The organism is Aquabacterium soli (assembly GCF_003933735.1).
Classification (GTDB): domain Bacteria; phylum Pseudomonadota; class Gammaproteobacteria; order Burkholderiales; family Burkholderiaceae_C; genus Aquabacterium; species Aquabacterium soli.
The window spans coordinates 1-111,069 of the sequence record NZ_RSED01000005.1; the positions used below are offsets into that span (position 1 = coordinate 1).

A 111,069-nucleotide genomic window follows, 5' to 3' on the forward strand; every position below is an offset into this window, starting at 1 on the left:
TGGCCAAGATCCTCGACTGATCTGTGACGTGTTCCTGCGACCAGCCCTGAGGGGCCGGTCGCGGGCTTGTTCTTTCTTGCTTAGGAGCCGTCATGGCCGCCAATCAAAAGATCCGCATCCGCCTGAAGGCGTTCGATTACAAGCTGATCGACCAGTCTTCGGCCGAGATCGTCGAAACCGCCAAGCGCACGGGCGCCATCGTCAAGGGCCCCGTGCCCCTGCCGACACGCCTGCAGCGTTTCGACATCCTGCGTTCGCCGCACGTCAACAAGACCTCGCGCGACCAGTTCGAAATCCGCACCCACCAGCGTCTGATGGACATCGTGGACCCGACCGACAAGACGGTCGACGCCCTGATGAAGCTCGACCTGCCGGCTGGCGTGGACGTCGAAATCAAGCTGCAGTGATGCAGGGCCGCCGCGCCAGGTGATTCAACCCGCCTGGTGTGACAAGCCAAAGAAAAAGGCCGCTGTGAAGCGGCCTTTTTTCATGCCCCGTGGCGCGGGGCTGATCTGGGCTCACAGCTCCGGACTCATCCAGACGTATTGCGTCATCAGGTGGCGCAGGCCTGCGTCACGGGTTTCGACGCGGATCTCCTTGCGCCACAGATAGCCGGACCCAGCCGGCAGCGAGAAGGTGCGGCTGAACGTGCCGTTGGCCCCCGAGGTCACGTTGCTCTCGGCGGACAGTTCGCCACCGCTGTAGCTGGCCGCCACATACACCCAGCCTTCGCCCAGCGGGTTCATGTTGCCGCCAGCGATCACCGGGTCGGTGAACGTGCCCGACGACAGGAAGGCCGCGAACGTGGCGGGCGAGGTGATGCTCGGGAAGGCCGTGGAGGCGCTCAGTTCCGTGTAGGTCAGCGGGCGTGCGGCCATGCTCATGCGGTAGACGCCGTTGTCGCCCTGCGACGTGATGACCTCGTCCTTGTTGTCGTACATGGTCAGCGTGTAGCTGGCGTTGTCCTTGATGGCGGCGATCTGCTCATCGCTCAGGTCGGCACTGGGGTATCCCTTGTCGTTGCAGGTGGTGGCCAGCCGGTACCAGGTGCCCGATTGCCCGGTCTCGACCATCTGCCATGGGCCGCCTTCGCTGGGCCGGTCGTAGCGGATGCCATGGTCCGGCAGACCCGGGCCCGTCACCACGATGTGCGCGATGTCGGTGCTGTTGGCGTCGTCCATGTCTTCGATCCAGAACTCGAGGCCCGAGCCGCGGCATTCCGAGGTGTACCCACCACTGCCGTAGTGCGACTTCACCGTGTGCACGTGGGCCGAGATGTCGAGCACGCGCTGGTTGCCGTGCAGCTTCCAGGTGCCGTCGATCTTCTTGAGCTTGAAGTGCTGCTCGCGGTCCAGCACGGCACCGCTGGCGCTCTTCACGAGGAAACTGATGTCGGCCACCGGGCTGGCGGTGTCGGTGTAGTCGATGTGGTTGATGCTGACGTCGGTGAGCTGGATGCCGATGTTGCTGCTGTCACCGGCCATCTCCGAGGCCATGGCGTCACGGTCCTGGTCCAGGTCCAGGAAGCCGCCGGTGAGGTGGCTCTTGACCGTGGCCACGGTGGGCAGCGAGGTGCTGAAGGCGGCGGTGAAGCTGGCCAGCGCGGCGCGGATCAGCGGGATGTCGTCGGCGGCGGTGCCCAGGTTGCTGGTGTCGCTCATGGTGATGGGTGAGGGCTCCTGCGCGGCCGGTGTGGCGATGTCGTCGGTGATGCTCTCTTGCGTGAGCACGTTGGTGAGCGTGGCGATGTTCGTGCTGGTGTCGTAGGAGACGCTGATGGCGTCCAGTGCCTTGTCCAGTGGGCTGCTCAGCGGGGTGAATTGCGCGCGCAGCAGGTCGGTGGCGGTGTCCACGCCCATGGCCTGCAGCACCGGCAGCAGTTTTTCCTTGAGTTTGGCGGCCTCGGTGTTCAGCTGCGACGCGCTCAGGTTGCCGAAGCTGCCGCTGTCGAAATAGTTGGTGGCGATCTGACCGGCGACGTTGGACAGGATCAGGTCGGTCAGCGGCGTGATGTTGATGTTGCCGTTGACGTCGGCAGACGTGGCCGCCGAGTGCACCACGTAGGTGGCGCCGCCCGCGGTGCCTGTGGCCCGCAGCAGGAAGGGGGCGGCCAGTCCGGTGGTGTCCACTGTATAGGCGCCGTTGGCGCCGATGCTGACGGTGCGGGAGGCGCCGTTGGCATCCTTGATGGTGACGCTGCCGACCAGGGGCAGGCCCGCAGCGGCCGTGCCGCTGATGGTGGCATTGGAGCCGGCGGGGCCACTGGGTTTGCCGCCGCCCCCGCCGCCGCAGGCAGCAAGCAGCACGGATACCGCCAGCGCGGTGCTCATCAATCGGATCTTCATGGGTTGGGCCTTCCTGATAAATAGACTGCGCATGACACCATGGGGCAGCGTGTGATGCCGCGAGACTTGACATCCGTTGCCGGGCCTGTTCGCCGTATCGGCCAAAAGGCCGAGGGTGGGGAGGGCGGCGGGTATGATCGTTTCACTGCGGATCATCAAGGGGCTGTCCATGAACGTCGCGGCTTGCTTGCTGGTGGAGGGCCACGCACTGCTGCGTGAGGGGCTGTCGCTGCTGATCAGCCAGGCATGGCCGCACGTGAAGATGCAGGGCGTGGGGTCCTTGTCACAGGCGCGTGAGGTGCTGTCCGGGCATCCCGGGTTCTCGCTGGTGCTGCTGAACCTTTCCTTGCCCGACAGCCGGGGCATCGACACACTCCGGCGCCTGCGGGGGCTGGCTCCGGCGGTGCCTGTGATCGTGATCTCGGCCGATGAGTGCGCCCGCACCGTCGTCGAGGCCGCCGAGGCTGGTGCTTGCGGCTACGTCCCCAGGGCCGCCGATTGGCGGGTGTTGAAGCCGATGCTGGCCGAGGTGCTGCAGGCCCCTGTGATGCCCATGCCCTCAGGCAGTGCCCGTGCTCGCGAGCCCCTGGGCCTCACTTCAAGGCAGATGGCCGTGCTGCGCCTGCTGGCCGAGGGCAAGTCCAACAAGGCCATCGGCCGTGAGCTCGACATGGCGCCATCGACGGTCAAGACGCACCTGGAGGGGATCTTTGCCCGTCTGGGTGTGAACACCCGCACGCAGGCGGTGGTCGAAGCGGCGCGGCTCGGGCTGGCGTTCGGCCCTCAATCCTTCTCACCGGCCTGATCCACCTGCATCATTTTTAAGCGCAGCGCTTGCGCCTGGCCTGCCGATCTGATAGGATCGCAGGCTTTCCCGTATTGGGTGGATAGTCTATGGCCGCTTGGCCAGGCTTTGCATTCGGTGCGAGAAGACCCAATCACCCCGGCCAATCGTTGTCGGGATTGTGTAAAAGGCCCCATAGGGGCTGGAGAAGAACCATGAGTCTTAGCAATCGTCTCGGATTGCTGGGCCGCAAGGTGGGCATGATGCGCATCTACACAGACGACGGCGATGCCGTGCCTGTGACAGTGCTCGACGTGTCCAACAACCGCGTGACCCAGGTCAAAACCGTTGAGACCGACGGCTACACCGCTGTTCAGCTGGTGTACGGTGCCCGCAAGGCATCCCGAGTGACCAAGCCCGAAGCTGGTCACCTGGCCAAGGCTGGCGTCGAAGCCGGCGAAGTCAGCAAGGAATTCCGCGTGACCCCCGAGGTCGCTGCCGAGTACAAGGCTGGAGCCACCATCGCTCCCGCAGCCCTGTTCCAGGCCGGCCAGAAGATCGACGTGCAAGGCACCTCGATCGGTAAGGGCTTCACCGGGACCATCAAGCGCCACAACTTCGGTTCGCAGCGCGCCTCCCACGGTAACTCGCGTTCGCACAACGTTCCTGGCTCCATCTCGATGGCGCAGGATCCTGGTCGCGTGTTCCCCGGCAAGAAGATGTCGGGCCACCGTGGCGACGAAACCGTGACCACGCAGAACCTGGACGTCGTGCGCGTTGACGAAGCCCGTCAACTGCTGCTCGTCCGCGGCGCCGTTCCCGGCTCCAAGGGTGGCTTCGTCACCGTGCGTCCGGCCGTCAAGGCCAAGATCAAGAAAGGAGCCCAGTGATGGCACAGCTTGAGCTCCTGAACGAACAAGGTCAGGTCGCTTCGAAGATCGAAGCCTCCGACGACGTGTTCGGTCGCGAATACAACGAAGCCCTGGTGCACCAGGTGGTCGTGGCCTACCAGGCCAACGCCCGCCAAGGCACCCGCGCCCAGAAGGACCGCGAAACCGTCAAGCACACCACGAAGAAGCCGTGGCGTCAAAAAGGCACGGGCCGCGCCCGCGCCGGTATGTCGTCCTCGCCGCTGTGGCGTGGGGGTGGTCGGATTTTCCCGAACAGCCCTGACGAAAACTTCACGCACAAGGTCAACAAGAAGCAGTACCGCGCTGGCGTCGCTGCGATCTTCTCGCAGCTCGCCCGCGAAGGCCGTCTGGCAGTGATCGATCCGATCGTGCTGGAAGCGCCCAAGACCAAGCTGCTGGCCGCCAAGCTGAAGGCCCTCCAGCTCGACCACGTGCTGGTGATCGCCGAAGAAATCGACGAGAACCTGTTCCTGGCCGCGCGCAACCTGCCCAATGTGCTGGTTGTCGAGCCCCGTTACGCCGATCCCCTGTCGCTGGTGCACTACAAGAAGGTGCTCGTGACCAAGGGTGCGATCGACAAGCTGCAGGAGTTGTTCGCATGAGCACCCTCAACAAATTCGATGAAGCCCGCCTGCTGAAGGTGCTGGTCGCTCCGATCATTTCGGAGAAGGCCACGGCCGCCGCTGAAGATCGCGGCCAAGTGCTGTTCAAGGTGCTGCGCGATGCCACCAAGCCCGAGATCAAGGCCGCTGTCGAGCTGCTGTTCAAGGTCGAAGTGAAGTCCGTGCAAGTCCTGAACCAGAAGGGCAAAGTCAAGCGCTTCGGTGGCCGCATCGGCCGTCGCGACCACGCCAAGAAGGCCTATGTGGCCCTCAAGGACGGTCAGGAGCTGAACTTCTCCGGGGAGGCCGCGTAATCATGGCTGTCGTCAAAGTCAAACCTACCTCGCCTGGCCGCCGTGGCGTGGTCAAGGTGGTGCACAAGCACCTGCACAAGGGCAAGCCCGAGGCTTCGCTGCTTGAGCCCCAGAAGCAAAATGCTGGCCGCAACAACAACGGTCACATCACGATTCGCCACAAGGGCGGTGGTCACAAGCACCACTACCGCGTGGTCGACTTCGTGCGCAACAAGGACGGCATTCCTGCCAAGGTCGAGCGCATCGAGTACGACCCCAACCGCACGGCTCACATCGCCCTGGTGTGCTATGCCGACGGTGAGCGTCGCTACATCATCGCCCCCCGTGGCCTGGAAGTGGGTTCCACCCTGCTGAGCGGCTCGGAAGCGCCGATCAAGGCTGGCAACACGCTGCCCATCCGCAACATCCCTGTGGGCTCGACGATCCACAACATCGAACTGCTGCCCGGCAAGGGTGGTCAGATCGCGCGTTCGGCCGGCACCTCTGCCGTGCTGATGGCCCGCGAAGGCACCTACGCCCAGGTTCGCCTGCGCTCCGGTGAAGTCCGCCGCGTCCACATCGAATGCCGCGCCACCCTCGGTGAAGTGAGCAACGAAGAGCATAGCCTGCGTCAGTACGGCAAGGCCGGCGCCATCCGCTGGAAGGGCATTCGCCCGACCGTCCGCGGCGTGGCCATGAACCCGGTGGATCACCCGCACGGTGGTGGCGAAGGCCGCACTGGCGAAGGTCAGGTCCCCGTGTCGCCTTGGAACACGATGACCAAGGGCTATCGCACCCGCAACAACAAGCGCACGCAGACCTTCATTGTGTCGCGTCGCAAAAAGTAAGAGGTAGGCTGCTATGGCTCGTTCTCTTAAAAAGGGTCCGTTCATTGACCACCACCTCTCGGCCAAGGTCGAGAAGGCAGTGGCCACGAAGGACAAAAAGCCAGTCAAGACCTGGTCGCGTCGTTCCACCATCCTGCCCGAGTTCATCGGCCTGACCATTGCCGTCCACAACGGCAAGCAGCACGTGCCCGTGTACGTGACGGACCAGATGGTTGGCCACAAGCTCGGCGAGTTCGCCCTGACCCGTGCATTCAAGGGTCACCCAGGCGACAAGAAAGCCAAGAAGTAAGGAGCAGCGACGATGGAAACCAAAGCAATCGTTCGCGGTGTTCGTCTGTCGGTCGACAAGGGTCGGCTGGTGGCGGACCTGATCCGTGGCAAGAAGGTCGACCAGGCCCTCAACATCCTGAACTTCACTCAGAAGAAGGCTGCCGGCATCATCAAGAAGGCCCTGGAGTCCGCGATCGCGAACGCCGAGCACAATGACGGCGCTGACATCGACGAACTGAAGGTCAAGACCATTTATGTGGAGCAAGGCACCACGTTGAAGCGTTTCACCGCCCGCGCAAAGGGCCGTGGCAACCGCATCAGCAAGCCGACCTGCCACATCTATGTGACCGTGGGCAACTAAGCAGAGGCTGACTATGGGACAAAAAATCCACCCAACCGGCTTCCGCTTGGCCGTCACCCGCAACTGGGCATCGCGTTGGTACGCCACCAACCGCAATTTCGCCTCGATGCTGGCTGAAGACCTGGAAGTCCGCGAATTCCTGAAGAAGAAGCTCAAGAACGCGGCCGTGTCGCGCATCTTGATCGAGCGCCCCGCCAAGAGCGCCCGCATCACCATTTTCTCGGCTCGTCCGGGCGTGGTGATCGGCAAGAAGGGCGAGGACATCGAGAACCTGAAGCTCGAACTGGCCAAGCGCCTGAACGTGCCGGTGTCGGTCAACATCGAAGAAGTGCGCAAGCCTGAAGTCGATGCCCAACTGATCGCCGACTCGATCACGCAGCAGCTGGAAAAGCGCATCATGTTCCGCCGCGCCATGAAGCGCGCGATGCAGAACGCGATGCGCCTGGGCGCCCAGGGCATCAAGATCATGTCCGGTGGCCGTCTGAACGGCATCGAAATCGCCCGTACCGAGTGGTACCGCGAAGGCCGCGTGCCCCTTCACACCCTGAAGGCCGACATCGACTATGGCTTCTCCGAAGCCAAGACGACCTACGGCATCATCGGCGTGAAGGTGTGGGTCTACCGTGGTGACCGCCTGGCCAATGGCGAGGCTCCGGTGCTCAAGGGTGATGACCGCGAAGACGACCGCCGCAACCGCCGCGGTCCCCGTGGTGACCGTCCGAACGACCGTCGTGGCCCCCCGCGTGGTGGTCCTGGCCGTGGCGCTCCCCGCGCTGACGGTGCACCCGCCGATGGCAGCGACAAGCCTGCCGCGGCAGCCGCCGATGCTGGCGCCGGTGCCAAGCGTGTCCGCAAGGCCGCGCCTGCCGCCGAGGCCAAAGGAGAATAAACATGTTGCAACCTAATCGTCGCAAGTTCCGCAAGGAGCACAAAGGCCGCAACACGGGTGTCGCCACCCGTGGCGCCGACGTGTCCTTCGGCGATTTCGGCCTGAAGGCCACCGAGCGTGGTCGCATCACGGCTCGCCAGATCGAAGCAGCCCGTCGTGCGATCTCCCGCCACGTCAAGCGTGGTGGTCGCATCTTCATCCGCATCTTCCCGGACAAGCCAATTTCGCAGAAGCCGGCTGAAGTGCGTATGGGTAACGGCAAGGGTAACGTCGAGTACTACGTGGCTGAAATCCAGCCCGGCAAGGTGCTCTACGAGATCCAGGGCGTGCCCGAAGAACTCGCTCGCGAAGCCTTCAAACTCGCCGCTGCCAAGCTCCCGCTGTCCACGACCTTCGTGGGCCGCGAGTTCGGCATCTAACTGACGCGCAAGGAGAAAGACATGGCGAAAGCCTCTGAACTGCGCGCCAAGGATGTGGCCGCATTGGAAACTGAAATCAAGGAACTGCTGAAGTCGCACTTCAACCTGCGCATGCAGCGTGCGACCCAGCAGCTCAACGACCACTCGGTGCTCAAGAAGACCCGTCGCGAGATCGCTCGTGCCCGGACGATCCTGACCGAGAAGAAGCAAGGAGCCGCCAAATGACGGAAGCTCAAACCGCGACCAAGGTCAAGGTTACCCGCACCCTCGTGGGCAAAGTGGTGTCCGACGCCCGCGCCAAGACCGTCACGGTCCAGGTCGAGCGCCGTTCCAAGCACGAGCTCTACGGCAAGATCGTTGCGCACTCGCGCAAGTACCACGCTCACGATGAGAACAATGAGTTCCACATCGGCGACGTGGTCGAGATCACGGAAAGCCGTCCGCTGTCCAAGACCAAGAACTGGGTCGTGACCCGTCTGGTCGAGAAGGCACAAACGGTCTGACCCAGGTCTGATCAAACGCACCGCAGGTCAATGGCTTTAGCGCCATGCCCCTGCAGGCCGAACCGGCTGTCAGTGATACTGGCAGCCGGTTTTTCTTTGTGCGCCTGCTTCTTGCATCGCTGTGGTCAGCAGACGCTTTTCAACGGAGTTTCAGATGATCAAGCAAGGCGACAAGCTGCCCGGCGGCACGTTGTTCGAGTATGTCGAGGTGGAAGGCAATGGCTGCAGCCTGGGCCCCAACGCCTTCGACATCGCGCAGGCCACGGCCGGCAAGACGGTGGCCATCTTCGGGCTGCCGGGTGCGTTCACGCCCACCTGCTCGGCGCGCCATGCGCCCGGCTACATCGACCAGGCGGCGGCCTTCAAGGCGGCTGGGGTCGACGAGATCTGGTGCGTGTCGGTGAACGATGCCTTCGTGATGGGCGCCTGGGCGCGTGAGCTCAAAGCCGATGGCCGGGTGCGCTTCATGGCCGATGGCAGTGCGGACTTCGCCAAGGCCACGGGTTTGACGCTGGACTTGAGCGCCAAGGGCCTGGGCCTGCGTTCGCTGCGCTATTCGATGCTGGTCAAGGACGGTGTGGTGACTGCGCTGAACCTGGAAGACGGTGGTGCGTTCAAGGTGAGCGATGCCGATACGCTGCTGGCGCAGGCCAAGGCGCAGCAGGGCGCTTGACGAGCGTTGCCGGCATGATCAGCGCATGGCGCAGAAAGGGGCCTCCGGGCCCCTTTTTCATGGGCACCGGGGCGGGGATGACGGGGGAGCGCCGTGGGGTCAGCGCACGCCGCCGGTGCGGTCCTGCACGTCGCAGAGCACGTCCCGGCGCAGGCCCAGCAGGAAGCCGGCTTCGGCCACCACGAACAGCGGCCCCATGGCCAGGCCGATCAGATCATCGACAAAAGCGGGCTTGCGGCCTTCCCAGGCATGGCCGATGAACTGGATCGCCCAGCCGACGGCGAAGAGGCCCAGGCCGCTGCCCAGCCACAGGGCGGTGCCTTGCTCGGCCAGCAGCCGGCCGGCGTGGTTCGAGGCGGCCAGCCACAGCGCCATCACCAGGCCGTAACGGAGATCCAGGCGCAGGTAGTAGAGGCCTGCCAGGAGCGCGACCAGCAGTGACGGGGTGAGCGCGAGCGGCCCCCAGGGGCCCAGCGGCAGCTGCCCCAGCACGGGGCGCGCCAGCAAGGTGCTCACCGAGAGCACGATCATGGGGATGCCGACGAAGTGGGTGAGGATGTTGCGGCGGTCGCGGTGGTAGCTGGCGTACTGGGCCAGTTGCTCGCTCAGGGTCTTCATGGCCGGCTCCTGCAGGGATGTCGTTGGCGGCTGGGGCGTCTGTGCTGCACTGTAGAGCAGACGGGCCCGGGGCTTTGTCGCGGAGGCGACGCTTGGGGGCTGAGTTGGGTCAAGCTGACGCGGGTCTGTCAGCGGCGCGGCGCGCAACGCAGGCGTGTCCGCCGAACCGCACGCACTTGGGGCATCAGCGCCTGTGAAAAGCTGGCACGGTTTGCGCTACAGCTTCTGTTGAAAACCTGACCATTTGGTCAAGTTCCTGCCAACAGGAGAGTCAGCGTGTCTGAGTGCCCCCTCCCTGACGTCCAGGCCGGCCGTCTGCCGCCTGCCGACTACACCGCCCGTTTCGGCGATGCCACCCCGCCGCTCACAGCCGCCCAGGCGGTGATCGAGGCCGAGCGATGTCTGTACTGCTATGACGCGCCCTGCCAGACGGCCTGCCCGACCGGCATCGACGTGCCCACCTTCATCCACCGCATCGCCGATGGCAACCTGCGCGGTGCGGCCAGGGCCATCCTGGAGGCCAACCCGCTGGGCGGCATGTGCGCCAGGGTGTGCCCCACGGAAGAGCTGTGCGAGCAGGTCTGCGTGCGCAACACCGAGCAGGGCAAGCCCATCGAGATCGGGCGATTGCAGCGCCATGCGGTCGAGGCCGCGATGGCCGAGGGCGTGGCGCCGCTGTTCACGCGGGCGGCCCCCACGGGCCGGCGCATCGCTGTGGTGGGCGCCGGGCCGGCAGGCCTGGCCTGCGCCCACACGCTGGCACGCCAGGGCCACGAGGTGGTGATCCTGGATGCGCACGAGAAGGCGGGCGGGCTCAATGAATACGGCCTGGCCTCGTACAAGACGGCGGGCGATTTCGCGCAGCGCGAGATCCGCTGGCTGCTGTCGATCGGCGGCATCACGGTGCAGCCGGGCTGGCGCTTGAGCAGCGCGGCGCAGCTGGAAGAACTGCGCGCGCAATACGACGCGGTGTTCCTGGGCCTGGGTCTGGGCGCGGTGAACCAGCTGGGTCTGCCTGATGAGTACGCGCTGAAGGGCGTGCGCAACGCGGTGGATTTCATTGCGGAACTGCGCCAGACGCCTGACCTGTCCACCTTGCCCATCGGCCGCCGCGTGGTGGTGATCGGTGGCGGCATGACGGCGGTGGACGCGGCCGTGCAGGCCAAGCTGCTGGGCGCGGAAGAAGTGACCATGGTCTACCGCCGCGGGCCCGAGGCCATGTCCGCCTCGCGTGACGAGCAGCAGTGGGCGCAGACCAACGGCGTGACCATCCGCCACTGGCTGGCGCCCGCTGCGCTGCAGTCGGTCGATGGCCACGTGAATGGCATCACGCTGTCGCACCAGCACCTGGTCGATGGCCGCGTGAAGCCCACGGGCGAGCAGGAGGTGCTGGCCGCCGACATGGTGCTCAAGGCCATCGGCCAGCGCTTCGAGGAATCGGCCTGGGCAGCGGATGCGGGCTTCGCGCTGCAGGATGGCCGCCTGGCCGTGAACGACATGGGGCAGACCTCGCTGCCCGGCGTATGGGCCGGTGGCGATTGCCGCGCCGGCGGACGCGACCTCACCGTCGAGGCGGTGGAGGACGGCAAGCAGGCCGCCAAGGCCATCCACTTCCAACTGAGCAAGCAGGCGGCGCTGGCCGCCCTGGCTTGAGCCGATCCACCAGGAGTCCCCACCATGGCTGATCTGAGCACCACCTTCGTCGGCATCAAGACGCCGAACCCCTTCTGGCTGGCCTCTGCGCCGCCCACCGACAAGGCCTACAACGTGGTCCGCGCTTTCGAGGCGGGCTGGGGCGGTGTCGTGTGGAAGACGCTGGGCGAAGACCCGGCCGTGGTCAACGTGAGCGGGCCGCGCTACACCACGCTGCTGTCGCACGACAGGCGGGTCATGGGCTTCAACAACATCGAGCTGATCACCGACCGGCCGCTCGACCTGAACCTGCGCGAGATCACGCAGGTCAAGCGTGACTGGCCTGACCGCGCGATGGTGGTCTCGCTGATGGTGCCCTGCAACGAGGCCTCGTGGAAACGCATCCTGCCGATGGTGGAGGACACCGGTGCCGATGGCATCGAGCTGAACTTCGGCTGCCCGCACGGCATGAGCGAGCGCGGCATGGGCGCTGCCGTGGGGCAGGTGCCCGAGTACATCCAGATGGTCACCGAATGGTGCAAGCACTACAGCCGCATGCCGGTGATCGTGAAGCTCACGCCCAACATCACCGACATCCGCCAGCCGGCGATGGCGGCGGTGCGCGGCGGGGCCGACGCGGTGTCGCTGATCAACACGATCAACTCGATCATGGGCGTCGATCCGTATTCGCTGACGATGGTGCCGAGCACCGGCGGCATGGGCTCGCACGGTGGCTACTGCGGCCCGGCCGTCAAGCCCATCGCGCTGAACATGGTGGCCGAGATCGCGCGCACGGCCGAGACGGCGGGCATCCCCATCTCGGGCATCGGCGGCGTGGGCACCTGGCGCGATGCACTGGATTTCATCGCCCTGGGTGCGGGCACCGTGCAGGTGTGCACGGCCGCGATGGTGCATGGCTTCAAGATCGTGCAGGACATGGCCGATGGCTTGGGCAACTACATGGACGAGATGGGCTTCACGTCGGTCGATCAGATCGTGGGCCGCGCCGTGCCCACGGTGACCGACTGGAAGTTCCTGAACCTCAACCACGTGTCCAAGGCCGTGATCGACCAGGACAAGTGCATCGAGTGCGGCCGCTGCCACGTGGTCTGCGAGGACACCTCGCACCAGGCCATCACCGCCAAGAAGGACGGCGTGCGCCACTTCGAGGTCAAGGAAGAAGAGTGCGTGGGCTGCAACCTGTGCGTGTCGGTGTGCCCGGTGGAAGGCGCGATCAACCTGCGCAGCCTGATGCCCGGTGAGCTGGACCTGCGCACCGGCGAGCCCGTGAAGGCCGAACCCCTGAACTGGACGGCCCACCCGAACAACCCGATGGCCGAGGTGAACCAGCGCGCCACGTCGGAGGCTGCGCCGGCCTGACCCCGTTGCGAACCGGCCCCACCCGGGGCGTGTCCACTTCTCCAGTCCCCACAGGAGACTCGCCATGAGCCCACTCCCCCCTGTCCTGATCCGTGGCGGCACCGTCGTCAATGCCGACCGCGAGCAGCGCGCCGATGTGCTGTGCGTCGATGGCGTGATTGCCGCCGTGGGCGAGGGCCTGCAAGCCCCGCCCGGCGCCACCGTGATCGACGCTGGCGGCCAGTACGTGATGCCCGGTGGCATCGACCCGCACACCCACATGCAGCTGCCTTTCATGGGCACGGTCACGCAGGACGACTTCTTCACCGGCACGGCCGCGGGCCTGGCCGGCGGCACCACCAGCATCATCGACTTCGTGATCCCCGATCCGAAGCAGCCGCTGATGGACGCCTACCGCACCTGGCGCGGCTGGGCCGAGAAGGCCGCGGCCGACTACAGCTTCCACGTGGCCATCACCTGGTGGAGCGACAGCGTGCACGCCGACATGGGCACGCTGGTGCAGGACGAAGGCGTGAACAGCTTCAAGCACTTCATGGCCTACAAGAACGCCATCATGGCCGACGACGAGACGCTGGTGAACAGCTTCAAGCGCTCACTCGAACTGGGCGCCATGCCCACGGTGCACGCCGAGAACGGCGAGCTGGTCTTCCTGCTGCAGCAGGAGATGAAGGCCAAGGGCATCCTCGGGCCCGAGGCGCACCCGCTGTCGCGCCCGCCTGCTGTGGAGGCCGAGGCTGCGCAGCGCGCCATTGCGATCGCCGATGTGCTCAATGTGCCGATCTACGTGGTGCACGTGTCCTGTGCCGAGGCGGCCGAAGCCATCGCCCGCGCCCGAGCACGCGGCCAGCGCGTGTACGGCGAGGTGCTGGCCGGCCACCTGGTGATCGACGACAGCGTCTACCGTGATCCGGATTTCGCGTTCGCCGCCGCGCACGTGATGAGCCCGCCCTTCCGCGCGCCTGAGCACCAGGCCGCCTTGTGGCGCGGCCTGCAGGCCGGCCACCTGCACACCACGGCCACCGACCACTGCACCTTCTGCGCCGCGCAGAAGGCGGCCGGCCAGCTGGATTTCAGCAAGATCCCCAATGGCTGCGGCGGCGTGGAAGAGCGCCTGAGCGTGGTCTGGGATGCGGGCGTGAACACCGGGCGGCTCACGCCCAGCGAGTTCGTGGCCATCACCTCCGCCAACACCGCCAAATTGTTCAACATCTATCCGCGCAAGGGCTGCGTGGCCTTGGGCGCCGATGCCGACCTGGTGGTGTGGGACCCGGCCGCGACCAAGACCTTGTCAGCCGCCACGCAGTTCTCGAAGAACGACTTCAACATCTTCGAAGGGCGCATGGTGACGGGCGTGGCATCGCACACGCTGAGCAATGGCCGGCTGGCCTATGTTCAGGGCGACCTGCGGGTGGCGCCAGGGCAGGGTCGCTACGTGAAGCGCCCGGCCTTCGGGCCGGTGTTCGATGCGCTGTCGCGCAAGGCGGCGCTGTCGGCGCCCAGTTCGGTGCACCGCGCGATGGCTGCTTGAGCCACTGAGTCACGAGGAGATCGACATGAGCACACTCGAAGTTCCCGTCATCAAGCCCGACGTGAGCGCCCTGCGCGTCAACGGTTCGCGCCTGTGGCAATCGCTGATGACCCTGGCCGAGATCGGCGCCACGCCCAAAGGCGGTGTGTGCCGGCTGGCCTTGACCGAGTTGGACCGGCAAGGCCGTGACCTGGTCGTGCAGTGGGCGCGCGAGGCCGGCATGTCCATCACCATCGACCAGATCGGCAACGTCTTCATGCGCCGCGCCGGTACCAACGACGCGCTGCCGCCCATCATGACCGGCAGCCACATCGACACCCAGCCCACCGGCGGCAAGTTCGACGGCAACTACGGCGTGCTGGCCGGCCTGGAGGTGGTGCGCACGCTCAACGAGCGCGGCATCCAGACCGAGGCGCCCATCGAGGTGGCCTTCTGGACCAATGAGGAAGGCTCGCGCTTCGTGCCCGTGATGATGGGCTCGGGCGTGTTCGCCAAGGCCTTCAGCCTGGAGACGGCCTATGCCGCGCAGGACGTCGATGGCAAGACGGTGAAGGACGAGCTCACCGCCATCGGCTACGTAGGCGAGCAGGTGCCCGGCGACCACCCCGTGGGCGCCTACTTCGAGGCCCACATCGAGCAGGGCCCCGTGCTGGAGGACCACGACATCACCATCGGCGTGGTCGAGGCTGTGCTGGGCATCCGCTGGTACGACTGCACCGTGACCGGCATGGAGGCGCACGCCGGCCCCACGCCCATGGGCCTGCGCCAGGACGCGCTGCAGGTGGCCACGAAGATCATGCAGGAGGTGGTGGCCGTGGCCATGCGCCACCAGCCGCACGGGCGCGGCACCGTGGGCATGGTGCAGGTGCACCCCAACAGCCGCAACGTGATCCCCGGACGCGTGAAGTTCTCGATGGACCTGCGCAATGTCAGCAACGAGTTGCTGGACCAGATGGACGCCGAGATCCGGGCCTATTGCGCGCAGGTGGCGGCGAAGACAGGCCTGAGCGTGGAGGTGCAGGAGGTGTCGCACTACCCTGCCGTGCCTTTCGAGGCCGGCTGCGTGGCGGCGGTGCGCCAGGCCACGCAGACCCTGGGTTACTCGAACATGCCCACGGTGTCTGGGGCGGGGCACGATGCCGTCTACGTGGCGCGCCTGGCACCGGCGGGCATGATTTTCGTGCCCTGCAAGGACGGCATCAGCCACAACGAGATCGAGGACGCGAAGGCCGAACACCTGGAAGCCGGGTGCAACGTGCTGTTGCACGCGATGCTGGCGCGTGCCGGAGCGGTCTGAGCAGCCCTGTTGCCTGCAGCCCTGAACGACAAAGGCACCTCGCGGTGCCTTGTCTGTCCATGAGCCGTCTGGATGTTCAGCGGCGGCGGAAATTGCCGCCACCGCTGGCCGGGGCGCCCGGGCCGGGGCCGCGCTGTGCCAGATGGCGGAAAGTGATGCGGCCCTTGGTCAGGTCGTAGGGCGAGAGTTCGAGCGACACGTTGTCGCCGGCCAGGATGCGGATGTGGTTCTTGCGCATCTTGCCCGAGGTGTAGGCGATCAGTTTGTGACCGTTGTCCAGCAGGACGATGTAGCGGGAATCCGGGAGGATTTCCTCGACGACGCCGGACATTTCGATCAGTTCTTCCTTGGCCATTCGGCTTCCTTGGAAACAGGTTGACAGTGCGGGCTGGGTGAGCGAAGCAGCCGCGTGCCCGCGTTGTATCCTAACACTTTGTCCTAAATGGCGTCAGCCCCTCTGCCAGGCGGGCCTCTTTTGAGGCACGTCAAGCAAGGGCTTGGTCTTTCGCGGGGCATCGCCTGGAAGTCGCTGGCTTGTCATAAAGTGGGTGCTGGCAGCCATTTCCGCATCCAGGCCACAAGCCGGGCATGCACTTGCCACCGGCCTGACCGGGTTGGTGGCGCGAACCATGTGAGGACACCATGGACGATCGCTTGCACGACACCGTTTTCGAGCGCACCGACGAGGGGCGCGTGGCCGTGCTGAAGCCCGACAGCGGCCTCAGCCGGCAGGAGCAGCGCTTGCTGCTGATGATGACGGGCTACACGCCGCTGGCCGATCTACTGGCCCTGCTGGACGAGGATGTGCCGCTGGAGGCGGCCACTGGTGCGGTGGACGAACTCCTGCAGCGGCAGCTCATCCGCCCGGTGGACGCCTTGCCGCATGGCGCACGCGTGAAGTGGTTTGGCCGCCCCGGTGCCGCCGCCAATCCGCCAACCTGAGAAGCCTCAGACCAGGAAGCGCATCACGGTCACGTAGTGGCTGGCGGTGCCGCCCAGCACGAACAGGTGCCACACGCCATGTGAATGGCGCCAGCGGCCGTCCATGGCGTAGAAGATCACGCCCACCGTGTAGAACAGGCCGCCCGCCAGCAGCCACATCAGGCCTTCGGCGGACAGGCTGTGCGCCAGCGGCACCACGGCCGTGATGCCCAGCCAGCCCATCAGCAGGTACAGGGGCACGGAGGGCACCTTCTCGCGCCCCAGCCAGAGCTCCTTGGCGATGCCTATCACTGCCAGGGCCCAGATGGCCGACAGCAGGGCCCAGCGCCACACGCCTTGCAGGCCGATCAGCGCGAACGGCGTGTAGGTGCCCGCGATCAAGAGGTAGATGGCGCAGTGGTCCATCTTGGCCCAGAACTGCTTGGCCGGCCCGCGCAGGCTGTGGTACAGGGTGGAGGCCGCGTACAGCAGCACCATCGTCAGCCCGAACACGCTCACGCCGAGGATCTTCCAGGTGTCGCCGGTAGGAATGGCCTGCGCCACCAGCGCGGCGGAGCCCGCCACCGCCAGCAGGGCGCCTGCCAGGTGCGTGAAGCTGTTGAAGCGTTCACCGGGGTACATGGAGTGTCCTTGCTGCGCGTGACCTGATGGACGCCCATCTTCCGTCGCGAGGGCATCCGCGTCCACCCCTCAAGGTGGGTAGGTGTGGCGTGGCGTCACCGGGACACGCCCACAGGGGCATCAGACCGGTTGGTAGAAGCCCAGATCCGCCTGCACACCCAGTTCGCGCGCGAAGGTGGCCGGATCGAAGCCGGTCTCCTCGAAGCGTTGGCGCATAAAGGCCAGGGCGGCCTCTGCCGCCGCGGCATCGCTCCACTCCACCAGCGCGACCACGTTGTGGTTGCTGGCGCCACCGGTCTGCGTGAGCAGCAGGGCGCGCAGGCAGCCATCGAGCGTGCGCAAGGTGCGCTGGGTGCGCTTCATGCGGTTCAGGAAGGGCCGCAGATTGTCGGCAGGCACGGTGAACCTGTCCACGCGCAGCACAGCGGGCTGGAACGGGGCATGGAGGGCATCGGCCAGGGGGGCGGTGGCCGCGAAGGGGTCTCGGGTCATGGCGCTTTCTCTCGGTTGCGGGTGCGGGGATGACAGATCCCGCACGCTGGCCGCGAGTGTGAAACCTCAAGTAAAGTTGAGGTCAAGTATTTTGTTGGATGACACATGACCCGCAAGGCCACCACGCTTGAAGACCTGGGCTTTCCAGCGCAGCTGCCTGTCGGCGAGGTGGCGCGCCGCAGCGGTGTGCCCGTGTCCACCCTGCACTTTTATGAATCGCGCGGGCTGATCCACAGCCACCGCACCAGCGGCAACCAGCGGCGTTACTCACGCGATGTGCTGCGCCGCGTGGCCTTCATCCGGGTGGCGCAGCGCGTGGGCATCTCGCTGGCCGACATCGAGGTGGTCCTGTCCACCCTGCCGGCCACGGCCGCGCCCACCCGGGCCGATTGGGAGCGCCTGTCCAGCACCTGGCGCGCCGAGCTGGACGAGCGCATGGCCCAGCTCAAGCGCCTGCGCGACACGCTGGACGACTGCATCGGCTGCGGTTGCCTGTCGATCGACCGGTGCCGGCTGCGCAACCCACTGGACCAGCTGGGCGACCAGGGGCCGGGACCCCACCGCCTGTGGGTGGGGCAGCCCCCCGACCATTGATTCATTAGAATCCGCCGGCTTTTCCGCCCTTGCTGTGCTGCTGCCCCATGAACATCGTCGTCAACGAAGAACTGAAAGCCTACATCGACCCGCTGACCCCGGAGGAGCACGACGCGCTGGAGCGCAGCATCCTGGCCGAAGGCTGCCGCGATGCGCTGGTGCTGTGGGGCGATGTGCTGGTGGACGGCCACAACCGCCACGGCATCTGCACCAAGCACGGCCTGCCGTTCCAGACGGTGCAGAACACGCGCTTCAAGTCGATGGACGACGTGCACCTGTGGATGATCGACCAGCACCTGGGCCGGCGCAGCGTGTCCGATTTCCAGCGGGGCGTGCTGGCGCTGCGCAAGAAGGAGATCCTGGCCGAGCGGCGCGCGCAGATCCTGGAAGGTCAGGCCGCGCCGCCCGTTGGAGCGGCTGATGCCGCCGTTGTGGGAGAAGCGCCCTGGGAAGCCTCTGCGCTGGCCTCTCCGGACAGCGCGGAGCCGGGCCGTGCACCCGCCACCGATGTGCCCCCCACCCCGCCGCTCAACAGCCGCGAGGCCATCGCCCGGGCCGCGCGCCTGAGCAGCAGCCAGGTGGTGATGATCGAGAAGATCCAGAAGCAGGCCGCGCCCGAGGTGGTGGCCGCGGTGCGCTCGGGCGCCATCTCCATCAACGCGGCGGCGGCGGTGGCCAGCCTGCCGGCCGAGGAGCAGGTGGCAGCGGCCGCGGCAGGCGCCGACGAGCTCAAGCAGGCGGCCAAGCGCGTGCGCGAGGCCAAGCGCAAGCCCAAGGACGAGGCCGATGCCCCAGTCTCTGAAGCGGAGACCGCCGCCCATGACGAGCTGGCCACCTTGCGCCTGCGGGTGGCCGATCTGAGCGCCGAGAACCAGGCCCTGCGTCAGCAGGTGGCCGACCTGCGGGCGCAGCTCGGCCAGGGCTGAGTGCCCACGGCATTGCCCTGCCGGAACCGAGGTTTCCGGGCCAGGGCGTGCGCGGGGCGGGTGGAGCGCGGCGCAGAATCGACCGTCACCACTTTGCGCCGCGTCATCAGATGAGCATCCTGCCTACCACCAAAGCCATCGTCACCGGGCACAGCCGTGGGCTGGGCGAAGCGGTCGCGGCCGATCTGCTGGGCAGAGGCATCGCGGTGCTGGGGCTGGCCCGTGCCGTGAATGACGGGCTGGCACAGCGCCATGCGGCCCTGTTGCAGCAGACCCCGCTGGACCTGTCGGACACTGCGCACCTGCAGGCCTGGTTGCAGACCGGCGCGCTGGCTCGCTTCGTCGAGGGGGCGCAACGTGTGCTGCTGGTCAACAACGCCGGGGTGGTGCAGCCCATGGGGGCGGTGGGCATCCTGGACGCAGCCCACCTGTCCCGCGCCGTGGCGCTGAACGTGACCGCGCCGCTGCTGCTGGCCAACGCCCTGGTGGCGGCCACACCGGATGGGGTGCAGCAGCACGTGCTGCATGTCTCCAGTGGGGCGGCACGCCATCCTTATGCGGGCTGGGGCGTGTACTGCAGCACCAAGGCGGCGCTGGACATGCATGCCCGCGCCAGCCAGCTCGACGAGGTGCCCGGCCTGCGCATCGCCAGTGTGGCGCCCGGCGTGATCGACACCGGGATGCAGGCGGACATCCGCGCGGCCAGCGACGACGATTTCCCGCTGCGCGAGCGCTTCGAGGCGATGAAGCGCGAGGGCCAGCTGGAATCGCCCGAGGCCGTGGCCCACAAGCTGATCGACTACCTGCTGTCTGCGGATTTCGGAGGAGAGGCTGTGGTGGATCTGCGGGCGCTGGTGCCTGCCTGACACCAGCGCCCTGAGCGCGCCATGCCGGCGTGCCAAGGCCTTGTCAGATGAACTCGGCCAGCGTGCCCGTCATGCGCTGGGTCTGCTGCTTGAGCGAAGCGGCGGCCGCGGCGGCTTCCTCCACCAGCGCGGCGTTCTGCTGCGTCATGCTGTCGAGCTGGCCGATGGCCACTTCGACATGGGCGATGCCCTGGGCCTGTTCCACGCTGGAGTGGCTGATGGTGTTGATCAGGCCGGACACGTCTCCCACCAAGGTGACCAGTTCGGCCAGGGCGCTGCCCGAGACCTTGATGCGCTCGGTGCCCACCTCGACCCGGGCCGATGATTCACCGATCAGCGACTTGATGTCCTTGGCGGCCGTGCCGGCGCGCTGCGCCAGCGTGCGCACTTCCGAGGCCACCACCGCGAAGCCGCGGCCCTGCTCACCCGCGCGGGCTGCTTCCACCGCGGCATTGAGCGCCAGGATGTTGGTCTGGAAGGCGATGCCGTCGATCACCGCGGTGATGTCGGCGATGCGCTTGCTGGAGGTACCCACCTCTTCCATCGCGGTGATGGCATCCTGCATCACGCTCTGGCTGCGCTGGGCCGTCTCAGCGGCCTGGCGCGACAGGGTGTCGGCCTGGCGGGAAGTCTGGGCGCTGCTTTGCACGCCTTGCGAGAGCTGCACCATGGAGGCGGAGATCTCTTCCAGGTTGCTGGCCTGCTGCTCGGTGCGTGCCGACAGGTCGGCGTTGCCCACGGAGATCTCGCCGGCCGCGCCATCGACCGCGCCGCTGGTGCTGCGCACGTCTTCGAAGGCACCGCGCAGCTTGCCCACGAACTGGTTGAACGATCGCGAGATGTGGGCCAGCTCGTCGCTGCCACGCACGGGCAACTCCACCCGCAGGTTGCTCTGGCCGCCGGCCAGGGCATCCATCGTGGTGGCCAGTTCGCGCACCGGTCGGGTCAGCGTGGTCACGACGGCCAGCAGGGCACCCACGGCCAGCAGGGCGCAGACCAGCGCGATGCCGGCCACCAGGGCCATCATGGCGCGGGCGGGCGCCTGGGCGGCGGCCTCGGTGTAGTGGATGCACAGGGCCCAGGGCTGGGCGTCAGCGTCCGGGCGCACCGGCGTCAGCACGCGCACATGGCCAGTGTTGTCGGTGTACTCGTAGGTCTTGCCCTGGCGCACGGCGTCGAGTGCCTCGGGCGACAGGTCGGCCGCATCGGCCCCGATCTTCTTGGCATCGGGGTGGCTGACGTACTTGCCGCCAGCAGAGATCAGCTGCACCTCGGCGCCGTCCAGGCTCTTGACCTCGGCCAATGCCTTCTGCAGGCCGTCGAGCAGGTAGTCCACGCCCACGATGCCGACGAACTTGCCGCCCACCTGGATCGGCGTGACCAGCGAGGTGATCAGCACATCCTTGCCACCCACCTTGTAGAGGTAGGGCTCGACCAGGGTGGTCTTGCCGGTGCGGCGGGGGATGTCGTACCAGTCGTTGGCGCCGGCCTTCTCGTAGTCCAGCAGGGGCTCGACCTTGATGTCGCCGCTGCCGCGGTTCCAGTAGGAGATGAAGCGGCCCGTGGCATCGTCCTGCGGGCCCTTGCTCACGTGTTCGGCGTCCTTGCCGTCCAGCGCGTTGGGCTCCCACAGCGAATAGGAGGCCAGCCAGGGGCTGTGCTGCTCGAGCAGGCGCTTGAGCGTGGCGTCGAGCTGGTCACGCGGCGGCGGGTTGTCGGCGCTGCGGGCCACCTGCAGGGCGCTGGCCAGGGCCCCGATGGCCTTGAAGGTGGACTGCAGATCCGACTGCACCTGGCTGGCGGCGTACTGGCCCGTGGCGCGCACGCTCTGCTTGGCCGATTCCTCGGCCGCGCTGCTGCTCTGCAGGCCCACGGCCACGCCGGTGATCAGCAGGCTGGCGATGGTGCACGCCGAGGCGGCCAGGCAGATCTTGGCGTTGAGCGAGAGGCCCTGGAGTGTCTTGCGGGGCATGGCCCGGCGGGCCAGGGTGGTGGTGTCAACACCTGCCCGCTGGGGCAAGGTGTGATCCAGGGCATCGATGACTGCAGCCAAAACCTTCTCCCGGCGCATCTGCGCGGTGTGGAATGACGGTTATCGGTATGCCGGGCATTCAACTTGAGACGTGAGGGCGGGCTCCGGCCTCGCACGGCACCTTCAATAGTGCGGCGGCAGCTCGTCCCGCAGGCTGCGGAAGGTGGCGCCGCCGCCTTCTTCGGGGCCCTGGCGGCGCAGGTCCGACACCTCGCGCACCAGCAGGTCGATCTGCTGCTGCTGGCGCACGATCACCTGGTTCAGGTGGTCCAGCAGGTCTTCGGTGAAGCCGGCCTTGATTTCCAGCGCGATCAGGCGCTGCTCGGTGTCGTCGTCGGGATGGTCCATGCCCGTATTGGACGACACAAACCGGGCTCTTGAAAGCCTGTATCCTCTGGCGCAGTCCCTGAATTTGCCTCATGACAGGTGTGCCCTTGAGCGACAGCGCCCGACCGGATTTCCCGCCCCGCCCCGATGCCGCCACCCAGCAGGCGTTGCGCGAGGCCGAGGCCCGTCACCGCCAGATCATCAACAGCGCGACCGACTACGCCGTGATCAGCCTGGACCTCGACGGCCTGGTCACCAGCTGGAACGAGGGCGCCACCCGCGTCCTGGGCTGGACCGAAACCGAGATGCTGGGCCAGACCGTGCACCGCTTCTTCACCCCCGAAGACGTGGCCGCCCAGCGCATCGAGCGCGAGCGCGCCATCGCGCTGGACAAGGGCTTTGCGCAGGATGAGAGCTGGCGCGTGCGCCGCGACGGCACCCGCTTCTGGGCCTCCGGCCAGATGACCCCGCTGCGCAACGATCAACACCAGGTCATCGGCTTCGTGAAGGTGCTGCGTGACCGCACCGAGGCGCGCAACAGCCAGCTGCGCCGCGAGATCCTGGAACTGGCCACCGATGCGGCCGAGATCGGCACCTGGGACCTGGACGTCGCGGCCGATGTGCTGACCTGGACCGACCGCACCCGGGCCATGTTCGGCATCGGCGCCGGGCAGCCAGTGACCATGGAGGATTTCTACGCCTGCCTGCACCCCGATGACATCCAGTCCACCACCGAGGCCTTCGCCTCTGCGCTGGACCCGGTGCTGCGCAGCGTGTACGACGTCGAGTACCGCACCATCGGCAAGGAAGACGGCGTGGTGCGCTGGGTCGCGGCCAAGGGCAAGGGCATCTTCGATGCAGCGGGCCGCTGCGTGCGCGCCGTGGGCACGGCCATCGACATCACCGACCGCAAGGCGGCGCAGGCCCGCCACGCCTTCCTGCTGAACCTGGCCGACCGCATGCGCCTGGTCAACGCGCCGCGCGCCATCATGGACACGGCGGTCGAGGCCGTCTGCCAGCACCTGGGCGCCAGCCGTGTCGGCTACTGGCAGGTCAAGGATGCCGAAGGCCTGATGACCCGGGAGACCGACTACGTGGTCGGGGTGACGCCCTTGCCCGACACCCTGCCGATGGGGGCGATCGGGGCCGGGGTGGCTGCACGCCTGCGCCGTGGCCAGACCGCGTACTACACCGATGCCGCGGGTGATGAGGAAAACGCTGGCTCGGCCCTGGGCGAATTCATGGTGCGCGCCCTGATCGCCGTGCCCCTGATCCGCGACGGGGCCCTGCTCGGCGCCTTCTGCGTGTGCTACCGCGAGCCCCGCCACTGGAGCCGCGACGATGTCGCGCTGGTCGAGGACGTGGCGGCCCGCACCTGGGACGCGGTCGAGCGCTTGCGGGCCGAAGAGGCGCTGCGCGAAGAGCGCCACATGCTCGAAACCCTCAACCGCTTCGGCGCCGGGCTGGCCTCCGACCTGTCGCTGTCCACGCTGGTGCAGCGCGCCGTCGATGTGGGCACCGAGCTCACGGGCGCACAGTTCGGCGCCTTCTTCTACAACGTGCTCGACGAGGCCGGCGCCAGCTACATGCTCTTCGCCCTGGCCGGTGCCAAGGCCTCGGATTTCAATTTCGGCATGCCGCGCAACACCAAGGTGTTCGCGCCGACCTTCAATGGCGAGGGCATCGTCCGCTCCGAAGACATCACGCGCGATCCGCGCCACGCCCAGAACCCGCCGCACAACGGCCTGCCCAAGGGCCACCTGCCCGTGCGCAGCTACCTGGCGGTGCCCGTGGTCTCTCGCACGGGCGAAGTCATCGGTGGCTTGTTCTTCGGCCACCCCGAGGTGGGGGTGTTCACCGAGCGCAGCGAGCCCATCGTGGCCAGCCTGGCCGCGCAGGCGGCCATCGCCATCGACAACGCCCGCCTGTTCCAGGACACGCAGCGCGCCAAGGAGACGCTGGAGGCGCGCGTCGAGGAACGCACCCGCGAGCGCGACCGCGTCTGGGACCTGAGCGAAGACCTGCTGGTGATCGCCGACCCCGACGGGCGGCCGATCCGCCTGTCGCCATCGTGGAACCGCGTGCTGGGCCACGACACCGCACAGCTGATGAGCATGGGCTACGCTGACCTGGTGCACCCGGAAGACCAGGACATGGTGGCCAAGGCGCTGGCGCACATGCGCCTGCATGGCCGCCCGGTCAGCCTCGACAACCGGGTGCGCACGCGCGAAGGGCTATGGCGCTGGATCTCGTGGACGCTGGCGCCCGAGCCCGGCGGCTCGCTGATCGTGGGCGCCGGCCGGGATGTCACCGCCGAGCGCGAGCACCAGGCGCAGCTGCAGGAGACGCAGGAAGCGCTGCGCCAATCCCAGAAGATGGAGGCCGTGGGCCAACTCACCGGCGGCATCGCCCACGATTTCAACAACCTGCTGCAGGGCATCACCGGCGCCTTCAGCGTGATTCGGCGCTTTGTCGAGCAGGGGCGTACCAGTGAGCTGGAGCGGCCCCTGACCGCGGGCATGAACTCGGCCAACCGCGCAGCCGCGCTCACGCACCGCCTGCTGGCGTTCTCGCGACGCCAGCCACTGGCGCCCAAATCCACGCAGGTCAACCCACTGGTGCTGTCCATGGAAGACCTGCTGCGCCGCACCCTGGGCGAGCGCGTGCGCCTGAAGCTGGACCTCAACCCCGAGCTGTGGACCACGCTGTGCGATCCCAACCAGCTCGAGAACGCGATCCTCAACCTGTGCATCAACGCGCGGGACGCCATGCCCGAAGGCGGTCTGCTCACCATCGAGACCAACAACGCCGACATCACCGCCAGCCAGCCTGACCGCTCGCTCGACGTGCGCCCCGGCCAGTACGTCTGCATCGCCGTGACCGACACGGGCACCGGCATGTCGGCCTCCACGCTGGCCAAGGCCTTCGACCCCTTCTTCACCACCAAGCCACTGGGGCAGGGCACAGGCCTGGGCCTGTCGATGATCTACGGCTTTGCGCAGCAGTCCGAAGGGGTCGCCAAGATCGACAGCGAACTGGGCAAGGGCACGACCGTCAGGCTGCTGCTGCCGCGCCACCTGCTCGAAGAAGACCTGGAGGTCGAGTTGGTAGGCGACCTGCCGGCCCATGAGGCCGGACAGGGCCAGACCGTGCTGGTGATCGAGGACGAGCCCGTGGTCCGCCAACTGGTGGTGGACCTGCTCAAGGAGCTGGGCTATCGCACCCTGCAGGCCGATGACGGCCCCAACGGCCTGGACCTGCTGATGCGCGAGCTCGACCGCGTGGACCTGCTGGTGACGGACATCGGCCTGCCCGGCCTCAATGGCCGCCAGGTGGCCGATGCCGCACGCGTGCGCCGGCCGGACCTGAAGGTGCTGTTCATGACCGGCTATGCCGAGAACGCCGCTTTGTCCAGCGGCTTCCTGGAGCAGGGCATGGACATGATCACCAAGCCCTTCCCCATGGAGACCCTGGTGGGCAAGGTCAGGCAGATGGTGGGCGGCTGAGCCTTCCTGTCAAAGGCGAGGCCGTCCTGCTTCACGGGCACTGGGCACCTCCATCAGCCGCCCAGTCTTCACATCGTAGATGTAGCCGTGGATAGGGATCTCCGGTGCCACCAGGGGGTGCTCGCGGATGCGGCGCACGTCGTCCACCACGGCCTGGTGCGGATCGCCGATGGTCAGCCATTTCACGTACCGTCCGGCGGCCGAGCCCGGTCCGTGCCCCACATCGCGCCAGCCGTTCTCGTCGATCACGGCGGTGTCCAGGCTCTTTTCAAGCAGGCCCGAGATGATGTCGTCGCTGAACAGCAGCATGCCGCAATCGCTGTGGTGCACGACGAAGTACTCCAGCGTGCCCAGCAGCTTGTGCGAGATCACCAGCGATCGGATCGCATCGTCGCTGGCGCGCCCGCCCGCGTTGCGGATCACATGGGCATCGCCCTCGGCCAGGCCGGCGTACTTGGCCGGGTCCAGGCGCGCATCCATGCAGGTCAGGATGGCGAAGCGCCGGCCCGGTGGCAGCGGCAGGGCGCCCTTGTCGCCGAAATTCTCGGCGTAGTGCTGGTTGGCGCTCAGGACGTCATCGAGGGTCTGGCTCATCGCGGGTCTCCGGCGGATGGTGATGCCCATCCACCTTAGGCCCGAGCCTGCCTGGGGCCAACGCACATGTCTGTCGAGGGGTATTCGGGCACCGCATAAGGCGGCGCCCGGCCCGCAAGCTCATGCGCTCACTGCATGAACCAGCCGTGGCTGACCACCAGCGATTGCCCGGTCAGCGCGTTGGTCGGGAAGGAGGCGAACATCAGCGCCACCTGGGCCACGTCGTCCGTGGTGGTGAACTCGCCGTCCACCGTCTCCTTGAGCATCACCTTCTTGATGACGTCGTCCTCGCTGATGCCCAGCGTCTTGGCCTGCTCGGGGATCTGCTTGTCGACCAGCGGTGTGCGCACGAAGCCCGGGCAGATCACGTTGGCACGCACATTGTGCTTGGCGCCTTCCTTGGCCACCGTCTTGCACAGGCCGATCAGGCCGTGCTTGGCGGTGACGTAGGGCGCCTTGAGCACCGAGGCCTCCTTGCTGTGCACCGAGCCCATGTAGATCACCGAGCCGCCCCGGCCCGAGGCATACATGCTCTTGAGCGCCGCGCGCGTGGTCAGGAAGGCGCCATCGAGGTGGATGGCCAGCATCTTCTTCCAGTCGCTGAAGGAGAACTCCTCGACCGGGTGCACGATCTGGATGCCGGCGTTGCTGACCAGGATGTCCACCGGGCCGAAGGCATCCGTCGCGGCCTTCACGGCCTGGTCGACCTGTTCCTCGCTGGTCACGTCGACCGCCACGCCCAGGGCCTGGGCGCCCTTGGCCTTGAATTCGGCGGCCGTCTTGTCGGCCGCCTCCTTGTTGAGGTCGGCGATGACGACCTTGGCGCCTTCACGGGCGAACACCTCGGCGATCTCGCGGCCGATGCCGCTGGCCGATCCGGTGATGAAGGCGTGCTTGTCCTTGAGCAGCATGATGGACTTCCTTTGCTTGGGGTGAGAAGAGGGTCAGGGGTGGTTGGCCACCAGGTTGCGGTGGTCGTGGGTCAGGTCGTAGACCGTCACGCCATCGCCCTGGTCGGTCTTGTTGAGCCACTCGGGGTGGTCCAGTGTGGTCTGCATGTCCTGCTGGCCGGCCTCCCAGTGCTGCTCCACCGTGGCGCGCGAGAACTCGTAGTCGCTCGATTCGAGCTCGAAGCGGCTGTGGCGGTAGATCAGGTGGACGATGTCGATGTGGTCCTGGCAGCCCCGCCCGGTCAGGCGCTGCAGCAGCGGGTCGTCGCGGAACTCGGCGGGCAGGCGCTCGATCAGCTTGCGAAGGGCCATGTGGTCGCGCTGGTGCTCGGCGGCGCGATCGGTGTTGAAGCGCGTGCGGCTGGAGTAGACGATCTCCTTCTGCCGCGCCATGGCCGCGCCCAGCGTGGCGGGCACGTCGCCGCGTGCGCTGAACAGGTCCACCTGGGCCACCAGCAGGCGGCCCTTGCGGTGGTTGTCCAGCACGTACTGCAATGGCGTGTTGGAAACGATGCCGCCGTCCCAGTACAGCTCGCCATCGACCTCCACCGGCGGGAAGGCCGGCGGCAGCGCGCCACTGGCCATCACGTGCTCCGGGCCGATCCGCTGCTGCGTGTTGTCGAAGTAGATGCTGTTGCCGGTGCGCACGTTGACGGCACCCAGCGACAGGCGGATGCGCTGCTCGTTGATCAGGTCGAAATCGATCAGTGATTCGAGGGTGCTGCGCAGCGGCGTGGTGTCGTAGACGCTGATGGCCTCCAGCGTGCCGTCGGGGTGCATCAGCGGCGGGATCAGGCGGGGCCTGAAGAAGCCGTTGACACCAAAGGCGGCGGTGAAAGCCGAGCTGAGCTGGTGGAAGGCCGAACGCTGCTCGTCGATCAGCGGCGAGACGCCCACCACGCCGGAGGACACCCGGTGCCAGAACTCGCGCAGCCGTTCGACGCGGCGCTCGGGCGGGTTGCCGGCGATCAGCGCCGCGTTGATGGCGCCGATGGAGATGCCGGCCACCCAGTGCGGCTCGCGCGGCAGGTTGGCGGCCATGACCTCGAACACGCCGGCCTGGTAGGCGCCCAGGGCCCCGCCGCCTTGCAGCACGAGGGCGATGTGTTCATGCGGGATGTGGCGCGTCCGGGGAGGGCTGGCCTGCGGCGCGGAGGGGATGTCTGCTGATCTTGCGTTGCGTGTCTGGGCCACAGGCGCTCCTTGTGCTGCTCAGGCCGGCCCCGGGCCAGTCGGGACGCGTCAGGCCATGGTGTCACCTGATTCTGAACGGCGAGCGACTCCCGACAGCCAGCAGGGCCTTGGGCGTGCGACACGCTACAGTCACACCAACACAAAACGGGGGATTCCAGACATGGGCACTGCGACCGATACACACGCGCACCAGCAACCGGGTGGCCATGGCGCCGACCGCGGCACCAGTTGGGTGTCCATCGCCTGGCTGGGCGCGTTGCTGCTGGCCTTGCTGGCCGCCATCCTGGTGATGACCCACCCGCAGCATGCGCGCGAGTACCGGCTCTACCTGACGGAAGACCGGCCCGACATCCGGCTGCGGTTCACGGACCTGTCCCAGTCGTGGACCGAGGCGGACCTGCGCCAGCGCTTCCCGATGCTGAGCTTTCGGTGCTACGACAACCGGCCCGGTGAATACCTCGATGACCGCAGCTGCTTTGCCGACGTGCACTCCCTCAATGGCCACGGCGCCATGAGCCTGGCCTTCTACTTCAAGGACGGGCGGCTCAACCGCGCAGCCGTCAACGTGCCTTGGTGGTCGCACTGGAAGGCGCTGGCCAGCCTGGAGCAGCGACATGGCCTGCCCGATGCCTCCCAGCAGTTGCCCAGCGCCGGGGTGCGCCTGCATGGCTGGCGCCTGATCGATGGGGGAGCGCTGTTCTTCAACCGGGACCTGCCCTTGAACCCGCTGGAGTGGAGTGCGATCTTCTGGACCAGCGCGCGCCAGTGCGGGCTCAAGCCGTGCTTTCGCGGGCGTCAGCCCGCGTGACCCTTGCCGCCACGGGGGCAGACGGTGCGCGGGATGATGCGGCCATCCCCTCAACCGCCCATGCGGAGGCACGCCATGGCCCATGCCGCTACCGCTCACCCAGGCGCTCACCGCCTGACCCGCGCCAGGAACCCCATGCCCACGTGGGTGCGCGAGGCGCTGCACGAGCGTGGCCTGCTGCCGGCCTATGAGGCACGGCCGCCCTACCAGCGCAACGACTACCTGGGCTGGATCACCGGCGCCAAGCAGACCGCGACGCAGCACAAGCGCCTGGCCCAGATGCTCGACGAACTGGCCGGTGGCACCCACTACATGCGCATGGCCTGGCGACCTGCGGCATCGAAGCAAAAGGGGTGATCGCTTGATCGACAATGCGGCGGGGTGCCGCACCGATGCCATGGCGCCCGCCGTTCAACCTGCAGGAGAACCCCCGTGCGCAGCCGCATCCTGACCACCCTTGTGTTGATGACCGCCACCCTGAGCCAGGCCGATGTCACGCGTCCGCCCTCGGGGGTCAATGTGGATGAAACCCGCGTGGTGGCATTGCGGCGCGACATGCCGCTGCCTTGCGTGTCGGTGGTGGTGGATGGCGCGACGGTGATGCTGTCCCGTGCGGACCTGGAGGCGGCAGAGGCGGCTCGCCCCGCCGAGATGCGCACCGACGCCGAGCGCGCGGCGCGTGTGGGCAGTGGCCGCGCCGCGGCCTTGCTGTCGGCCGTGTCGCCGCCCAAGGGCCCTGGGGCCTGCGCCGAGGTGGCCGGCACCGCCCTCGACAGCCAGGGGCAGCAGTTGCTGCTGGACTGGATCGAGAACGGCCGCGCCATGGTGCGCCTGCAGGCCACGGGCGAGGCCTTGTCCACGGTGCGGGTGCGCTACCTGGGGCAGCGCTGCGGGCCGATGTGCGGGCGCGGTGACATCACCGTGTCGCTGCCGCAGGGCGAGCGGCCGTTCCTGGCGGTGTCGTGGTGGGTGTCCTGAGCCTGCAGGGCATCTGGATCAGGATGGTGTGTCCCATTCGGCCCGGTACGCTGCCCAGGCGTCGCCTGTCATGTTGTCCAGCGTGATTGGGATGACCGGGGGTGAGATGCCGCCTGGGGCGTTCAGTACGTTGAGCGTGTGAACGATGATGTCCCGGACATCGGTGGCCTCTAGGGGGAAGCCGCCCCTGCTGTAGGAGCTCAGGTCAACCTGGGGGTCGTTGATCAAATGCTGCAGGCCCAGGAACAGCCAGGGCAGTTCGCCAGTCGACAGCGCGCTGCGGCGCGCTGTCTCGATGCAACTGTCGAATTCGCCGAGATCCTCCGGCATCTCATGGTGGTCGACGAAGTAGACCTGGATGATGTGGTCCAGGTAGAACTTGATCATGGGATTGCTGATCTTCATGGCAGGACTATGGATGAGTGGGATGAGCTTGGTCAGGTGAGGGGCATCGGGGCGGTGTAGCACCCGCGCTCGGCGTCCCAATCGTCAGTGTAGGGATACTGTGTGAGCATCACCCATTTGCCTGTGGCACCCTCGTTGGCATCGAAGCGGAAGATGGATGTCGAACGTGTGTAACCCGTGAACTTGACGGCCCGTTCATAGGTGTTGTTGCCGCCCAGTTCGCCTTTGTTGGGGCCGGCCTGCTTGGGTGCCGTCTTTTGTTGCACCCCGATCATGGCCGAGCCGATGGGACGGTTGTGTTCGATGTGGATGATGAGCGTGGTCTTGTCCGGAACGTGCGGGTTCACATCGGTGAGGTTGGGGCCTGATCGGGATTTCCCAGCATCCAGTGCGGCCTCGCGCGCAGCCATCCAGCTCTCGGCATCGTCGAAGCTGGAGGCGGCCTGAGTCGGCGGCGGCGGCACGCCTGTCGTGACGCGCGTCTCCTTGTCTGCATCCGTCACGTTGAGGTGCTTGGCCACGCTGTGGGGATGCACGTTGGTGGAGCCGTCGTTGGTGTCGTGGTTCGTTGCGGCCGTGGCGCACAGGCCACGTGCCTTGGCGCGAAACGCAGCCAGCTCGGCCAGCGCCTTGGCGAAGTCACCCTTCTTGGCCTCGACATCGGCCTTGGTCAGCAGGGTGGCCAGATCGGCCTTGTCCGTGCCCGTGTACACGCTCTTGCCGGCGGCCTCGAGATCGGCGAGGCTTTTGTTGACCGCCAGGCCACCGCTGCGATCCGCGGTGAAGCTGCGCGCGGGCGCGATGTGGCCCTGCAAGGTCTGCAGTTTCTGCAATGCATCTTTGTACTTGTGCTGGCCTGCCAGCGTGGCGGCCTCGGTCCAGAAGGTCTGCAGGAAGGCCTTGGCCTCGGGCAGGGGCAGGCCACCGTGCGCGCTGGTGTAGGGCCTGTCCAGTGCCTGGCGGAGGTCGAGGTAGGTGGAGACGTCCTTGTGGGGGCCGGCCAGTTCCGGCAGGTTGGCGGCGGATGCCAGCACGGCCTGGGCATCAGCGTAGGCACTGCTCTTGGCCAGGGCGTCGGCGTCCTTCATCAGGTCGTCGAGCTGGGCCAGTGCCTCGGTGGCAGTGGAGGGCAGTGCAGCTTTGAGCTGGGTCGCTTCGTCCAGGCGGGCCTGGTAGCCTTCGAACGCGGCGAGCGTTGTCAAGCCGGTGTCCAGCAATGCCAGCGCGCCGGCATAGTCCTGGGTGGCGGCCTTGTCGGTGGCGGGCTTGAGCACATCGGGTTTGCCGGGCGCCACGACGGCGGCGATGGCCGTGCGAGTCTCCTTGAGCCGTTCGGCATAGGCCAGCGCGGACCGAGCGATGGGCAGCAAGGCATTGAACAGTCCTTCCGCGATGTCGAACTTCTTGGACAACAGTTCGGCGTTGGCGCTGTCGAGCAAGGTCTTGACATGCACGGTGGGCGCTTCGCCTGGCGCCGCCACAGCCAGCTTCGCATGCAGGGCGCTGGCCTGGCTGGCCAGCTTGGACGCGGTGGCTGGCTTGGCCACCTTGTTCAGGTCGATGGCGGGAGGCTGCAGGCAGGCCAGGGCCTGTGCCGGGTTGCCGGGGTTGCCGTCGGCCAGGGTCTTGGCTGACGTCATCGCCGTGGTGAGCGCGGCCTTGTCCACGGCGTCCAGCAGAGCGAATGCAGGAGACGCCTTGAACGCATCCAGTTCACTGTAGCGCAGCGCGTAGGCGTGGCTGTCGGCCAGGCGCTGCTCGAAGAGGCCGAGCGCCGTGGCGGCGGCCTGGTAGTTGGCTGGTACGGCGTTGCCGATGCAGGTGTTCTTGATGGCCGCGAGTTCGTTGTTGGCTTTGAGGTTCGCCGGGACGTTGGGAATGCCCTTCTTCTCCAGCAGGCCCATGATGGAGCGCGTGTGGAGGCGGAAGGTTTTGAGGCGGCTGTAGAAGGCTTGAACGTCTTGCGTGTGAGGGTCGGTTTCGAAGTCGTCGAGTTTCAGCGCGGCGCCGGCGTAATCGTGGCCTGCGGCCAGCGCAACTGCATCGGTGATCAGCTGGTTGAGGCGAGCGGTCTGGGTCGGTGCGGCGGTGGTGTAGTTGGCGGCCAGCTTGGACAGACGGTCATGCTGCTGGACATAAGTCACGGCCTGGGTGGTCTTCGCGGCCACGGCGTGGAGATCGGTCGTGGCTTGTTTCCAGCCGGCGGCCTGGGTGGCATTGGTACCCTTGGTGCGGGCGGCGGCCAGCAGGCCGCGCAGATGGCTGTCAGCGGCGCCATTCAGCTTGCCGGCAGCAGCATTGAGCGCCGCGCTCACCTCGGCCAGGCGTTGCTCAAAGCATTGACGCGCGGCGATTTCGGCCACGATGTCTTTGGCGAGCTTGTCGAGTTCCTTCTGCGCTTGCTCTGCCTTGTCGAATGAATCGAGCGTGAGACCTGTCTTGGGCAGCAGTTTGGTCAATTTGTCTCGCTGCAGGCTCAATCGCGCGGCCTGGGCATCGCTGGCGCCAGCGGGTGTGCGCACCATCGCGCAGGTTTTGAGCGCCTTGTTTCGTTGAGTCGCTGTTTCCTTCTCTGCATCGGTCTTGAGCTTCTTTGCTTCGATGATCTGTGCTTCGATCTTGCGCTGGTGGTCCGTGCGGGGATGGGGCGCGTTGGTGACGTGCGTGGTCTCCAGTTCGCGCAGCTTGGCAGTGAGTGCATCGTGGCGCTTTTTCAGGTCGCCCCAGGCATCCTGGAAATCGGGGATGCTGTCGTAGACCGCGAGCAGGCGCTTGTAGCTGTCGTCGAGGTCGACGGTTTCCTTCGATGCCCATGACACCATTTCGGTGTAACCCAGGCTGCGGTTGAGCACGCGCTTGAGCGCACTGCCTTCTGTGTTTTTGCCCATGGCGGTGGCTTGTGAGGGTGTCGGTCAGGCGGGCAGGGCGGAGCGAAGGCCTGTCAGCGCGGCCAGCAGGGGGCGGCGCAGTTCGACAGTGAGGCCGAAACCATTGGGGCCTTGTGCTTCGTCGATGATGTCGTCGGTGGTGATGTAGCGCTCAAGTTCCGCGACGGCCTGGCGCGTGGCTGGCCGCGCTGTGAGGTTGGCCTGGATGGCCTTGACCAGGATGATGGCGGCGTCGCCCTCGGGATCGTTCATGCCGCGGATGGCCTTTTCAAGGGCCAGCAACTGGGCCAGCGCGGCGGTGCGTGCCCTGGTCCAGCCGCCCAGGGCTTGTTCCAGATTTGTCGCGCTGGCCTGAGCCTGCTTGGCAGGGGCCTCTCTGGAGGAGGCTGACGATGTGGAGGGGGTGGCCGATGCGCCGGATGTCAGCAAGGCCGCCAGGCGCTTGAACTCGGCGCCTGCCTGGTCCAGTCGCCCCGCCTTGAGGTGCTCCTGGAAGGCGGCCACGGGTGCCAGCAGCGAGGCCTTGAGTGCAGGGGTGCCGGTGATCGCCGCCTTGATCTGAGGTGCCAGCTTGTTCATGGCCGCGGTGAGCTGGTCGGCCGTGACGGAGGCTGTCTGGGATGTGGCCGAGACCGCGTCGGCGTTGCGTGCGGTCTTGCCCGATGTGTCGGCCTGGTTGTCGGGGTCAGTGCCTTCGGCATCACCGTCTTCGTCATCGCCATCCTCCCCCCGTACGCGCACTTTCAGGCGCAGGCCGGTCTGCTTGAGCAGTGCCTGCTTGAGCCGCTTGGCCAAGCCTGCGGCCTGGGTCGGCACGACGAAGGTATAGGCCTCTTCCTCGAACACGCACTCGCCCATCAGGTACTTGAGGCCACTCGAAAGGCCCAGCGCTTCGTTCAGCAGCTTGCGTTTGCCGGGCGAGATCGGCCTGCGCGATATCAGCAGCGCTGCCTCCTTGCTGCTCAGTGCGATCAGGGTCGGCATCACCACCTCGCCCTTGCGCAACTGCCGCAGCAGGGGGACCATCATCGTGGTCAGCAGGGCGGGGCTGTCTTCATTCTCGTCGTCGTCGGCGGGGGCCTTGGCCTCCTTGGCGGCCAGTTCAATGGTTTTGCGCTGCGCCTTGAGGGCTTTGTCCATGTCGGCCATCTGGGTGGCCAGGGCCTTGTCGCTCTTGGCTGTCTTGAGCAGGGCGGCGGCCTGCTTCTCGAGTTCGTCCAGCGACTTCAAGCGCAGGTCGGCACTGGCGCGTTCGGCCTTGTCGAACGCTTCCAGCGCCTTGAGCAGCGCGGCGTCCTTGAGGTCACGGCCTTTGGAGAACTTCTTCCATTCGGCCACGGACAGGTATTTGTCGCTCACAGGGCCTCCCCGGCGTGAGATGGATGGCATGTTGCGGGCGGGCGTTCGAGCGCCTCGCGCCGGGCAATGCGCCGATCTTGCCACAGCGGGGTTCGGGTGGACAGGCGCGTTCAGACCGTGCAGGGACGGGCCTGAGGATGGCCATGTCTCAGCCTTGGCCGTTTGCTCTGGCAAGCAGCAGTTCGCGTTCGCGTGTGTTCTGCGTGAGCGCGGCTGCGTGCTCGAACTCGCTGCGGGCCTCGTCATGGCGGCCCAGGCGCGCCAGCATGTCGCCGCGCGCGCTGGGCAGCCATGGGTAGTTCTTGAGCGCCGGGTTGGCGCGAAGCGCATCCAGGATCTCCAGACCGGCCTGTGGCCCGAAGGCCATGCTGACGGCCACCGCGCGGTTGAGTTCGATCACGGGCGAAGGCATGGTCTGCGCCAGTGCATCGTACAGCGCGGCGATGCGGGTCCAGTCGGTGGCCTCGGCCGTGGTGGCGCGTGCATGGCAGGCGGCGATGGACGCTTGCAGCGCATACGGGCCCAGCGGGCGCGCCTGAGCCTGGCACAGCTGCTCCGCACGCTCCAGCGCGGCCAGCCCCCGGCGGATCAGCAGGTGATCCCAGCGTGCGCGGTCCTGCGCCATCAGCAGCACGGGGCGGCCTTGCGCGTCGGTGCGGGCGGGGCTGCGCGAGGCCTGCAGTTCCATCAGCGCGGCCAGGCCGTGCACCTCGGGCTCGTGCGGGGCCAGGCCGGTGAGCATGCGGCCCAGGCGCAAGGCTTCATCGCACAGGGCGGGGCGCATCCAGTCGTCGCCCGAGGTGGCGGTGTAGCCCTCGTTGAAGACCAGGTAGACCACCTCCAGCACGGAGGCCAGGCGCTCGCCCAGGGCTTCGCCACGTGGCAGTTCGAAAGGCACCTGCGCGGCCGTGAGCGCACGCTTGGCCCGCACGATGCGCTGGGCCACCGTGGGCTCGGGCACCAGGAAGGCGCGGGCGATCTCGGCCGTGCTCAGACCGCCCAGCAGCTTGAGCGTGAGCGCCACGCGCGCCTCGGTGGGCAGCACCGGGTGGCAGGCGGTGAAGATCAGGCGCAGCAGGTCGTCGCCGATCTGGTCGGCGCGTGCGGCATCCAGCGCATCCACGAAGTCGGGCACGGTCAGGGCCTCCTGTGCCTGCAGGTCCTGGCCGATCTGCTCGAGCTTGGCGCCCAGCGACTTGTCGCGGCGCAGGCGGTCGAGCGCCTTGTTCTTGGCCGTGGCCATCAGCCAGGCGCCGGGGTTGTCGGGCACGCCGGCCTGGGGCCAGTGCTCCAGCGCGCTGACCAGGGCGTCCTGCGCGAGTTCTTCGGCCAGGCCGATGTCGCGCACCACGCGGGCCACCCCGGCGATGATCTTGGCGGACTCGATGCGCCAGACGGTGTCGATGGCGCGGTGGGTGTCCGTGGTGCGCACGGTCATCGGCTCAGGGCTGCGCAGGCATGGCGCTCATGTCCATGTACATCAGCTCCCACTGGTGTCCGTCCAGGTCCTCGAAGCCGTGGCCGTACATGAAGCCGTGGTCCTGCTTGTCCACGGGCGCGGCGCCGCCGGCCTCCAGGGCCTTGGCGACCAGCGTGTCCACGTGCTCGCGGCTCTCGCACGACAGGCACAGCAGCACCTCGGTGGCCTTTTTCGCATCCGAGACCGGCTTCTTGGTGAAGGTCTGGAAGTAGGGCTCGACCAGCAGCATCGCGTAGATGGTGTCGCTGATCACCATGCAGGCGGCCTGCTCGCTGGTGAACTGCGGGTTGAAGCTGTAGCCCAGGTGGGCGAAGAAGGCCTTGCTGCGCTCAAGGTCCTTGACGGGCAGGTTGACGAAGATCTGTTGGGCCATGGGGGTGCTCCGTGAGGTGATTTGAAAGGTGTGAAGCTGCAGGTCAGCGGGTTTCGGCCGTGGCCTTGAGCCGCGCCAGGCCGGCCTCGAAATCGCGGCCGATCATGTGGTCCATGTCCAGGAAGATGCCGATCACCTTGGACAGGTAGGGGCTGGGGCCGTGCATGGCCCAGGTGACCTGCGTGGCCTGGCCCTGCGGGGTGAGCGTGAACGCGATCTGGTTGTGGCCTTCGAAGGGTTCGACCATGTCCAGCCTCATGTCGACCCGGGTCGGCGCCTGGCCGCCGGTGACCTCGATGCTGCCCTTGCCCGCATCCTTGTTGCCGCTGAAATCGAAGGCGGCACCGGGGCCGCTGGCCGGGCCGCGGTAGTCGATGCGCATGGCCGGGTCCTTGCGGGCGTAGGGGTTCCAGGTGTTGAACTGGTGCAGGTCGTTGATGAGCGGGAAGAGCTTGTCGGGGCTGGCCTGGATGAGGGCGCTGCGCTGAACGGCGAAGGTGTCGGGGCGGGTGGCGGCGTACAGCAGCAGCGCGGCCAGGGCCACGGCGAGGATCAGGGCGATGGACTTGAGCATGGGGTTCTCCTTGGAGGGCGCGCTCAGGCGCCGCCCACGCCCATCTCGCGCAGGCGGTCGAGGGATTCGCTGGGCGCGAAATCCTCCAGCTCGTACAGCTCGCGCACCTCGATCTGCGCGGCCCGGCCCACGCCCACGGGGTTGGGAAAGCGCCGCGTCCATTCCAGCGCCTCTTCGCGCGAGCGCACCTGGATCAGGGTGTAGCCGGCCACCAGCTCCTTGGTTTCAGCGAAGGGGCCGTCGGTGATGCTGCGCTGGTCCTGTCCGCCGCCGGTGTCGCTGAAGGTGATGCGCCAGCCCAGGCGGCTGGGCTTGAGGCCCGAGCCATCGAGCAGCACACCGGCCTGGGCCAGTTGCTCGTGGTAGTCGGTCATGGCCTTGATGAGGGCCTCGTCGGGTGTCTGCAAGCCGGTTTCGGCTTCGGTCTCGGCGGTGGCCTTGACGATGATCATGTAGCGCATGGTGGGCTCCTGAGGTTGGATGGGGCGGACACGCCATCGTGTCCCTTCATCCACACGACGAAGCGCGCGACGCGAAATCGACAAAGTGGATTTAGGTGAAAACCCTGGCGTCTCCGTGGAGGTGCGGATGGACCGAGCGGAGTTGATCAGCCGTGGTCGTCGGCGCAGGGCCCCAGGCCGCGCACCTCCACCGTGCACCACTGGGCGGCGGGGCATTCGGCGGCGATGGCCAGGGCCTCGTCCCGTGTCCTGCAATCGAGCAGGAAAAAGCCGCCGATCATTTCCTTGGCCTCGGCGAAGGGGCCATCGACGATGCTGGTGCGGCCGTCGCGCACGGTAACCCGGGCGCCCTGCGAGGCCGACTGCAGCGATTCGCTGGCCACCAGCAGGCCGCGCTCCTTCAGGCCCTGCCCGAAGCGGACCATGCTGTCGTAGGCCTGCCGGCCTTCGGCTTCGGTGCGGGTGCGACGCTGGCCGACGGGCTCGATGATCAACAGCATGTAGCTCATGGTGAGGGGGCTCGGTGATGCGGAGGATTCAGGGCAATCGATGATAAGCGCCCCGTGTTCAAGGGGGATGCCGGGCGTGCAGTGTTCACGCTGCAGCGGGGGTGCGGGCCTGGCTGTCGGTGATAGCCCTGCCCCGCGAGGCCGGCGCGGGTGACACGATGAATGCAACCGGGGACGCACCGGCCGATCGTCTTCATCGTCATTCATTCTCGGAGCCAGTCCATGAACCCCATGCCCACCCTCGACATTGTTCAACTCTATGGCCGCAGCATCCATGCCGGCGGCTGGCCCAAGCTGGGCTGGTGCCGCACGGAGCACGACGAGGACGCCTGATACGCCTGGCGGGGATTGCGGCCCTGGTGCCGGCAGGTTCTTGGCATCTTGGCAAGATGCTGCTCAGGCAGGAGCTTTGCCATGGACACCTTTTCAACCCCGGCCGGTGGCGGGGAAGGCCCTTCGGAGCCTACCCGCCTCGCGCTGACCTTCCGCCAGTTGCTGTACCGCTACTGGTTCTTCGGCTGGCTGTTTCGCGACGTGAACCGCGCCAGCCTGCTGGAGCGCGCGGCGGCCTGGCGCCACAACCAGCACCAGGCCCGGTGGCTGCCCACCTACCTCAAGCGCTGGGCCGTGGTCACCTTGCTGTGCTTCGGCATCGCCGCCCTCATCGAGCACGGCGTGGGCGCGCCCGTGCTGTCGGCCGTGTTCTATGTGCAGGCGGCGCTGGGCTTCACGGTCAACGTGGTGGCCTCGGTGATGCTGCTGGGTCTGAAGATGCTGCCTGCGCCGTTCTGAAGCCGACGCGTTGGGTGCGGGCATCAACATGGTGCATGGGCGTTGACCCTGGCCCACCTGCACGCGTATCCTGAGGGCGGCTCCACCAGCCCGCAGCCACGGGAACACGCTCCATGATGAGCAGCGCACCGCCGCCGGCCTCTCAAGACACCGATCAACGCCCGGGGGCCAGCCCCACGGACAGCCGACGCCGTCACGACCGCATCAACCTGAGTTGCCCGGTCCAGGTGCAGATCAAGGGAGGGCTGGAGCGCCAGGGCCTTGTGCAGGATCTCAGCCTGCAGGGCCTGTCGCTGATCACGGCCCGCCCCATCGAACCCGGCTCGCGCTGCCTGCTGCAGTTCGATCTGCCGCTGCCCGGTGGCATCCGTCAGGTGGCCCTGCCCGCCAAGGCGGTGTACTCGTCGTACACGGGGCCTGGGGCCTTCCGCATCGGCATGCTGTTCATGGCCCTGGCGCCTGAGGATCAGGCGGCCGTGCGCGACATGCTGGGCTGAGCAAGACCATGCGCCTGGCAAGGCTGCTCGATGGGAATATGATGACCATCATACGAATCGACGTCCTTCGCCATGCCCGCCTCTCCCACCCGCAAGGAACTCACGCACGAGCGCATCGTGCAGACGGCCTCGCAGACCATCCGCCGCAGTGGCTACGATGGCACGGGCGTGGCCGACATCATGAAGGCCGCCGGCCTCACGCATGGCGGCTTCTATGCCCACTTTCCATCGCGCACGGCCTTGCTGGCCGAGGCCGCGGACCATGCAGGGGCCGACGGCCTGGCCCGCCTGAGGCAGGTGGCCCAGGACGCGCCGCAGGGCCAGGGCCTGGCCGCGCTGATCGACAGCTACCTGTCCGGCCGCCACGTCAAGGCCGTGGAGCAGGGCTGCCCCGTGGCCGCGCTGGGCTCCGAGATGCACCGCCAGGCGCCCGAAGTGCGCCGTGCCGCCACGGGCCGCATCAAGGAACTGATCGCACTGGTGCAAGCGCAGGCGGCCCAGGCTTCCAGTGACGCTGCCCCGGCGAATGCTTCCGAGCCTTCCACGCATGACACGGCCCTGGCCGTGGTCAGCAGCCTGATCGGCTCGCTGGTGCTGGCCCGCGCGGTGGACGATCCGGCCTTGTCCAAGGCCGTGCTCAAGGCCTCGCGGGCCTTCCTGCATGCCCATGCCCCGGGGCACGGGCGCTCGGGCTGAACGCTGCCGCTCCGCTTTTTCGACACCCGTCCCCACTGAACATACCGACCGCCGCCGTCCTGCGGCTCACCCTGAAATATGACGATCGTCATATTAATTGCCTGCCAAGGAGCTCCCCATGAAGATCCAGGATTCCGTCGCTTTCGTCACCGGCGCCAACCGCGGCCTGGGCCTGGCATTCGCCAAGGCCCTGCTGGCCGCCGGCGCGCGCAAGGTCTACGCCGCCGCGCGGGATCCGTCCAGCGTGATGCTGCCCGGCGTGGTGCCCATCGCACTGGACGTGACCCACGCCGACCAGGTGGCCGCCGCCGCCCGTGAATGCGGGGATGTGACCCTGCTGATCAACAACGCGGGCATCTCGCGCTCGTCGGGCTTCCTGGGCGAGGGAACGTTCGACGCCTTGCGCGCCGAGCTGGACACCAATGTCTTCGGCCCATTGCTGACCAGCCGGGCCTTTGCGCCGGTGCTCGCGCGCCACGGCGGCGGCGCGATCGTCAACGTGCTGTCCGCGCTGAGCTGGGTGAACATGCCGGCCTTCGGCACCTACAGCGCCACCAAGTCGGCGGCCTGGTCGATGACCAATGGCCTGCGGCACGAGCTGCGCGCGCAGGGCACCCAGGTGCTCGGCCTGCACGTGGCCTTCATGGACACCGACATGGCGCGCGGCGCCCAAGGCCCCAAGGCCAGCCCTGACGACGTGGCGGCCCAGGTGCTGGCCGCGCTGGAGGCCGGCCGCGAGGAAGTGCTGGCCGATGCGGTGACCCGCCAAGTCAAGCAGGGCCTGGCCGCCGAGCCCGGCGTGTACCTGAGCGTGCCGGGGGCGGCATGAGCACCGCCGCCACCCCCGCTGGCGGGCCCAAGGCGCCCGGCGGGCTGGTGCCGCCCATCCCGGACGCGGCGCCGGCCTCGCCCTGGCCCACCTTCCTGCTGGCCAGCATCGCCGTGTTCCTGGTCTCGCTGGACAGCACCGTGCTGTTCGCGGCCTTCGGCGCGCTGAGGGCAGGCTTTCCGGCCGCCTCCAGCGCCGATGTGTCCTGGGTGCTCAACGCCTACACCGTGGTCTACGCCGCGCTGCTGGTGCCCGCCGGGCGCCTGGCCGATCTGCACGGGCGCAAGCGTGTCTTCATCACCGGCGTGCTGGTCTTCCTGCTGGCCTCACTGCTGTGCGGGCTGGCCCCCGAGGTGGGCTGGCTGATCGCGGCGCGCGTGCTGCAGGCCGTGGGCGCGGCGCTGCTGACGCCGGCCTCGCTGGCCATCGTGCTGGCGGCCTTCCCGAGCGACAAGCGCGCCGTGGCCGTGAGCCTGTGGGGCGCCGTCAGCGGCCTGGCCGCGGCGCTCGGGCCCAGCGTGGGCTCGTGGGTGGTGGACCGCATGGGCTGGCCCTGGGCCTTCTACCTGAACCTGCCGCTGGGCCTGTTCTCGGTGTGGCGGGGTGCCCAGGTGCTGCGCGAATCGCGCAACCCCGACAACGCGGCGCCGCTGGACGTGCCGGGCGTGCTGCTGCTGGTGGTCGGCGTGGGCGCGCTGGCGCTGGGCATCGTGCGCTCGGAGGCGCTGGGCTGGCGCTCGGGCGAGGTGTGGGGCAGCATCGCGGCGGGCGTGCTGGCGCTGGCGGCCTTCACGCGCTGGGCGCAGCACACGCCCGCGCCGGCCATCGACCTCACCCTGTTCAAGGACCGCACCTACCGCTTCGTCAACCTGGCCACGCTGAGCTTCGGCATGGCCTTCGCGATGATGTTCTTCGGCTTCTTTTTCTTCATGACGAAGATCTGGCACTACACCTTGCCGCAGGCCGGCGTGGCCGTGACGCCCGGGCCCTTGCTGGTGATCCCGGTGGCGATCCTGTCGGGCCGCTGGGCCGCGCGCCATGGGCACCGGGGCCTGCTGGTGGGCGGCAGCCTGGTCTACGCGCTGGGTGGGTTGTGGTTCTGGACCATGGCCGGCCCCGAGCCCGATTACCTGCGCACCTGGCTGCCCGGCCTGTTCCTGACGGGGGCAGGGGTGGGCATGGTGCTGCCGGCCCTGTCGGGCGCGGCGGTGGCGCACCTGCCGCCAGCGCGCTTCGGCATTGGCAGCGCGGTCAACCAGGCGGTGCGCCAGGTGGGTTCGGTGATGGGCGTGGCCTTCACGGTGGCGCTGCTGGGCCACGCCAGCCTGTCGCTGGGTGATTTCAAGTGGCTGTACGCGGCCCACATCACGTTGGCGCTGCTGACGGCCATGCTGTGCCTGCCGGTGCGCACGGCACCCCGCAAGCCCGCCTGAGGAGGTCAGCGCGGTGAGGCGCCGATCCGCTGGCGCGCCTGCTCGCGCACGGCCAGCGGGGTCTGGTCGGTCCAGCGGCGCACGGCGCGGTGGAAGGTGCTGGTGTCGGCATAGCCGGCCCGCCGCGCCACGTCGGCCAGTGGCAGGTCGGTGTGCTCCAGGTCATTGAGGGCCTGCTCGCGCCGCACCTGCTCCACCAGGGACTTGAAGTTCAAGCCCTGCTCGGCCAACCGGCGCTGCAATTGCCGGGCCGAGGCCGCTGCACCCGGCGCGCCGGGCTGTGCCAGGCGTTGCGCCAGCACCTCCAGCGGCGGGACCTGGCCTTCCGTGCGCAGGCTGTGCGCGATCTGCTGGCGCAACTGGGCCACGGCCTCGCCGGCATCGTGCCGCAGCGCCTGCAGGCGCTGGCCCGCCTGGGAGCTCATCAGCGCGTGCACCGCCGGGTCGGCATTGGGGTTGGCCCAGGCCAGCCAGTCCACCGGCATCACCTCGCGGCATTGCGGCATGTCGAAGCGCACCGGCGCTTCCACGAACTGCAGCAACGGCCTGGGATCGGCTGGGGGCGGGCAGGGCAGGTCCAGCCGCACCGGCACCAGCGCCCGGCCCGACACCCAGCGCGCGAAGCCCAGCCGTGCGGCCACGAAGAAGATCCAGAACTCGGTGCTGCGCGGCACCGGGCCCAACAACTCCTGCCGGGTCTCGATGGCCTGTCCGACCACCTGGTGGTGCCCGCGGATCTCGGTGCACAGCAGGGCCTGCAGCTGCTCGAACAGCGCCAGGCCGTCACCGCCGGAGGCCACGCTCATCACGGCGTAGCCGAGCGAGCCGAGGTGGGCCGGCCGCACGAAGCTGGCGATGCGCAGTGGCGCGTGCGGATCGCCGCACAGGTGGGCGGCCACGGCCAGCGCCTGCGCCAGGCGCGCACTCGGCACGCGCAGGTGCTCGTCGTTCAACTGGGCGTTGCCCAGGCCGAGGGCCTGGTGCACGGGGGCCGCATCGAGCCCCTGGGCCACCACGTAGTCCGCCACCACGCGCGCAAACGGCGCGCTGAAGCCGGCCGGCGGCATGGCGCTTGAAGGGGCGGGGTGGTCGTTGGGCGTGTACATCAACCTGAGATGGTAACGAAAGACGGCGGCACGGCGGCCGGGGTTTGCGGGGGGCGCGAGGCCATGGACGCCCGCGCGAGCGGCCAACCCGTTGGTGGCTGCGGCCAATGACAGGCCGGTGTCGCGCACCCAGCATGAGGGCATCGCACCGTGCATTGACGCGGTGCCACGGAGAACGTCCCCATGTCTGCCTTGCCCTCATCGACCCTTCTGCAACCGCCGTCACGCCATGGCGCGGACCCGGCCATCGGCCGCCGCATGGCGCGCGGGGTGCGCCTGCTGATCCGGCGTGACCCGGAGGCCACCCCCGCGCAATGGGATGCCCTGGGGGCCGCCCTGCGTCAGGGCGATCCGCCGGCCGATGCGTTGGTGGAATGGCTGCACCAGGTCGGCATGACGGCGGGGCGTCCGCTGCTTGAGCGGGCCATCGAGCAAGGCGTGGACGGCATGCCCGATTCCCCGGCACCATTGGTCGCCTTCATCCGCCATGTGGAAACACGCCCCGCCTGGGTCGACCCGGCCAAGCTGCGCGATGGCGCACGCTACATCCACAGCACCGGCCGCTTCGGCATGTTGGTGCTGCGCGATGCAGGCCTGATGGCCGGTTACCAGGCCGGTGCCATCAACCAGGCCCTGGTGATGACCGGTGCATTGCAACGCGGAGCCCAGCGCCGCGTGGCCGAGACCACGTCGTGGTGGGTGGATGCCACGGCCGAGGGCGGCATGGAGCGCTTCAGCCCCGGCTTCAAGACCACGCTGCGGGTGCGCGTGATGCATGCCATCGTGCGGCGCAGCCTGTCCGGCCGCGTGGCCTGGGACCACGACGCCCTGGGCCTGCCCATCAACCAGGTCGACATGCAGGCCACCTACCTGGGCTTCAGCGCGGTGCACCTGATGGCGCTGCGCGTGAGCGGCGTGGTGACCACCCGCCGCGATGCGCAGGGCATGATGCACCTGTGGCGCTACATCGGCTGGGTGATGGGCGTGGACGAATCCCTGCTCACCGAAGACGAGCACGAATCCCGGGTTCTGATCTACCAGAACATCGTCAGCCAGGCCCCGCCCGACGAGACCAGCCAGGCCCTGGGCCGCTCCCTGATGGACGAGCCTCTGGCACGCCACTACCGCTGGCTGCCCGGCCTGCAGGGGCGCTTCAACCGGGCGCGGCACCTGAGCGTGGCGCGACTGTTCGTCGGCTCCGAAGGCATGGCCTCGCTCGGCCTGCCGCCCACCCTGCCCTGGTACCCGGTGCTGACCCTGCTGCCTCGCCTGGCCTGGCATGGCGCGATGCGTCTGCTGCCGGGTGGGCAGGACCTGCTGGTGCGCCTGGGCCGACAGCGCCAGGTCAGCTACCTGCCGGTGCTGTTCGGAGGACACCAGCCCGGCGTGGCCTCGCCCGAGGCGGTGGCGCGTTCGTCGCACCCCTGATTGGTAACAAGGTCTTTCAGGAGACTTGCCCCCACGCCGCCTCCGGCGTATACAACCGAGTGAAGGTACTGGGGGGAGCCTGATGGCACGCATCCTGATCGTCGAAGACACGCCCGCCAACATGCTGCTGGCGGGCGCCATCCTGCAAAGCGCAGGGCACACACTTCTGCAGGCCAGCGATGCGCCGCAGGGGCTGGCATTGGCACGCGAGCACCGGCCTGACCTGGTGCTGATGGACATCCAGTTGCCCGGCATGGACGGCCTGGCGGCCACGCGCGCCCTCAAGTCCGATGAACGCACCGGGGGCATCCCGGTGCTGGCGCTCACCGCCTTCGCGATGAAGGGCGATGAAGAGCGCATGCGCGCCGCCGGGTGCGCCGCCTATGTCTCCAAGCCCTTGCGCTACCAGCAACTGCTGGCCGCCGTGGATGACTTGTTGGTGCATGATGCTGCGAACAACGAGCAAGGAGTGGGTTCATGACGCGTGCGCTCAAGCCGGTGCCGGCGCAGGCCGTCCCGGTCCCTGCCCCCGACTTCCGGGTGCTGTTCGAAGGCCTGCCTGGCCTTTACCTGGTGTTCGACACCGAGCTGCGGGCCGTGGCCGTGAGCGAGGCCTACCTGGCCGCCACGGGCGCCTCGCGCGAACACCTGCTGGGCCGCCCTCTGGCCGAGATCTTTCCGCAGGCGCCCTACCACCCCGGGGCCCCGGCGGGCGATGTCCTGCTGGATTCGGTGCGCCAGGTGCTGGACACCGGCGAGCCTGATGCGATGGAACTGCTGCAGCGCGATCTGCCGCAGTCCGACGGCACGTTCGAGGCCCACTACTGGACGCCGCACAACAGCCCCCTGCGGGATCCTCAGGGCCACATCGTCGGCGTGGTGCACCGCCTGGACGACGTGACCGACTACGTGCGCATGCGCCAGCTGCGCGCCGAGCTGGAGCAGCAGGCCCAGGACCTGCGCCAGCGCGAGACGCAATCGCGCCGTCTGGCCGCCGAGCTGGAGGTGGTCAACGGCGAGATCGCCACCAAGAACAAGCTGCTCGAAGAAGCCAGCCGGCTCAAGTCCGAGTTCCTCTCCAGCATGTCGCACGAGCTGCGCACGCCCCTCAACGCCATCATCGGCTTCTCCGAGATCCTCAAGGACGGCATGGCCGGCGAGCTCAGCCAGCAGCAGCGCATCTACCTGGGCCATGTGTTCGAGGGCGGCAACCACCTGCTGTCCCTGATCAACGACATCCTCGACCTGTCCAAGATCGAGGCGGGCAAGATGGAGCTCTCGCTCGAGACGGTCGACCTGCAGGCCCTGCTGGCCGACAGCCTGCTGGTGGTGGCCGACAAGGCCCGCGGCAAGCGCGTGCGCCTGCTGACCGAGCTCTCGCCTTCGGTGCACGACGACGTCAAGGCCGATTCACGCCGCGTGCGCCAGATCCTGCACAACCTGCTGTCCAACGCCGTCAAGTTCACGCCTTCCGATGGCTCGGTGACGGTGCAGCTGGCCCGGGTGCCCCGCGAGCGCGCCGCCAACGCCGTGCCCGGCTTTGCCAGTGGCCGCCGCACGCCGCTGCCGCCGGGCGATTTCCACGAGTTCGTCGAGCTGTCGGTGCGCGACACCGGCATCGGCATGCGCCCCCAGGATCTGGACCTGCTGTTCATGCCCTTCTCGCAGGTGACCAGCCCCGAGAGCCGCACGCAGGAGGGGACCGGCCTGGGCCTGGCCATGGTGCGCCGCCTGGCCGAGCTGCACGGCGGCGCCGTGGCCGTGAGCAGCGAGGTGGGACAGGGCAGCCGCTTCACCGTGTGGCTGCCCATCCATGCCGCCCAGCCGCACCAGGAGAACCTGGAGCAGTTGCAGATGCCGCAGCTCACCTTGCGATCCACCGCCCTCATCATCGAGGACGACGACCGCGCCGCCACCATGATGCGCCTGCAGCTCGAATCGCTGGGCTTCCAGACGCGCCGTGCGCTGTCGGCCGAGGACGCGCTGGTGCTCAGCGAGCATTTCGTGCCCGAGCTGATCACGCTCGACATCCGCCTGCCCGGCATGGACGGCTGGGAGTTCCTGCAGCGCATGAAGGCCATCCCGCGCTGGGCCCAGGTGCCCGTGGTGGTGGTGTCGGTCGAGGGCGATGGCCGCATGCTGGGCTACTCGATGGGCGTCTCGCTGGTGCTGCAAAAGCCCCTGACCATGGAAGACCTCAAGCGTGGCCTGGAGCACCTGGGCATGGCGCGCAACACGCCACGCCACACCACGGTGCTGGTGATCGACGACGATGCCCAGTCGGTCGAGCGCGTGGCCGAGCCGCTCAACCACCTGGGCTGCGTGGTGCTGCGCGCCTATGGCGGCTCCGAAGGCATCAGCCTGGCGCGCCGCTTCAACCCCGACCTGATCGTGCTGGACCTGGAGATGCCCGAGGTCAGTGGCTTCGAAGTGGTCGATGCCCTCAAGGGCGACCCGGCCAGCGCGCGCATCCCCGTCATGGTGGTCACTGGCCGTGACCTGACCCTGCGCGACCGTCAGCGCCTGAGCGGCGGCCTGTTCGAGCTGGTCAACAAGACCGAGTTCGACCAGGGGCGCTTCATCGGCGAGGTGCAGCGCGCGCTGTCGCCCTACGTGCACTGAGGCGGGCGGTCTGCGCCATGGAGCAGGGCCGGCTTTCGGGCGCTGATCCGGCGATGCGGGCGCTGCCGGCTGGCCATACTGGCGGCATGAACGCCCGCGCCATGCTCCTGCTGATCGCCTCCATGCCCGTGGCCCTGTCGGGCTGCACGCAGATGCAGATCAAGCGCCTGGCCACGCCGGATGGCAGCGAAGTCTACGAGCTGCGAGGGCGCGATCCGGGCCGTCTGGCGGCCATCGCGTCCCAGCAGTGCATCCATGGCTACGACACCCTGCGCCAATCGCAGAAGTCAGGGGGCATGGAAAGCGACCTGAAACCGGCGCAATGGTGGAACACCGCCGCCAGTTACCTGGACGATGCCGGCGCTCAGGCGCAGTTGCTGGTGTCCTGCAAGGCGGCCCCGGTGGCTCCTGCGGCCACGGTAGCCCCTCCGGCGGCCACGGACGGCAGCGCAAAATAGAAGGTGGCGCCCCGGCCCGGCTGGCTTTCGGCCCACACCCGCCCGCCGTGCTTGACCACGATGCGCTTGACCGATGACAAGCCGATGCCGATGCCTTCGTAGGCTGTGCCGGCATGCAGGCGCGTGAAGGCCGAGAACAGCTTGTGCGCATACTGGGCATCGAAGCCCACACCGTTGTCGGTGATCCAGTAGACGCACTCGCCGCGCTCGGCCACACCATCGATCACGATGCGCGGCGGCAGGCTCTGGCGCGAATACTTCAGGGCATTGGAGATCAGGTTGCTCCAGACATGGGCCAGCATGTGCCGGTCACCCTCCACCTTGGGCAGGTGCGAGATCGCCCAGTCCACATGCCGGACGCTGGCGCTCTGCAGGCCTTGCGCGCCGTCCGTCTGCTCCTCGATCACCTGGCGCACCAGGGCGTCCATGTCGACGTCGGAGCGGCTCAGGGGCACGTGGCCCAGGCGCGCGAAGGTCAGGAAATCCGCCACCATCTGCGTCATGTGCCTGCCGATGGACTGGACGCGGTCCAGGTGCCGCCGGTCGGCCTCGGTGAGGCGCTGTGCGGCCGTCACGTCCAGCAGCTGCGCGAAGCCCAGGATCTGCGACAGGGGCGTGCGCAGGTCGTGTGACACGGACGCGCAGAAGGCATCGAGTTCTTCATTGGCGGCGGCCAGTTCGTCATTGCGCTCGCCCAGCAGGTCGTTGAGGCGCTGGAGCTCCTGAGCCGCCTGTTCGCGTTCTCGCACCTGCTGCTCCAGCGCCATGCGCGCAGCCGCCAGCTCGATGAATACCTCCACCTTCGAGCGCAGCACGGCAGGCGCGGCGGGCTTCATCAGGTAGTCGACCGCGCCGGCCGAGTAGCCTTCGAACATGGCGTCGTCGCTCTTCTCGGTGCCCGTCAGGAAGATGATGGGCGTGCTGCGCGAGCGTGGCCGGCTGCGGATCATGGCGGCGGCTTCGAAGCCGTTCATGTCGGGCATGCGCACATCCAGCAGGATCACGGCGAAGTCGTCGTGCAGCAGGTGCCGCAGCGCCTCGGTGCCTGATTGCGCGCGCACCAGCCGCTGGCCCAGCGGCTCGAGGATGGCCTCGAGCGACAGCAGGTTGGCGGCCACGTCGTCAACCATCAGGATGTTGACGGTGGGTTGGTTTGGCTGGCCCATGGTCTTCCCCTTTTTATATGTGTGCGGCCTTCAGCGGATCCGCTGGAACAGCGGCTCCCCCCGCCCCAGCTGCCGGTAGTCGGCGCGATGAGGTGAGTGTCGCAGCGACTCTCCAATGCCCAGCCCCAGGTGACCCAGGGGTGTGAGGCTTTGGTGGAGCAGTCGGTGGGCCTGCTCCTGCCCGATCTCATCAAAGTACATCGTCACATTGCGGCAGGAAATGAACTGGAATTCATTGAAAGAGCCGTCCGTGAGAAGGTTGTGCACGCTGAACACCACGTCTTCGATCAGCGACGGATGAAAGCGCAGTTGCCCGTCGTGCAACTGGCAGTAGTCGAGCAGGTTGCCCTGGCCACCAGCCTCATGGTAGGCCTGCTCGTGGTCTGACAGTTGGTAGGGTTCGATGAGGCCCTGCTGGGCGCGTGCCAGCACCGTGGCGCTGAGGTCGGTGGCGTAGACGCGGCAGCGTTTGTCCAGGCCGGCCTCGCGCAGCAGGATGCGGTAGCTGTAGAGCTCTTCGCCACTGGAGCAGCCGGCCACCCACAGGCGCGGGCTGGGGTAGGTGGCCAGCAGGTCGATCTGGTGCCTGACCAGCTTGAAAAAAGTCGCATCGCGAAACATCGAGGTCACGTGCAGGGTCATGTCGCCCTGCAGGCGCGTCAGGCAGTCGCGGTCGGCGCGGGCCTTGGCCAGCAGGGCAGTGAGCGTGCCGGTGGCCTCCAGGTCCAGGCGCGGCATCAACCGGCGCAGCAGGGCCGAGCGCTGATAGCGTGTGAAGTCGATGCCGCACAGCGCCGAGATGCCCTTGACGAACTCCGTCAGCTCGGCCTGCAGGGCCGGTGAGGGTGCGGGGGGCGGTGGCGGGAAGGGTGGAAGGCTCATGCTCGGCGCATCGATGGTCTTTTGTGGTCCGCAGAAAGCAGTCCGCTCAGCGTGCCAGCCAGACGCGGATCATGGCCCGCAGGTGGTCCATGTCCACAGGCTTGGACAGGTAATCCGAGGCGCCGGCCTCCAGGCAGGTGTCGCGGTCACCGGGCATGGCCTTGGCCGTCACGGCGATGATGGGCAGCGACGCGAACTCGGGGATGGCGCGGATGCGGCGGCTGGCCTCCAGGCCGTCCACATTCGGCATCATCACGTCCATCAGAACGACCTCGGTGTCCGGCTGGGCCTGCAGGGCCGCGATGCCCTCCAGCCCGCCTTCCGCATGGTGAACCACCGCGCCATAGACTTCGAGCGCGGCCGAGATGGCGAAAATGTTGCGCACGTCGTCGTCCACCACCAGCACCTTGCGGCCGGCCAGCACCGGGTCGTGCTGGCGGCTGCGGTCGATCAGCGCGCGCGTGGCCGGCGAGATCTTCGAAGGCCAGCGGCTGAGCAGCAGGGTGAGCTCGTCGATCAGCCGCTCGGGTGAGCTGGCGCCCTTGACGATCAGCGCCTGGGCGTTCTTCATCAAGGCCATCTCTTCCTCGCGCTCCATGTGGCGCGCGGTGTAGACGATGATGGGCGGGCACTGGGTGCCCAGGCGGTCGTTGAGCTGCTGCATCAGCTTGCCGCCATCCATGTCGGGCAGGCCCAGGTCCATCACCAGGCAGTCGATGCGGGTGCTGTCCATGGACTGCAGGGCCTCGGCGGCCGAGCCCACACCGGTGGCCTTGATGTCGCCGTTGCCGATCAGGTCGAGGATGGCGTTGCGCTGGGTGACGTCGTCCTCGACCACCAGCACGTTGCGCTGCGGCTGGGTGAGCCGGTCCAGCCGGTCGTTGATGGTGTCCTGCAGCGACTGGATGGATTCGAGTGGCAGCAGGGTGCACGAAGCCGCGCCCAGGCGCAGCGCGCGTTGCTTCTGCTCCAGATGGCACAGGGCGTGGACGCCGATGTGGCGCGTGCGGGCGTCCTGCTTGAGCTGGCTCATGGCGGTCCAGCTGGTGGCCGAGTCATCGGACAGGTCCAGCACCACCAGGGCAGGGGCGTGCGCCACGCACTGGTTGAGCAGCGCATCGCCCTGCTGCACGTGCACCAGCGACAGCTTGCGTGAGGCGGCCAGCGAGCCCAGGGCGCCTACCAGCGGCTGCTGCCGGGTGGCGACCACCAGGGCCTGGCGTTCTGCATCCAGGGTCTTGCCCGGGGCGGTGGCGCCCGGCAGGGGCGTGGGTGCCAGCGCGCCAGGGCTTTGCCGTGCCCTGGGCTCGGCGGGCGGGTGGATGGGGCTGAGGGGCGGCACCGCCGCATCGGGGGCGGTGGACGGCAGGGCACTGTCGCCGGCACCGCCGACGCCGTTGCCATTCCCATTCCCGTTCCCATTCCCGTTGGCCAGGGCGCTGGCGGGTGCCACGGTGGATTCGGTCGGGGGGCCGCCTTCGGGCAGCTCGAGCGTGAAGCGGCTTCCTTTGCCCGGCTCGCTGCGCACGGCCACCGTGCCGCCCAGCAGCCGTGCCAGCTTCATGCTGATCGACAGGCCCAGGCCGGTGCCGCCGTACTGGCGCGAGATGCCCGAATCGCCCTGCTGGAAGGCCTCGAAGATCAGCGCCTGCTTTTCGGGCGGAATGCCGATGCCGGTGTCGGACACCGTCATGGCCACGCGGGCTTGGTCCGGCGCCAGGTTGGGCACGCGCTCGATGTGCAGGGTGACGCCGCCGCGGGCGGTGAACTTGAAGGCGTTGGAGAGCAGGTTCTTCAGGATCTGCCACAGGCGGCCGGGGTCGGTGTTCAGGCCCGGGCTCAGCTGGGGGTCGAGCTCGATCTTGAAATCGAGCTGCTTGGCGTTGGCCACATGGCGGAACCCCGATTCGGCCAGCCGCACGACCTCGGCGTAATCCATGGGTTGGGGCTCGACGCGCACCTTGCCCGATTCGATCCGCGCCAGGTCCAGGATCTCGTTGATCTGCTGCAGCAGGTCGGTGCCCGACTCATGGATGGTGCGCGCGTACTGCTGCTGCTTGGGCGTCAAAGGCGTGTCGGCATCTTCAGCCAGCAGCTTGGACAGGATCAGCAGGCTGTTGAGCGGTGTGCGCAGCTCGTGCGACATGTTGGCCAGGAACTCGGACTTGAAGGCCGAGGTCTCGGACAGCTGGCGGGCCTTGAGGTCGAGCGACTGGGTGAGCTCGCGCAGTTCCTTGTTGGCCTGGTGCTGCTCTTCGTTGGCCAGGCGCAGCTCTTCCTGCTGCTCGCGCGCCAGGCGCTCGGAGGCGCGCAACTGGTCGCTCTGCAGCGCCAGCTCCTGGTTGCCTTCCTGCAGGGCCTGGCGCTGGTGCTCCAGGGTCTGGGCCAGCGCGGTCTGGGTGCGCAGGGCCTCGTCGGTGGCCTGGCGGGCCTGCAGCGTGTTGAGCACGAGGCCAAGGTCGTCGCAGAAGCGCAGCATGAACTCCTGCTGGATCCCGGTCAGGGGCTTGAGCAGCGCCACCTCGAGCACGGCGCGCACCTGGGATTCGAACACGATGGGCGCGACCACCACCTCGCGCGGGCGCGACGAGCCCAGGGCCGAATCGATGCGCAGGTGGGTCTCGGGCAGGTTCGACACCGTCAGCAGGCGGCCTTCTGCCAGGCATTGGCCGGCCAGGCCTTCACGCTGTTCGATGCGCTGGGGGGCATCGTGCGCGGCGAAGGCCGAGCAGCGCACCAGGTGCGGGTCGCCGTTGTCGTCTTCGTGGCGCAGGTAGAGCACCATCGACGGGGACTCCAGCAAGGTGGCCAGCCGCGACAGCGTGGCATCGCACACCACCTCCAGCGAGCGCCCGCCCTGGTAGATCGGGGTGAAGCCGCCCAGGCCGGACTTGACCCAGTCCTGCTCGTTGCTGGCGCGCTCGCGTTGCTCGATCTGCTCGACCATGCGGTTGAACACCGTGGCCACGCGGCCGATCTCATCCTGCGTGTGCGATTCGACGCGGTGGGTGTAATCGCCCTCGCCCACCCGCCGGGCGCCGGCTTCCAGCCGCTGCAAGGGACGCGTGATGGCCCGCACCATGGCCACGGCGATCACCAGCACCAGCACACAGGCCAGGCCGGTGCTGATCAGCACACCCTGGGTGCTGCGCTGCAGGGTGATGGCCTGCTGCTCCCGGCGTTGCTCGAGCAGTCCCCGCTCGACGCTCGCCACGGCTTCGAGCGCCTTGCGGGATGCTTCGTCCTCATGCCGCCCAGGATCGAGCAGCAACTGGTCTCTGGGAGAGTCCATGGAGGCGATCAGTTCGCCCAGGTAGGTGCCCAATGCCACCTCGGCCTTGCCCACCCGGGCCTGCTGCTCGGGGTTGTCGCGCGTGAGCATGCGCACCTGTTGCAGCGAAGAGCGTGTCTGTGCTGCGGCTTCGCGGGCGCGGTGGCGGAATTCGCTGCGCCCGCTCAGTCGCTGCGAGGCCACGCTGCTTTCCGTGCGCGCCAGCTGGGCCTTGACCTGGTCGATCTCCTGCAGGACTTCCAGCGTGTGGATCACCCAGCGGCGGTCTTCGGCGATGTCGTCCAGGCGGTCGTAGAAGAACCAGCCGACCGCCAGCAGGGCCAGCAGTGCGGGCAAAAAACTCAGTCCCAGCTTGTTGGCAATGGAGAGTCTCATCCACCATCCCCGCGTTATTTTGTGATCAGGCCATCATAGGCCGATGTCTCGCTCGGAGGGCGTGATTCGTGCGCGGGGGGCGCCGCCTGTGTTGAACAGATCACACCGGGGTGTCAGCCTAACTCCACGGCGCCGTCCGAGATGGCAATGGGGGCTTGGGAGGCCCTGAAAGCTTGCGCATGCACCGGCTCAGGTCGGCAGCCCGTGCCGGGCCCGGGCCTTGAGGCACTGTGCATCGCCCGGCATCACCTCGCGGCAGGGGGAGGGGCGCTGGGCATAGATGGTGCAGCCCACCGACTCGCCGACCCGGCCTTGAAGGGCTGCGCAGTGCGGCTGGCGTGCGTGGGTGCCTTGCATGCACAGCAGGTGGGGGCTGACAGGCTCGGTCAGTGCGGCCGGCACCCCGAGTGACCGCGGGTCGTGCTCGCCCTGGGCCTCCGTCCAGTAGAACGAGACGCGAAAGCTCGCACAGCAGGCGCCGCAGCGCTGGCAGTCGAAGGCCGGGTCCATGGGATTGAGCAATGCAAAGAAGGGAGGGAGGCGCCGATGTTAGAGCCGCTGGCGGTCCGGTGATCCCGCACCACCGATGTGGGCATTGCCTGACAGCGCTTTGGGCCGATGCCGACGGCGCTTCTGTCAGCCGTGCGCCACCATGTCTTCACCGCTGCCAAGCTTTTTCGGACAGCCAAGAAAGGACCACATCATGAACGCAAGTCGCATCATCGGGATCGTGTTGCTGGTGGCCGGCGCCATCGCGCTGGCCATGGGCACCTTCAGCTACACCAAGGAAACGCACAAGGGCCAATTGGGCCCCATCGAGCTCTCTGTCGATGAAAAGCGCGACGTCGCCATTCCGACCTGGGCCGCCGTGGCCGTGATCGTGGTGGGTGGCGCGCTGGTGGCCGTGGGCGGCAAGCGCCGCTGAGGCTGGGCTGACCCGGCCCGCTTGGCTCAGGGCGCCAGCCCGCAGCCGCGCAGCACCATGGTCAGCACGTGCTGGGTGGCACGTTGCTGATCGGCCGCCGTCAAGGGCGCGCCCTGCGACAGCACGGCGCGCACCTGCACGTCGAAATCGGCATAGGTCTGGGTGGCGGCCCAGATCGTGAAGAACAGGTGGGTGCTGTCGACCGGGGCCATGCGCCCGGCGGCGATCCAGCCATCGATCACGCGGGCCTTGTCCACCACCATCGCCCGCAACCCGGTCTGCAGCGCCGGCCCGGCCACCGGGGCGCCGTGCAGCAGTTCGTTGGCGAACACGCGCGAGGCATCGGGCCGCTCGGCCGACAGGGCCATCTTCAGGCGGATGTAGCTGCCCAGGGCATCGGCCGGGTCGGCCTCGGGCGTGATGGCGTCCAGCGGCGACAGCCAGTCGTGCAGCACGGCATCGAGCACGGCGCGGTACAGATCGCGCTTGCTGCCGAAGTAGTAGTGCAGGTTGGCCTTGGGCAGGCCGGCATCTTCCGCGATGTCGGCCATCGTGGCGCCTTCGAAGCCGGCGCGTGCGAACACGCGCTCGGCCGCCCGCAGGATGGCCGATTCATTGGCCTGGCGGATCTGCCCCTGGCGGGGCTGCATCGGCCGGGCCCCGTCAGAGGTGGATGTGCGCATGGGCGCTTATTTTGCCGCGGCGTCCCACACCAGGTGGCTCATGGCGGCCTTGCCCGGGTCCTTCTTGATCACGGGCGAGCTGCCACCGGCCATCAGCACCTTCACTGTGCGCTCGTACGCGGCCGGGTCCAGGTAGCCGATCTTGGGCGTGTTGGCGTTGCTGATCAGCTTGGCCACGTTCTCCATCTGGCGCTTCTGCACGGCCAGGGTGGCGCTGCCCGAGGTGTCGTTGGCCACCACGATCTTGGCGGCGGCTTCCGGGTCCTTCACGGCATCGTTCCAGCCCTTGAAGCTGGCTTTGAGGAACTTGGCCATCTTGGCCACGAAGGCCTTGTCCTTGAGGTTGCTGGCCAGCACGTACAGGCCGTCTTCGAGCGAGGCCACGCCCTGGTCCTGGTAGAAGAAGGTGACCAGGTCGGTTTCCTTCACGCCCGCGTCGATCACCTGCCAGTACTCGTTGTAGATCATCGTGGAGATGCAGGCGGCCTGGTTCTGCAGCAGCGGGTCCACATTGAAGCCCTGCTTGAGGATGGTGACATCGGTGCCCGGCTTGAGGCCCAGCTTGCCCATCCAGTTCAGGAAGGGGTATTCATTGCCGCCGTACCAGACGCCCAGGGTCTTGCCCTTGAAATCCTTCGGGCTGCTCACGCCGCTGGCCTTCTTGCAAGTGAGCATCAGGCCCGACTTGTCGAACACCTGGGCGATGTTGACCAGCGGCACGCCGGCCTCGCGTGCGGCCAGCGCATCGGGCATCCAGTTCACGATCACGTCGGCCGACTTGCCGGCGATCACCTGCACGGGCGAGATGTCGGGGCCGCCGGGCTTGATGGTCACGTCCAGGCCGGCGTCCTTGTAGTAGCCCTTGGCCTGCGCCACGTAGTAGCCGGCGAACTGGGCCTGGGGCACCCATTTCAGTTGCAGCGTGACCTTCTCTGCGGCGTGGGCGGCCGGCGATGCCAGGCCCACCGCGCAGGCCAGCGCGAGCAGCCCGCGGTGGTACAGCGCGGGCAGGCGCGACAGACTGGGGCGTGTGGTGATCGAACGGTTCATCAACGGGCTCCTTCGTGTGGGGCAAAGCAAGGGGGGACCAGAAACAGGAAGGCCGCGCAGCCTAGGGCTGCTCATGACGCGGCGCGCACCGAGGGGTGCCAGAAGTTGACGCGGCGCTCCAGCGCCGCCAGCAGGGCAAACAGGATGGATCCGACCACGCTGGCCACCACGATGGCGGCCCACACCAGCGGCATGTTCAGGCGCGAGGCCTCGGTGGAGATGCGAAAGCCCAGGCCCACCGTGGGCGAGCCGAAGAACTCGGCCACGATGGCGCCGATCAGGGCCAGCGTGGCATTGACCTTCAGCGCGCTGAAGATGAAGGGCAGGGCCGCGGGCAGCCGCAGGCTGAGCAGCGTGCGCTGGTAGCCGGCCGCATAGGCGTGCATCAGCTCGCGCTCAAGCCTGCCGGTGGCCTGCAGGCCGGCCAGCGTGCTGATCAGGGCCGGGAAGAAGGTCATCAAGGTGACCACGGCGGCCTTGGACGGCCAGTCGAAGCCGAACCACATCACGGCGATGGGGGCCACGCCCACGAGCGGCACTGTGCTGCTCAGCGAGGCCACGGGCAGCAGGCCGCGCTGCAGGAAAGGCAGCCGGTCGATGGCGATGCCGGTGAGAACGCCCAGGCCGCTTCCCAGCACGTAGCCGACCAGCACGGCCTTGAGCACGGTCTGCACCAGGTCGCCGCCCAGCGTGCCGGCGTGCTCCCACAGTGCCACGGCGATGGCCGATGGGGCCGGCAGCAGCACGCGCGGTACGCCGAAGCCGGTCACCAGCAGTTCCCAGAACAGCAGGGCCCAGGCCCCGAACACACCGGCCGTGAACCAGGCCGAGAGGGACCCTAAGGCCGAAGGCAAGGCCAGGCGCGCGACGCGGCGCACACCGACCACGGCCAGCAGCGCCAGCGCGGCGGTGGCCAGCCAGTAGCCACTGCCCGGCGTGCTGACCTGGTCGGTGGGGGTGATGGCGAGCAGTGCCCCCGCGCCGATGCCGCTCAGGGCGACCAGGCCCAGGGTGCGTGCCGCGCCGGGTGTGGACCACAGCGCCCACAGGGCCGACAGCAGCAGCGCCCCGATGGCGGCGCCTTGCGTCAGCAGCAGCGTGGGGGTGGCCGCCGGGCCGCCCACCTGCCACCAGCGCATCGGGGCCAGCGGATCGGCCTCGCCCACGTCCTGCATCAGCACGGGGAAGTTGAGCGACAGCAGCAGCAGGGCCAGGGCCATCACCGCGCCGATGGCGCCCACCGCGATCTGCGGCGGCGCGGTGGCCGGGGTGGCGCTCATGCGCGGCCTCCCGTGGCCTGGGTGCGGCGGCCCAGCGCCAGCATTTCCACGCCGCGCACCGCGGCGGTCAGCACCAGGCCAAGCACGGCGGCCATCAGCAGCGCCGACCAGATCTGCACCGTGTTGCCGTAGTACGAGCCGGTCAGCAGCCGAGCGCCCAACCCGGCCTGTGCGCCGGTGGGCAGCTCGGCCACGATGGCGCCCACCAGCCCGGCCGCGATGCCCACCCGCAGGGCCGGAAACAGGAAGGGCAGGGAGGCTGGCAGGCGCAGCCACCACAGGGCCTGAGCCCGCGTGGCCGCGTAGGTGTGCATCAGTTCGTTCTCGATCATCTGCGGTGCGCGCAGGCCCTGCACCATCGCCACCGTCACGGGGAAGAAGCACAGGTACATCGCGATCACGGCCTTGGGCAGGGTGCCGGTGAAGCCCAGGCTGCCCAGCACGATCAGCACGATGGGCGCGACCGCCAGCACGGGCACGGTCTGCGAGGCCACGATCCAGGGCAGCAGCGCGCGCTCCAGCGTGCGCGAGTGCACGATCAGCACGGCCAGCAGCAGGCCCAGCGCCGTGCCCATCGCGAAGCCCGCCAGGGTGGCCTCGGCCGTGACGCCCGCGTGGTAGAGCAGGTTGCGGGGCGAACCCACCGGCCAGTCCACCAGGCTGGACCACAGGTCACGCGCCACCTGGTGCGGTGCGGGCAGCACGGGCCGCTGCTGCGACCACGTGGCCGCCACCAGCTCACGCCAGGTCCAGCCGCCGTGCAGCTCGCGCTCGATGGCGCCAGGGGCGTTCAGCCACACGGCGCCCAGGTACCACAGCGCCAGCAGCAGCGTGCTCACCAGCAGCACCGGGCCGGTGTGACGGGTGGCACGCTGCAGCATCGGGTTCATCGCGGCGCGGCCCTCAATGCCCGTGGCCATCGGCCAGGGCCTCGCGCACCTCGTGCGCCAGCGCGGTGAACTCGGGCGTGTCGCGCAGGGCCAGCGTGCGCTCGGCCGGCAGCGTCGATTCGATCACCTTGACAATGCGGCCCGGCCGGGGCGACATCACCACGATGCGCGTGGACAGGTACACCGCCTCGGCGATCGAGTGCGTCACGAACACCACCGTGCGCTGTTCGCGCAACCACAGCTGCTGCAGCTGCTCGTTGAGGCCGTCGCGCGTGATCTCGTCGAGTGCGCCGAAGGGCTCGTCCATCATCAGCAGCTTGGGCTCGAAGCCCAGCGCCCGCGCGATGGACACGCGTTGCTGCATGCCGCCAGAGAGCTGCCACGGGTACTTCTTCTCGAAGCCGGTGAGGCCCACGCGGGCCAGTTGTTCCAGCGCGATGGACCGGCAGGTCTCGGGCGGCTTGCCCTGGATCTGCAGCGGCAGCATCACGTTGGACAGCACCGTGCGCCAGGGCAGCAGGGCCGGCGCCTGGAACACGTAGCCATAGGCGCGTGCCAGGCGTGCGTCGTGGGGGCTCAGGCCATTGACCAGAACCTCGCCGCTGGTGATGGGCTCCAGGTCGGCGATCACGCGCAGCAGGGTGGTCTTGCCGCAGCCTGATGGCCCGATCAAAGACACGAATTCACCCGGCTGGATGTCCAGGCTCACTTCGTTCAGGGCGCGCACCGGCGTGTCTGCAGCCGGGTAGACCACGCTGGCCTGCCGCACCGACACGGCGGCCCTGCTCGAGCCGGTGCGCGGCACGGCCGCCAGCGTGGGCGGGCTCTTGGGCAAGGGGGCGAGCGGCTCCGGAGCGTTCATGGTGGGTTGAAAGTTGACCGACTGGTCAGGTTTCGACGAACACCTGGAAGCGAGTTCCGTGCCATGCCCCCTGCACGGAATAGCCCTTCCATGCACCGGCTTGGGGACGTGCCCGTGCAGCATCAAGCGAAGTTTTGTAGGATGTTCCTCACAGTGAGTCGCTTGCCGCGCTGACATCCCGCTCGAGCCCCGATCCATAGACTGGGTTTCATCGTGTCGTCAACGTGATCCTGGAGAACCAGCATGGGCAGCAGCAATCCTCAGTACCTCGGCAAGTTCCAACGCGGCGTCGTGTCCGCCGATGGCCTCGGCGGCCAGCGCGGCGAAGAGCGTGACAGCCGCTCGTCGTCCAAGCGTTCGAAGCGCCTGGCTGCCAACCCCCGCCGCGTGATCGCTGAAAGCCTGCGCCGCCAGGACGCGGACCAGGAAATCCGCAATCTGGGCCGGTGGTGAGCGTGGCGGAGCCGGGCTGTCGTCGCACATGGCAGGACCGGTTCGCCGCGGTGCGGGCTCACTCCCGCTGGCTCACGCAGCCACTGTCTGTTGAAGACCACCAGTTGCAATCCATGCCGGACGCGAGCCCGGCCAAGTGGCATCTGGCGCACACCACCTGGTTCTTCGAAACCCTGGTGCTCAGGCCCCATGCGCCCGGCTACCAGGTGTTCGATCCGACCTACGCCTATCTCTTCAACTCCTACTACGAGGCGCTGGGCCCCCGACATCCGCGCCCACAGCGTGGCGTGCTCAGCCGACCCTCGCTGGACGAGGTGTGGGCCTACCGCACCCATGTGGACGAGGCCGTGGCGCGCCTGGCCCGCGATGCCGATGCGGACACCTGGGCGCAGGTGGTGGGCACGCTGGAGTTGGGGCTGCACCATGAGCAGCAGCACCAGGAGCTGATCCTCACCGACATCCTGCATGCGTTCTCGCTGAACCCCTTGGGGCCGGTGTACCGGCCTGCGCAAGAGGCTGGTGTCTTGCTGGGCGCGTCGCATGGCGCACGCGGTGGGGTTGACGAACCCAACGGTGCCGCCTGGCTGCGCCTCGGCGGTGGCCTCACCCACATCGGCCATGAGGGTGAGGGCTTCGCCTTCGACAACGAGCAGCCCCGCCACGCCGTGTGGTTGCGGCCCTTTGAGTTGGCGGCGCGCCCCGTCACCGTGCGCGAGCACCTGGCCTTCATTGAAGAGGGCGGCTACCGAGACGCACGCTGGTGGCTCAGCGATGGCTGGGCCTGCGTGCAGGCCCAGGGCTGGGAGGCGCCGGGCTATTGGCGTGCGGCATCGGATGGTGGCGAGGGGTGGCAGGTGTTCGGCCTGCACGGCTGGCAGGCCCTGGACCTCGATGCCCCCGTCAGCCACCTCAGCTTCTACGAGGCCGATGCCCATGCCCGCTGGGCCGGGGCCCGCCTGCCCACCGAGTTCGAATGGGAAGCCGCGCTGAACACCGTATCCAGCGGATCCGGCCAGGTCTGGGAATGGACCGCGTCACCCTATACCGCCTACCCGGGCTTCCAGCCCACGCCCGGGGCGGCCGCTGAATACAACGGCAAGTTCATGGTCAACCAGATCGTGCTGCGCGGCGGCAGCCGCCTGTCGCCGCCGGGGCACCTGCGCCCCACCTACCGCAACTTCTTTCCGCCGGCCACCCGCTGGCAATGCGCCGGCCTGAGGCTGGCGCGTGATGCGTCATGAGCGCGCCCACGTCCTGATGACCCCGTCGACATCCCGCTGACACGAAAAACCACCCCTGCAGTACCCGACAAGGAGACTCATCCATGAGCGCATTGCTGCAGCCCGACCTCCACCCCGCGCGGTCGGTCTTCGCCCATGACCTGCTGGCCGGCCTGCGCCAGCGCCAGAAAAGCCTGTCGCCCAAGTACTTCTACGACGAGCGCGGCTCGGCCCTGTTCGACCTGATCTGCGACCTGGACGAGTACTACCCCACCCGCACCGAAACCGCGCTGCTGCGCCGCCATGCGGGTGACATCGCCGCCAAGGTGGGCCCGCACGCCGACATCGTGGAGTTCGGTGCCGGCTCGCTCGCCAAGATCCGCCTGCTGCTGCCGGCCTTGCAGGCGCCCCGGCGCTTCCTGCCGCTCGACATCTCGGCCGATTACCTGCAGCGCCAGGCCGCCCTGCTGCGCGCGGATTTCCCGGGCCTGATCGTGCAGCCCCTGGCCGGTGATTTCTCCGGGCCGATGACGTTGCCGCCGCTGGCCGAGGGCGCCGCGCGCCGCGTGGGCTTCTTCCCGGGCTCGTCGCTGGGCAACTTCAATCCGGCCGAGGCCCTGGCCTTCCTGCGCCAGTGCGCCACCTTGCTGGCCGGCGGCGGCCTGCTGATCGGCATCGACCTGGTCAAGGCGCCGGAGCGCCTGCACCGGGCCTACAACGACGCGGCCGGTGTCACGGCGGCGTTCAACAAGAACCTGCTGCTGCGCGCCAACCACGAGCTCGAGGCCGATTTCGACCTGGACGCCTTCGACCACTACGCCTACTACCACCCCGGCCTGCAGCGCATCGAGATGCACCTGCTCAGCCGCAAGGCGCAGCGCGTGCACGTGTGCGGTGAGCCCGTCGATTTTGCGCAGGGCGAATCCATCCACACCGAGAACTCCTACAAGTTCACCGTGCCGGGCTTCCAGGCGCTGGCGCTGCAGGCGGGGCTGTTGCCCGCGGCGGTGTGGTGTGACGAGGACGCGCTGTTCAGCCTGCATTGGCTGGTGGCGCCCACAGAGCCGGTCTGACCGCACTTGGGGCCCGGTCGCTGGCCTGTCAGCGGCTGCCGACGCCTCAAACCGGCATCGCCGACAGCGGGGCGGGGCATTGCCCGCTCTGCAAGCCCTGCTGCCCACCCTAAGCTGACCTCCATGCTGCCCCAGAGGCAGCCGACGGCTTTTCACATGGAGGTGTCATCATGAGCCAACAATTGATGCACGCTTTTTTCGGCGAACGCTCGCTCACCAAAGTGGCCGGCGTGTTCAGTGGCCGGGCCCAGGCCGAACAGGCGGCCCGGCGCCTGACCCACAACTCTGGCTTCGGCAGCGATCAGGTGAAGGTGCTCGAGCCTCTTGATGGCGACTGGACGCGCGCTGATGTGCTGTCCAGCAAGATGGAGCCCGAGGACCGGGGCATCTGGAGCACCATCATCCGTGCCCACGTGCTGGCCGGTGTCATTGGCTTCCTGTTGGGCGCGGCGCTGTGCCTGGTCATGTGGCTGGCAGGACAGCCTGGCGTGCGCTCCACGCCGGGCATCGCCCTGGTGGCCATGACGGGCTTTGGCACCACCTTCGGGCTGTTGGTCGGCGGCCTGCTGTCCATGCGGCCGGACCATGGCCACGTGATCGCGCAGGTGCGCCAGTACCTGCGCCAGGGCCGCTGGGCCGTGGTGGCCCACCCGGACAACCCGGAGCAGGTGGCCAGCGCCGAAAGCACCCTGAAGGATGGCAGCGAGCGCGTGATGCGCACCCTGTGAGGACTATGCACGCCATCGAAACTCCCTATCCGCGCGCTGCGCACGGGCGGCCGAGTCGTGCTACATTTGGAGGCATGAACTCGGCTCGCTTTTATTTTGCGTACTTTCAACTCCCGCCTCAGTCCGGCGCAGGAGTGGCAAGCGCGTAGGCCCGCCACACAAGTTCCTGAAGACCGCCGGAGTCCCCGGCGGTTTTTTTTCGACCTCCTCAGAACCCCCGTCCCGCCCTTCAACAAGCCTCCACGAGAGCCTTCACGAAAGCCTCACCATGACCCAAAGCAGCGCCTCCGCAGGCTGGGAACCGCCCGCGGACAAGACCTCCAAGACCGATGACGAACGCATCCGCAACGTCACGCCCCTGCCGCCGCCAGAGCACCTGATCCGCTTCTTCCCGATCCGCGGCACGGCCGTCGAGACCCTGGTGTCCGACACCCGCCGGGCCATCCGCCGGATCGTGTCCGGCGAGGACGACCGACTGCTGGTGATCATCGGCCCCTGCTCGATCCACGACCCGGCCGCCGCGGTGGAATACGCCCGCAAGCTGCTGAAAGCCCGCGAAAAGTACGCCGGTACGCTCGAGATCGTGATGCGCGTGTACTTCGAGAAACCGCGCACCACCGTGGGCTGGAAGGGCCTGATCAACGATCCTTACCTCGACGAGAGCTTCAAGATCGACGAAGGCCTGCGCATGGCGCGCCACCTGCTGCTGCAGATCAACCAGCTGGGCATGCCGGCCGGCAGCGAGTTCCTCGATGTGATCTCGCCGCAGTACATCGGCGACCTGATCAGCTGGGGCGCCATCGGCGCGCGCACCACCGAAAGCCAGGTGCACCGCGAGCTGTCCTCGGGCCTGAGCGCGCCCATTGGCTTCAAGAACGGCACCGACGGCAACATCAAGATCGCCACCGACGCCATCCAGGCCGCCGCACGCCCGCACCACTTCCTGTCGGTGCACAAGAACGGCCAGGTCGCCATCGTCGAGACGGCGGGCAACCCCGATTGCCACGTGATCCTGCGTGGCGGCAAGGGCCCCAACTACGACGCCGAGAGTGTGGCCGCCGCATGCAGGGATCTGGAGGCTGCCAAGCTGCACCCCTCGCTGATGGTCGACTTCTCGCACGCCAACAGCTCCAAGCAGCACGAGCGCCAGGTCGTGGTGGCCGAGGACATCGCTGGCCAGGTGGCCGGTGGTTCGCGCCGCGTCTTCGGCGTGATGGTGGAAAGCCACCTGTGCGCCGGTGCCCAGAAGTTCACGCCAGGCAAGGACGATCCGTCCAAGCTGACTTACGGCCAGAGCATCACCGATGCCTGCATCGGCTGGGACGATTCCGAGCGCGTGCTCGAGATCCTGAGCACGGCCGTGCAGGCCCGTCGCCAGGGTTGACCCGGGGCTGACCCCTGCCTGGGTGGCGCCCCCGTGACGAAGGGGGGCGCCGGGCCACCGTGACGGGTCGGCTTGCGCTACCGTGTGGTGATCACCGCTGTGCGAACCATGCCATCCGTCCATCCCGCCTCTCCCGCCCTGCCCACCGTGGTGCACCACCATGTCGTTTGACGACCGGGCCGCCCGCCTGCGTGAACAGCTCGCCAGCTTCGTGCGCTTCGACGAGCCGCGCTACCTGGCGGCGCAACTGGCCCTGGTCAACCGCAACATGCCGGTCGGCATGCTGGCCACCCTCGTCATCACCGTGCTGTTCTCGGGCATGCACTTCCGGCTGGCGGGCGATCCACGCGTGATTGGCTGGGCGATGGCGTCCGGTCTGGTCGGCTTGGCGGGCCTGCTGGTCTACCGGATGCGCCCTCGGGCACAAGCATCTCCCCAGGCTTTCACACGCCATGCCCGCCTGCTGGTGATGGTGGCGCTGGTGCTGGGCGGGATGTGGGGCTTTTTCGCCTGGGTGTTCATGAAGACGCCCGAGCCGCACACCACCAACCTGGTGATCGGCGCCCTGGCCGGGCTGAACGCCGGCGGCATGGTGCTGTTCTGCGCGGTGCTGCCCCTGTCCTTCATCTTCCTGATCACCAGCGTGACGCCGGTGGCCCTGGTGCTGCTGGGCTCGGGTGTGCCGGCCGACCAGCTGATGGGCCTGGCCACGCTCACCTACATGGTGACCATGCTGGGCTTTGGCTACCAGGCTGCGCGCTCGGTGCGCCAGTCCATCGACCTGCGCTTCGTCAACGCCGACTTGGTCGAGCGCCTGCGCGACCAGACGCAGCGCGCCGTCGAGGCCCGCCAGGTGGCCGAAGACGCCCTGCTCGATGCCGAGGGCGCGAACCGCGCCAAGGGCGTGTTCCTGGCCGCGGCCAGCCACGATCTGCGGCAACCGCTTCACGCGCTGGGCCTGTTCGCCGGCACGCTGGCCGGCACCGGGCTCTCTGGCCGTCAGCGGGCCCTGCTGGGCCAGATCGACGCCTCGGCCCAGGCGGCCTGCGACATGCTCGGCACGCTGCTGGATTTCTCCAAGGTGGACGCGGGCGTGGTGACGCCCCGCCCGCACCCCTTCGCGCTGCAACCCATGCTGGACCGCCTGGTGCAGGAGTTCACCCCCGAGGCGCAGGTCCACGGCCTGAGCCTGCGCAGCCGCCCGACGCCCGCCGTGGCCCTGGCCGACCTGGCCCTGGTCGAGCGCATCGTGCGCAACCTGCTGAGCAATGCCTTGCGCTACACCGAGCGGGGCGGGGTGCTGGTGGGCTGCCGCCTGCGGGGCGCGCGCGGCGAGCGCGTGGTGATCGAGGTGTGGGACACCGGCGTGGGCATTCCCCGCCACCAGCAGAAAGCGATCTTCCAGGAGTTCCACCAGCTGGGCAATGCCGAGCGCGACCGCCGCAAGGGCCTGGGCCTGGGGCTGGCCATCGTCGACGGGCTGGCCCGGGCGATGAGCGTCTCCGTCACCGTGGCCTCGGTGCCGGGGCGAGGCTCGGTGTTCCGGTTGGTGCTGCCCCGCAGCCGCGATGCCGTGATGCCGGCCCCGACGCCCCTGGCCTACGAAGGCGATCTGGGTGGCGCACGCGTGCTGGTGGTCGACGACGACGAAGCGGTGCGCAGCGCCATGGCCGACCTGCTCACGCAGTGGGGCGCCTGGTGCGAGGTGGCCGAGTCAGGCCCCGAGGCCGAGGCCCTGCTGGCGCGTTTCATGCCCCAGGTGGTGCTGGCCGATTACCGCTTGCGGGGGCCCAGCAATGGCCGCGAGGTGATCGAGCGGGTGCGCCTGCATGCCCGCCGCGCGATCCCCGGGGTGCTGGTCACGGGGGACACCTCGGCCGAGCGCCTGCGCGAGGCCCAGGCCAGCGGCGCGGTGCTGCTGCACAAGCCGGTGCCGGCCGCGCAGCTGCACGCCGTGCTGGCCGATCTGCTGCGGGTGGAGCGCCTGTCGGGTGGCGCTCAGGTCGACACCGCGGGCCGGCGCAGCTGAATCAGCAGCAGGCTCAGCGCCAGCACACCCAGCCACAGGCCTTGCCCGGCCACGCCGTGGTGGTCGAACACCCAGCCGCTGACCAGCGGTCCCAGCGCCCCGCCGGCCGTGTAGCCGGCGATCATGGCCGAGGTGCCGGCCAGGGCGGAGGTGTCGGCAAAGTCATGCGCCACGCGGATCATGCTGAGCGTGTAGAGCGCACCGCCGACGGCCCCCCAGGCCATGGCGCACACCCAGATCAGCACCGGCCAGTGCGTGGCCTGCGTGAAGGCCAGGCCACTGAGCACCAGCAGGGCCGCGCCCCCGGCGAACAGCCGGCGCGGCGGCAGGTGGTCGGCCAGCCAGCCCGTGGGGTACTGCAGCAGGAAGCTGCCCACGCCCAGGGCCCCGGCGATGGAGGTGGCCGCGGCCAGGTTCAGGCCGGTCTGCGAGCCATACGCCGTGGTGACCGAGCCCAGGCCCACCTCGAACACGCCGCCCACGATGGCGGCCCACACCAGCGAGGGCCGAAAACGCAGCGCGCTCAGGATGCCCATGGTGGGGCCACCCTCGTGCATGGCCTTGAGGGCCGTCACGCTGGCCGGCCCCGTGACCAGCAGGGCCAGGGCCAGGGCGGCCGCGGCCACCCCATTGGCCTGCAGCGAGTCGATGCCGGTCACGCCCGGCAGCAGCGGCCCCGCGGCCATGGCCGCACCCAGCGTGGCCTGGTACAGGCCCGTGAGGCGCCCGCGATGCGAGGCCGGCACGTTGTGCGCGATCAGCGCCTCGGTGGCGTTCCAGGCCGCGGCCGCACCGATGCCGGCCAGCAGCCCGAACAGGCACCAGGCCACGTAGGCATCGGTCACCAGGTAGCCCAGGCAGGCGACCAGCTCCAGCACCAGGCCGATGCGGTAGGCCTGGCCCACCCCGATGCGCGCGAACAGGCGCGGCACCAGTGGCACCAGCAGCGCCACGCTGATGAAGGGCAGCATGGCCACCAGGCCGATGGCCGTGTTGCTGGCGCCAGCGGTCTGCAGGCGCACGGCCAGCACAGGGTTGAGCAGGCTGTAGCTCAGCACCACCAGCATGGTGCCCAGCATCACGCGGCCCAGACCGGGCGGCAGATGGCGCGTCAAGCGCGCCAGGGAAGCAGCGGGGTTCAGTTCAGCCAGCCTTTGCGACGGAAATACCAGAACGGCGTGATGGCCGAAGCGATCATCACCAGCACCGCGAAGGGGTAGCCCCAGGCCCAGTTCAGCTCGGGCATGGCCTGGAAGTTCATGCCGTAGATGCTGGCGATCAGGGTGGGCGGCAGGAAGGCCACCGACGCCACCGAGAAGATCTTGATGATCTTGTTCTGGTTGATGTTGATGAAACCGACGGTCGCATCCATCAGGAAGTTGATCTTGTCGAACAGGAAGGCCGTGTGCGAATCGAGCGAATCGATGTCGCGCAAAATCTGGCGCGATTCTTCGAACTGCTCGGCACTGAGCATGCGCGCGCGCATCATGAAGCTCACGGCGCGGCGCGTGTCCATCACGTTGCGGCGGATGCGGCCGTTCAAGTCTTCCTGGCGGGCGATGGCGGCCAGGGCCTCGGCGGCCGCCTGGTCGTTCACCTCATCCTGCAGCACGCGCTTGCTGACCTTCTCCAGCTCGTCGTAGATGCCCTCGAGCGCATCGGCCGAGTACTCGGCATCGGCGTCGTAGAGCTTGAGCAGCACGTCCTTCGAGTCCTCGATCAGCGCGGGGATGCGGCGGGCGCGCATGCGCAGCAGGCGGAACACCGGCAGGTCCTCGCGGTGGATCGAGAACAGCACGTTGTTGTGCAGGATGAAGGCCACGCGCACGTTGCGGGGGGCCTCGTCGTCGTCGATCAGGAAGTCGGAGCGGATGTGGATGGCGCCGTCTTCTTCGTAGAAGCGGGCGGATTCCTCCAGGTCGTCGTCGATGATGTCCTGGGGGATCAGCAGGTTGAAGCGCGAGGCGATCCAGCCTTTTTCTTCCGGCGTGGGATCTTCCAGGTCGACCCAGATGGGGTTGACGGGCGGAAGGTCATCGGGGCTGTCGATTTCTTCTTGAAACAGCCGGCCGTTGGCCAGCGTGAACACGTTGAGCATGGGAACTCCGGCGGGTGGGCGGCAGGCGTTCAAGGCTGCATCGCTCACTGGGATCTGAGAGGGGGTGATGGGTGTCCGCCCCCTCCCGCAAGTGGCCCGCTGCCGTGCGATGTGCACAGGCGGCAGGTCCGCGCACCGGCTCCACGCCTCTTGTTGTGGTGTGGTGCGGACGGGCCGCACCTTCAAGGCGGGATGGCCTGGTGGCCGGAGTGGGCGGTCACCGAGGGTGACTGTCCAAGGTGATCGCTCCAATAGCGCCGGCACAGGCCGGCAACGCGGCATTATCGCGCGAGCCGGCCGCCCCTGGCGTGGCAAAGCGGCCAAATCCCCGTGTTCGTGCTCTTCCATAATGGGTCATGAACCCCTCGCCCTGGTCCCGGCTGGACCTGAACCTGTTCCGCGTGTTCGAGGCCGTGCACGAGCATGGCGGCATCTCTGGTGCCGCCCGGCATCTGCACCTGAGCCAGCCGGCCGTGAGCCACGCCCTGGCCCGCCTGCGCCGCATCTGGGGCGACCCGCTCTTCGTGCGCCAGGGCAACCGCATGGTGCCCACCGAGCTCACGCGCCGCGTGATCAAAGAGGTGCGCGCCCACCTGCGCGGCCTGCAGGATTGCCTGGCCCAGGCCGAGACCTTCGACCCGCGCACGCTGGACATCACCCTGCGCCTGGGCATGCGCGACGTGATGGAGGCCATCACCCTGCCGCCGCTGATGGCCCACCTGGCCGACACCGCTCCTGGCGTGCGCCTGGCCAGCGTGCGGGTGCCGCGGGGCGACCTGGAAAGGCTGCTCATCCTTGGCGAGGTCGACCTGGTGATCGACCGCCAGCGCCGGGTGGCGGGCCGCATCAAGGGCGAGCACCTGGCCGACGAGGCCCTGGCCGTGGTGGCGCGGCGCGGTCACCCCGCCTTGCTCAAGGGTCTTGATGTGAGCGCCTACTTTCAACAGGGGCATGTGATGGTCAGCATGCAGCCAGACCAAGCCGACCCGCTGCAGGCCGTGTGGGGCGCCTTGGGGCAGGGCGAGCGCCGCATCACCCTGCGTTGCCAACACTATTTCGCCGCCGCCCATGTGGTGGCCGCCAGCGACGCACTGCTGACCCTGCCGCGCACCTATGCAGAGCGCCTGTGCGAGGCCCTGCCCGTGGTGATGCTGGAGTTGCCGGTGGCCCTGCCGCCCCTGGGGATCTGGATGTACTGGCACACCGACCGCGATGGCGACCCGGTGCACCGCTGGATGCGCGACAGCGTGTCGCGAGGGGCACGTCAGGCCATGCACGCGCTGCATGGCTTGCGATGAAAATTCATCATTTGCTGCAAGACCTGCCCGGGCGTAGCATCGCGCCACTGTCAGACACCCCTTGAGGAGACGCCATGGATTTCAAGCCCAGTGAACGCGCCAGGAGCACCGCCGAGCGCGTGCGCGCCTTCATCAAGACCCACATCGAACCCGTCGAGGCCCAGCATTGGCAGGAGATCCTTGGCCAGCGTCACGGGGGCGACTGGACGCAGTGGACCATCCCGCCCCGCGTGGAAGAGCTCAAGGCCAAGGCCCGGGCCGAAGGCCTGTGGAACCTGTTCATGCCCGACCCAGCGCTGGGCGCGGGCCTGAGCGTGCTGGAGTACGCCTTCAGCGCAGAAGAGACCGGACGCAGCATGATGGCGCCCGAGATCTTCAACTGCAACGCGCCCGACACCGGCAACATGGAAGTGCTGTGGAAGTACGGCAGCCCCGAGCAGAAGGAGCGCTGGCTCAAGCCTTTGCTGGCCGGCGAGATCCGCTCCGTGTTCTTCATGACCGAGCCCGATGTGGCCTCGTCCGATGCGACCAACATGGCCGCCACGGCCGTGGTCGAGGGCGACCAGATCGTGCTCAACGGCAAGAAGTGGTGGTCGTCCGGCGTGGGTGATCCGCGCTGCAAGATCGGCATCTTCATGGCGCTCACGCCCAGTGCCGACGGGGGCCGCCATGGCCAGCACTCGATGGTGCTGGTGCCCATGGACACGCCCGGCGTCGAGATCAAGCGCATGCTGCCCGTGTTCGGCGAGTACGACGAGCCGCACGGCCATGGCGAGGTGCATTTCACCAACGTGCGCGTGCCGGTGGCCAACTTCATCGTGGGACCGGGCAAGGGCTTCGAGATCGCGCAGGGCCGCCTGGGCCCGGGGCGCATCCACCACTGCATGCGCTGCATCGGTGCAGCCGAACAGGCGCTGGAGTTGGGCATCAAGCGCGCGATCGATCGCACGGCCTTCAAGAAGCAGCTGATCAACCTGGGCGGCAACCGCGAGCGCATCGCCGAGGCCCGCGTGGCCATCGACCAGGCCCGCCTGCTCACGCTGCAGGCCGCCTGGAAGATCGATACCCTGGGCGTGATGTCGGCGTTGACGGACGTGTCCGCCATCAAGGTGGTGGCGCCCACCGTGCTGCAGAACGTGGTCGATTTCGCCATCCAGCTGCACGGCGGCATGGGCGTGTCGCACGACACACCGCTCACCGCCTTCTTCAACCAGGCCCGCGCGCTGCGCCTGGCCGATGGCCCGGATGAAGTGCACAAGGGCATGATCGCCCGCCTGGAGCTGATGAAGTACGGGGTCATGAAGTGAGCGTGGTGGTTCAAACCACCGCCGCCACTTCCTCCAGCGTGCAGGACCGGGGCGGCCGCGTGCGCCCCGGCGAAGAGCTGAACACGCCTGCCGTCGATGCCTGGCTGAAACAGCAGGTGCCGGGGCTGCAGGGCGCGCCCGAGGTCACGCAGTTCTCGGGCGGGGCGTCCAACTGGACCTACCGCCTGCAGTACCCGGGCATGGGTCAAGGTGGTGACTACATCCTGCGCCGCCCACCGGCGGGCACCAAGGCCAAGGGCGCGCACGACATGGGCCGCGAGTTCCGCGTGCAGCAGGCCTTGAAGCCCGTCTACCCCGTGGTGCCGGCCATGATCGGCCACTGCGCGGACGAGGCCATCACCGGCAGCGAGTTCTACGTGATGGAGCGGGTGGCCGGCATCATCCCGCGCAAGAACATGCCCAAGGGGCTGGCGCTGGACCAGGCCACCACGCGCAAGCTGTGCATGAACGTGCTCGACAAGCTGATCGAGCTGCACGGCGTGGACGCGAAAGCCGCCGGTCTGGACAGCCTGGGCAAGGGCAGCGGCTACTGCCGCCGCCAGATCGAGGGCTGGAGCGAGCGCTACACCAAGGCCCGCACCTGGAACGTGCCCAGCTACCAACGCGTGATGGCCTGGCTGAAGGAGCGCACGCCCGATGATGTGGCCAACGTCGTCATCCACAACGACTGGCGCTTCGACAACGTGGTGCTGGCCGAGACCGATCCCACCAGGGTGATCGGCGTGCTCGACTGGGAGATGGCCACCTTGGGCGACCCGCTGATGGACCTGGGCAACGCCCTGGCCTACTGGGTACACGCCGACGACAACGCCCTGCTGCAGGCCACGCGCCGCCAGCCCACGCACCTGCCGGGCATGCTGCGCCGCGAAGAGGTGGTCGAGTACTACCTGGACAAGAGCGGCTTCAAGCTCGACCGCCAGCAATGGGCCTTCTACGAGGTCTACGGCCTGTTCCGCCTGGCCGTGATCGTGCAGCAGATCTACTACCGCTACCACCACAAACAGACCCGAAACCCCGCGTTCAAGAACTTCTGGGTCATGTCCAACTACCTGGACTGGCGCTGCAAGGGTTTGATCAAGCGGGCACGGGGCTGACAAGGCAGACACACCATGGGTGCCATCTATTTCATCCGCCACGGCCAGGCTTCGTTTGGCAGCAATGATTACGACCAGCTTTCGCCCACGGGGCACGAGCAGGGGCGCGTGCTGGGCGCGGCGCTCAAGGCGCGCGGCGTGGTGCCTGATCTGATCATCAGCGGCAGCATGAAGCGCCATCAAGAGACGGCCATCAACTGCCTGGAGACCCTGGGTTGTGATCTGCCCATGGAGCTGCACCAGGGCGTCAACGAGTTCAACCACGAGAACGTGATCGAGGTGTCCGAGCCGCGCTACGTCGACAAGCTCGTGATGATGGGCGACATGGCCGCCTCGGGCGATCCGCGCCGCGCGTTCCAGAGCTTCTTCAAGGGCGCGGTGACGCGCTGGGTGGAGGGCGAGTTCGCGCACGAGTACGCCGAAAGCTGGGCCGATTTCCGCGCCCGCTGCGTGGCCGCACTGGACGACATCGTGAAGCAGACGAACCCCAAGGGCACGACGCTGGTGTTCACCTCCGGCGGCACCATCAGCGTGATCTGCGCGCACCTGCTGGGCCTGAGCGATGCGCAGGCCTTCACCATCAACTGGACGCTGGCCAATGCCGGCGTGACCAAGCTGCTGGCCGGCCGCGATGGCCTGCACCTCATCTCGGTCAATGAACACGCCCACCTGGAGGGCGGCGACAAGGCCTTGTTGACCTATCGTTGACGCTTGTAGAACAACAACCCCAACCCCTGAGGGATCACATGAAGACATTGTTGAAGGCCGTGCTCGGCCTGTTGCTGCTGGCTGTGTTGTTGATCGCCGGCGGCGTGGCCTTGTCCTGGGCGCCCGACCGCCCGGTGGACACGCTCAAGGCGCGCTGGGCACCGGCCCCGTCGCAGTTCATCAGCGTGCAGGGCATGCAGGTGCACCTGCGCGATGAAGGCCCGAAGGACGACCCCGAGCCCATCGTGCTGCTGCACGGCACCTCGGCCAGCCTGCACACCTGGGACGGCTGGGTCGAGGCCCTCAAGGGCCAGCGCCGCGTGATCCGCATCGACCTGCCGGGCTTCGGCCTGACCGGCCCCGCGCCCGACAACGATTACCACCTCACGCGCTACACCGGCTTCATGAAGGACGTGTTCGACCAACTGGGCCTCAAGAAGGTGGTGCTGGTGGGCAACTCCTTTGGCGGCTCGGTGTCGTGGATGACGGCGCAGGCACATCCTGAGCGCGTCGCCAGGCTGGTGCTGGTCGATTCGGGTGGGTACCCGTACAAGGCCACCTCGGTGCCCATCGGCTTCAAGCTGGCGGCCATCCCCGCCCTGCGCCCGATCATCGCCAACGTGCTGCCGCGCCGCATGATCGAATCGAGCGTGCGCAATGTTTATGGTGATCCGGGCAAGGTCACGCCTGAACTGGTCGAGCGCTATTACGAGCTCACCTTGCGTGAAGGCAACCGTGGCGCGCTGCGCGAGCGCTTCAAGCAATCGCCCGGTGGCGAGAACGCCGGTTTGATCAAGGGGGTGAAGCAACCCACGCTGATCCTGTGGGGCAGCAAGGATGGCCTGATCCCGCCCGACAACGCCGAACGCTTCAAGCAGGACATCGCCGGCAGCCAGCTGGTGGTGTTCGATGGCCTGGGCCATGTGCCGCAGGAAGAAGACCCGGCGCAGACCGTCGCCGCGTTCAAGGCCTTCCTGAACCTGAAGTGAGCGTTTGAAGGACACGACATGCCCAAGCGACAGACCATCCTGATCACCGGCGCCAGCTCGGGCCTGGGCGAGGGCATGGCCCGCGAGTTCGCCGCCCAGCGGCGCCACCTGGCCTTGTGCGCGCGCCGCACCGACCGCCTCCTGGCGCTCAAGGCAGAGCTGGAGGGCCAGCACCCCGGTGTGCGCGTGTCCGTGCGGGCGCTCGACGTGAACGACCACGCCCAGGTGTTCGAGGTGTTCCGCGCCTTCAAGGACGAGTTCGGGCAGCTCGACCGTGTCATCGTCAATGCAGGGCTGGGCAAGGGGCAGCCCATTGGCAAGGGCCGCTTCGATGCCAACCTGCAGACGGCGCAGACCAACTTCATCGCCGCGCTGGCGCAGTGCGAGGCGGCCATGGAGATCTTCCGCGCGCAGAACAGCGGCCACCTGGTCGGCATCTCGTCGATGAGCGCGATGCGCGGCCTGCCGCGCAACCTCAGCACCTATGCGGCCACCAAGGCGGGCTTCGCCGCGCTGCTTGAAGGCATCCGGGCCGATGTGCTGCGCCTGCCCATCAAGCTCACCACCATCTTCCCGGGCTACATCGAGACCGAGCTCAGCGGCAAGGCGGCCAAGACGCCGTTGATGGTCGACACGGCCAGCGGTTGCCGCGCGCTGGTGGCCGCCATCGAGCGTGAGCCCGCCACGGCCTGCGTGCCGGCCTGGCCGTGGGTGCTGGTGGGGTGGTTCATGCGGCATGCGCCGCTGGCGTGGGTGGCCAGAACCTCCTGAGTGCATGGGGCTTGCAAGCGCTCAGTGGCCCTGACCGCTCGCAAGTTTCACAAGGTCGCGGCCAAGCGTGCCGCCTGGTCGATTGCCCGCTTCGCATCCAGCTCACCGGCCTCCAGCGCGCCGCCGATCAGGTGCACCTTCTTGCCGGCCGCGCCCAGCTCATCGGCCAGCGCGCGCAGCGGCACCTGCCCCGCGCACAGGATCACGTTGTCGCAGGCGATCCAGGTCGGGTCCTTGCGGTCCTCGCCATAGGTCACCATCAGGCCTTCGTCGTCGATGCGCTCGTAGTTGACGCCGCCGATCATCTCCACGTCCTTCATCTTCAAGGCGCTGCGGTGGATCCAGCCGGTGGTCTTGCCCAGGCCACCACCGAGCTTGCCGCGCTTGCGCTGCAGCAGCGTCACCTGGCGTGCGGGGGGTGTCACCTGCGGCTTGTCGCGGCTGAGGCCACCAGGCGCCAGGGCCGGGTCGGTCACGCCCCATTCGGCCTGCCAGGCGGGCAGGTCCAGCGTCACCGAGTGGCCGTCGGCCACCAGAAACTCAGCCACGTCGAAGCCGATGCCGCCGGCGCCGATCACGGCCACGCGCTGGCCCACGGGCTTCTTGTGGCGCAGCACATCGATGTAGCTCAGCACCTTGGGGTGGTTCTGGCCGGGGATCTTCGGGTCGCGCGGGTTCACGCCGGTGGCCACGATGACTTCGTCGTACCCCTGCAGCGCGGCGGCATCCACGTGGGTGCCCAGGTGCAGGTGCACACCGGTGAGTTCCACCCGCTTGCCGAAGTAGCGGATCATCTCGTGGAACTCTTCCTTGCCGGGCACCTGCTTGGCCATGTTGAGCTGGCCGCCGATCTCGCTGGCGGCGTCGAACAGGTGCACCTCGTGACCGCGTTCGGCCAGCAGGGTGGCAGCCGTCAGGCCCGAGGGGCCGGCGCCGACCACGGCCAGCTTGCGGCGCGCGGGTGTCTTGTGGAACACCAACTCCGTCTCGTGGCAGGCGCGCGGGTTGACCAGGCAGCTGGTGAGCTTGTTCTTGAAGATGTGGTCCAGGCAGGCCTGGTTGCAGGCGATGCAGGTGTTGATCTCGTCGGCCTTGCCTTGCGCCGCCTTCTTGACGAAGTGCGCATCGGCCAGCAGCGGGCGCGCCATCGACACCATGTCGGCACAACCATCGGCCAGCACCTGCTCGGCCACCTCGGGCGTGTTGATGCGGTTGGACGTGACCAGCGGGATGTCCATGCCCGCGGCCTTGAGCTCGGCCTTCATCTTCTGCGTGACCCATGCGAAGGCGGCGCGCGGCACGCTGGTGGCGATCGTCGGTACGCGGGCCTCGTGCCAGCCGATGCCGGTGTTGATGATGTTGGCGCCCGCATGCGCGATGGCCTTGCCCAGCAGCACCACCTCGTCCCACGTCGATCCATCGGGCACCAGGTCGATCATCGACAGGCGGTAGATGACGATGAAGTCGCGGCCCACGGCCTCGCGTGTGCGCTGCATGATCTCCACCGGCAGGCGCATGCGCTGGCTGTAGTCCCCGCCCCATTCGTCGGTGCGCTTGTTGGTGTGGCGCGCCAGGAACTGGTTGATGAAGTAGCCCTCCGAGCCCATGATCTCGATGCCGTCGTAGCCGGCCTCGCGCGCTTTCTGCGCGCAGTTCACGAAGGCGCGGATCTGGCGCTCCACGCCGCGTGCCGACAGCGCGAAGGGCGTGAACGGCGAGATGGGCGACTGGATGCGAGAAGGCGCCACGGCGAACGGGTGGTAGGCGTAGCGGCCCGTGTGCAGGATCTGCAGCGCGATCTTGCCGCCGGCCTCGTGCACAGCGCGTGTCACCGTCTGGTGGCGCCTGGCCGCACCCGAGGTGGCAAGCGTGCCTGCGAAGGGCTTGGCCCAGCCGGCGATGTTGGGCGCGAAGCCGCCCGTCACGATCAGGCCCACATCGCCCTCGGCGCGCTCGCGGAAGTAGGCGGCCAGCTTGCTCAGATCGCGTGAATCCTCCAGGCCGGTGTGCATGGAGCCCATCAGCACGCGGTTCTTGAGCTGGGTGAAGCCCAGGTCCAGTGGTGTGAGCAGGTGCGGGTACAGCGAGTGGCCGGGCAGCGATGTGGGGGACATGGGCGCTCGAATCAAAAAATTGAAAAGTGGGAACGGCAACTAGAATCGTATTCTAGAATCATGTTCTATGGCAAGCCGCAAATCCACCGCCACTGTCGATCCAGCCTTGGGCAGCAGCGCCCAGGGTGACCGCCGCCAGGACATCCTGAACGCGGCGCTGGCCTGCTTTGCCGAGGGCGGCCTGGAGGCCGTGTCCATCGAGATGGTGCGTCAGCGCTGTGGTGCCAGCGTGGGCAGCATCTACCACCACTTCGGCAGCAAGGAGGGCATCATCGCCGCCTTGTTCTTCGACATCCTGGCCGAGCAGTCGATCAGTGTGCAGGCGCAACTGGGCAAGGCCCGCGATGTGCCTGCAGGTGTCAAGGCCCTGGTGCAGGGCTACCTGGACTGGGTGGTGGCGCAGCCCGTGCGTGCGCGCTTCCTGTTCCAGGCGCGCAGCGTGGTGGCCGGTGGCCCGCGGGCCGATGAGCTGGCCGCGCATGCGCGCGAGCGCAACCTCGCGCTGCTGGCCTGGTTCGAGCCGCACCGCAGGGCCGGCGCACTGGCCGACATCCCTTGCGAGGTGATGCCTTCGCTGGTGATGGGGCCGGTGCAGAGCTACTGCCGTGCCTGGCTGGCGGGCAACACGGGCATGCCGTCACCAAAGAAGTACCGCGACGTGCTGGCGCTGGCGGCGTGGAAGGCCGTGGCGGGCTGAGGGCGCACGAGGCCCTGGTCAGGCCGCGCGGGTCTTGTCGGCTGTCGCGGGTTTTCTGGCAAGCGGCTTGGGGCGATGACGCCGCGCACGCGCCTTCACCCACCAGACCAGCACGCCGGTCACGCTCAAGCCGCACACCAGCAGACCTGCCATGGCCACTGCGATGCGCCAAGGCAGTCCGCCCACATGGCCCATGTGCAGCGCGCCCAGCCAGTTGCTCACGGTGTTGCCGGCCGGGCCGCCGGTCGGCAGCCATTGCCCACGCCAGGCGCCCGTGTCGGCATCGATCATCACGGCCGTGTTGCCGATGGTGGAGCGCAAGTCCAGGCTGCTGTGCACCATGTAGATATAAACACCCTTGTGGCGGTTGAGCAGCAGACGTTCTTCGTGGTCGATGATGAAGCCGTGGCGTGTGGCCATGTCGCCCATCACCCGTCGGGCCGCCTGGTGGGCGGCGCGCCAATCCAGCCCGGGATGGGTGACCGGTGCTGCGCGCGCGGGCACGCTGCCCCATGAATCGTCGAAGTGAAACGCCAGCCCCATCACGGGCTGGTAGACCGGATCACGCAGGTTGAACATCACGCTGGACCACGCGAACATCAGCAGCACGGCCCACAGCCACAGGCCACCCGCGCGATGAAGATCGTGGTTGGCGCGTTGCCAACCGGCGCGCCATTTCACCCGCCAGGCCTGGCGCCAGCGGGGCCAGGCCGGGCGGGCCCGAGGCCAGGTCAGCCAGGCCCCCACGAAGCAGTCGATCGTCCATACCAGCGATACCAGGCCCAGCAGCAAGGTGCCCCAGTGGCCAGGCATGGCCAGCGAGTGGTGCAGCTTGAACAGGAAGGGCATCAGCTGCGCCGGTGCCAGGCTGTTGGCATGGCTGTTGCGCAGGCCCTGGATACGGCCGTCGAGCGGATGGATGTAGACCTCGTCGCCAGCCAGACTTGGGCCTGTGGCGCGCAGCATCACCGCATGGCCTGGCTCGGTGCGGAACTGCACGCCATCGAGCCTGGCGCCCTGTGGCAGGGTTCGCTCGGCCCGTTCCCTGAGCATGAAAGGGTCGATCGGTGCGGCTTGGCCAAGGCGGGCTGCGTCCGCGTCTGCGGCCTTGGCCATGCGCAGCTCCGGTGCGAGCCAGGCGTCGAGCTCATCCCTGAAGGCCAACGCCGTGCCCGTCAGGCTCGTGAGCACCAGGAAGGCGGCCATGGCCAGGCCGGCCCAGCGGTGGGCCAGCACGGCGTGTTGGCGGGTCAGGCGCAAGCGGCGCACCGCGTCAGAAGCGGTAGCGGCCGGTCAGCGTGGCAGTGCGTTCGGCGCCAGGGTAGTAGCCGCCATAGGCGTGTGACGCCACGTAGTGCTTGTCGAACAGGTTGGCCACGTTCAAGGCCAAGCGCCAGGGGCCGCGCTCGTAGCGCACACCCACGTCGACCAGCCTGAACGAGGGCGTGGCACGGGTGTTCTCTGGGTTGTCGTAACGCTGGCCCACGTAACGCACGCCGCCACCGAAGCTCAGGCCCTGCAGGACACCACCCAAGGCGTAGTCCAGCCCGACAGACGCCATCTGGCGCGGCACCTGGATGGGCGTCTTGCCCAGGTCGATGTCATCGCTGCGGGTCACCTCCACATGGTTGTAGGTGTAGGCGGCGTACAGGTCCAGCCCGCGCATCACGGCGGTCTTGGCCTCCAGTTCCAGCCCACGTGAGCGGATCTCGCCGGTCTGGCCGTAGTCGTCGGTGTCGGGGTTGTAGGTCTCGACGTTGCGTTTGCGCAGGTCGAACACGGCGACGGTGAACAGGCTCTGCTGGTTGGGCGGCTGGACCTTCAGGCCGACTTCCCACTGCTTGCCTCGCGTGGGTTTGTAGGGGTCTCCAGTGGAGGTTCTCAGGGTCTGAGGCACGAAGGATTCCGCGTAGCTGATGTAGGGTGCCACGCCGTGGCTGGCCAGGTAGGTCAGGCCCGCCCGGCCGCTGAAGGCACGGTCGCGCAGGGCATCCTTGAGCTCGTTGCGGCGGTCATGCAGGTTGGTCTTGACGACGTCGTCGCGCCCGCCGAGCGTGACCACCCAGCGCTGGTCGATGTGGATCTGATTCTGCAGGTACCAACCCATCTGGCGGGTGTCCGTGAGCTGGCTGGCGGCCAGCACGCTGGGGGTGGGCATGGGCACGCCATAGACGGGGTTGTCAAGGTCCAGCGGGGGCGTGGTGCCGGCAGGGGCGTGGTATTCGCGGTAGTCGGCCTGGGCATGGGTCCAGTCCAGGCCGGCCAGCACGGTGTGCGTGACACGGCCCTGACCGAAGCGGGCTTGCACGTTGGTGTCTGCGGAGGTCTGGCGCAGGTGGTCATCGGCGTGGCGTGCGCTGCGGTTCAGCACGTTGCCGACGGGGCCGCCCAGCTGGTTGATGTAGTGGTTGTCCACCGTGGAGCGCGCACTGCGCACGGTTTGCCGCAGCGCCCAGGTGTCATTGAAATGGTGCTCCAGCTGGTAGCCCAGCTGCGTCTGCTCCTGCGCATAGCGCAGGTAATCCGGATCACCCCGAAGCAGGCCGGTGTTCTGGTTGTTGCGCACCACGTAGACCGAGAAGCCCTTGGTCACGTTGTGCAGCCGTTCGGCACGCAGCGTCAGTGTGGTGGCGGCTGTAGGGCGCCACATCAACGAGGGAGCCAGGTACAGCCGCTCATTGCTGCCGCGATCGCCATTGGCGAACTTGAGCTGGTTGTCGGTGTCCAGCGCCAGGCCCACCACGCGGTACAGCACGGTGTGGTCGGCGTTGAGACTGCCGCCCACATCGGCGGCGACCTGCTTGCGGCCGTAAGTGCCGGTCTGCACCACCACCTCGCGCGGGGCATTCACGTCGGGGCGTTTGCTGATGCGGTGGATCGTGCCGCCGGCCTCGACCTGGCCGTAGGTGACGGAGGCCGGGCCGCGCAGTACCTCGATGCGCTCCAGGCCATAGGTTTCGCTCTGGAAGTTGACCCAGGTGCTCGAGGCCATGCGCAGTCCGTCCATCAGCACGCTGGTGCCCGCGGTGTCGAAGCCCCGCATCAGCACCCATTCGGAGCCCCGCGTCTCGACACCATAGGTGTCCACCGCCACCCCGGGCACGTAGCGCAGGGCCTCCATCACGGTCTGGGCACCGCGGGCCTCCAGCTCGTCGCGGCCGATCACCGAGATCGACTGTGGCACCTCGATCAGGGGCGTGTCGGTCTTGGTGCCGGTGCCGCTGCGGCGGGCCACCAGGCCGGTGACGGGGCCCTGGGCTTCTTCCAGAATGGCGCGGGCCTGGACCTTGATGGGCGGCAGTGCGCTGTCTTCCAGCGGTGCGGAGTGCAGCGTGAATGAGCCGCTCGTGCCGGGCTGGGCGCGCAGGCCCGATGCGTCGAGCAACTGGTTCAGTGCCTGCTGGGGTGTCATCCGGCCCGAGACCGCGGGCGCGGTCCGGCCTGCGACCAGATCACCCGGCGCGAAGATCTGCACGCCGGTCTGGCTGGACAACGCGGCCAGCGCGCCGGCCAAACCCTGCGCTGGCAACTGGATGTCGACTGCCTGGTGGGCCGCCTGAGCCAGCGCAGCGGGATGGTGGGCGGTGAGCAGGGTGCCGAAGCACCCGGCAAGGGCAAGCGTCAGCAGGCGCTTGCGTGTCGTGAACAGCATGGACTGGAACTCCGTTTTTCCAAGGTGTCCGTGGTGCTGGCCAGGGTCTGGGCTGGCCGGGCAACACGGGGCATTCACCTGTAGAGACGGATCAGCGCGAAAAACCAGGACAGGGTGCCCCTCATCAAGGCGCACTGCCCGTGGTGGTGTGCAAGGCGACACGTCCATCGGCCTGCACCTGCACGCTCAGCGGCAGGATGGCGGGCAGCGCGGCCAGCAGGCTGGCCGAATCCGCTGCCTTGAAGCGACCGGTCAAGGGCAGGCGGCCCACGCGCCCATCACCCAGGGTGATGGGCTGGGCCCGGTGGGCGTTGATGGCAGGGAGCGCTTCGTCCAGCCGGGTGTTGTCGAACACCAGCCAGCCGTCACGCCAGGCGCTGGCCTGGCCGGCGTCCACGGCCGAGCGCAGCTGCGCGGGCTGGCCGGGGCGCAGGGTGAGGGCCTGCCCGGCGCGCAGGTCCACGGCCGGCATGGGCTCACCGGGCTGGGAGCGGGGCTCGAAGCGAACGTGTCCATGCTCGACATGGATGGACACCGGGCCACCGCGGTCCTTCACCGTGAAGGCCGTGCCCAGCACCGTGATCCTGCCCGCGCGGGTCTCGACCAGGAAGGGCCGTGCGGCATCCGGGCTGATGTCGAAGCGGGCTTCGCCTTTGTCCAGCATGACCACACGCTGGTGCCGGTACAGCCGTGCCCACAGGCGGGTGCGGGCGTTGAGGTCGAGTCGGCTGCCTGGGGCGCCGGCCAGATCGGGCAGGGTCACCGCGCGCAGTTCGGCCGTGCCGGTGGCATAGCGCTGGTCGAACACGGGTTGGCGCCACCAGTACCAGCCACCGGCCGAGCCGGCCAGCACGGTGCAGCCGGCGAACGCGGCCAGGCCCCGCAGTGCTTGCCGACGCGAGGGCGCCGCCGGGGTGTGCTCGAACCGAGCATGCACATCGGTTGCGATGCCGCCCAGCAACTGCCAGCGGCGCTGTGCCTCAATGGCGGCGGCCTCGTGTGCGGGCGATGTCAAACGCCACTGGGCCATCGACTGGCGTGCACGCTCGGCGCCCTCAGGGGGCTCGACCGCAGCCTTGGCGATCAGCTTGAGCCCGTGTTCGATCAGGCGTTCGGAGGCGCTCAGGGACAGGCTGTTCGCACGGCTCATGCGCGCTCCTCCGCCAGCATGGGATGGCCTCTGCTGCCGGCGTTCGGCTCGATCAGCACCGGCAGCCCTTCGGCCAGTTCGGTGAAGGCGCGGGCGCAATCCAGCGTGGCCCGCACCACATGCTTGGCCACGGCCGCTTCGGTGATGTTCAGGCGCTGAGCGATCTCGGCCTGGGTGTGGCCGTGGGCGCGGAACAGCAGGTAGACCTCGCGGCGGCGGGGCGGCAGTTGCGCCAGCAGTTCGACCACGCGTTCCACCAGTTGGCGGTAGGCGGCCATGTGCTCTGCCGACGGGGCCGAAGGGTGGGGGTTGAGGGCTGTGCGCTCGTCGGACCAGGCCTCCACCACCTGTCGATGCCGGGCCTGGTCGATGCACAGGTTGTGCGCTGTGCGGAACAGCAGCGCCCGGGGGGATTCGATGGTCGAGGCTTGGCCTGGCGCGGCCAGTGCGTGCTGGTAGACCTGGGCGAAGGTGGTCTGGGCGATGTCGGCGGCATCGTCGGGGTTGCGCAGCTTGTGTTTCAAGTGTCGCAACAGGTCCCGGTAGTGCAGCAGCAACTCGCGGATGAGGTCGGGCATCGGCGTCTTCCCCTGTCGCAGACGATCTTAATGAGAATTGTTATCAAATTATCTCGCATGCCGTCACCCAGGTGTCTGCCTGGTTGAGGGGGTGAACCCCGGGATCTGGTGCCCGTGCGCTGGCCCGGTGCCGACCAGTCCTGCGCCGGGCGCGCCGCCCGCTCTTCATCGGCCACCGCCTGCGACAGCTGCCCGCCGCGTTGCTCGTGGCTGCGCGTGAAGCGCAGGTGGGTGATGTCGGGCGGTTGGAACATGCCCCAGGTCCATTCAAGGAAGACGCGCAGCCGCCGCCCCCACGAGGGCATCTGCGACAGGTAGTAGGCGCGCCACACCAGCCACGCCGGCCAGCCAGTCAGGGCCACGCCGCCCACCTCGGCCACGCCCTTGAGGTGGCCGATGGAGGCCATCATCCCGCGAGAGCGGTGGCTGAAGACTCTGGCAGGGCGGCCCCGCGTCAGCGCGATGAGGTTGTCGGCCAGATGCTGCGCCTGACGCACCGCGAACTGTGCGGTCGGCGGCGAGAGTTGCCCGTCATGCGCGTTGGGCACGGCGGCGCAGTCGCCCAGGGCCCACACATGGGGCGTTTCCTGCACGGACAGGTCCGGGTGGGTAGCGATGCGGCCGTGCAGCAAGGGCAGCCCCAGCAACGCCGCCAGCGGGTTGGTCTCGGTACCGATGGTGCAGATCAGCGTCTGGCCGTCGATCTGCTCGCCGGTGCTCAAGGTCACGCCCCGGGCGGTCAGCGCCTTGGCCCGCGTCTTCAAGCGCACGGTCACGCCCCGGCGCGTGAGCGAGCTCAAGGCGGCCTGGCCCAGCCGTGGCGACAGCTCCGGCAGCAGGCGCTCGGTGCCATGAAGCACGGTGATGCGCAGCTCATCGGCCTGCACCTGCGGGTAGTAGCGCCGGATGCTGGCCAGGCAGTCCACCAGCTCGCCGGCCACTTCCACGCCCGAGAAGCCACCGCCGATCACGATGAAGTGCCCCAGCCAGCGCCGCAATGCAGGATCGGTCTCCAGCTCGATGCGGGCCAGCCGGCGCAGCACCGAGTTGCGGATGTGCATGGCGTCGCCCACGGTCTTGAGCGGCAGGGCATGCTCGGCCATGCCGGGCAGCATGTCCAGCTTGGCGCGGTTGCCGAAGGCCAGCACGAGGTGGTCGTAGGCGATCGTCAGCTCACCTGCCAGGGAGTGGCAGCGCAAGGTGCGCTGCGCCGTGTCCACGGCGGTGACGCTGCCCATGATGAAGCGGCAGCCATGGCCCGCGCGCAGCATCTCGCGCACGGGCACCACCACCTGCTCCGGGAACACCGAGGCGCCCACGGCCTCGGGCAGCATGGGGTTGAAGGTGGTGTAGCTCTCGTCCGAGATCAGCGTGATGCGCAGCCCGCCGGGCCAGCGCTTCTCCAGCGTGCGGACCAGGGTGGTGCCGGCGAATCCGGCGCCAATGACGACCACGGAGGGCAGGGGGTGCATGGGCAGCTCGCGGGCAGTGGAGTCCGAAGATCCATGCACGAAGCGTGCGCGGCCATGAAAAAGGCACCCCGCGGGGTGCCTTGTCGATCGCCGGCGCCTGGGCTGGCCAGGCGTTTGATGGCTTACTGCGCCTTGGCCTTCAGGCGCCAGGCGTGCAGCAGCGGCTCGGTGTAGCCGCTGGGCTGTTCCTTGCCCTTGAAGACCAGGTCCAGCGAGGCCTGGAAGGCCACGCCGTTGGGGTTGGCCACCAGCGGCTTGTAGACCGGGTCGGCGGCGTTCTGCTTGTCCACCACGGCGGCCATGCGCGTGAAGGTCTCGCGCACTTGCGCTTCGGTCACCACGCCATGGTGCAGCCAGTTGGCCACGTGCTGGCTGGAGATGCGCAGCGTGGCGCGGTCTTCCATCAGGCCCACGTTGTGGATGTCGGGCACCTTGGAGCAGCCCACGCCCTGGTCGATCCAGCGCACCACGTAACCCAGGATGCCCTGGATGTTGTTGTCCAGCTCCTGCTGCTTGTCGGCATCCGACCAGTTGGCCTGTTCCACCACGGGGATGGTCAGCAGCTTGTCCAGCAGCGATTGCGGGTCTTCGCCGTTCTTCTCGATGTCGGCCTGGATGTCGGCCACGCTCACCTGGTGGTAGTGCGTGGCGTGCAGCGTGGCGGCAGTGGGCGACGGCGTCCAGGCGGTGTTGGCACCGGCCTTGGGGTGGGCGATCTTCTGCTCGAGCATGCCGGCCATCAGGTCGGGCATGGCCCACATGCCCTTGCCGATCTGGGCGCGGCCGCGCAGGCCGGTCTGCAGGCCGATCAGCACGTTGCGGCGCTCGTAGGCGGCGATCCAGGCGCTGTTCTTGATGTCGCCCTTGCGCATCATCGGGCCGGCCAGCATGGCGGTGTGCATTTCATCGCCGGTGCGGTCCAGGAAGCCGGTGTTGATGAAGGCCACGCGGCTCTTGGCGGCCACGATGCAGGCCTTCAGGTTGACCGAGGTGCGGCGCTCTTCGTCCATGATGCCCAGCTTGACGGTGCTGTCGGGCAGGCCCAGCAGTTGTTCGACGCGGCCGAACAGCTCGGCGGCGAAGGCCACTTCGGCCGGGCCGTGCATCTTGGGCTTGACGATGTAGACCGAGCCGGTGCGCGAGTTGCTGATGGCCTGGCCATTGAGCTTGCCGTGGCCTTGCAGGTCGTGCAGGGCGATGGTGGTGGTCACCACGGCGTCCATGATGCCTTCGGGGATCTCCTTGCCCTCGGTGCCCCACAGGATGGCCGGGTTGGTCATCAGGTGGCCCACGTTGCGCACGAACATCAACGAGCGGCCATGCAGCTTCACTTCGCCGCCATTGGCGCCTGTGTAGACGCGGTCGGGGTTCAGCGCGCGCGTGAAGCTCTTGCCGCCCTTGGCGACTTCCTCGGTCAGCGTGCCTTGCTGGATGCCCAGCCAGTTGCTGTAGCCCAGCACCTTGTCCTCGGCGTCCACGGCGGCCACGGAGTCTTCCAGGTCCAGGATGGTGGACACGGCCGATTCCAGGATCACGTCGGACACGCCGGCGGCATCGGTCTGGCCGATGGGGGTGCTGCGGTTGACCTGGATGTCGATGTGCATGCCGTTGTTGACCAGCAGCACGCTGGTAGGAGCGGCGGCATCACCCTGGTAGCCCAGGAACTGCGCGGGGTTCTTCAGGCCGGTGGTCTTGCCACCAGCCAGGGCGACGACCAGCTTGCCGCCGACCACGGTGTAGCCCGTGGAATCCTTGTGCGATGCGCCTTCCAGCGGCGTGGCCTGGTCCAGGAAGTTGCGCGCCCAGGCGATGACCTTGTTGCCGCGCACTTCGTTGTAGCCGGGGCCCTTGGCAGCGCCGTCGGCCTCAGAGATGGCGTCGGTGCCATACAGGGCGTCGTACAGGCTGCCCCAGCGGGCGTTGGCGGCGTTCAGGGCGTAGCGGGCGTTCAGGATGGGCACGACCAGCTGCGGGCCGGCCTGCGTGGCCAGCTCGGCGTCCACGTTGGTGGTGGTGGCCTTGACGTCACCGGGCACGGGCACCAGGTAGCCGATCTTTTCCAGGTGGGCCTTGTAGGCGCCGAAGTCCTTGATCGGGCCCGGGTTGGCGGCGTGCCAGGTGTCCATCTCGGTCTGGATGCGGTCGCGCTCGGCCAGCAGGGCAGCGTTCTTGGGGGCCAGGTCGTTGACGATCTGGTCGAAGCCCGCCCAGAATTTGGCGCTGTCGACGCCGGTGCCCGGCAGCACCTTGTCTTCGATGAAACGGTAGAGCTCGGTGGCCACTTGCAGGCCATGGACGGTGGTGCGTGCGGTCATGGGTGAACCTCGTCGATGATGGGTCGCAAAAAAGGGGAGTCTGAAGGGAAATGAGCGGCCGAACTGGCAGCGGTGGCCAAGCCCCTCTTTTCCATGCCGTCAGTTTATTCGATACTTGGCTGAACATTACCGGGGCTAAAAGTCATGGGATTCATGACTTTTGCGCACAAATCAGGCAGCATCCAGGTCCATGGACCGACTCAAGCAGATCGAATCCTTCGTGGCCGTGTCCACCAAGGGCAGCCTCACCGCCGCGGCCACCGCCGAGGGCGTGGCGCCCGCCGTGATCGGCCGCCGCATCGACGCACTGGAAGAGCGCCTGGGCGTGAAACTGCTGGTGCGCACCACCCGGCGCATCAGCCTCACGCACGAGGGCGCGGCATTTCTTGAAGATGCCCACCGCCTGCTGGCCGACCTGGCCAGTGCCGAGGCCAGCGTCAGCGCCGGGGGCGTGAAGGCCAGCGGCCACCTGCGCATCACCGCGCCGGCCGGCTTCGGGCGCCGGCACGTGGCGCCTTTGGTGCCGCGCTTCGTGGCCCAGCACCCGGAGGTGTCCATCTCGCTGAACCTGGCCGATCGCCTGGTCGATCTGGTCAACGAAGGCTTCGACTGCGCTGTGCGCGTGGGCGACCTGCCCGATTCCAGCCTCGTCAGTGTGCGCTTGGCCGACAACCGTCGCCTGTGCGTGGCCAGCCCCGACTACCTGGCGCGCCACGGCCGCCCCATGGTGCCCGCCGACATCGGCCGCCACGACTGCCTCACGCTCAGCTCAGAGGCCAGCCAGACGCGCGGCTGGGCCTTCACGGTGGACGGGCAGACGGCTTATGTGCGCCCGGCCACCAAGCTCGATTGCTCCGACGGCCAAGTGCTGCACGCCTGGTGCCTCGAGGGCCTGGGACTGGCCTGGCGCTCGTGGTGGGAGGTCGAATCCGATGTGCGTGCGGGCCGCCTGGTCAGCGTGCTTGACGATGTCGCCGCGCCGCCCAACGGCATTTATGCTGTCTTCGCCCAACGCAAGCACCTGCCCGTGCGCCTGCGCCTGTGGATCGATTTCATCAAGGCCACGTATGGTGACCCGTCATACTGGTCCATGTCCTCCAGGAGTCCCCATGCTGACTGAATCCCTGCTGGCCTACGCGCACTTCGTGGCCATCCTCACCCTCGTCGTCTTCATCACCAGCGAGGCCGCGCTGTGCCGCCCCGAATGGATCAACGCCGCCGTGGTGCGCCGCCTGGCGCGCGTGGACATCATTTACATGGTGGCGGCGATCGCCGTGCTGGCCACGGGTTTTGCGCGCACCTACTGGGGCGTCAAGGGTTTCGGGTGGTACTGGCACCAGCCGCTGCTGCACATCAAGGTGACGCTGTTCGTGATCGTGGGCCTGATCTCGATCGCGCCGACGCGGGCTTTCATCCGCTGGCGCAAGGCGCTGGATGCGAACGGTGCGCTGCCGCCCGAGGCCGAGGTGCGCAAGGTGCGCAAGCTGATCATGGTGCAGGCGCACCTGGTGATGCTGATCCCGCTGGCGGCCGTGCTGCTGGCGCGTGGGGTGTGGGCGCGCTGATCATCCCGATCAGCAGGCGCCCGCTGTGCCCGTCAGACCCGAGGGCCTGACCCGTGCGGCTTACTTCGAGGCGGCTGAGGCTGCGCTGGCTGCGGCATCCTTCTCGCACTTCTTGATGAAGCTGTTCTTGGCGGCGCCGGCCAGCTTCTTGTCGGCGGCGGTGGTGGCGCAGGCGGACTTGGCTGTGTCCTTCTCGCATTTCTTGACGAAGCTGGTCTTGGCGGCGCCGGCCAGCTTCTTGTCGGCGGCGGTGGTGGCGCAGGCGGACTTGGCTGTGTCCTTCTCGCATTTCTTGACGAAGCTGGTCTTGGCGGCGCCGGCCAGCTTCTTGTCGGCCGCCTTGGCTTCGCAGGTGGCGTCGGCGGCATGGGCCAGGCTGGTGGTCAGGGCCAGGGTCATCGCGGCGATCATCAAGCGCATGTGAACTCTCCGTGGTGTGCAAAAGGGTGGTGCGGTCAGTCTAGCGCCCGGGTGAGGCGGGCGCCAGTGGCGCCTCAAGCTCAACGCAGTGCCCCCATGCGGCGGATGACAGCGAAGCTAGGGATGTGACGGCGTGACAAGGAGGCATATGGTCAAGCCCCATTCATGTCCGCTTCGGAGCCCCATCATGACGTCCTTTTCCCGCAGGGGCGCCTTGGCGCGCCGCAGTGTGGTTGCCACCCTCGCAATCGGCCTGACCGCGCTGGCCCAGGCCCAGTCCACGCAATGGTCCACGGGCCAGGTCACCATCGACTTCGATCCGAGCACCTTCTCGTTCACCAGCGACAGCACCTACACAGGGCCTCAGGGCGTGTCGCCAGCGTACAGCCAGGTGGGCCAGGGTGTGAAGCTGGACTTTGGCGGAACCTTGGCCGCCTTCGCCAGCAGCTATGTGTTCTTCGGTTCCGACGCGCGCACTGGGTCCTTCAATGCCCTGTTCAATTTCACGCCGGAGGCTGGTTATGCGATCACAGGCTACACCGTCACCTACACCGGTGGCTACTCTGTGGAGTCTCCCGCCAGCGTGAGCCTGAACGCGCAATCAGGCCCCCTGATTTTCAATGGCAACGGCGGCAGTGACAGTTTCTCGATCGACAACTACCAATCGGGGTCTGTCGCTCCGTTGCTGGCCGGCGAACTGAGCGCGTCGGCCAATGTGGAGTACATCCAGATCTTTGATGGCTATGAACTGGTCTACTCCCATGACGAGCAGGTGCTGGACCACTGCGAGACGGAAGACCCATTCACCTGCTACTACAACACCGTGCCGGTCTACATCCAGCAATCGATCTATCACACTGAAAGCGATCTGGGCGAAGGGCAGATCTACCTGAGCACGATCAGCGTGCAGGCCCATGTGGTGGCTGTGCCTGAACCCGGGTCGCTGGCCCTGGGCCTGGCGGGCCTGGTGTCCGTGGCCTGGTGGGCCCGTCGGCGTCCCGTTGCCTGACGGGCCAAGGCGTCTGCCCGCTGCGCCTTACATGATCCGACGCGGATGCGCCAGCGCCTCGTGCGCCGCATGCAGGCGCCGCACCAGCACGCGGATGAAGGCCTCGTCGAACAGATGCCGGCAGTTGGGGCTCAGTTGCCCCAGCGTCTCCGGCGTGAACGAGATCGTCGTGGCCGGCTCGGACACCATCACATCGGTGCTGTGCCGGCGCAGCTCGGGGTTGGGCGCCAGGTAGGCCATCTCGCCCACCGAGGTGCCCGCGCCCAGCAGCGCCACGCGCTTGCCGTTGCGGAACACCTCCACGCTGCCCTGCGCGATGATGTGGAAGGTGCGCCCCTCCTCGCCGCGCTTGTACAGCGAGTGCCCGAACGGGAAGCGCTGCCACTTGGCGCGGTGCACCACCTCCCACAGCTCCACATCGCCGAAGCTCACGAAGAAGTCCAGCTGGCGCAGCAGGTTGAAGCGCTCGGAATCCAGCACGCCCTGCAGGTGCCCGCGCGGCACCTTGTGGCTCACGATCAGGTCTGACAGGGCCTCTGCAAAAGCATCCCAGTTCGGGTAGCGGTCCTTGGGCTCCTTGGCCAGGGCCTTTTGCAGCACCTCGTCCACGGCCTGGTTCACACCGGCCCGCATCCCGGTCAGCGGGGCGGGGGTCTGGTTGTAGATCTGGTTCATCAGTACAGCTTGGGAGTTCGCCTCGAAGGGCGGCCGCCCGGCGATCAGGTGGTACAGCACCGCGCCCAGCGAATAGATGTCGGCGCGGCTGTCCAGCACCTCGCCTTCGAGCTGCTCGGGCGACATGTAGGCCAGCGAGCCGACCTGGTGCACCTGCGTGGCGTCGGCCTGCAGGTTCAGCACGCTGCCGAAGTCGGTGATCTTCACGTCCGTCACCAGGCCCTGCGCGTTGGTGATGGCCAGGATGTTGGCGGGTTTGACGTCACGGTGGATCAGGCCCTGCTTGTACACGTAGCTCAGCGCCATCGCGCACTTGAAGCCGATTTCGACGATCAGCTCCAGCGGTAGCAGGTTGTCCGGGCGGCAAAAGCTCTTGAGCGTGGTGCCCGGCACGTACTCCATCACCAGGTACGGCGCCACCGGGTCGGCCACGGCGTCGAAGATCTGCACCACGTTCGGGTGCTGCAGGCGCCCCACCAGCGCGGCCTCGGCCGCGAAGAAGCGCGCGTAGACCGGGCCATCCACCGCGTCCGTCAGCGCGGCCGAGCGCACGCGCTTGAGCGCCACGTCACGCTGGAAGAAATCGTCCTGGCACAGGAAGACCTCGCTGGTGGCGCCCTCGCCCAACCGGCGGATCAGCTGGTACTTGCCGATGCGGCTCGCACCCAGTTCGATGTCGATGGCTTCCATGAATGGCCGAGATCCGTGTAGCCCCCATCTTTCCACGTCCGCCCCGGGTTTCATGGCGCGAAAAGCCCGCCCGACGCCCGGCATTTCGTGACATTCTGACGTTTGTGCGCCCGCCTGGGGGCACCCCGTAAAATGCCCCCATGATTCAAGCCAAGCGTGATCTCCTGAAGGCCCTGGGTGAGGCCTTGCGCCAGGCGGCGCCCGACGCCGATGCGTCCTTCACCCCCGTGTTCGAGGCGCCCAAGCAGGCCGCCCATGGCGACCTGGCCGTCACGGCCGCCATGCAACTGGCCAAGCCGCTCAAGAAGAACCCCCGCGAGCTGGCCACGGCCCTCGTCGCGGCCCTGCAGGCCCAGCCGGCTGTGCAGCAGTGGGTCTCGGCCGTCGAGATCGCCGGCCCCGGCTTCATCAACCTGCGCCTCAAGCCCGAGGCCAAGCAGTCCATCGTCTCGGATGTGCTGTCCGCGGGCGAGGCCTTCGGCACCCAGCCTGCCACCGATCGAAAAGTGCTGGTCGAGTTCGTCTCGGCCAACCCCACCGGCCCGCTGCACGTGGGCCACGGCCGCCAGGGCGCGCTGGGCGACGCCCTGTGCAACCTGTTCGCCACACAGGGTCAGCAGGTCACCCGCGAGTTCTACTACAACGATGCCGGCGTGCAGATCGCCACCCTGGCCAGTTCCACCCAGGCGCGCCTCAAGGGCCTCAAACCTGGTGATGCCGAGTGGCCCGAATCGGCCTACAACGGCGACTACATCGCCGACATCGCCAACGATTTCCTGGCCAAGAAGACCGTCAAGGCCGACGACCGCGAGTTCACCGCCAGCGGTGATCCTGACGATCTGGATGGCATCCGCCAGTTCGCCGTGGCCTACCTGCGCCACGAGCAGGATCTGGATCTCAAGGCCTTCGACGTCCGCTTCGACAACTACTACCTCGAATCCAGCCTGTACACCTCGGGTCGCGTCGAGGCGGCCGTGAACAAGCTGGTCGCCGCCGGCAAGACGTTCGAGGACGGCGGCGCCCTGTGGCTGCGCAGCACCGATTACGGCGACGACAAGGACCGCGTCATGCGCAAGTCCGACGGTGGCTACACCTACTTCGTGCCCGATGTGGCGTATCACATCGCCAAGTGGGAGCGCGGCTTCGTGCAGTGCGTGAACATCCAGGGCTCTGACCACCACGGCACCATCGCCCGCGTGCGCGCCGGCCTGCAGGCGGCCGGTGTCGGCATCCCCCAGGGCTGGCCCGACTACGTGCTGCACAAGATGGTCACCGTGATGAAGAACGGCGAGGAGGTCAAGATCTCCAAGCGCGCCGGCAGCTACGTCACCCTGCGCGACCTGATCGAGTGGACCAGCAAGGATGCGGTGCGCTTCTTCCTGATCAGCCGCAAGGCCGACACCGAGTTCACCTTCGACGTCGACTTGGCCCTCAAGACCAACGACGAGAACCCGGTGTTCTACGTCCAGTACGCCCATGCCCGCATGAGCAAGGTGATCCGCGACTGGGCGGCCGAGCGCGGTGGCGATTTGGCGAGCCTGCCCGGCGCCCAGCTGGCGCTGTTGGCTGCCCCCAGCGAGCTGACCCTGATGAGCAAGCTGGCCGAATACCCCGACATGCTCACGCAGGCCGCCGCCGGCCTGGCCCCGCACGACGTGGCCTTCTACCTGCGCGATCTCGCTGGGGCCTTCCACAGCTATTACGCGGCGGAACGATTCCTGGTGGATGATGTCGACCTGACCCGCGCCCGTGTTGCGCTGCTGGCAGCCACCGCCCAGGTGCTGCGCAACGGCCTGGCGCTGCTCGGCGTCAGTGCCCCGGACAAAATGTGATCCCCTTCAAAGGACGCCGCTCTATGAAATCGCAACGCGGAGGCTTCTTCCTCGGCATGATCGTGGGCCTCTTGATCGGCCTGGCGCTGGCGCTGGGCGTGGCCCTGTACGTCACCAAGGTACCGCTGCCCTTCATCGACAAGGTGCCCCAGCGCACGGCTGAGCAAGATGCCGCCGAGGCCGAGCACAACAAGAACTGGGACCCGAACGCACCGTTGTACGGCAACAACCCTGCCAAACCCAAGCCGGTGCCCAAGCCCATCGTCGAAGACGTCACCGCCGACCCGGCCAATGCGGCGTCTGCCCCGGCATCCGCCGCATCGGCCAAGGCGTCCGAGCCTGCCAAACCGGCCAGCGCGCCCGCGTCGACCGCCCGCAACCCTGCAGCCATCCTGTCCGGCAGCGAACCCGCTGTGTCCACCAACCCGGCCGCTGATGCGTTGAGCTTCTACGTGCAGGCCGGTGCCTATGGCAACTCGGCTGAAGCTGAACAGCAGCGCGCCAAGCTGTCGATGATGGGCATGGAAGCCCGCGTCTCCGAGCGCGAGGTCAACGGCCGCACCATGTTCCGTGTGCGCCTGGGGCCTTTCGCTCAGAGGGAACTGGCTGAAGAAGTCCGGGTCAAGCTCTCGGGCAGCGGCATCGACACGGCACTGGTGCGCGTCCAGAAGTGAACAGAAAGGACACCCTCCAGATGAACCGCCGAGAGTTTTCCAAGCAGACCGCCGCCCTGGCAGGTCTGGGCCTGGCCACCGGCCTGGCCCCCTGGCAATCCGCGCAGGCCCAGACCCCGGTCGAAGGCACCAACTTCGTCAAGCTCTCGCAGCGTGCCCCGGTGTCCGCCCCGGCAGGCAAGGTCGAGGTCGTCGAGTTCTTCTGGTACGGCTGCCCCCACTGCTTCCACTTCGAGCCCTCGCTGGCCGCCTGGGCCGCCAAGCTGCCGCCCGATGTGGTCTTCAGGCGCGTGCCCGTGGCCTTCCGCGAGAACCCTTTCGCGGCCCATCAGCGCCTGTACTTCGCGATCGAGGCCCTCGGTCTGATCCCGCAACTGCACGCCAAGGTGTTCCATGCCATCCACGAAGAGCAGCTCAAGCTCGACAAGCCCGAACTGATCGGCGACTGGGTGGCCAAGCAGGGCGTGGACAAGGCCAAGTTCCTGGCCATGTACAACTCCTTCGCGCTGCAGACCAAGTCTTCCCAGGCCCGCAGCCTGATGGACGCCTACAAGATCGACGGCGTGCCCGCCATCGGCGTGGCCGGCCGGTACTTCACGTCGGTGTCGCTCAACGGCACACCCGACAAGGCCCTGGCCACCACCGACTACCTGATCGGCCTGGCCCGCAAGGCTGGCTGATCGGCTGCCTCCGCAGGCCCCCGTGTTGCGGGGGCTTTTTCCGGAGGATTTGCACGGACATCCCCTTGAGGCCTGTCCACGCACAGGCTTCACGGCTAAAATGAATGCAAAATTCATGCCGATAACGGCTCGCCGCATGCCCGTGTTTTCACTGCCTCCCGCTGAACCCCGTCACCGCCCCGCTGGCCTGGCTCTCTTGCTGGCACTGCTCGTCGGTGGCGCCCTGTTTGCCCAGCCGGCCTGGGCCGACAAGTCCGACCGTTTCCAGCCGCTCAATTTCGCGGCCGACAACGCCCGGGTCGACGACAACCAGCGCGTCAACGTGCTCACGGGCAATGTCGAGATCACCAAGGGCAGCATTGTGCTGCGCGCCGCCAAGGTCGAGGTGCGCCAGCAGGCCGATGGTTCGCAGACCGCCGTGGCCACCAATGGCGCGGGTGGCCGCGCCTACTTCCGCCAGCGCCGTGAGGGCGTCGATGAATTCATCGAAGGCGAGGCCGAGCGCATCGAATACGACGGCCAAGGCGACAAGGTCTACTTCAAGGGCCGCGCCGTGATGCGCCGCCTCAGTGGCGCCACGGTCTCCGACGAGGTCGTGGGCCAGAGCATCGTCTACGACAACCGCACCGAGGTCTTCCAGGTGGCCGGCGGAGGCGGCGGTGGCGGCACCTCCGGCGCCTCGTCGGGCGGACGGGTGCGCGGCGTGATCGCGCCGCGCAACGATGGCGGGGCTTCCGCTCCGCGCAGCAGCCCCGCGCCGCGTGATGGCGCCAGGCTGGCCCCCTCCGGCAACCTGTCGCAACCCGCCCTCGAAAGCACCCGCTGATGACAGACGCCGCGCCTCCCGTCACCGCCACCAGCCGGCTGCGCGCCGAGGGCCTCAAGAAGCGTTACGGCGCCCGCACCGTCGTCCACGACGTGCATGTCGCGGTTGGTGCCGGTGAGGTCGTCGGCCTGCTGGGCCCCAACGGGGCCGGCAAGACCACCAGCTTCTACATGATCGTGGGCCTGGTGCGCGCCGACGCCGGCATGATCGACATCGACGGCCAGCGCGTCGAGCTGCTGCCCATCCACCAGCGCTCCCGCATGGGCCTGAGCTACCTGCCGCAAGAGGCGTCCATCTTCCGCAAGCTCAACGTCGAAGAAAACATCCGTGCCGTGCTCGAGCTCCAGGTCGATGAGCGCGGCAAGGCGCTCACCTCGGCGGTGATCGAGCAGCGCCTGAACACCCTGCTGCATGATCTGAGCATCGAGCGCCTGCGCACCAGCCCCTCCCTGGCCCTGTCCGGCGGTGAGCGCCGCCGCGTCGAGATCGCCCGGGCCCTGGCCACGCAGCCGCGCTTCATCCTGCTCGACGAGCCCTTCGCAGGCGTCGATCCGATCGCCGTGATCGAGATCCAGCGCATCATCAGCTTCCTCAAGGGGCGTGGCATCGGCGTGCTGATCACAGACCACAACGTGCGCGAAACCCTCGGCATCTGCGACCGCGCCTACATCATCAGCGAGGGCCGCGTGCTGGCCGAAGGCCGCCCCTCAGAGATCATCCACAACGCCGAGGTCCGCAAGGTCTACCTGGGCGAGCACTTCCGCATGTAAGGGCACTGGCAGTCCATGAAGCCCTCCTTGCAGTTCCGGCTCTCGCAGCACCTGGCGCTCACGCCCCAGCTGCAGCAGTCCATCCGCCTGCTGCAGCTGTCCACGCTCGAGCTCCATCAAGAGGTCGAGCAGATGCTCGAGCAGAACCCCTTCCTCGAGCCGGAAGACGAAGGCGGTTTCGACAACAGCCTGGTCAGCCTGGACACCGAGCGCCAACAGTCCGAACGCCTGCAGCGTGAAGAGACCCGCGACGTCGAAAGTGCGGCCTCCACCGAGAGCGAGGCTCCGGCCGAGGGCGCGGGCCTGGACACGGCTGATCTGGGCACCACCGAGCGCGACGACTGGGAAAACGGCACCGAGCGCGACGACTTCGACGGCATCCGCGAAACCCCGTCGCGCAACAACGACGACGACGACTTCGACCCGCTGGAGCGCAACAGCGTCGCCATCAGCCTGGCCGAGCACCTGCGCCACCAACTGCGCGGCACCCGCCTGTCGGCGCAGGACATGGCCGCGGTCGACATGCTCATCGAGTCCCTCAACGAGGACGGCTACCTGGCCGACCCGCTGGAAGAGATCGCCGCTTCCCTGCTGCCCGAGGATGCCGACGAGGACACGCGCGAAGAAGTGCTCTCCCGCCTGCGCTGCGCCCTGCGCTGGCTGCAGAACCTCGACCCCCTGGGCGTGGGTGCAGCTGATTTGTCCGAGTGCCTGATCCTGCAGCTGCGTGCCAAGCCCCGCAGCGAAGCCCAGGCCATCGCCATCCTGATCTGCAAGAGCCACCTCGAACTGCTGGCCCGCCGCGATTTCAAGAAGCTCATGGCCGCCACCGGCGCCGACGAGGCCCTGCTCAAGGATGCGCAGGCCCTGATCGTGCAGCTCGAGCCCAAGCCGGGCCGTCCCTTCACGCGCGCCGAGGCCAACATCATCGTGCCCGATGTCATCGTGCAGAAGTCCGGCCGCGGCTTCAAGGTCGTGCTCAACCCCGACGTGATGCCCAAGCTGCGCATCAATGATCTGTATGCCCAGGCCCTCAAGCAGAGCCGCGCGCCGCGTGGCAGCGCGGCCTCCGAAGGCCATGCCGGCATGAGCTCGCGCCTGCAGGAGGCCCGCTGGTTCGTCAAGAACATCCAGCAGCGCTTCGACACCATCCTGCGCGTCTCCAACGCCATCGTCGACCGCCAGAAGAACTTCTTCAGCCACGGCGAGATCGCCATGAAGCCGCTGGTGCTGCGCGAGATCGCCGATGAACTCGGCCTGCACGAGTCGACCATCTCGCGCGTGACCACGGCCAAGTACATGAACACGCCATTCGGCACGTTCGAGCTCAAGTACTTCTTCGGCTCCTCGCTCAACACCGAGGCCGGCGGCAACGCCTCCAGCACGGCCGTGCGTGCGCTCATCAAGCAGCTCGTCTCGGCCGAAGACGCCAAGAAGCCGCTGTCCGACAGCCAGCTCAGCAGCATGCTCGAAGAGCAGGGTATCCAGGTCGCGCGCCGCACCGTGGCCAAGTACCGCGAAGCCCTCAAGATCGCCCCGGCCAACCTGCGCAAATCGCTCTGATCTGCCGCCGCTCCCGTGCCGCCCCGATGCCGCAACTGCCCAACCTGATCTCCAACCTCATCGCCGTCCTGCCCTGGCAGGACTGGGCGGCCCTGGCCCTGTTCATCACGGGCTGGATCGGCTATGCCCTCTTTGCCGACTGGCGCGCCAAGGTCCAGCGCACCCTGCTGGCCAGCACCAACCACTACCGCAAGCTGTGGATGCGCCAGGTCACCTTCCGTGACCAGCGCATCGTCGATGCGGCCGTGGTGCAGAACCTGTCGGCCAGCCCGTCCTTCTGGGCCTCCACCACCATCCTCGTGCTCGGCGGTCTGCTGGCGGTGCTGGGCACCAGCGACAAGGCCAACGTCCTGGTGCAGGACCTGCCCTTCGCTGCGCGCACCTCCATGCTCATCTTCGACCTGAAGGTCATCACCTTGCTGGTCGTCTTCGTGTATGCCTTCTTCCGCTTCACCTGGTCGATGCGCGTCTATTCCTTTGGCGCCATCGTGGTGGGGGCCGCCCCCAATGTCTCCGTCTTCGACAGCGGCGTGGCCGACCGAGAAGAGTACGCCGACCGCGCCGGCCGTTTGATGGGCCTGGCCGCCGAAAGCTTCGCCGACGGCCTGCGCGCCTATTACATGTCCTTCGCCGTCATCGGCTGGTTCATCTCGCCGGGTATCTTCATGGCGCTCACCCTGGCCGTGCTGTGGGTGCTGTTCCGGCGCGAATTCCGCTCCGACGTCTCCGCCATCCTGCGGGCCGACGCCCCCGGTCACCTCTGACCGCCGCCGGCGCCCCTGGCGCCGCCATCCTCACCCTGGGGGCTGCGGTGCGGCCTTCCTCCCGCTATCCTTCCGCCATGAACTCCACGCCCCCCCGCCGCCCCGGCCCGCCCGTCCGCGTCCCCCGAGACCGCCCCGACGCGGCCCGCCGCGACATGGGCCGGCCGGCCGGACGGGATGCCGGACGCCCCGGATCCGGCCGTGATGCAGGCCCGCCCGGTGGCCAGCGCCGCCCGGCCCCACCGCCCGCGCGCCGTGACCTCACCCCGATGCTCTTCCTGCCCTGCGCCGCAGGCGTCGAGCCCCTGCTGGCCGAGGAGATCTCGCCCTGGCTGCATGCGCTGCCGCTGGAGATCACCCCCGAGCGTGGCGGTGTGCGTGTGGCGCCCGCCACGCAGGAGCGCCGCGCCATCGACCTGTCCTTCGATCTCACCAGCGAGCTCGCGGCCACCATGGTCCGCGCCGTCTTCCTGCTCAACCTGCACAGCCGCCTGGCCCAGCGCGTGCTGTGGCGCGTGGCCCTGGGGCCCTACGCCAGCGAAGACCAGCTCTACCACCTGGCCCGCAGCGTCCAGTGGGATGACTGGATCACCCCCCGCAACACCCTGCGCGTCGATGTCACTGCCCGCCACAGCCCGCTGCAAAGCCTGAACTTTGCCGGCCTGCGCATCAAGGACGCCGTCTGCGACCACCTGCGCGAGCAGTTCGGCGAGCGCCCCGACGTCGACACCCGCCACCCCGACCTCAGCCTGCAACTCCACCTCGATGGCGACGTCGCGCATCTGTATGTGGACACCTCCGGCGAGGCCCTGTTCAAGCGTGGCTGGCGTGAAGACAAGGGCGAGGCCCCGCTCAAGGAAACCCTGGCTGCTGCCATGCTCGCCGCCGCCGGCTGGAAAGGCCGAGCCGAAGACGGTCCCCTGCTCGATCCGTGCTGCGGCTCCGGCACCATCGCCATTGAGGCGGCCCAGATCGCCTGCGGCATCGCCGCCGGCCTGCAGCGCCGCTTCGCCTTCGAGCGCTTGCGCCCCTTCGCGGCCCACCTGGCCGTGTGGCAGCAGTTCAAGCAGCAGGCCCGCGAGCGCGTCCATGCCCCGGCGGTGCGCATCTACACCGGCGACGTGTCCTTCCGCATGACCGACTTCGCCACCCGCAACGCCGAGCGCGCCGGTGTGCTGCACGCCATCGAGTTCAAGACGGCCGATGCCCTGCAGCGCCCGGCCCCGGCCGAAGGCGGCGTCCTCATGTTCAACCCGCCCTATGGCGAGCGCATCGACCCCAAGGGCACCGGCCATGGCGGCGGCGAGCGCTTCGCCCGTGAGGATTTCGTCGACCAGCAGGGCGCCAGCGACTTCTTCTCCCGCATGGCTTCCCACTGGAAGCGCCAGTACGGCGGCTGGACCGCCTGGGTGCTCAGCCCCGACATGAAGCTGCCCAGCGCCATGCGCCTGAAGGAAAGCCGCCGCGTCGTCATGTTCAACGGCCCCATCGAGTGCCGCCTGTTCCGCTTCGACCTGGTGTCCGGCTCGGCCAGGGCGCAACAGGCCCCCCAGGTAGACGCAGACGGATCCTGACCTCTTGAGGCTGCGGCGCGCCGGGCATCACGACGGCGCTGCCCGGTCTGCCCCTCCCCGCACTCAGCCGACGTGCCCTGCGACCAGCGACAGCATCATCAAGGGCGCCGTGTCCGCACGCAGCACGCGGGCACCCAGTCCCACCGGTACCCAGTCCAGTTCACGCGCCCGCTTTTCCTCCGCATCGGTCAGCCCCCCTTCGGGGCCGCTGAGGAAGCACAGGCCCGGATGCGTTGCCTGCGGCGTCAGCCGCTCGCCCTGGGCCAACCATTGCCCACCGGACAGGCTGGGCTCGAAGCTCAGCAAGGCGCGGTGCATCCGGGCATCCGCCGTCTCCACCCAGTGTTTCAGCGTCTGCACGGCGTGAATCACAGGGACCCGTGTGCGCCCGCTCTGCTCGCAGGCGGATTCCGCCACCGACTGCCAGTGCGCCACCTTTTTGGCTGCCCGCTCGCCGTCCAGGCGTAACACCGAGCGCTCGCACACCAGTGGCTGAATCGCCGCCACCCCCAGCTCCGTGGCTTTCTCCACCAGTGAGTCCATGCGGTCGTTGGTGGGCATGCCCAGGGCCAGCGTCACGGAAATGGGCAACTCTCGCTGCACCTCCTGGTGCGGCCCGACGACCACGGCCACCTCGCGCCGCCCCATGCGTGCCACCTGGGCGGACCACTCGCCGCCGCGTCCATCGAACAGCACCACCGCATCGCCTGGCTGCAGGCGCAGCACCTGCACGTGGCGTGCGGCACCTTCAGGCAACTCCAACTCCTGCCCGCTGGCCAGCACCGCATCTCTCAAGAACAAACGCACACCCACACCCACGCTCCTTGCGCCAACCTGGCATGAAGGCCCGCCCATCGAGCCTGCTGCCAGGACACGCCGCACCATCCGCGCGGCCACCACCGAGTGTCGCGCATCAGATCGGGCCGCCGCGCGCCTTCCATGCGATGTCGTCCGCCACATACATATATAGAGCGCGCGCCAAGCCCTGCGCGGAGAGGCCCTCTGGTGCTGCTGACAGGGCAGGGCTCCTCGATGGGCGTCTCGCCGCCGCACCGTGGCAGAACAGCCTCGAAACCGCGCCGAGCAACTTTCTTTGATCTTTTTTCGACAGGGCTTGCGCACTGCTTCAAATCCATGCCATAATTGCATTCTTCGCTGATCACGGCGCTGCAAACAAAGCAGCAAAGCAGATCAGGCGGCAAAGCGAAAGCGGCGCCCAAAGCGAAATGCTCTTTAAAAATTAACAGCCGATAAGCGTGGGTGTTTGGTGCAAGTGTTGTGCCAGATACTCATGAATTTGAAAGATGGATAGAGCTTATGCTTTGTTCTTCGATCGATTCCGAGATGAGTTTTGTAATTGCAGAGATTAAACTGAAGAGTTTGATCCTGGCTCAGATTGAACGCTGGCGGCATGCCTTACACATGCAAGTCGAACGGCAGCACGGGAGCAATCCTGGTGGCGAGTGGCGAACGGGTGAGTAATATATCGGAACGTGCCCAGTAATGGGGGATAGCCCGGCGAAAGCCGGATTAATACCGCATACGACCTACGGGTGAAAGCGGGGGATCGCAAGACCTCGCGTTATTGGAGCGGCCGATATCAGATTAGGTAGTTGGTGGGGTAAAGGCCTACCAAGCCTGCGATCTGTAGTTGGTCTGAGAGGACGACCAGCCACACTGGGACTGAGACACGGCCCAGACTCCTACGGGAGGCAGCAGTGGGGAATTTTGGACAATGGGCGCAAGCCTGATCCAGCAATGCCGCGTGCAGGAAGAAGGCCTTCGGGTTGTAAACTGCTTTTGTCAGGGAAGAAATCCTCTGGGTTAATACCTCGGGGGGATGACGGTACCTGAAGAATAAGCACCGGCTAACTACGTGCCAGCAGCCGCGGTAATACGTAGGGTGCGAGCGTTAATCGGAATTACTGGGCGTAAAGCGTGCGCAGGCGGTTGTGCAAGACAGGTGTGAAATCCCCGGGCTTAACCTGGGAACTGCACTTGTGACTGCACGGCTAGAGTACGGTAGAGGGGGATGGAATTCCGCGTGTAGCAGTGAAATGCGTAGATATGCGGAGGAACACCGATGGCGAAGGCAATCCCCTGGACCTGTACTGACGCTCATGCACGAAAGCGTGGGGAGCAAACAGGATTAGATACCCTGGTAGTCCACGCCCTAAACGATGTCAACTGGTTGTTGGACGGCTTGCTGTTCAGTAACGAAGCTAACGCGTGAAGTTGACCGCCTGGGGAGTACGGCCGCAAGGTTGAAACTCAAAGGAATTGACGGGGACCCGCACAAGCGGTGGATGATGTGGTTTAATTCGATGCAACGCGAAAAACCTTACCTACCCTTGACATGTTAAGAATCTTGCAGAGATGTGAGAGTGCTCGAAAGAGAACTTAAACACAGGTGCTGCATGGCCGTCGTCAGCTCGTGTCGTGAGATGTTGGGTTAAGTCCCGCAACGAGCGCAACCCTTGTCATTAGTTGCTACGAAAGGGCACTCTAATGAGACTGCCGGTGACAAACCGGAGGAAGGTGGGGATGACGTCAGGTCCTCATGGCCCTTATGGGTAGGGCTACACACGTCATACAATGGCCGGGACAGAGGGCTGCCAACCCGCGAGGGGGAGCTAATCCCAGAAACCCGGTCGTAGTCCGGATCGCAGTCTGCAACTCGACTGCGTGAAGTCGGAATCGCTAGTAATCGCGGATCAGCTTGCCGCGGTGAATACGTTCCCGGGTCTTGTACACACCGCCCGTCACACCATGGGAGCGGGTTCTGCCAGAAGTAGTTAGCCTAACCGCAAGGAGGGCGATTACCACGGCAGGGTTCGTGACTGGGGTGAAGTCGTAACAAGGTAGCCGTATCGGAAGGTGCGGCTGGATCACCTCCTTTCTAGAAAATGCATGATGCGAGCATCAAGCACTCACACTTATCGGCTGTTGATAGCAGCAAGATTGACAGAGACGCTAGGCGTCGGGCTGTAGAGCCTGGCGCTGATGAATGCGTTGGGTCTGTAGCTCAGTCGGTTAGAGCACCGTCTTGATAAGGCGGGGGTCGTTGGTTCGAATCCAACCAGACCCACCATTAGGTCTTGTCAAGGCAAGCCCGAAGGGGGATTAGCTCAGCTGGGAGAGCACCTGCTTTGCAAGCAGGGGGTCGTCGGTTCGATCCCGTCATCCTCCACCACCATCTCAGGTGGCTCGGTATTGTCAATCAAGCGCAAGGTTCCAAACCAAATAGTTGCCCGCCGAGAGGTGGCGCAGGCATTTGGTTTGTGACCTTTGAGTTGCAAGCTGCTCTTTAAAAATTCGTAGAGTCGAAATAATCAGCGTTGCTGATGGAAAGCATCCTTCGGGGTGCACCGTGCCATCAGCAACAGATGATTGCGTCAACAAACTTCAATGAAAGATTTGAAGAAACGGCAAGAACGCGTGCTGAGGGTCTGCAAGATCTTCAGCGCTCACAAATTGTCCTTGGTCCTAGATACCTCGTGCATGAACGGCATGGGGCGTCAAAGTTATAGGGTCAAGTGACTAAGTGCATGTGGTGGATGCCTTGGCGATTACAGGCGATGAAGGACGTGATAGCCTGCGAAAAGCTTCGGGGAGCTGGCAAATTAGCTTTGATCCGGAGATATCCGAATGGGGAAACCCACCCTTAGGGGTATCGCATACTGAATACATAGGTATGCGAGGCGAACCGAGTGAACTGAAACATCTAAGTAGCTCGAGGAAAAGACATCAACCGAGATTCCGAAAGTAGTGGCGAGCGAAATCGGAACAGCCTAGTCTTCTTTAGCATTTGACTTATCAAAACGGAATGGAAAGTCCGGCCATAGTGGGTGATAGCCCCGTATGAGAAAAGTCATTTGTGGAACTGAGTAGACGATAAGTAGGGCGGGACACGTGAAATCCTGTCTGAAGATGGGGGGACCATCCTCCAAGGCTAAATACTCGTAATCGACCGATAGTGAACAAGTACCGTGAGGGAAAGGCGAAAAGAACCCCGGGAGGGGAGTGAAATAGATCCTGAAACCGCATGCATACAAAAAGTAGGAGCCTCGCAAGGGGTGACTGCGTACCTTTTGTATAATGGGTCAGCGACTTACATTCAGTGGCAAGGTTAACCGAATAGGGAAGCCGAAGAGAAATCGAGTCCGAATAGGGCGTCTAGTCGCTGGGTGTAGACCCGAAACCAAGTGATCTATCCATGGCCAGGATGAAGGTGCGGTAACACGCACTGGAGGTCCGAACCGACTAGTGTTGCAAAACTAGCGGATGAGCTGTGGATAGGGGTGAAAGGCTAAACAAACTTGGAAATAGCTGGTTCTCTCCGAAAACTATTTAGGTAGTGCCTCAAGTATTACCATCGGGGGTAGAGCACTGTTATGGCTAGGGGGTCATGGCGACTTACCAAACCATTGCAAACTCCGAATACCGATGAGTACAGCTTGGGAGACAGAGCACCGGGTGCTAACGTCCGGACTCAAGAGGGAAACAACCCAGACCGCCAGCTAAGGTCCCTAAAATTGGCTAAGTGGGAAACGAAGTGGGAAGGCTAAAACAGTCAGGATGTTGGCTTAGAAGCAGCCATCATTTAAAGAAAGCGTAATAGCTCACTGATCGAGTCGTCCTGCGCGGAAGATGTAACGGGGCTAAGCCAGTTACCGAAGCTGCGGATTCACAGTTTACTGTGAGTGGTAGGAGAGCGTTCCGTAAGCCTGTGAAGGTGTCTTGTGAAGGATGCTGGAGGTATCGGAAGTGCGAATGCTGACATGAGTAGCGTTAAAGGGGGTGAAAAGCCCCCTCGCCGTAAGCGCAAGGTTTCCTACGCAACGTTCATCGGCGTAGGGTGAGTCGGCCCCTAAGGCGAGGCAGAGATGCGTAGCTGATGGGAAACAGGTTAATATTCCTGTACCGATCTATAGTGCGATGTGGGGACGGAGAAGGTTAGCTCAGCCAACTGTTGGATATGTTGGTTCAAGCCTGTAGTCGTGCCTGGTAGGCAAATCCGCCGGGCTTAGATGAGGGGTGATAACGAGTCTGCTTGCAGACGAAGTGAGTGATACCCTGCTTCCAGGAAAAGCCACTAAGCTTCAGCTATAGATTGACCGTACCGCAAACCGACACTGGTGCGCGAGATGAGTATTCTCAGGCGCTTGAGAGAACTCTGGAGAAGGAACTCGGCAAATTGACACCGTAACTTCGGAAGAAGGTGTGCCTTTAGTAGGTGAAGGGATTTACTCCTGGAGCCCAATGAGGTTGCAAAAAATCGGTGGCTGCGACTGTTTAATAAAAACACAGCACTCTGCAAAGACGAAAGTCGACGTATAGGGTGTGACGCCTGCCCGGTGCTGGAAGATTAATTGATGGGGTGCAAGCTCTTGATCGAAGTCCCAGTAAACGGCGGCCGTAACTATAACGGTCCTAAGGTAGCGAAATTCCTTGTCGGGTAAGTTCCGACCTGCACGAATGGCGTAACGATGGCCACACTGTCTCCTCCAGAGACTCAGCGAAGTTGAAATGTTTGTGATGATGCAATCTCCCCGCGGAAAGACGGAAAGACCCCATGAACCTTTACTGTAGCTTTACATTGGACTTTGAACAGATCTGTGTAGGATAGGTGGGAGGCTTTGAAGCAGTGCCGCTAGGTGCTGTGGAGCCAACGTTGAAATACCACCCTGGTGTGTTTGAGGTTCTAACCTTGTCCCGTTATCCGGGATGGGGACAGTGTATGGTGGGCAGTTTGACTGGGGCGGTCTCCTCCCAAAGTGTAACGGAGGAGTTCGAAGGTACGCTAGCCACGGTCGGAAATCGTGGTGATAGTGCATTGGCATAAGCGTGCTTGACTGCGAGACTGACAAGTCGAGCAGGTACGAAAGTAGGACAAAGTGATCCGGTGGTTCTGTATGGAAGGGCCATCGCTCAACGGATAAAAGGTACTCTGGGGATAACAGGCTGATACCGCCCAAGAGTTCATATCGACGGCGGTGTTTGGCACCTCGATGTCGGCTCATCTCATCCTGGGGCTGTAGCCGGTCCCAAGGGTATGGCTGTTCGCCATTTAAAGAGGTACGTGAGCTGGGTTTAAAACGTCGTGAGACAGTTTGGTCCCTATCTTCCGTGGGCGCTGCAAGATTGAGAGAGCCTGCTCCTAGTACGAGAGGACCGGAGTGGACGCACCTCTGGTGTATCGGTTGTCACGCCAGTGGCATCGCCGAGTAGCTAAGTGCGGAAGAGATAACCGCTGAAAGCATCTAAGCGGGAAACTCGTCTCAAGATAAGTCTTGCCGGGGCCTTGAGCCCCCTGAAGGGTCGTTGTAGACCACGACGTTGATAGGTTGGGTGTGGAAGCGCAGTAATGCGTTAAGCTAACCAATACTAATTGCCCGTGAGGCTTGACCCTATAACTTTGACGAACGATGGGCTAAAATCCGTCGAACAGCGTCAAGGACAATATGTGAATAAAACGTTTCTTGTACGTTGCTTCAAACATTGAAGCGTTCACGCAATCATCTGCATGCTGATTTAATAAAGACTCTACGAGTTTGTTGATACCGACAAGCTGCCAGCAATGGCAGCTGCCATGGTAGACCCAACAACGCCCGCCTGGCGCAAGCCAGGCCAAGGCCAACGGTTAAGCCTGATGACCATAGCGAGGTGGTCCCACTCCTTCCCATCCCGAACAGGACAGTGAAACGCCTCAGCGCCGATGATAGTGCGGATTCCCGTGTGAAAGTAGGACATCGTCAGGCTATTAATGCAACAAGCCCCCATCGAAAGATGGGGGCTTTGTTATTTCTACGGTCACTTTCTGCGCGTCCGAAAGTGATGCGTTATAGTGGTTTCATGTTCGACGTACTTGTTTATCTCTACGAGCACTATTGGCGCCCAGACGCCTTTCCCGAAGCGGATCTGCTGACACGCAAGTTGTCTGCCGTCGGCTTCGAGGCGGAAGAGATATCAGAAGCCCTCACATGGCTTGAAGGCCTCACACAGGCTGCGTCCACTGAACCCATTCAGCCCCAATCGAGCAGCGTCCGGATTTATTCTTCGGTCGAACTCGAACACATGGGTCCCGAGGCCCTGGGTTTCCTGCAGTTCCTGGAGTCTGCCGGCGTGCTTTCCGCCTCACAGCGGGAAATGATCCTGGACCGCATGCTGGCCATCTCCGGCGCCCCGGTCAGCTTGGAAGACCTGAAGGTGATCGTGCTGATGGTGTTCTGGTCGATGGGCGAAGAGCCCGATGCCCTGATCCTGGACGAACTGTTCGCCGAAGAGGGCGAACGCGTCCTCCATTGATGATCTGGGTTCCTTAGAGAGGAACCCCTTCCATCTTCCCCATCGAGCCCCCGCATAGGCCCACGCACGACCTGCTGTATTGGCTCGACGGGCAGCAGCTTGTTCTTCATGGTCAAGTATCGCCATGGCCTGCCGTAAATGTGAAAAGTGAGATGCTCCGCAGGAGTGTCTTGGTAGAACAAGGTAGAGATCGCGAAGACGGGTGGCATGGATGGCCGCACCGAGCTTTCCAAGGAGTGTGTGCATGACCAGAAAGAGCCCTTCGCTTCTGAGGTGGACGGTTTGGGCGGTTCTGGGCTTGCAGCTGGCTGGCTGCGACCAACTGGGCATCGAGACCCCTGCCAAGTCAGCGGAGCGACAAGAGGCCGAAGCGAAGGCCATTGGTTCGGCCTGCAGGCACGCCATGCGCGCCATCGAAGACTGCTACGTGCTCAATCCCAAGGCCGAGAAGTCGTCGGTGTTCAACGGCTGGCGCGAGATGGACGAGTACATGCGGGAGAACAAGCTGGATGGCGTCGCGCCGACGGTGCCCCGCCCGCCCCTGCCTGGTGCCAAACCGAAGAAGAAGGCCGACGACGACTCGGAGGCCGAGACGGAAACGGTTGAGGATGAGGCCGCCTCCACGCCTGCCAAGGCAAAAGCTGAGGGTGTCAGCAAGCCTACAGCATCGGGCGCCGCAGAAAAGGCCGCCTCGGTCCCCTCCAAGCCGGCCTGATGGGCTGGCGCTCTCAACTGAGCTTGCGTCGTTTTGGGGTCATGCTTTTGCTGGTCGGCGTGCCTCAGGTGCTCGGCGTGACGCGCGTGACGCCACGGACCAGCGCGGCGGAGTTCATGTCGGCGGCCCTTGCCTGCTGAACGATACGCCTGGCACCGCGCCGCGCGGCAGGGCTGGCCGCCTGACTGGGGGAGTTGCACGGGCTTTGGCTGCACCCCCTGGGATCAGATGCCTACAATGTCGGTTTCCCGTTCAGGGACAACCCGTTTCTGCGCATCAGCATCATGGACATCCTCCGACTAGAAGACCTCGTGGCCCAGGGCAAGCTGGCCAACCAGCGCGTGTTCATCCGTGCGGACCTCAATGTGCCGCAGGACGATGCGGGCAACATCACGGAAGACACCCGCGTGCGGGCCTCGGTCCCGGCCATCGAGCTGGCGCTCAAGGGTGGCGCGGCCGTGATGGTCACCTCGCACCTGGGGCGCCCCACAGAGGGCGAGTTCAAGCCCGAGGATTCGCTGGCCCCGGTGGCCAAGCGCCTGGGCGAACTGCTGGGCCGTGACGTGCCGCTGGTGAGCAACTGGGTGGACGGCGTGAGCGTGCAGCCGGGCCAGGTGGTGCTGCTGGAGAACTGCCGCCTGAACAAGGGCGAGAAGAAGAACAGCGAAGAGCTGGCCCACAAGCTGGCCGCGCTGTGCGATGTGTTCGTGCACGATGCGTTCGGCACGGCCCACCGTGCCGAGGGCACGACCTATGGCATCGCGCAGTTCGCCAAGGTGGCCTGCGCCGGCCCGCTGCTGGCAGCCGAGATCGATGCGATCAACAAGGCGCTGGAGGCGCCCAAGCGCCCGCTGGTGGCCATTGTGGCGGGCTCGAAAGTGTCGACCAAGCTGACCATCCTGCAATCGCTGGCGAAGAATGTGGACGGCCTGATCGTGGGCGGCGGCATTGCCAACACCTTCCTGCTGGCCGCAGGCCTGAAGATCGGCAAGTCGCTGGCCGAGCCGGACCTGATCGGCGAGGCCAAGGCCGTGATCGAGGCGATGAAGGCGCGTGGTGCCGAGGTGCCCATCCCTGAGGATGTGGTGGTGGCCAAGACGTTCGCGGCCGACGCGCCTGCGACGGTGAAGGCCGCCACGGACGTGGAAGATGACGATCTGATCCTGGACATCGGCCCGAAGACCGCCGCCAAGCTGGCAGCCCAGCTGAAGCAGGCCGGCACGGTGGTGTGGAACGGCCCGGTGGGCGTGTTCGAGTTCGACGCCTTCGCCAACGGGACGGAGACGATCGCGCGCGCGATCGCCGAGTCGAGCGCGTTCAGCATCGCGGGTGGTGGCGACACGCTGGCGGCGATCGCCAAGTACGGCATCGAGAAGGACGTGAGCTACATCTCGACCGGTGGTGGCGCGTTCCTGGAAGTGCTGGAAGGCAAGACGCTGCCGGCGTTCGAGATCCTGAGCAAGCGCGCGGCCGGTTGAGTCGGAACGGCGAGGCAGCGGGCAGGGGCTCCTACCCCCGCCAGCCTTGGTCAACAGACTTGGCGAGCCGGTGCGCCATTGGTCCGTCCTGAAAAAAGCCCAGCTGATGCTGGGCTTTGTCGTTGTGGGCGCGTGATGGCCGGAACGGGGCGCGCAGGCGCGATGATCAGTGCCCTGCGGCGTGCAGCGCTTCACCGGCCAGGATGGGGTTGCCGGTGCGGTTGAAGGTGTCCAGCCAGATCTGGTAGCTGTCGAGTTGGCCAGCCTTCCAGGGGTGGTAGCCGGGCTTGAAGTACTGGAGGTAGTGCCCGGCGATGGAGGTGAAGAGCCCATTGAGCGGGTTGTAGAGCCACCACAGGCCCTTGGTCCACATCCTGGCGCGCTGCCCGCGGCTGAAGCCGTCGACCTTGAGCATGTAGCGGGTGACCAGCAGCGAGTGGATGGTGAAGCCCAGGGTGACCTCCAGCATCGCGAGGATGCGGCGCGGGTACCAGACCTTGGCGACCTTCTGCATCACGTCGAAGGCGACGGCCTTGTGCTCGATCTCTTCCATGGCGTGCCAGGCGTACATGGCGCGCATGCGCGGGTCGCTGTGCTCGAGCACCTCTTTGCGCTCGAAGAAGCTGTGGGCCATGATGGCCGTCATGTGCTCGGAGGCGGCGGTGACGGCCAGGGTGTGCTTCTTGGGCACGTACTTGCGCATGATGCCGAAGAGCAGCCTGGTCTCGATGCGCTCAAGCATGTCGACGTCGATGCCCTGGGCCTTGAGCCGGTCGTTGAACTGGTTGTGGACGATGCCGTGCTGGCCTTCCTGGCGGATGAAGTCGCGGATCTCGTGCTGGAGCACCGGGTCGGTCACCTGGTCGCGGAAATCGCGCACGCAGCTGATGAAGAAGCGCTCACCCTCCGGGAAAATGGTGGACATGGCGTCGAAGAAGCGCGTTTTGAAGGGATCGCCACCGAACCAGTATTGGGGGATGTCGCCGTCGAGGTTGAAATCAAGCTTGTCGCGCGGGACGATGGTGTGAGGAGCGGATGACATGGTGCTCTCCTTGCGAAGGCGCTGTCGTGTGTGCTGACGGTACGGCGATGTCAGTGCGTGGGTGAGCCGGCTCTCCGCGCTGTCAGCGGTGGGGCTGCGCGACGAGCTGCTCGTTGAGCAGGTTGCTGGCGGTGACGGGCGAGTGCTTGTCCATCAGGTCCAGCCAGTGGGCATAGCTGGCGACGACGGGGTCGTCCCAGGGATGGAAACTGGGCTTGAGGTAGGCGAAGTAGCGGCCGGCCAGCGGCAGGAAGACGCCGCCCGGCTTGTAGAGCCACCACAGGCCCTTGGCCCACAGCCGGGTGCGCTGCCAGCGGGTGTAGCCGTCGACCTTGAGCATGTGCGCCATGATGCGGAACACATTGACGGGGAACAGGAAGGTGACCAGCAGCATGGACAGCACGCGGGTGCGGTAGCTGGCCTGGGCGACCTTGGTGAGCACGTCGTAGGCCACGGCCTTGTGCTCCATCTCTTCCATGGCGTGCCAGACGTAGACGGCGCGGATGCGCTCGTCGGCACCCTCCAGCACCTCGGGGCGCTCGACGAAGGCGTCGGCCATGATGGCGGTGATGTGCTCGGCCGCGGCGGTGACGCCCAGCGTGAACTCACGCGAGAGGTGCTTGCGCAGGATGCCGAACAGGCGGCGCTCCTGGCCCTTGAGGATCAGGTCGACACGCACGCCCTGGGCGGTGAGCCGGTCGTTGTACTGGGTGTGGACGATGCCGTGCTGGCCTTCCTGGCGGGTGAAGTCCTTGATGTGGACCCGCAGGGCTGGATCGGTGACCTGGTCTTTGTAGTCACGCACGCAGGTGATGAAGAAGCGCTCGCCGACCGG

The 111,069-nt window shown here is 66.9% G+C and carries 104 protein-coding genes, 2 tRNA genes and 3 rRNA genes (1 of these 109 only partly in view); 67 read left to right on the top strand and 42 right to left on the bottom strand.

Annotated features, from left to right (window positions below):
* The first annotated feature begins 92 nt into the window (after positions 1–92).
* A complete protein-coding gene (gene rpsJ, locus EIP75_RS07235) occupies positions 93–407 on the top strand; it encodes a 30S ribosomal protein S10 (protein ID WP_125242591.1) in 315 nt (104 codons plus the stop codon).
* A gap of 111 nt (positions 408–518) precedes the next feature.
* On the opposite strand, the gene EIP75_RS07240 is transcribed toward rpsJ, so the two are convergent.
* A complete protein-coding gene (locus tag EIP75_RS07240) occupies positions 519–2,345 on the bottom strand; it encodes a hypothetical protein (RefSeq protein ID WP_125242592.1) in 1,827 nt (608 codons plus the stop codon).
* Positions 2,346–2,478: 133 nt separating this feature from the next.
* On the opposite strand from EIP75_RS07240, the gene EIP75_RS07245 reads away from it, so the two are divergent.
* The 12 genes from EIP75_RS07245 to EIP75_RS07300 all read left to right on the top strand — a co-directional run bounded on the left by EIP75_RS07245 (position 2,479) and on the right by EIP75_RS07300 (position 8,898).
* On the top strand, positions 2,479–3,150 hold the full coding sequence (locus tag EIP75_RS07245; protein WP_125242593.1) for a LuxR C-terminal-related transcriptional regulator: 672 nt from the start codon (positions 2,479–2,481) through the stop codon (positions 3,148–3,150).
* 194 nt (positions 3,151–3,344) lie between these two features.
* Positions 3,345–4,019, top strand: coding sequence for a 50S ribosomal protein L3 (gene rplC / locus EIP75_RS07250; RefSeq protein ID WP_125242594.1), 675 nt, complete (start codon positions 3,345–3,347; stop codon positions 4,017–4,019).
* Positions 4,019–4,642 carry a 50S ribosomal protein L4 gene (gene rplD, locus EIP75_RS07255; protein ID WP_125242595.1) on the top strand — a complete coding sequence of 208 codons (624 nt, stop codon included), beginning with the start codon at positions 4,019–4,021 and terminating at the stop codon, positions 4,640–4,642. The genes rplC and rplD overlap by 1 nt, the downstream gene beginning before the upstream one ends.
* Positions 4,639–4,956: a 50S ribosomal protein L23 gene (rplW, locus tag EIP75_RS07260; protein WP_125242596.1), complete on the top strand. Its 318-nt coding sequence runs from the start codon at positions 4,639–4,641 to the stop codon at positions 4,954–4,956. Before rplD ends, rplW begins: the two co-directional genes overlap by 4 nt.
* 2 nt (positions 4,957–4,958) lie before the next feature.
* Positions 4,959–5,783: a 50S ribosomal protein L2 gene (rplB, locus tag EIP75_RS07265; RefSeq protein WP_125242597.1), complete on the top strand. Its 825-nt coding sequence runs from the start codon at positions 4,959–4,961 to the stop codon at positions 5,781–5,783.
* Positions 5,784–5,796: 13 nt separating this feature from the next.
* Entirely contained in the window at positions 5,797–6,072 is a 276-nt protein-coding gene (gene rpsS / locus EIP75_RS07270) for a 30S ribosomal protein S19 (RefSeq protein WP_125242598.1), read from the top strand.
* Positions 6,073–6,084: 12 nt separating this feature from the next.
* Complete coding sequence (rplV, locus tag EIP75_RS07275) at positions 6,085–6,414, top strand: 50S ribosomal protein L22 (RefSeq protein ID WP_125242599.1); 330 nt, start codon at positions 6,085–6,087, stop codon at positions 6,412–6,414.
* 13 nt (positions 6,415–6,427) lie between these two features.
* Positions 6,428–7,303 (top strand): 30S ribosomal protein S3, encoded by an 876-nt coding sequence (gene rpsC, locus EIP75_RS07280; RefSeq protein ID WP_125242600.1) that lies wholly within the window; start codon positions 6,428–6,430, stop codon positions 7,301–7,303.
* Positions 7,304–7,305: 2 nt separating this feature from the next.
* Positions 7,306–7,722, top strand: a complete 417-nt coding sequence (gene rplP / locus EIP75_RS07285; protein ID WP_125242601.1) for a 50S ribosomal protein L16 — start codon at positions 7,306–7,308, stop codon at positions 7,720–7,722.
* 21 nt (positions 7,723–7,743) lie between these two features.
* Positions 7,744–7,947, top strand: coding sequence for a 50S ribosomal protein L29 (gene rpmC, locus EIP75_RS07290; RefSeq protein ID WP_125242602.1), 204 nt, complete (start codon positions 7,744–7,746; stop codon positions 7,945–7,947).
* Entirely contained in the window at positions 7,944–8,225 is a 282-nt protein-coding gene (rpsQ, locus tag EIP75_RS07295) for a 30S ribosomal protein S17 (RefSeq protein ID WP_125242603.1), read from the top strand. The genes rpmC and rpsQ overlap by 4 nt, the downstream gene beginning before the upstream one ends.
* A gap of 154 nt (positions 8,226–8,379) precedes the next feature.
* Complete coding sequence (locus EIP75_RS07300) at positions 8,380–8,898, top strand: peroxiredoxin (protein WP_125242604.1); 519 nt, start codon at positions 8,380–8,382, stop codon at positions 8,896–8,898.
* A gap of 99 nt (positions 8,899–8,997) precedes the next feature.
* Here the strand turns inward: EIP75_RS07300 and EIP75_RS07305 are convergent, their stop codons facing one another.
* Positions 8,998–9,516 (bottom strand): Mpo1 family 2-hydroxy fatty acid dioxygenase, encoded by a 519-nt coding sequence (locus EIP75_RS07305; protein ID WP_125242605.1) that lies wholly within the window; start codon positions 9,514–9,516, stop codon positions 8,998–9,000.
* A gap of 276 nt (positions 9,517–9,792) precedes the next feature.
* On the opposite strand from EIP75_RS07305, the gene EIP75_RS07310 reads away from it, so the two are divergent.
* The 4 genes from EIP75_RS07310 to EIP75_RS07325 all read left to right on the top strand — a co-directional run bounded on the left by EIP75_RS07310 (position 9,793) and on the right by EIP75_RS07325 (position 15,353).
* Positions 9,793–11,169, top strand: a complete 1,377-nt coding sequence (locus tag EIP75_RS07310; protein WP_125242606.1) for an NAD(P)-dependent oxidoreductase — start codon at positions 9,793–9,795, stop codon at positions 11,167–11,169.
* Positions 11,170–11,193: 24 nt separating this feature from the next.
* A complete protein-coding gene (gene preA / locus EIP75_RS07315) occupies positions 11,194–12,528 on the top strand; it encodes an NAD-dependent dihydropyrimidine dehydrogenase subunit PreA (protein WP_125242607.1) in 1,335 nt (444 codons plus the stop codon).
* Between the two features lie 64 nt (positions 12,529–12,592).
* Entirely contained in the window at positions 12,593–14,056 is a 1,464-nt protein-coding gene (hydA, locus tag EIP75_RS07320; protein WP_125242608.1) for a dihydropyrimidinase, read from the top strand.
* A gap of 25 nt (positions 14,057–14,081) precedes the next feature.
* Complete coding sequence (locus tag EIP75_RS07325) at positions 14,082–15,353, top strand: Zn-dependent hydrolase (protein ID WP_125242609.1); 1,272 nt, start codon at positions 14,082–14,084, stop codon at positions 15,351–15,353.
* A 76-nt stretch (positions 15,354–15,429) separates the two neighbouring features.
* Here the strand turns inward: EIP75_RS07325 and infA are convergent, their stop codons facing one another.
* A complete protein-coding gene (gene infA / locus EIP75_RS07330; RefSeq protein ID WP_125242610.1) occupies positions 15,430–15,708 on the bottom strand; it encodes a translation initiation factor IF-1 in 279 nt (92 codons plus the stop codon).
* A 287-nt stretch (positions 15,709–15,995) separates the two neighbouring features.
* Here infA and EIP75_RS07335 point away from each other — a divergent pair, with 287 nt between their 5' ends.
* On the top strand, positions 15,996–16,295 hold the full coding sequence (locus tag EIP75_RS07335; RefSeq protein WP_125242611.1) for a hypothetical protein: 300 nt from the start codon (positions 15,996–15,998) through the stop codon (positions 16,293–16,295).
* A gap of 6 nt (positions 16,296–16,301) precedes the next feature.
* Here EIP75_RS07335 and trhA read toward each other — a convergent pair whose 3' ends face one another.
* Positions 16,302–16,916: a PAQR family membrane homeostasis protein TrhA gene (gene trhA / locus EIP75_RS07340; RefSeq protein WP_125242612.1), complete on the bottom strand. Its 615-nt coding sequence runs from the start codon at positions 16,914–16,916 to the stop codon at positions 16,302–16,304.
* A 120-nt stretch (positions 16,917–17,036) separates the two neighbouring features.
* Positions 17,037–17,408, bottom strand: coding sequence for an antibiotic biosynthesis monooxygenase (locus EIP75_RS07345; protein ID WP_233584734.1), 372 nt, complete (start codon positions 17,406–17,408; stop codon positions 17,037–17,039).
* A 105-nt stretch (positions 17,409–17,513) separates the two neighbouring features.
* Between EIP75_RS07345 and soxR the strand changes: the two genes are divergently transcribed.
* The 3 genes from soxR (at position 17,514) to EIP75_RS07360 (ending at position 19,794) form a co-directional block, all read left to right on the top strand.
* Positions 17,514–18,002 (top strand): redox-sensitive transcriptional activator SoxR, encoded by a 489-nt coding sequence (gene soxR / locus EIP75_RS07350; protein WP_125242613.1) that lies wholly within the window; start codon positions 17,514–17,516, stop codon positions 18,000–18,002.
* A 47-nt stretch (positions 18,003–18,049) separates the two neighbouring features.
* Positions 18,050–18,928: a plasmid replication/partition related protein gene (locus EIP75_RS07355; RefSeq protein ID WP_125242614.1), complete on the top strand. Its 879-nt coding sequence runs from the start codon at positions 18,050–18,052 to the stop codon at positions 18,926–18,928.
* A 110-nt stretch (positions 18,929–19,038) separates the two neighbouring features.
* Positions 19,039–19,794 carry an SDR family oxidoreductase gene (locus tag EIP75_RS07360; protein WP_125242615.1) on the top strand — a complete coding sequence of 252 codons (756 nt, stop codon included), beginning with the start codon at positions 19,039–19,041 and terminating at the stop codon, positions 19,792–19,794.
* A gap of 43 nt (positions 19,795–19,837) precedes the next feature.
* Here EIP75_RS07360 and EIP75_RS07365 read toward each other — a convergent pair whose 3' ends face one another.
* Both EIP75_RS07365 and EIP75_RS07370 read right to left on the bottom strand, forming a co-directional pair.
* On the bottom strand, positions 19,838–21,847 hold the full coding sequence (locus tag EIP75_RS07365) for a methyl-accepting chemotaxis protein (protein ID WP_158622768.1): 2,010 nt from the start codon (positions 21,845–21,847) through the stop codon (positions 19,838–19,840).
* A gap of 102 nt (positions 21,848–21,949) precedes the next feature.
* Entirely contained in the window at positions 21,950–22,174 is a 225-nt protein-coding gene (locus EIP75_RS07370) for a SlyX family protein (protein ID WP_125242617.1), read from the bottom strand.
* Positions 22,175–22,260: 86 nt separating this feature from the next.
* Between EIP75_RS07370 and EIP75_RS07375 the strand changes: the two genes are divergently transcribed.
* Entirely contained in the window at positions 22,261–25,659 is a 3,399-nt protein-coding gene (locus tag EIP75_RS07375; RefSeq protein WP_158622769.1) for a PAS domain S-box protein, read from the top strand.
* A gap of 9 nt (positions 25,660–25,668) precedes the next feature.
* On the opposite strand, the gene EIP75_RS07380 is transcribed toward EIP75_RS07375, so the two are convergent.
* The 3 genes from EIP75_RS07380 to EIP75_RS07390 form a co-directional block, all read right to left on the bottom strand.
* The gene (locus EIP75_RS07380; RefSeq protein WP_125242619.1) at positions 25,669–26,253 is read right to left on the bottom strand and encodes a beta-class carbonic anhydrase; all 585 of its coding nucleotides are present in this window, start codon (positions 26,251–26,253) and stop codon (positions 25,669–25,671) included.
* Between the two features lie 128 nt (positions 26,254–26,381).
* Positions 26,382–27,164, bottom strand: coding sequence for a 3-hydroxybutyrate dehydrogenase (locus EIP75_RS07385; protein WP_125242620.1), 783 nt, complete (start codon positions 27,162–27,164; stop codon positions 26,382–26,384).
* Positions 27,165–27,197: 33 nt separating this feature from the next.
* Positions 27,198–28,397 (bottom strand): patatin-like phospholipase family protein, encoded by a 1,200-nt coding sequence (locus EIP75_RS07390; protein WP_233584735.1) that lies wholly within the window; start codon positions 28,395–28,397, stop codon positions 27,198–27,200.
* A gap of 160 nt (positions 28,398–28,557) precedes the next feature.
* Between EIP75_RS07390 and EIP75_RS07395 the strand changes: the two genes are divergently transcribed.
* From EIP75_RS07395 to EIP75_RS07405, 3 genes are all read left to right on the top strand, one after another.
* Complete coding sequence (locus EIP75_RS07395; RefSeq protein WP_125242621.1) at positions 28,558–29,205, top strand: hypothetical protein; 648 nt, start codon at positions 28,558–28,560, stop codon at positions 29,203–29,205.
* A 135-nt stretch (positions 29,206–29,340) separates the two neighbouring features.
* On the top strand, positions 29,341–29,562 hold the full coding sequence (locus EIP75_RS07400; protein ID WP_125242622.1) for a YdeI/OmpD-associated family protein: 222 nt from the start codon (positions 29,341–29,343) through the stop codon (positions 29,560–29,562).
* Between the two features lie 75 nt (positions 29,563–29,637).
* On the top strand, positions 29,638–30,183 hold the full coding sequence (locus EIP75_RS07405; protein WP_125242623.1) for a hypothetical protein: 546 nt from the start codon (positions 29,638–29,640) through the stop codon (positions 30,181–30,183).
* Between the two features lie 18 nt (positions 30,184–30,201).
* Here EIP75_RS07405 and EIP75_RS07410 read toward each other — a convergent pair whose 3' ends face one another.
* From EIP75_RS07410 to EIP75_RS07445, 8 genes are all read right to left on the bottom strand, one after another.
* A complete protein-coding gene (locus tag EIP75_RS07410; RefSeq protein ID WP_125242624.1) occupies positions 30,202–30,588 on the bottom strand; it encodes a hypothetical protein in 387 nt (128 codons plus the stop codon).
* A 32-nt stretch (positions 30,589–30,620) separates the two neighbouring features.
* The gene (locus EIP75_RS07415) at positions 30,621–33,476 is read right to left on the bottom strand and encodes a hypothetical protein (protein ID WP_125242625.1); all 2,856 of its coding nucleotides are present in this window, start codon (positions 33,474–33,476) and stop codon (positions 30,621–30,623) included.
* A 24-nt stretch (positions 33,477–33,500) separates the two neighbouring features.
* Positions 33,501–34,835: a hypothetical protein gene (locus EIP75_RS07420; RefSeq protein WP_125242626.1), complete on the bottom strand. Its 1,335-nt coding sequence runs from the start codon at positions 34,833–34,835 to the stop codon at positions 33,501–33,503.
* A 148-nt stretch (positions 34,836–34,983) separates the two neighbouring features.
* A complete protein-coding gene (locus EIP75_RS07425; protein ID WP_125242627.1) occupies positions 34,984–36,273 on the bottom strand; it encodes an RNA polymerase sigma factor in 1,290 nt (429 codons plus the stop codon).
* A 4-nt stretch (positions 36,274–36,277) separates the two neighbouring features.
* Complete coding sequence (locus tag EIP75_RS07430) at positions 36,278–36,688, bottom strand: VOC family protein (RefSeq protein ID WP_125242628.1); 411 nt, start codon at positions 36,686–36,688, stop codon at positions 36,278–36,280.
* 43 nt (positions 36,689–36,731) lie between these two features.
* Entirely contained in the window at positions 36,732–37,262 is a 531-nt protein-coding gene (locus EIP75_RS07435) for an SRPBCC family protein (RefSeq protein WP_125242629.1), read from the bottom strand.
* 23 nt (positions 37,263–37,285) lie between these two features.
* Positions 37,286–37,723, bottom strand: coding sequence for a YciI family protein (locus EIP75_RS07440; protein WP_125242630.1), 438 nt, complete (start codon positions 37,721–37,723; stop codon positions 37,286–37,288).
* 146 nt (positions 37,724–37,869) lie between these two features.
* Positions 37,870–38,232 (bottom strand): YciI family protein, encoded by a 363-nt coding sequence (locus tag EIP75_RS07445; RefSeq protein WP_125242631.1) that lies wholly within the window; start codon positions 38,230–38,232, stop codon positions 37,870–37,872.
* A gap of 414 nt (positions 38,233–38,646) precedes the next feature.
* Here EIP75_RS07445 and EIP75_RS07450 point away from each other — a divergent pair, with 414 nt between their 5' ends.
* The 5 genes from EIP75_RS07450 (at position 38,647) to EIP75_RS07470 (ending at position 42,479) form a co-directional block, all read left to right on the top strand.
* Positions 38,647–39,024, top strand: coding sequence for a hypothetical protein (locus tag EIP75_RS07450; RefSeq protein WP_233584736.1), 378 nt, complete (start codon positions 38,647–38,649; stop codon positions 39,022–39,024).
* Between the two features lie 113 nt (positions 39,025–39,137).
* Complete coding sequence (locus EIP75_RS07455; protein WP_125242632.1) at positions 39,138–39,521, top strand: PilZ domain-containing protein; 384 nt, start codon at positions 39,138–39,140, stop codon at positions 39,519–39,521.
* 72 nt (positions 39,522–39,593) lie between these two features.
* Positions 39,594–40,217 (top strand): TetR/AcrR family transcriptional regulator, encoded by a 624-nt coding sequence (locus tag EIP75_RS07460; protein WP_125242633.1) that lies wholly within the window; start codon positions 39,594–39,596, stop codon positions 40,215–40,217.
* 118 nt (positions 40,218–40,335) lie between these two features.
* The gene (locus EIP75_RS07465) at positions 40,336–41,046 is read left to right on the top strand and encodes an SDR family oxidoreductase (RefSeq protein ID WP_125242634.1); all 711 of its coding nucleotides are present in this window, start codon (positions 40,336–40,338) and stop codon (positions 41,044–41,046) included.
* Positions 41,043–42,479 carry an MFS transporter gene (locus EIP75_RS07470; protein WP_125242635.1) on the top strand — a complete coding sequence of 479 codons (1,437 nt, stop codon included), beginning with the start codon at positions 41,043–41,045 and terminating at the stop codon, positions 42,477–42,479. The genes EIP75_RS07465 and EIP75_RS07470 overlap by 4 nt, the downstream gene beginning before the upstream one ends.
* A 5-nt stretch (positions 42,480–42,484) precedes the next feature.
* Here the strand turns inward: EIP75_RS07470 and EIP75_RS07475 are convergent, their stop codons facing one another.
* Positions 42,485–43,585 (bottom strand): AraC family transcriptional regulator, encoded by a 1,101-nt coding sequence (locus tag EIP75_RS07475; protein WP_158622770.1) that lies wholly within the window; start codon positions 43,583–43,585, stop codon positions 42,485–42,487.
* Positions 43,586–43,768: 183 nt separating this feature from the next.
* Between EIP75_RS07475 and EIP75_RS07480 the strand changes: the two genes are divergently transcribed.
* From EIP75_RS07480 to EIP75_RS07495, 4 genes are all read left to right on the top strand, one after another.
* A complete protein-coding gene (locus EIP75_RS07480) occupies positions 43,769–45,013 on the top strand; it encodes an oxygenase MpaB family protein (RefSeq protein WP_125242637.1) in 1,245 nt (414 codons plus the stop codon).
* 82 nt (positions 45,014–45,095) lie between these two features.
* Positions 45,096–45,494 carry a response regulator gene (locus tag EIP75_RS07485; RefSeq protein WP_125242638.1) on the top strand — a complete coding sequence of 133 codons (399 nt, stop codon included), beginning with the start codon at positions 45,096–45,098 and terminating at the stop codon, positions 45,492–45,494.
* Positions 45,491–47,635 (top strand): response regulator, encoded by a 2,145-nt coding sequence (locus tag EIP75_RS07490; protein WP_125242639.1) that lies wholly within the window; start codon positions 45,491–45,493, stop codon positions 47,633–47,635. Before EIP75_RS07485 ends, EIP75_RS07490 begins: the two co-directional genes overlap by 4 nt.
* An 86-nt stretch (positions 47,636–47,721) precedes the next feature.
* Positions 47,722–48,093 carry a hypothetical protein gene (locus tag EIP75_RS07495; protein WP_125242640.1) on the top strand — a complete coding sequence of 124 codons (372 nt, stop codon included), beginning with the start codon at positions 47,722–47,724 and terminating at the stop codon, positions 48,091–48,093.
* Here EIP75_RS07495 and EIP75_RS07500 read toward each other — a convergent pair.
* The 4 genes from EIP75_RS07500 to EIP75_RS07515 all read right to left on the bottom strand — a co-directional run bounded on the left by EIP75_RS07500 (position 48,000) and on the right by EIP75_RS07515 (position 54,318).
* A complete protein-coding gene (locus tag EIP75_RS07500) occupies positions 48,000–49,259 on the bottom strand; it encodes a sensor histidine kinase (protein ID WP_125242641.1) in 1,260 nt (419 codons plus the stop codon). The genes EIP75_RS07495 and EIP75_RS07500 overlap by 94 nt on opposite strands.
* Before the next feature lie 30 nt (positions 49,260–49,289).
* A complete protein-coding gene (locus EIP75_RS07505; RefSeq protein WP_125242642.1) occupies positions 49,290–50,141 on the bottom strand; it encodes a CheR family methyltransferase in 852 nt (283 codons plus the stop codon).
* A 46-nt stretch (positions 50,142–50,187) separates the two neighbouring features.
* A complete protein-coding gene (locus EIP75_RS24840; protein WP_125242643.1) occupies positions 50,188–53,808 on the bottom strand; it encodes a response regulator in 3,621 nt (1,206 codons plus the stop codon).
* Between the two features lie 189 nt (positions 53,809–53,997).
* Positions 53,998–54,318 carry a YkgJ family cysteine cluster protein gene (locus EIP75_RS07515; RefSeq protein WP_125242644.1) on the bottom strand — a complete coding sequence of 107 codons (321 nt, stop codon included), beginning with the start codon at positions 54,316–54,318 and terminating at the stop codon, positions 53,998–54,000.
* A 193-nt stretch (positions 54,319–54,511) separates the two neighbouring features.
* Between EIP75_RS07515 and EIP75_RS07520 the strand changes: the two genes are divergently transcribed.
* Entirely contained in the window at positions 54,512–54,733 is a 222-nt protein-coding gene (locus EIP75_RS07520) for a hypothetical protein (protein WP_125242645.1), read from the top strand.
* A gap of 26 nt (positions 54,734–54,759) precedes the next feature.
* On the opposite strand, the gene EIP75_RS07525 is transcribed toward EIP75_RS07520, so the two are convergent.
* The 5 genes from EIP75_RS07525 to EIP75_RS07545 form a co-directional block, all read right to left on the bottom strand.
* Positions 54,760–55,416, bottom strand: coding sequence for a TetR/AcrR family transcriptional regulator (locus EIP75_RS07525; protein WP_125242646.1), 657 nt, complete (start codon positions 55,414–55,416; stop codon positions 54,760–54,762).
* A 6-nt stretch (positions 55,417–55,422) separates the two neighbouring features.
* Entirely contained in the window at positions 55,423–56,466 is a 1,044-nt protein-coding gene (locus EIP75_RS07530; RefSeq protein WP_125242647.1) for an ABC transporter substrate-binding protein, read from the bottom strand.
* Between the two features lie 71 nt (positions 56,467–56,537).
* Positions 56,538–57,746 (bottom strand): ABC transporter permease, encoded by a 1,209-nt coding sequence (locus tag EIP75_RS07535; RefSeq protein WP_233584737.1) that lies wholly within the window; start codon positions 57,744–57,746, stop codon positions 56,538–56,540.
* Complete coding sequence (locus EIP75_RS07540) at positions 57,743–58,666, bottom strand: ABC transporter permease (protein WP_233584738.1); 924 nt, start codon at positions 58,664–58,666, stop codon at positions 57,743–57,745. The genes EIP75_RS07535 and EIP75_RS07540 overlap by 4 nt, the downstream gene beginning before the upstream one ends.
* Complete coding sequence (locus EIP75_RS07545; RefSeq protein WP_125242648.1) at positions 58,650–59,498, bottom strand: ABC transporter ATP-binding protein; 849 nt, start codon at positions 59,496–59,498, stop codon at positions 58,650–58,652. Before EIP75_RS07545 ends, EIP75_RS07540 begins: the two co-directional genes overlap by 17 nt.
* 243 nt (positions 59,499–59,741) lie before the next feature.
* On the opposite strand from EIP75_RS07545, the gene EIP75_RS07550 reads away from it, so the two are divergent.
* From EIP75_RS07550 to EIP75_RS07575, 6 genes are all read left to right on the top strand, one after another.
* Positions 59,742–59,951 (top strand): hypothetical protein, encoded by a 210-nt coding sequence (locus tag EIP75_RS07550; RefSeq protein ID WP_125242649.1) that lies wholly within the window; start codon positions 59,742–59,744, stop codon positions 59,949–59,951.
* Positions 59,945–61,192: an ergothioneine biosynthesis protein EgtB gene (egtB, locus tag EIP75_RS07555; RefSeq protein WP_420797152.1), complete on the top strand. Its 1,248-nt coding sequence runs from the start codon at positions 59,945–59,947 to the stop codon at positions 61,190–61,192. The genes EIP75_RS07550 and egtB overlap by 7 nt, the downstream gene beginning before the upstream one ends.
* 83 nt (positions 61,193–61,275) lie before the next feature.
* On the top strand, positions 61,276–62,244 hold the full coding sequence (gene egtD / locus EIP75_RS07560; protein WP_125242651.1) for an L-histidine N(alpha)-methyltransferase: 969 nt from the start codon (positions 61,276–61,278) through the stop codon (positions 62,242–62,244).
* A 170-nt stretch (positions 62,245–62,414) separates the two neighbouring features.
* Positions 62,415–62,972, top strand: coding sequence for a hypothetical protein (locus EIP75_RS07565; protein WP_125242652.1), 558 nt, complete (start codon positions 62,415–62,417; stop codon positions 62,970–62,972).
* 268 nt (positions 62,973–63,240) lie between these two features.
* A complete protein-coding gene (locus EIP75_RS07570) occupies positions 63,241–64,356 on the top strand; it encodes a 3-deoxy-7-phosphoheptulonate synthase (protein WP_125242653.1) in 1,116 nt (371 codons plus the stop codon).
* 160 nt (positions 64,357–64,516) lie between these two features.
* On the top strand, positions 64,517–66,385 hold the full coding sequence (locus EIP75_RS07575; RefSeq protein WP_125242654.1) for an ATP-binding response regulator: 1,869 nt from the start codon (positions 64,517–64,519) through the stop codon (positions 66,383–66,385).
* Here the strand turns inward: EIP75_RS07575 and EIP75_RS07580 are convergent.
* Both EIP75_RS07580 and corA read right to left on the bottom strand, forming a co-directional pair.
* A complete protein-coding gene (locus EIP75_RS07580; RefSeq protein WP_125242655.1) occupies positions 66,355–67,500 on the bottom strand; it encodes an MFS transporter in 1,146 nt (381 codons plus the stop codon). The two genes, EIP75_RS07575 and EIP75_RS07580, sit on opposite strands and share 31 nt — an antisense overlap.
* 23 nt (positions 67,501–67,523) lie before the next feature.
* Complete coding sequence (corA, locus tag EIP75_RS07585) at positions 67,524–68,483, bottom strand: magnesium/cobalt transporter CorA (RefSeq protein ID WP_125242656.1); 960 nt, start codon at positions 68,481–68,483, stop codon at positions 67,524–67,526.
* 356 nt (positions 68,484–68,839) lie between these two features.
* Between corA and EIP75_RS07590 the strand changes: the two genes are divergently transcribed.
* The 6 genes from EIP75_RS07590 (at position 68,840) to EIP75_RS07615 (ending at position 74,671) form a co-directional block, all read left to right on the top strand.
* Entirely contained in the window at positions 68,840–69,781 is a 942-nt protein-coding gene (locus EIP75_RS07590) for a LysR family transcriptional regulator (protein WP_125242657.1), read from the top strand.
* Between the two features lie 74 nt (positions 69,782–69,855).
* Positions 69,856–71,088 (top strand): acyl-CoA dehydrogenase family protein, encoded by a 1,233-nt coding sequence (locus EIP75_RS07595; protein ID WP_125242658.1) that lies wholly within the window; start codon positions 69,856–69,858, stop codon positions 71,086–71,088.
* Positions 71,089–71,093: 5 nt separating this feature from the next.
* A complete protein-coding gene (locus tag EIP75_RS07600; protein WP_199758526.1) occupies positions 71,094–72,203 on the top strand; it encodes a phosphotransferase family protein in 1,110 nt (369 codons plus the stop codon).
* A gap of 15 nt (positions 72,204–72,218) precedes the next feature.
* A complete protein-coding gene (locus tag EIP75_RS07605; protein ID WP_125242659.1) occupies positions 72,219–72,911 on the top strand; it encodes a histidine phosphatase family protein in 693 nt (230 codons plus the stop codon).
* Positions 72,912–72,949: 38 nt separating this feature from the next.
* Positions 72,950–73,900, top strand: a complete 951-nt coding sequence (locus tag EIP75_RS07610; protein WP_125242660.1) for an alpha/beta fold hydrolase — start codon at positions 72,950–72,952, stop codon at positions 73,898–73,900.
* An 18-nt stretch (positions 73,901–73,918) separates the two neighbouring features.
* Positions 73,919–74,671, top strand: a complete 753-nt coding sequence (locus EIP75_RS07615; protein ID WP_125242661.1) for an SDR family oxidoreductase — start codon at positions 73,919–73,921, stop codon at positions 74,669–74,671.
* 47 nt (positions 74,672–74,718) lie between these two features.
* On the opposite strand, the gene EIP75_RS07620 is transcribed toward EIP75_RS07615, so the two are convergent.
* On the bottom strand, positions 74,719–76,785 hold the full coding sequence (locus EIP75_RS07620) for an NADPH-dependent 2,4-dienoyl-CoA reductase (protein ID WP_199758527.1): 2,067 nt from the start codon (positions 76,783–76,785) through the stop codon (positions 74,719–74,721).
* Positions 76,786–76,852: 67 nt separating this feature from the next.
* Here EIP75_RS07620 and EIP75_RS07625 point away from each other — a divergent pair, with 67 nt between their 5' ends.
* Entirely contained in the window at positions 76,853–77,482 is a 630-nt protein-coding gene (locus EIP75_RS07625; protein ID WP_125242662.1) for a TetR/AcrR family transcriptional regulator, read from the top strand.
* An 18-nt stretch (positions 77,483–77,500) separates the two neighbouring features.
* On the opposite strand, the gene EIP75_RS07630 is transcribed toward EIP75_RS07625, so the two are convergent.
* The 6 genes from EIP75_RS07630 to EIP75_RS07655 form a co-directional block, all read right to left on the bottom strand.
* Positions 77,501–78,751, bottom strand: a complete 1,251-nt coding sequence (locus tag EIP75_RS07630) for a PepSY-associated TM helix domain-containing protein (RefSeq protein WP_420797153.1) — start codon at positions 78,749–78,751, stop codon at positions 77,501–77,503.
* Between the two features lie 4 nt (positions 78,752–78,755).
* Positions 78,756–81,134 carry a TonB-dependent siderophore receptor gene (locus EIP75_RS07635; RefSeq protein WP_158622771.1) on the bottom strand — a complete coding sequence of 793 codons (2,379 nt, stop codon included), beginning with the start codon at positions 81,132–81,134 and terminating at the stop codon, positions 78,756–78,758.
* 124 nt (positions 81,135–81,258) lie between these two features.
* Positions 81,259–82,284 (bottom strand): FecR family protein, encoded by a 1,026-nt coding sequence (locus EIP75_RS07640; RefSeq protein ID WP_125242664.1) that lies wholly within the window; start codon positions 82,282–82,284, stop codon positions 81,259–81,261.
* Entirely contained in the window at positions 82,281–82,862 is a 582-nt protein-coding gene (locus tag EIP75_RS07645) for an RNA polymerase sigma factor (protein ID WP_125242665.1), read from the bottom strand. The genes EIP75_RS07640 and EIP75_RS07645 overlap by 4 nt, the downstream gene beginning before the upstream one ends.
* Positions 82,805–84,334: an NAD(P)/FAD-dependent oxidoreductase gene (locus tag EIP75_RS07650; protein ID WP_125242666.1), complete on the bottom strand. Its 1,530-nt coding sequence runs from the start codon at positions 84,332–84,334 to the stop codon at positions 82,805–82,807. The genes EIP75_RS07645 and EIP75_RS07650 overlap by 58 nt, the downstream gene beginning before the upstream one ends.
* A gap of 122 nt (positions 84,335–84,456) precedes the next feature.
* A complete protein-coding gene (locus tag EIP75_RS07655) occupies positions 84,457–86,649 on the bottom strand; it encodes a malate synthase G (RefSeq protein ID WP_125242667.1) in 2,193 nt (730 codons plus the stop codon).
* 190 nt (positions 86,650–86,839) lie between these two features.
* Between EIP75_RS07655 and EIP75_RS07660 the strand changes: the two genes are divergently transcribed.
* Together EIP75_RS07660 and EIP75_RS07665 are read left to right on the top strand one after the other, a co-directional pair.
* A complete protein-coding gene (locus tag EIP75_RS07660) occupies positions 86,840–87,769 on the top strand; it encodes a LysR family transcriptional regulator (RefSeq protein ID WP_125242668.1) in 930 nt (309 codons plus the stop codon).
* Positions 87,759–88,214, top strand: a complete 456-nt coding sequence (locus EIP75_RS07665; protein WP_125242669.1) for a DUF2214 family protein — start codon at positions 87,759–87,761, stop codon at positions 88,212–88,214. Before EIP75_RS07660 ends, EIP75_RS07665 begins: the two co-directional genes overlap by 11 nt.
* A gap of 60 nt (positions 88,215–88,274) precedes the next feature.
* Here the strand turns inward: EIP75_RS07665 and EIP75_RS07670 are convergent, their stop codons facing one another.
* Positions 88,275–88,634, bottom strand: a complete 360-nt coding sequence (locus tag EIP75_RS07670; protein WP_199758528.1) for a hypothetical protein — start codon at positions 88,632–88,634, stop codon at positions 88,275–88,277.
* 187 nt (positions 88,635–88,821) lie between these two features.
* Between EIP75_RS07670 and EIP75_RS07675 the strand changes: the two genes are divergently transcribed.
* Positions 88,822–89,643 carry a PEP-CTERM sorting domain-containing protein gene (locus EIP75_RS07675; protein ID WP_158622772.1) on the top strand — a complete coding sequence of 274 codons (822 nt, stop codon included), beginning with the start codon at positions 88,822–88,824 and terminating at the stop codon, positions 89,641–89,643.
* A 27-nt stretch (positions 89,644–89,670) separates the two neighbouring features.
* Here the strand turns inward: EIP75_RS07675 and EIP75_RS07680 are convergent, their stop codons facing one another.
* The gene (locus EIP75_RS07680) at positions 89,671–91,008 is read right to left on the bottom strand and encodes a protein kinase domain-containing protein (RefSeq protein ID WP_125242671.1); all 1,338 of its coding nucleotides are present in this window, start codon (positions 91,006–91,008) and stop codon (positions 89,671–89,673) included.
* Positions 91,009–91,148: 140 nt separating this feature from the next.
* Here EIP75_RS07680 and argS point away from each other — a divergent pair, with 140 nt between their 5' ends.
* The 8 genes from argS (at position 91,149) to EIP75_RS07720 (ending at position 99,691) form a co-directional block, all read left to right on the top strand.
* On the top strand, positions 91,149–92,840 hold the full coding sequence (gene argS / locus EIP75_RS07685; RefSeq protein WP_125242672.1) for an arginine--tRNA ligase: 1,692 nt from the start codon (positions 91,149–91,151) through the stop codon (positions 92,838–92,840).
* A 23-nt stretch (positions 92,841–92,863) separates the two neighbouring features.
* Positions 92,864–93,514, top strand: a complete 651-nt coding sequence (locus tag EIP75_RS07690; RefSeq protein WP_125242673.1) for an SPOR domain-containing protein — start codon at positions 92,864–92,866, stop codon at positions 93,512–93,514.
* Positions 93,515–93,534: 20 nt separating this feature from the next.
* Positions 93,535–94,194, top strand: a complete 660-nt coding sequence (locus EIP75_RS07695; protein ID WP_125242674.1) for a thiol:disulfide interchange protein DsbA/DsbL — start codon at positions 93,535–93,537, stop codon at positions 94,192–94,194.
* Positions 94,195–94,330: 136 nt separating this feature from the next.
* On the top strand, positions 94,331–95,020 hold the full coding sequence (gene lptA / locus EIP75_RS07700; RefSeq protein ID WP_125242675.1) for a lipopolysaccharide transport periplasmic protein LptA: 690 nt from the start codon (positions 94,331–94,333) through the stop codon (positions 95,018–95,020).
* Positions 95,020–95,790 carry an LPS export ABC transporter ATP-binding protein gene (lptB, locus tag EIP75_RS07705; protein WP_125242676.1) on the top strand — a complete coding sequence of 257 codons (771 nt, stop codon included), beginning with the start codon at positions 95,020–95,022 and terminating at the stop codon, positions 95,788–95,790. The genes lptA and lptB overlap by 1 nt, the downstream gene beginning before the upstream one ends.
* Positions 95,791–95,805: 15 nt before the next feature.
* Positions 95,806–97,353, top strand: a complete 1,548-nt coding sequence (locus EIP75_RS07710) for an RNA polymerase factor sigma-54 (protein ID WP_125242677.1) — start codon at positions 95,806–95,808, stop codon at positions 97,351–97,353.
* A 26-nt stretch (positions 97,354–97,379) separates the two neighbouring features.
* Positions 97,380–98,117: a DUF599 domain-containing protein gene (locus EIP75_RS07715; RefSeq protein WP_125242678.1), complete on the top strand. Its 738-nt coding sequence runs from the start codon at positions 97,380–97,382 to the stop codon at positions 98,115–98,117.
* 269 nt (positions 98,118–98,386) lie between these two features.
* Entirely contained in the window at positions 98,387–99,691 is a 1,305-nt protein-coding gene (locus tag EIP75_RS07720) for a THUMP domain-containing class I SAM-dependent RNA methyltransferase (RefSeq protein WP_125242845.1), read from the top strand.
* 63 nt (positions 99,692–99,754) lie between these two features.
* On the opposite strand, the gene EIP75_RS07725 is transcribed toward EIP75_RS07720, so the two are convergent.
* Positions 99,755–100,504, bottom strand: a complete 750-nt coding sequence (locus EIP75_RS07725; RefSeq protein ID WP_233584740.1) for a 16S rRNA (uracil(1498)-N(3))-methyltransferase — start codon at positions 100,502–100,504, stop codon at positions 99,755–99,757.
* A 555-nt stretch (positions 100,505–101,059) separates the two neighbouring features.
* On the opposite strand from EIP75_RS07725, the gene EIP75_RS07730 reads away from it, so the two are divergent.
* The 8 genes from EIP75_RS07730 (at position 101,060) to EIP75_RS07765 (ending at position 109,192) form a co-directional block, all read left to right on the top strand.
* Positions 101,060–102,590: ribosomal RNA gene (locus tag EIP75_RS07730) — 16S ribosomal RNA — on the top strand.
* Between the two features lie 115 nt (positions 102,591–102,705).
* Positions 102,706–102,782: transfer RNA gene (locus EIP75_RS07735), tRNA-Ile, on the top strand.
* A gap of 26 nt (positions 102,783–102,808) precedes the next feature.
* Positions 102,809–102,884 (top strand) — tRNA-Ala (locus tag EIP75_RS07740).
* Positions 102,885–103,221: 337 nt separating this feature from the next.
* Positions 103,222–106,103 (top strand): 23S ribosomal RNA (locus EIP75_RS07745).
* A 236-nt stretch (positions 106,104–106,339) separates the two neighbouring features.
* Positions 106,340–106,452 (top strand): 5S ribosomal RNA (gene rrf, locus EIP75_RS07750).
* The 16S, 23S and 5S rRNA genes sit together here with 2 tRNA genes alongside, the layout of an rRNA operon.
* Positions 106,453–106,546: 94 nt before the next feature.
* Positions 106,547–106,999: a Smg family protein gene (locus tag EIP75_RS07755; protein WP_125242680.1), complete on the top strand. Its 453-nt coding sequence runs from the start codon at positions 106,547–106,549 to the stop codon at positions 106,997–106,999.
* Between the two features lie 244 nt (positions 107,000–107,243).
* The gene (locus EIP75_RS07760) at positions 107,244–107,714 is read left to right on the top strand and encodes a hypothetical protein (protein WP_199758529.1); all 471 of its coding nucleotides are present in this window, start codon (positions 107,244–107,246) and stop codon (positions 107,712–107,714) included.
* A 284-nt stretch (positions 107,715–107,998) separates the two neighbouring features.
* Positions 107,999–109,192, top strand: a complete 1,194-nt coding sequence (locus EIP75_RS07765; protein ID WP_125242681.1) for a phosphoglycerate kinase — start codon at positions 107,999–108,001, stop codon at positions 109,190–109,192.
* 166 nt (positions 109,193–109,358) lie between these two features.
* On the opposite strand, the gene EIP75_RS07770 is transcribed toward EIP75_RS07765, so the two are convergent.
* Positions 109,359–110,234, bottom strand: a complete 876-nt coding sequence (locus EIP75_RS07770) for a metal-dependent hydrolase (protein WP_125242682.1) — start codon at positions 110,232–110,234, stop codon at positions 109,359–109,361.
* Between the two features lie 82 nt (positions 110,235–110,316).
* Positions 110,317–111,069, bottom strand: partial view of a metal-dependent hydrolase gene (locus EIP75_RS07775; protein WP_158622773.1) — the 3' portion only. It continues 144 nt past the right edge of the window; only the last 753 of its 897 coding nucleotides appear in the window; its start codon lies beyond the right edge, outside the window; the stop codon is at positions 110,317–110,319.

Excerpts from the sequence above, each read along its gene's own strand:
- rpsJ (WP_125242591.1), top strand. The coding sequence starts at position 93 with ATGGCCGCCAATCAAAAGATCCGCATCCGCCTGAAGGCGTTCGATTAC.
- EIP75_RS07240 (WP_125242592.1), bottom strand. The coding sequence starts at position 2,345 with ATGAAGATCCGATTGATGAGCACCGCGCTGGCGGTATCCGTGCTGCTT.
- EIP75_RS07245 (WP_125242593.1), top strand. The coding sequence starts at position 2,479 with ATGATCGTTTCACTGCGGATCATCAAGGGGCTGTCCATGAACGTCGCG.
- rplC (WP_125242594.1), top strand. The coding sequence starts at position 3,345 with ATGAGTCTTAGCAATCGTCTCGGATTGCTGGGCCGCAAGGTGGGCATG.
- rplD (WP_125242595.1), top strand. The coding sequence starts at position 4,019 with ATGGCACAGCTTGAGCTCCTGAACGAACAAGGTCAGGTCGCTTCGAAG.
- rplW (WP_125242596.1), top strand. The coding sequence starts at position 4,639 with ATGAGCACCCTCAACAAATTCGATGAAGCCCGCCTGCTGAAGGTGCTG.
- rplB (WP_125242597.1), top strand. The coding sequence starts at position 4,959 with ATGGCTGTCGTCAAAGTCAAACCTACCTCGCCTGGCCGCCGTGGCGTG.
- rpsS (WP_125242598.1), top strand. The coding sequence starts at position 5,797 with ATGGCTCGTTCTCTTAAAAAGGGTCCGTTCATTGACCACCACCTCTCG.
- rplV (WP_125242599.1), top strand. The coding sequence starts at position 6,085 with ATGGAAACCAAAGCAATCGTTCGCGGTGTTCGTCTGTCGGTCGACAAG.
- rpsC (WP_125242600.1), top strand. The coding sequence starts at position 6,428 with ATGGGACAAAAAATCCACCCAACCGGCTTCCGCTTGGCCGTCACCCGC.
- rplP (WP_125242601.1), top strand. The coding sequence starts at position 7,306 with ATGTTGCAACCTAATCGTCGCAAGTTCCGCAAGGAGCACAAAGGCCGC.
- rpmC (WP_125242602.1), top strand. The coding sequence starts at position 7,744 with ATGGCGAAAGCCTCTGAACTGCGCGCCAAGGATGTGGCCGCATTGGAA.
- rpsQ (WP_125242603.1), top strand. The coding sequence starts at position 7,944 with ATGACGGAAGCTCAAACCGCGACCAAGGTCAAGGTTACCCGCACCCTC.
- EIP75_RS07300 (WP_125242604.1), top strand. The coding sequence starts at position 8,380 with ATGATCAAGCAAGGCGACAAGCTGCCCGGCGGCACGTTGTTCGAGTAT.
- EIP75_RS07305 (WP_125242605.1), bottom strand. The coding sequence starts at position 9,516 with ATGAAGACCCTGAGCGAGCAACTGGCCCAGTACGCCAGCTACCACCGC.
- preA (WP_125242607.1), top strand. The coding sequence starts at position 11,194 with ATGGCTGATCTGAGCACCACCTTCGTCGGCATCAAGACGCCGAACCCC.
- hydA (WP_125242608.1), top strand. The coding sequence starts at position 12,593 with ATGAGCCCACTCCCCCCTGTCCTGATCCGTGGCGGCACCGTCGTCAAT.
- EIP75_RS07325 (WP_125242609.1), top strand. The coding sequence starts at position 14,082 with ATGAGCACACTCGAAGTTCCCGTCATCAAGCCCGACGTGAGCGCCCTG.
- infA (WP_125242610.1), bottom strand. The coding sequence starts at position 15,708 with ATGGCCAAGGAAGAACTGATCGAAATGTCCGGCGTCGTCGAGGAAATC.
- EIP75_RS07335 (WP_125242611.1), top strand. The coding sequence starts at position 15,996 with ATGGACGATCGCTTGCACGACACCGTTTTCGAGCGCACCGACGAGGGG.
- trhA (WP_125242612.1), bottom strand. The coding sequence starts at position 16,916 with ATGTACCCCGGTGAACGCTTCAACAGCTTCACGCACCTGGCAGGCGCC.
- EIP75_RS07345 (WP_233584734.1), bottom strand. The coding sequence starts at position 17,408 with ATGACCCGAGACCCCTTCGCGGCCACCGCCCCCCTGGCCGATGCCCTC.
- soxR (WP_125242613.1), top strand. The coding sequence starts at position 17,514 with ATGACCCGCAAGGCCACCACGCTTGAAGACCTGGGCTTTCCAGCGCAG.
- EIP75_RS07355 (WP_125242614.1), top strand. The coding sequence starts at position 18,050 with ATGAACATCGTCGTCAACGAAGAACTGAAAGCCTACATCGACCCGCTG.
- EIP75_RS07360 (WP_125242615.1), top strand. The coding sequence starts at position 19,039 with ATGAGCATCCTGCCTACCACCAAAGCCATCGTCACCGGGCACAGCCGT.
- EIP75_RS07370 (WP_125242617.1), bottom strand. The coding sequence starts at position 22,174 with ATGGACCATCCCGACGACGACACCGAGCAGCGCCTGATCGCGCTGGAA.
- EIP75_RS07380 (WP_125242619.1), bottom strand. The coding sequence starts at position 26,253 with ATGAGCCAGACCCTCGATGACGTCCTGAGCGCCAACCAGCACTACGCC.
- EIP75_RS07385 (WP_125242620.1), bottom strand. The coding sequence starts at position 27,164 with ATGCTGCTCAAGGACAAGCACGCCTTCATCACCGGATCGGCCAGCGGC.
- EIP75_RS07395 (WP_125242621.1), top strand. The coding sequence starts at position 28,558 with ATGGGCACTGCGACCGATACACACGCGCACCAGCAACCGGGTGGCCAT.
- EIP75_RS07400 (WP_125242622.1), top strand. The coding sequence starts at position 29,341 with ATGCCCACGTGGGTGCGCGAGGCGCTGCACGAGCGTGGCCTGCTGCCG.
- EIP75_RS07410 (WP_125242624.1), bottom strand. The coding sequence starts at position 30,588 with ATGAAGATCAGCAATCCCATGATCAAGTTCTACCTGGACCACATCATC.
- EIP75_RS07415 (WP_125242625.1), bottom strand. The coding sequence starts at position 33,476 with ATGGGCAAAAACACAGAAGGCAGTGCGCTCAAGCGCGTGCTCAACCGC.
- EIP75_RS07425 (WP_125242627.1), bottom strand. The coding sequence starts at position 36,273 with ATGACCGTGCGCACCACGGACACCCACCGCGCCATCGACACCGTCTGG.
- EIP75_RS07430 (WP_125242628.1), bottom strand. The coding sequence starts at position 36,688 with ATGGCCCAACAGATCTTCGTCAACCTGCCCGTCAAGGACCTTGAGCGC.
- EIP75_RS07435 (WP_125242629.1), bottom strand. The coding sequence starts at position 37,262 with ATGCTCAAGTCCATCGCCCTGATCCTCGCCGTGGCCCTGGCCGCGCTG.
- EIP75_RS07440 (WP_125242630.1), bottom strand. The coding sequence starts at position 37,723 with ATGCGCTACATGATCATCGTCAAGGCCACCGCCGAGACCGAAGCCGAA.
- EIP75_RS07445 (WP_125242631.1), bottom strand. The coding sequence starts at position 38,232 with ATGAGCTACATGCTGTTGATCATCGAGCCCGTCGGCCAGCGTCGCACC.
- EIP75_RS07450 (WP_233584736.1), top strand. The coding sequence starts at position 38,647 with ATGGACACCTTTTCAACCCCGGCCGGTGGCGGGGAAGGCCCTTCGGAG.
- EIP75_RS07455 (WP_125242632.1), top strand. The coding sequence starts at position 39,138 with ATGATGAGCAGCGCACCGCCGCCGGCCTCTCAAGACACCGATCAACGC.
- EIP75_RS07460 (WP_125242633.1), top strand. The coding sequence starts at position 39,594 with ATGCCCGCCTCTCCCACCCGCAAGGAACTCACGCACGAGCGCATCGTG.
- EIP75_RS07465 (WP_125242634.1), top strand. The coding sequence starts at position 40,336 with ATGAAGATCCAGGATTCCGTCGCTTTCGTCACCGGCGCCAACCGCGGC.
- EIP75_RS07470 (WP_125242635.1), top strand. The coding sequence starts at position 41,043 with ATGAGCACCGCCGCCACCCCCGCTGGCGGGCCCAAGGCGCCCGGCGGG.
- EIP75_RS07475 (WP_158622770.1), bottom strand. The coding sequence starts at position 43,585 with ATGTACACGCCCAACGACCACCCCGCCCCTTCAAGCGCCATGCCGCCG.
- EIP75_RS07480 (WP_125242637.1), top strand. The coding sequence starts at position 43,769 with ATGTCTGCCTTGCCCTCATCGACCCTTCTGCAACCGCCGTCACGCCAT.
- EIP75_RS07485 (WP_125242638.1), top strand. The coding sequence starts at position 45,096 with ATGGCACGCATCCTGATCGTCGAAGACACGCCCGCCAACATGCTGCTG.
- EIP75_RS07490 (WP_125242639.1), top strand. The coding sequence starts at position 45,491 with ATGACGCGTGCGCTCAAGCCGGTGCCGGCGCAGGCCGTCCCGGTCCCT.
- EIP75_RS07495 (WP_125242640.1), top strand. The coding sequence starts at position 47,722 with ATGAACGCCCGCGCCATGCTCCTGCTGATCGCCTCCATGCCCGTGGCC.
- EIP75_RS07500 (WP_125242641.1), bottom strand. The coding sequence starts at position 49,259 with ATGGGCCAGCCAAACCAACCCACCGTCAACATCCTGATGGTTGACGAC.
- EIP75_RS07505 (WP_125242642.1), bottom strand. The coding sequence starts at position 50,141 with ATGAGCCTTCCACCCTTCCCGCCACCGCCCCCCGCACCCTCACCGGCC.
- EIP75_RS24840 (WP_125242643.1), bottom strand. The coding sequence starts at position 53,808 with ATGAGACTCTCCATTGCCAACAAGCTGGGACTGAGTTTTTTGCCCGCA.
- EIP75_RS07515 (WP_125242644.1), bottom strand. The coding sequence starts at position 54,318 with ATGGACCCGGCCTTCGACTGCCAGCGCTGCGGCGCCTGCTGTGCGAGC.
- EIP75_RS07520 (WP_125242645.1), top strand. The coding sequence starts at position 54,512 with ATGAACGCAAGTCGCATCATCGGGATCGTGTTGCTGGTGGCCGGCGCC.
- EIP75_RS07525 (WP_125242646.1), bottom strand. The coding sequence starts at position 55,416 with ATGCGCACATCCACCTCTGACGGGGCCCGGCCGATGCAGCCCCGCCAG.
- EIP75_RS07530 (WP_125242647.1), bottom strand. The coding sequence starts at position 56,466 with ATGAACCGTTCGATCACCACACGCCCCAGTCTGTCGCGCCTGCCCGCG.
- EIP75_RS07535 (WP_233584737.1), bottom strand. The coding sequence starts at position 57,746 with ATGAGCGCCACCCCGGCCACCGCGCCGCCGCAGATCGCGGTGGGCGCC.
- EIP75_RS07540 (WP_233584738.1), bottom strand. The coding sequence starts at position 58,666 with ATGGCCACGGGCATTGAGGGCCGCGCCGCGATGAACCCGATGCTGCAG.
- EIP75_RS07545 (WP_125242648.1), bottom strand. The coding sequence starts at position 59,498 with ATGAACGCTCCGGAGCCGCTCGCCCCCTTGCCCAAGAGCCCGCCCACG.
- EIP75_RS07550 (WP_125242649.1), top strand. The coding sequence starts at position 59,742 with ATGGGCAGCAGCAATCCTCAGTACCTCGGCAAGTTCCAACGCGGCGTC.
- egtD (WP_125242651.1), top strand. The coding sequence starts at position 61,276 with ATGAGCGCATTGCTGCAGCCCGACCTCCACCCCGCGCGGTCGGTCTTC.
- EIP75_RS07565 (WP_125242652.1), top strand. The coding sequence starts at position 62,415 with ATGAGCCAACAATTGATGCACGCTTTTTTCGGCGAACGCTCGCTCACC.
- EIP75_RS07570 (WP_125242653.1), top strand. The coding sequence starts at position 63,241 with ATGACCCAAAGCAGCGCCTCCGCAGGCTGGGAACCGCCCGCGGACAAG.
- EIP75_RS07575 (WP_125242654.1), top strand. The coding sequence starts at position 64,517 with ATGTCGTTTGACGACCGGGCCGCCCGCCTGCGTGAACAGCTCGCCAGC.
- corA (WP_125242656.1), bottom strand. The coding sequence starts at position 68,483 with ATGCTCAACGTGTTCACGCTGGCCAACGGCCGGCTGTTTCAAGAAGAA.
- EIP75_RS07590 (WP_125242657.1), top strand. The coding sequence starts at position 68,840 with ATGAACCCCTCGCCCTGGTCCCGGCTGGACCTGAACCTGTTCCGCGTG.
- EIP75_RS07595 (WP_125242658.1), top strand. The coding sequence starts at position 69,856 with ATGGATTTCAAGCCCAGTGAACGCGCCAGGAGCACCGCCGAGCGCGTG.
- EIP75_RS07605 (WP_125242659.1), top strand. The coding sequence starts at position 72,219 with ATGGGTGCCATCTATTTCATCCGCCACGGCCAGGCTTCGTTTGGCAGC.
- EIP75_RS07610 (WP_125242660.1), top strand. The coding sequence starts at position 72,950 with ATGAAGACATTGTTGAAGGCCGTGCTCGGCCTGTTGCTGCTGGCTGTG.
- EIP75_RS07615 (WP_125242661.1), top strand. The coding sequence starts at position 73,919 with ATGCCCAAGCGACAGACCATCCTGATCACCGGCGCCAGCTCGGGCCTG.
- EIP75_RS07620 (WP_199758527.1), bottom strand. The coding sequence starts at position 76,785 with ATGTCCCCCACATCGCTGCCCGGCCACTCGCTGTACCCGCACCTGCTC.
- EIP75_RS07625 (WP_125242662.1), top strand. The coding sequence starts at position 76,853 with ATGGCAAGCCGCAAATCCACCGCCACTGTCGATCCAGCCTTGGGCAGC.
- EIP75_RS07635 (WP_158622771.1), bottom strand. The coding sequence starts at position 81,134 with ATGCTGTTCACGACACGCAAGCGCCTGCTGACGCTTGCCCTTGCCGGG.
- EIP75_RS07640 (WP_125242664.1), bottom strand. The coding sequence starts at position 82,284 with ATGAGCCGTGCGAACAGCCTGTCCCTGAGCGCCTCCGAACGCCTGATC.
- EIP75_RS07645 (WP_125242665.1), bottom strand. The coding sequence starts at position 82,862 with ATGCCCGACCTCATCCGCGAGTTGCTGCTGCACTACCGGGACCTGTTG.
- EIP75_RS07650 (WP_125242666.1), bottom strand. The coding sequence starts at position 84,334 with ATGCACCCCCTGCCCTCCGTGGTCGTCATTGGCGCCGGATTCGCCGGC.
- EIP75_RS07655 (WP_125242667.1), bottom strand. The coding sequence starts at position 86,649 with ATGACCGCACGCACCACCGTCCATGGCCTGCAAGTGGCCACCGAGCTC.
- EIP75_RS07660 (WP_125242668.1), top strand. The coding sequence starts at position 86,840 with ATGGACCGACTCAAGCAGATCGAATCCTTCGTGGCCGTGTCCACCAAG.
- EIP75_RS07665 (WP_125242669.1), top strand. The coding sequence starts at position 87,759 with ATGCTGACTGAATCCCTGCTGGCCTACGCGCACTTCGTGGCCATCCTC.
- EIP75_RS07670 (WP_199758528.1), bottom strand. The coding sequence starts at position 88,634 with ATGCGCTTGATGATCGCCGCGATGACCCTGGCCCTGACCACCAGCCTG.
- EIP75_RS07675 (WP_158622772.1), top strand. The coding sequence starts at position 88,822 with ATGACGTCCTTTTCCCGCAGGGGCGCCTTGGCGCGCCGCAGTGTGGTT.
- EIP75_RS07680 (WP_125242671.1), bottom strand. The coding sequence starts at position 91,008 with ATGGAAGCCATCGACATCGAACTGGGTGCGAGCCGCATCGGCAAGTAC.
- argS (WP_125242672.1), top strand. The coding sequence starts at position 91,149 with ATGATTCAAGCCAAGCGTGATCTCCTGAAGGCCCTGGGTGAGGCCTTG.
- EIP75_RS07690 (WP_125242673.1), top strand. The coding sequence starts at position 92,864 with ATGAAATCGCAACGCGGAGGCTTCTTCCTCGGCATGATCGTGGGCCTC.
- EIP75_RS07695 (WP_125242674.1), top strand. The coding sequence starts at position 93,535 with ATGAACCGCCGAGAGTTTTCCAAGCAGACCGCCGCCCTGGCAGGTCTG.
- lptA (WP_125242675.1), top strand. The coding sequence starts at position 94,331 with ATGCCCGTGTTTTCACTGCCTCCCGCTGAACCCCGTCACCGCCCCGCT.
- lptB (WP_125242676.1), top strand. The coding sequence starts at position 95,020 with ATGACAGACGCCGCGCCTCCCGTCACCGCCACCAGCCGGCTGCGCGCC.
- EIP75_RS07710 (WP_125242677.1), top strand. The coding sequence starts at position 95,806 with ATGAAGCCCTCCTTGCAGTTCCGGCTCTCGCAGCACCTGGCGCTCACG.
- EIP75_RS07715 (WP_125242678.1), top strand. The coding sequence starts at position 97,380 with ATGCCGCAACTGCCCAACCTGATCTCCAACCTCATCGCCGTCCTGCCC.
- EIP75_RS07720 (WP_125242845.1), top strand. The coding sequence starts at position 98,387 with ATGCTCTTCCTGCCCTGCGCCGCAGGCGTCGAGCCCCTGCTGGCCGAG.
- EIP75_RS07755 (WP_125242680.1), top strand. The coding sequence starts at position 106,547 with ATGTTCGACGTACTTGTTTATCTCTACGAGCACTATTGGCGCCCAGAC.
- EIP75_RS07760 (WP_199758529.1), top strand. The coding sequence starts at position 107,244 with ATGACCAGAAAGAGCCCTTCGCTTCTGAGGTGGACGGTTTGGGCGGTT.
- EIP75_RS07765 (WP_125242681.1), top strand. The coding sequence starts at position 107,999 with ATGGACATCCTCCGACTAGAAGACCTCGTGGCCCAGGGCAAGCTGGCC.
- EIP75_RS07770 (WP_125242682.1), bottom strand. The coding sequence starts at position 110,234 with ATGTCATCCGCTCCTCACACCATCGTCCCGCGCGACAAGCTTGATTTC.